The 105,039-nt window shown below is 42.3% G+C and carries 75 protein-coding genes and 2 pseudogenes (1 of these 77 cut by a window edge); 41 read left to right on the top strand and 36 right to left on the bottom strand.

The annotated features are described in order from the left end of the window. The 7 genes and pseudogenes from PPA03S_RS33550 to PPA03S_RS03520 all read left to right on the top strand — a co-directional run. A pseudogene (locus PPA03S_RS33550) lies at positions 1 to 230 on the top strand (carbohydrate ABC transporter permease); the annotation flags it as partial. A 175-nt stretch (positions 231 to 405) separates the two neighbouring features. Further along, positions 406 to 2,559: a glycoside hydrolase family 3 N-terminal domain-containing protein gene (locus PPA03S_RS03545; protein ID WP_217998914.1), complete on the top strand. Its 2,154-nt coding sequence runs from the start codon at positions 406 to 408 to the stop codon at positions 2,557 to 2,559. 113 nt (positions 2,560 to 2,672) lie between these two features. Beyond that, positions 2,673 to 5,306 carry a glycosylhydrolase-like jelly roll fold domain-containing protein gene (locus PPA03S_RS03540; RefSeq protein ID WP_062319829.1) on the top strand — a complete coding sequence of 878 codons (2,634 nt, stop codon included), beginning with the start codon at positions 2,673 to 2,675 and terminating at the stop codon, positions 5,304 to 5,306. A gap of 486 nt (positions 5,307 to 5,792) precedes the next feature. Then, on the top strand, positions 5,793 to 6,821 hold the full coding sequence (locus PPA03S_RS03535) for an alpha/beta hydrolase (RefSeq protein ID WP_062319827.1): 1,029 nt from the start codon (positions 5,793 to 5,795) through the stop codon (positions 6,819 to 6,821). A gap of 718 nt (positions 6,822 to 7,539) precedes the next feature. Beyond that, positions 7,540 to 9,999: a glycoside hydrolase family 2 TIM barrel-domain containing protein gene (locus PPA03S_RS03530; RefSeq protein WP_062319825.1), complete on the top strand. Its 2,460-nt coding sequence runs from the start codon at positions 7,540 to 7,542 to the stop codon at positions 9,997 to 9,999. A 332-nt stretch (positions 10,000 to 10,331) separates the two neighbouring features. Next, complete coding sequence (locus tag PPA03S_RS03525; protein WP_062319823.1) at positions 10,332 to 13,160, top strand: alpha-L-rhamnosidase; 2,829 nt, start codon at positions 10,332 to 10,334, stop codon at positions 13,158 to 13,160. 57 nt (positions 13,161 to 13,217) lie between these two features. Then, a complete protein-coding gene (locus PPA03S_RS03520; protein WP_062319821.1) occupies positions 13,218 to 14,147 on the top strand; it encodes an AraC family transcriptional regulator in 930 nt (309 codons plus the stop codon). Between the two features lie 130 nt (positions 14,148 to 14,277). Here the strand turns inward: PPA03S_RS03520 and PPA03S_RS03515 are convergent, their stop codons facing one another. Continuing rightward, positions 14,278 to 14,718, bottom strand: coding sequence for a TetR-like C-terminal domain-containing protein (locus tag PPA03S_RS03515; RefSeq protein ID WP_217998915.1), 441 nt, complete (start codon positions 14,716 to 14,718; stop codon positions 14,278 to 14,280). A gap of 190 nt (positions 14,719 to 14,908) precedes the next feature. Between PPA03S_RS03515 and PPA03S_RS03510 the strand changes: the two genes are divergently transcribed. The 6 genes from PPA03S_RS03510 to araA all read left to right on the top strand — a co-directional run bounded on the left by PPA03S_RS03510 (position 14,909) and on the right by araA (position 22,465). After that, positions 14,909 to 16,060, top strand: coding sequence for a pectin acetylesterase-family hydrolase (locus PPA03S_RS03510; RefSeq protein WP_082703977.1), 1,152 nt, complete (start codon positions 14,909 to 14,911; stop codon positions 16,058 to 16,060). 50 nt (positions 16,061 to 16,110) lie between these two features. Continuing rightward, the gene (locus PPA03S_RS03505; protein ID WP_062319817.1) at positions 16,111 to 17,076 is read left to right on the top strand and encodes a poly(ethylene terephthalate) hydrolase family protein; all 966 of its coding nucleotides are present in this window, start codon (positions 16,111 to 16,113) and stop codon (positions 17,074 to 17,076) included. A gap of 352 nt (positions 17,077 to 17,428) precedes the next feature. Beyond that, complete coding sequence (locus tag PPA03S_RS03500) at positions 17,429 to 18,952, top strand: FGGY-family carbohydrate kinase (protein WP_062319815.1); 1,524 nt, start codon at positions 17,429 to 17,431, stop codon at positions 18,950 to 18,952. Between the two features lie 40 nt (positions 18,953 to 18,992). Then, entirely contained in the window at positions 18,993 to 19,871 is an 879-nt protein-coding gene (locus PPA03S_RS03495; RefSeq protein ID WP_062319813.1) for a class II fructose-bisphosphate aldolase, read from the top strand. 35 nt (positions 19,872 to 19,906) lie between these two features. Then, positions 19,907 to 20,956 carry an aldose 1-epimerase family protein gene (locus tag PPA03S_RS03490; protein ID WP_062319811.1) on the top strand — a complete coding sequence of 350 codons (1,050 nt, stop codon included), beginning with the start codon at positions 19,907 to 19,909 and terminating at the stop codon, positions 20,954 to 20,956. Between the two features lie 15 nt (positions 20,957 to 20,971). Next, positions 20,972 to 22,465, top strand: a complete 1,494-nt coding sequence (gene araA, locus PPA03S_RS03485; RefSeq protein ID WP_062319809.1) for an L-arabinose isomerase — start codon at positions 20,972 to 20,974, stop codon at positions 22,463 to 22,465. Between the two features lie 356 nt (positions 22,466 to 22,821). Here the strand turns inward: araA and PPA03S_RS03480 are convergent, their stop codons facing one another. Beyond that, the gene (locus PPA03S_RS03480; protein ID WP_062319807.1) at positions 22,822 to 23,208 is read right to left on the bottom strand and encodes a winged helix-turn-helix transcriptional regulator; all 387 of its coding nucleotides are present in this window, start codon (positions 23,206 to 23,208) and stop codon (positions 22,822 to 22,824) included. Between the two features lie 175 nt (positions 23,209 to 23,383). Here PPA03S_RS03480 and PPA03S_RS03475 point away from each other — a divergent pair, with 175 nt between their 5' ends. After that, positions 23,384 to 24,340, top strand: a complete 957-nt coding sequence (locus PPA03S_RS03475; protein WP_062319805.1) for an NAD(P)H-dependent flavin oxidoreductase — start codon at positions 23,384 to 23,386, stop codon at positions 24,338 to 24,340. A gap of 150 nt (positions 24,341 to 24,490) precedes the next feature. Here PPA03S_RS03475 and PPA03S_RS03470 read toward each other — a convergent pair whose 3' ends face one another. Next, positions 24,491 to 25,702: an MFS transporter gene (locus PPA03S_RS03470; protein WP_068963925.1), complete on the bottom strand. Its 1,212-nt coding sequence runs from the start codon at positions 25,700 to 25,702 to the stop codon at positions 24,491 to 24,493. Positions 25,703 to 25,906: 204 nt separating this feature from the next. Here PPA03S_RS03470 and PPA03S_RS03465 point away from each other — a divergent pair, with 204 nt between their 5' ends. From PPA03S_RS03465 to PPA03S_RS03395, 15 genes are all read left to right on the top strand, one after another. After that, positions 25,907 to 26,833, top strand: coding sequence for an AraC family transcriptional regulator (locus tag PPA03S_RS03465; protein WP_062319802.1), 927 nt, complete (start codon positions 25,907 to 25,909; stop codon positions 26,831 to 26,833). A gap of 1,232 nt (positions 26,834 to 28,065) precedes the next feature. Further along, positions 28,066 to 28,902: a BglG family transcription antiterminator LicT gene (gene licT / locus PPA03S_RS03455; protein WP_062319797.1), complete on the top strand. Its 837-nt coding sequence runs from the start codon at positions 28,066 to 28,068 to the stop codon at positions 28,900 to 28,902. A gap of 143 nt (positions 28,903 to 29,045) precedes the next feature. After that, complete coding sequence (locus PPA03S_RS03450) at positions 29,046 to 30,941, top strand: beta-glucoside-specific PTS transporter subunit IIABC (RefSeq protein WP_062319795.1); 1,896 nt, start codon at positions 29,046 to 29,048, stop codon at positions 30,939 to 30,941. 22 nt (positions 30,942 to 30,963) lie between these two features. Then, positions 30,964 to 32,376 carry a 6-phospho-beta-glucosidase gene (gene ascB, locus PPA03S_RS03445; RefSeq protein ID WP_062319793.1) on the top strand — a complete coding sequence of 471 codons (1,413 nt, stop codon included), beginning with the start codon at positions 30,964 to 30,966 and terminating at the stop codon, positions 32,374 to 32,376. 933 nt (positions 32,377 to 33,309) lie between these two features. Continuing rightward, positions 33,310 to 34,410, top strand: a complete 1,101-nt coding sequence (locus PPA03S_RS03440; RefSeq protein ID WP_062319791.1) for an ABC-three component system protein — start codon at positions 33,310 to 33,312, stop codon at positions 34,408 to 34,410. After that, a complete protein-coding gene (locus PPA03S_RS03435; RefSeq protein WP_068963923.1) occupies positions 34,398 to 34,916 on the top strand; it encodes an ABC-three component system middle component 2 in 519 nt (172 codons plus the stop codon). The genes PPA03S_RS03440 and PPA03S_RS03435 overlap by 13 nt, the downstream gene beginning before the upstream one ends. After that, entirely contained in the window at positions 34,913 to 36,736 is a 1,824-nt protein-coding gene (locus tag PPA03S_RS03430) for an AAA family ATPase (protein ID WP_062319789.1), read from the top strand. The genes PPA03S_RS03435 and PPA03S_RS03430 overlap by 4 nt, the downstream gene beginning before the upstream one ends. Before the next feature lie 1,613 nt (positions 36,737 to 38,349). Then, positions 38,350 to 39,558 (top strand): TIGR02391 family protein, encoded by a 1,209-nt coding sequence (locus tag PPA03S_RS03425; RefSeq protein ID WP_062319787.1) that lies wholly within the window; start codon positions 38,350 to 38,352, stop codon positions 39,556 to 39,558. Between the two features lie 311 nt (positions 39,559 to 39,869). Then, on the top strand, positions 39,870 to 39,995 hold the full coding sequence (locus PPA03S_RS34170) for a hypothetical protein (RefSeq protein ID WP_281189007.1): 126 nt from the start codon (positions 39,870 to 39,872) through the stop codon (positions 39,993 to 39,995). A gap of 682 nt (positions 39,996 to 40,677) precedes the next feature. Then, the gene (locus tag PPA03S_RS03420; RefSeq protein ID WP_062319785.1) at positions 40,678 to 41,130 is read left to right on the top strand and encodes a hypothetical protein; all 453 of its coding nucleotides are present in this window, start codon (positions 40,678 to 40,680) and stop codon (positions 41,128 to 41,130) included. Positions 41,131 to 41,178: 48 nt separating this feature from the next. Further along, positions 41,179 to 41,796: a hypothetical protein gene (locus PPA03S_RS03415; RefSeq protein WP_062319784.1), complete on the top strand. Its 618-nt coding sequence runs from the start codon at positions 41,179 to 41,181 to the stop codon at positions 41,794 to 41,796. A gap of 43 nt (positions 41,797 to 41,839) precedes the next feature. Beyond that, a complete protein-coding gene (locus PPA03S_RS33630; protein WP_062319782.1) occupies positions 41,840 to 42,124 on the top strand; it encodes a hypothetical protein in 285 nt (94 codons plus the stop codon). 367 nt (positions 42,125 to 42,491) lie between these two features. Then, complete coding sequence (locus PPA03S_RS33800) at positions 42,492 to 43,763, top strand: GIY-YIG nuclease family protein (RefSeq protein WP_062319780.1); 1,272 nt, start codon at positions 42,492 to 42,494, stop codon at positions 43,761 to 43,763. Between the two features lie 717 nt (positions 43,764 to 44,480). Then, positions 44,481 to 46,493: an ATP-binding protein gene (locus PPA03S_RS03400; protein ID WP_062319777.1), complete on the top strand. Its 2,013-nt coding sequence runs from the start codon at positions 44,481 to 44,483 to the stop codon at positions 46,491 to 46,493. Positions 46,494 to 46,511: 18 nt separating this feature from the next. Next, complete coding sequence (locus tag PPA03S_RS03395) at positions 46,512 to 46,964, top strand: DUF6042 family protein (RefSeq protein WP_062319776.1); 453 nt, start codon at positions 46,512 to 46,514, stop codon at positions 46,962 to 46,964. An 888-nt stretch (positions 46,965 to 47,852) separates the two neighbouring features. Here the strand turns inward: PPA03S_RS03395 and PPA03S_RS32720 are convergent. Further along, positions 47,853 to 48,011 carry a YjzC family protein gene (locus PPA03S_RS32720; RefSeq protein WP_143038097.1) on the bottom strand — a complete coding sequence of 53 codons (159 nt, stop codon included), beginning with the start codon at positions 48,009 to 48,011 and terminating at the stop codon, positions 47,853 to 47,855. Between the two features lie 470 nt (positions 48,012 to 48,481). On the opposite strand from PPA03S_RS32720, the gene PPA03S_RS03385 reads away from it, so the two are divergent. After that, positions 48,482 to 49,321, top strand: coding sequence for a hypothetical protein (locus PPA03S_RS03385; protein ID WP_062319772.1), 840 nt, complete (start codon positions 48,482 to 48,484; stop codon positions 49,319 to 49,321). A gap of 47 nt (positions 49,322 to 49,368) precedes the next feature. Here the strand turns inward: PPA03S_RS03385 and PPA03S_RS03380 are convergent, their stop codons facing one another. Then, entirely contained in the window at positions 49,369 to 49,710 is a 342-nt protein-coding gene (locus tag PPA03S_RS03380) for a helix-turn-helix domain-containing protein (protein WP_062319770.1), read from the bottom strand. A 129-nt stretch (positions 49,711 to 49,839) separates the two neighbouring features. Between PPA03S_RS03380 and PPA03S_RS03375 the strand changes: the two genes are divergently transcribed. Continuing rightward, positions 49,840 to 50,166: a hypothetical protein gene (locus PPA03S_RS03375; RefSeq protein ID WP_062319768.1), complete on the top strand. Its 327-nt coding sequence runs from the start codon at positions 49,840 to 49,842 to the stop codon at positions 50,164 to 50,166. Between the two features lie 64 nt (positions 50,167 to 50,230). On the opposite strand, the gene PPA03S_RS03370 is transcribed toward PPA03S_RS03375, so the two are convergent. Both PPA03S_RS03370 and PPA03S_RS03365 read right to left on the bottom strand, forming a co-directional pair. Next, positions 50,231 to 51,268, bottom strand: a complete 1,038-nt coding sequence (locus PPA03S_RS03370; protein WP_062319767.1) for a tyrosine-type recombinase/integrase — start codon at positions 51,266 to 51,268, stop codon at positions 50,231 to 50,233. Positions 51,269 to 51,332: 64 nt separating this feature from the next. Further along, the gene (locus PPA03S_RS03365; protein WP_062319765.1) at positions 51,333 to 51,575 is read right to left on the bottom strand and encodes a helix-turn-helix domain-containing protein; all 243 of its coding nucleotides are present in this window, start codon (positions 51,573 to 51,575) and stop codon (positions 51,333 to 51,335) included. Positions 51,576 to 51,703: 128 nt separating this feature from the next. Here PPA03S_RS03365 and PPA03S_RS03360 point away from each other — a divergent pair, with 128 nt between their 5' ends. Genes PPA03S_RS03360 through PPA03S_RS03345 form a run of 4 tightly spaced genes read left to right on the top strand, consistent with a single transcriptional unit; the run spans position 51,704 to position 56,831 of the window. Beyond that, entirely contained in the window at positions 51,704 to 52,381 is a 678-nt protein-coding gene (locus PPA03S_RS03360) for a TnsA endonuclease N-terminal domain-containing protein (protein ID WP_062319764.1), read from the top strand. Then, entirely contained in the window at positions 52,374 to 54,350 is a 1,977-nt protein-coding gene (locus tag PPA03S_RS03355) for a TnsB C-terminal domain-containing protein (protein ID WP_062319761.1), read from the top strand. Before PPA03S_RS03360 ends, PPA03S_RS03355 begins: the two co-directional genes overlap by 8 nt. Before the next feature lie 18 nt (positions 54,351 to 54,368). Then, a complete protein-coding gene (locus PPA03S_RS03350; RefSeq protein ID WP_062319759.1) occupies positions 54,369 to 55,352 on the top strand; it encodes an AAA family ATPase in 984 nt (327 codons plus the stop codon). After that, positions 55,353 to 56,831 carry a hypothetical protein gene (locus PPA03S_RS03345; RefSeq protein WP_062319757.1) on the top strand — a complete coding sequence of 493 codons (1,479 nt, stop codon included), beginning with the start codon at positions 55,353 to 55,355 and terminating at the stop codon, positions 56,829 to 56,831. It begins immediately after the preceding gene. A 476-nt stretch (positions 56,832 to 57,307) separates the two neighbouring features. Here PPA03S_RS03345 and PPA03S_RS03340 read toward each other — a convergent pair whose 3' ends face one another. The 18 genes from PPA03S_RS03340 to PPA03S_RS03255 form a co-directional block, all read right to left on the bottom strand. Further along, entirely contained in the window at positions 57,308 to 59,977 is a 2,670-nt protein-coding gene (locus PPA03S_RS03340; RefSeq protein ID WP_062319755.1) for a discoidin domain-containing protein, read from the bottom strand. 195 nt (positions 59,978 to 60,172) lie between these two features. After that, positions 60,173 to 61,822, bottom strand: a complete 1,650-nt coding sequence (locus PPA03S_RS03335; protein ID WP_062319753.1) for an extracellular solute-binding protein — start codon at positions 61,820 to 61,822, stop codon at positions 60,173 to 60,175. Positions 61,823 to 61,841: 19 nt separating this feature from the next. Continuing rightward, a complete protein-coding gene (locus PPA03S_RS03330; protein ID WP_245683497.1) occupies positions 61,842 to 64,169 on the bottom strand; it encodes a helix-turn-helix domain-containing protein in 2,328 nt (775 codons plus the stop codon). A 281-nt stretch (positions 64,170 to 64,450) separates the two neighbouring features. Further along, entirely contained in the window at positions 64,451 to 65,509 is a 1,059-nt protein-coding gene (locus PPA03S_RS03325; protein ID WP_411835330.1) for a glycoside hydrolase family 88 protein, read from the bottom strand. A 102-nt stretch (positions 65,510 to 65,611) separates the two neighbouring features. Beyond that, positions 65,612 to 66,493: a carbohydrate ABC transporter permease gene (locus PPA03S_RS03320; protein ID WP_062319747.1), complete on the bottom strand. Its 882-nt coding sequence runs from the start codon at positions 66,491 to 66,493 to the stop codon at positions 65,612 to 65,614. 10 nt (positions 66,494 to 66,503) lie between these two features. Then, a complete protein-coding gene (locus PPA03S_RS03315) occupies positions 66,504 to 67,427 on the bottom strand; it encodes an ABC transporter permease (protein WP_062319744.1) in 924 nt (307 codons plus the stop codon). Positions 67,428 to 67,483: 56 nt separating this feature from the next. After that, on the bottom strand, positions 67,484 to 69,109 hold the full coding sequence (locus PPA03S_RS03310; protein ID WP_062319742.1) for an extracellular solute-binding protein: 1,626 nt from the start codon (positions 69,107 to 69,109) through the stop codon (positions 67,484 to 67,486). Between the two features lie 319 nt (positions 69,110 to 69,428). Beyond that, positions 69,429 to 69,827: an RDD family protein gene (locus PPA03S_RS03305; RefSeq protein WP_062319740.1), complete on the bottom strand. Its 399-nt coding sequence runs from the start codon at positions 69,825 to 69,827 to the stop codon at positions 69,429 to 69,431. A gap of 281 nt (positions 69,828 to 70,108) precedes the next feature. Further along, complete coding sequence (locus tag PPA03S_RS03300) at positions 70,109 to 72,628, bottom strand: WG repeat-containing protein (RefSeq protein WP_062319738.1); 2,520 nt, start codon at positions 72,626 to 72,628, stop codon at positions 70,109 to 70,111. Positions 72,629 to 72,803: 175 nt separating this feature from the next. Continuing rightward, positions 72,804 to 74,174, bottom strand: a complete 1,371-nt coding sequence (locus PPA03S_RS03295; protein WP_062319736.1) for a hypothetical protein — start codon at positions 74,172 to 74,174, stop codon at positions 72,804 to 72,806. A 14-nt stretch (positions 74,175 to 74,188) separates the two neighbouring features. Beyond that, positions 74,189 to 74,731, bottom strand: coding sequence for a sigma-70 family RNA polymerase sigma factor (locus PPA03S_RS03290; RefSeq protein ID WP_062319734.1), 543 nt, complete (start codon positions 74,729 to 74,731; stop codon positions 74,189 to 74,191). A 110-nt stretch (positions 74,732 to 74,841) separates the two neighbouring features. Further along, positions 74,842 to 75,138, bottom strand: a complete 297-nt coding sequence (locus PPA03S_RS03285) for a hypothetical protein (protein ID WP_217998913.1) — start codon at positions 75,136 to 75,138, stop codon at positions 74,842 to 74,844. Beyond that, positions 75,107 to 76,879: a hypothetical protein gene (locus PPA03S_RS03280; RefSeq protein ID WP_062319730.1), complete on the bottom strand. Its 1,773-nt coding sequence runs from the start codon at positions 76,877 to 76,879 to the stop codon at positions 75,107 to 75,109. The genes PPA03S_RS03285 and PPA03S_RS03280 overlap by 32 nt, the downstream gene beginning before the upstream one ends. A 4-nt stretch (positions 76,880 to 76,883) precedes the next feature. Further along, positions 76,884 to 80,399: a DUF4132 domain-containing protein gene (locus PPA03S_RS03275; RefSeq protein WP_062319728.1), complete on the bottom strand. Its 3,516-nt coding sequence runs from the start codon at positions 80,397 to 80,399 to the stop codon at positions 76,884 to 76,886. Positions 80,400 to 80,487: 88 nt separating this feature from the next. Then, on the bottom strand, positions 80,488 to 81,678 hold the full coding sequence (locus tag PPA03S_RS03270) for a VWA domain-containing protein (protein WP_062319727.1): 1,191 nt from the start codon (positions 81,676 to 81,678) through the stop codon (positions 80,488 to 80,490). Continuing rightward, on the bottom strand, positions 81,663 to 84,065 hold the full coding sequence (locus PPA03S_RS03265; protein ID WP_062319725.1) for a DUF5682 family protein: 2,403 nt from the start codon (positions 84,063 to 84,065) through the stop codon (positions 81,663 to 81,665). Before PPA03S_RS03265 ends, PPA03S_RS03270 begins: the two co-directional genes overlap by 16 nt. Next, on the bottom strand, positions 84,053 to 85,153 hold the full coding sequence (locus PPA03S_RS03260; protein WP_062319723.1) for an ATP-binding protein: 1,101 nt from the start codon (positions 85,151 to 85,153) through the stop codon (positions 84,053 to 84,055). Before PPA03S_RS03260 ends, PPA03S_RS03265 begins: the two co-directional genes overlap by 13 nt. A 365-nt stretch (positions 85,154 to 85,518) precedes the next feature. Next, positions 85,519 to 86,496, bottom strand: a complete 978-nt coding sequence (locus PPA03S_RS03255; RefSeq protein WP_062319721.1) for an aldo/keto reductase — start codon at positions 86,494 to 86,496, stop codon at positions 85,519 to 85,521. A gap of 298 nt (positions 86,497 to 86,794) precedes the next feature. Here PPA03S_RS03255 and PPA03S_RS03250 point away from each other — a divergent pair, with 298 nt between their 5' ends. The 4 genes from PPA03S_RS03250 to PPA03S_RS03235 all read left to right on the top strand — a co-directional run bounded on the left by PPA03S_RS03250 (position 86,795) and on the right by PPA03S_RS03235 (position 90,194). Continuing rightward, positions 86,795 to 87,985, top strand: coding sequence for a cytochrome P450 family protein (locus PPA03S_RS03250; RefSeq protein ID WP_062319720.1), 1,191 nt, complete (start codon positions 86,795 to 86,797; stop codon positions 87,983 to 87,985). A gap of 40 nt (positions 87,986 to 88,025) precedes the next feature. Beyond that, positions 88,026 to 88,370: a hypothetical protein gene (locus PPA03S_RS03245; protein ID WP_062319718.1), complete on the top strand. Its 345-nt coding sequence runs from the start codon at positions 88,026 to 88,028 to the stop codon at positions 88,368 to 88,370. Positions 88,371 to 88,540: 170 nt separating this feature from the next. Continuing rightward, positions 88,541 to 88,825, top strand: coding sequence for an ArsR/SmtB family transcription factor (locus PPA03S_RS03240; protein WP_062319716.1), 285 nt, complete (start codon positions 88,541 to 88,543; stop codon positions 88,823 to 88,825). Positions 88,826 to 89,012: 187 nt separating this feature from the next. Further along, entirely contained in the window at positions 89,013 to 90,194 is a 1,182-nt protein-coding gene (locus PPA03S_RS03235; RefSeq protein ID WP_062319714.1) for an MFS transporter, read from the top strand. A gap of 96 nt (positions 90,195 to 90,290) precedes the next feature. On the opposite strand, the gene PPA03S_RS03230 is transcribed toward PPA03S_RS03235, so the two are convergent. The 9 genes from PPA03S_RS03230 to PPA03S_RS03190 form a co-directional block, all read right to left on the bottom strand. Continuing rightward, entirely contained in the window at positions 90,291 to 91,046 is a 756-nt protein-coding gene (locus tag PPA03S_RS03230) for an SDR family NAD(P)-dependent oxidoreductase (protein ID WP_062319712.1), read from the bottom strand. 339 nt (positions 91,047 to 91,385) lie between these two features. Beyond that, the gene (gene poxB, locus PPA03S_RS03225) at positions 91,386 to 93,113 is read right to left on the bottom strand and encodes a ubiquinone-dependent pyruvate dehydrogenase (protein WP_062319710.1); all 1,728 of its coding nucleotides are present in this window, start codon (positions 93,111 to 93,113) and stop codon (positions 91,386 to 91,388) included. A 241-nt stretch (positions 93,114 to 93,354) separates the two neighbouring features. Beyond that, the gene (locus PPA03S_RS03220) at positions 93,355 to 94,116 is read right to left on the bottom strand and encodes an SDR family NAD(P)-dependent oxidoreductase (protein WP_062319708.1); all 762 of its coding nucleotides are present in this window, start codon (positions 94,114 to 94,116) and stop codon (positions 93,355 to 93,357) included. Positions 94,117 to 94,274: 158 nt separating this feature from the next. Beyond that, on the bottom strand, positions 94,275 to 94,580 hold the full coding sequence (locus PPA03S_RS03215; protein WP_062319706.1) for a Dabb family protein: 306 nt from the start codon (positions 94,578 to 94,580) through the stop codon (positions 94,275 to 94,277). 202 nt (positions 94,581 to 94,782) lie between these two features. After that, the gene (locus PPA03S_RS03210; RefSeq protein WP_062319704.1) at positions 94,783 to 95,031 is read right to left on the bottom strand and encodes a type B 50S ribosomal protein L31; all 249 of its coding nucleotides are present in this window, start codon (positions 95,029 to 95,031) and stop codon (positions 94,783 to 94,785) included. A 144-nt stretch (positions 95,032 to 95,175) separates the two neighbouring features. After that, the gene (locus tag PPA03S_RS03205) at positions 95,176 to 95,442 is read right to left on the bottom strand and encodes an HPr family phosphocarrier protein (protein ID WP_068963921.1); all 267 of its coding nucleotides are present in this window, start codon (positions 95,440 to 95,442) and stop codon (positions 95,176 to 95,178) included. Between the two features lie 167 nt (positions 95,443 to 95,609). After that, positions 95,610 to 96,677 (bottom strand): NAD(P)-dependent alcohol dehydrogenase, encoded by a 1,068-nt coding sequence (gene gutB, locus PPA03S_RS03200; protein ID WP_062319700.1) that lies wholly within the window; start codon positions 96,675 to 96,677, stop codon positions 95,610 to 95,612. Between the two features lie 106 nt (positions 96,678 to 96,783). Then, positions 96,784 to 98,934: an alpha-glucuronidase family glycosyl hydrolase gene (locus PPA03S_RS03195; protein WP_062319698.1), complete on the bottom strand. Its 2,151-nt coding sequence runs from the start codon at positions 98,932 to 98,934 to the stop codon at positions 96,784 to 96,786. Beyond that, positions 98,931 to 101,168, bottom strand: coding sequence for a glycoside hydrolase family 52 protein (locus tag PPA03S_RS03190; protein ID WP_062319696.1), 2,238 nt, complete (start codon positions 101,166 to 101,168; stop codon positions 98,931 to 98,933). Before PPA03S_RS03190 ends, PPA03S_RS03195 begins: the two co-directional genes overlap by 4 nt. Before the next feature lie 212 nt (positions 101,169 to 101,380). Here PPA03S_RS03190 and PPA03S_RS03185 point away from each other — a divergent pair, with 212 nt between their 5' ends. Further along, a complete protein-coding gene (locus tag PPA03S_RS03185; protein ID WP_062319694.1) occupies positions 101,381 to 102,292 on the top strand; it encodes a helix-turn-helix domain-containing protein in 912 nt (303 codons plus the stop codon). A 65-nt stretch (positions 102,293 to 102,357) separates the two neighbouring features. Here the strand turns inward: PPA03S_RS03185 and PPA03S_RS03180 are convergent. Together PPA03S_RS03180 and PPA03S_RS03175 are read right to left on the bottom strand one after the other, a co-directional pair. After that, a pseudogene (locus tag PPA03S_RS03180) lies at positions 102,358 to 103,748 on the bottom strand (aldehyde dehydrogenase). A gap of 106 nt (positions 103,749 to 103,854) precedes the next feature. Beyond that, positions 103,855 to 104,157, bottom strand: a complete 303-nt coding sequence (locus PPA03S_RS03175; protein ID WP_062319692.1) for an ArsR/SmtB family transcription factor — start codon at positions 104,155 to 104,157, stop codon at positions 103,855 to 103,857. Positions 104,158 to 104,354: 197 nt separating this feature from the next. Here PPA03S_RS03175 and PPA03S_RS03170 point away from each other — a divergent pair, with 197 nt between their 5' ends. After that, a protein-coding gene (locus tag PPA03S_RS03170; protein ID WP_082703971.1) for a GntR family transcriptional regulator crosses the window boundary here: on the top strand, positions 104,355 to 105,039 show its 5' portion. 47 nt of this gene lie beyond the right edge of the window; 685 of the gene's 732 nt are visible here — the first part of the coding sequence; its start codon is at positions 104,355 to 104,357; its stop codon lies off the right edge, out of view.

The raw sequence follows: 105,039 nt of genomic DNA, 5'->3' as shown, positions 1-105,039 counted from the left end.
CCGGTCAAATCTATATGAAGCCGGAGAACGTGCCGCTGAGTACGTTTTTGAAAGCTGCCATATCCATGCCGAATATTGATATCAAGAATGCAGAAGAGGCCGCGAAATTCAATGCCGTGTCCCTGAATTCTGCACAAATCTTCATCGGAGCTTTGCCGATCTTGCTGATCTATCCCTTCCTCCAAAAATTCTTTGCAAAAGGTATCGTCATTGGTGCTGTGAAGGAGTAAGTACATTCAGGAATGGGAGGGCCAAAGTTCATATGAAGAAAAAAAAGAAATCAGCAGTACTGGAAGCGATGGAAACGGACGCATGGTCGTTATTTATAAATAATTTGAAAAACTCAATGTATATGTAGTAATGACTGGTAGCTAAATTTAATTTATATTTTCCGGAGGAATCAAATTGAAGAAGAATTACGAAAATGAAATTCAATCCTTATTACTTAAAATGACCATAGAAGAAAAGGTTGGACAACTTCAGCAGTGTGGACCATCTTTGGTAGGAGCATTTGATGTAAGCTTCGAAGAACTGGTTAATATGGTGTTTGACGGAAGGATCAGCAAAGCCGATTTCCAGATCATGATGAGTACAGCTAAACAGGATTTTCGCGAGGAAGACTTAAGAGCAGGCAAAATCGGTTCCTATAATGGACTAAATGATGCGAAAAAGGCTAATGAGCTGCAAAAAATAGCTGTAACTGAAACGCGTCTAGGTATTCCACTTTTGTTCGGATACGATGTGATCCATGGCTATCGCACCGTAACACCAATTCCGCTTGCAGAAAGCTGCGCGTGGGAGCCTGAATTATGGAAAAGAACAGCAAGGATCTCGGCAGAAGAAGCGACGGCAGGCGGTGTCCATATGACATTCGCTCCAATGGTGGATGTAGCAAAGGATGCCAGATGGGGCCGTGTCAGTGAAGGGGCAGGAGAAGATGTTTTACTGTCATCCATTTACGGTGCTGCAAAAGTAAATGGATTTCAAGGGGATGATTTGACAAAGGAAGACGCGATGGTGGCCTGCGTTAAACATTTTACCGGTTATGGTGCAGCGGAGGCGGGGAAAGATTACAACCGGGTGGATATGTCGATGCAGCGTTTATTCGAAGAATATCTCCCGCCATTCAAGGCTTGTATTAAAGCCGGAGCAAGAGCGGTCATGCCCGCTTTTAATGATATTAATGGAATGCCATGTACGGTGAATTCATGGCTCCTCACAGGTGTTCTTCGAGGTGAATGGGGATTTGACGGAATGACGATTAGCGATGCGAATGCCATTGCAGAATGTGTCACTCATGGAATTGCAGAGAACCTAGCAGATGCAGCTAAGCAGGCCATTGAAGCCGGACTCGACATGGATATGACCTCGAATGCTTACAGTGAAACGCTGGCCGAACTGATTGCTAACGGTGGTGTGAAAGAACAAGTGCTGGATAGAGCTGTGGCTGATATCCTGCGGATTAAGTTTGAACTGGGATTATTTGATCAACCGTACCGTACTTCGGAAGCACGTGAGAAAGCTGCTATATTGAAGCCAGCCTACCGTTCCCTGGCAAGAGAAGCTGCAGAGAAATCCATCGTTTTGCTGAAAAACGATAATGTGCTGCCTTTAAAAAATGGGGTGAAGCTTGGGTTAATGGGTGAGCTGGCCAATAACCGGGAGGAAATGACAGGAGCCTGGGCCATCAAAGCAGACGGACAAGACTGTGTAAGCCTTGTCGATGCTTGCAAGGCTCAAGGAATTAACTTTATTTACATGGCTGAAGATACAGTGATTCCTGAAGAGTGTGATGTTTATGTCGCTTCTATTGGAGAATTCAAAAATCAGAGTGGTGAAGCGGCCAGTCGTGCTTCTATTGAGCTGCCCACAGAACAGATCGATTTATTGAAGAGATTAATAGAAACAGGTAAACCGGTGATTGCCGTTCTGTTTAATGGAAGGCCCCTAGCAATCCCATGGGTAGCGGACAACGTACATGCAATTGTCGAGGCATGGCATCCGGGTGTAGAAGCAGGGAATGCCATCTTAGATATACTGTTCGGGATAATAAATCCATCCGCTAAATTAACCACAACCTTTCCTTATTCCAGCGGGCAATGCCCGGTTTACTATGCACATACTAATACCGGTCGCCCGGGAGGAAAGAGTAAATTCACTTCAAAATATTTAGACACACCGCTTGAGCCGGTTTATCCGTTTGGATATGGCTTAAGCTATACAACATTCCTATATTCGGATCTGCAGGTGAGGAAAGAGCATGAAGGAATCAGAGTGTCCGTTAAGGTAAGGAATACCGGAGATCGCGATGGAACTGAGATTATTCAGTGTTATATCCGCGATATCGTGGCGAAGCGTGTGCGGCCTGTAAAACAGCTGGTTGATTTTACGAAGATTCCATTGCAGGCAGGAGTGGAAAGCGGAGTCGATTTTCTAGTCCCCTATAAGGCAATGGGCTACTATGACATGAGTATGAATTATGTTATTGAAGAAGGAGAATTTGAAATTTTTGTGGGAGGTAATTCAGAAGATTGTCTGTCAAGTAGGTTCTGGCTGTAAAACCGTAAAACTTGCTCTACTGCGATTTTTCAGAAAAAGAACATAGCGAGATCATTACTTATTTACATCGAATCGAAATCAATGAGTTAAAAATAGAAGGGAAGGGTCTTGTAGTGCCAAATAAATTAAATGATGTTCTATCCGGAAGGGAAGCTAACTATATCTTGCCGTTTTTTTGGCAGCATGGAGAAGATGAAGTGGTTCTTCGGGAAGAAATGGCCCGGATTCACGAATCGGGTATAGGTGCAGTATGTGTTGAAGCACGTCCGCACCCCGACTTTCTTGGACCGAACTGGTGGAGAGACATGGATATAATTATAGAAGAAGCCAAGACACGAGGAATGCGAGTATGGGTTCTCGATGACGATCACTTTCCAACAGGTCACGCTGCCGGCCGGTTAAAGGACGCGCCGGAAGAATTGCGCCGCGTTTTTCTATCTAAACTGCATATTGATGCTCTAGGACCAAAGGCGGGCTCATCATTTGCTGTGGCCGTTCCCAATCTTCCCGGATTTTATGAAGCCGCCTCGTCCAACCTGACTGTCATTGCGGTTCAGCGGAACTCTGTTACAGGCGAATTATTAGACGAGGCTATTGATTTGACTTCACGGGTGGTGAACGGCAGATTGTATTGGGATGTACCTGAAGGATACTGGAGAATATTTACGGTTTTTGAGAATGCCATCGGAGGAGACCCTTCCAAGCGGGATTACTTGAATCCGCTTATAAAGGATTCAACCAAAGTCTTGATCGATACCGTGTATGAAGCCTTTTACTCACGTTACCAGGAATACTTCGGGAATACCTTTGCAGGCTTCTTTTCGGATGAGCCGGGCTTCTACAGTGGAAAGAATGCAATTATTACCAACTATGAGATTACCGTTGGGCAAGATAAGGCAGATTTGCCATGGTGCCCTGAGATGGAACGGCTGCTTGAGCAAGAACTGGGCTCTGACTATAAAACACTTTTACCCTTGCTATGGCAAAATGGCAGCAAGGAGGCAACTTCGAAGACTCGCTATTGTTATATGAAACTGGTAAGCATGCTATATGCCGAACACTTCACCGACCAAATCGGTGATTGGTGTAGAGAACGGAAAATCGAATATATTGGTCATGTAATCGAAGACAACAATACACACGCACGTTTGGGTGTCGGTAGCGGGCATTTCTTCAGAGCGTTGGGGGGACAGGACATGTCGGGGCTGGATGTCGTACTGTGGCAGCTTAATCCCGGCTTTGATGAAATCCCGTCGGCATGGGTTGCGGGTGAAGCCGACAACGAGTTTTTCAACTATGGTCTTGCCAAGATGGCGGCATCGCTGTCCCATCTTGATCCGAAAAAGCAAGGTAGAACCATGGCTGAAGTATTCGGTGCTTACGGTTGGGCCGAAGGTCTGAAGCTGATGAAGTGGATGACTGACCACATGCTCGTACGTGGGGTTAATTACTTCGTCCCTCATGCGTTCTCTCCAAAGGAGTTCCCCGATCCGGATTGTCCGCCGCATATGTATGCACGAGGTAAAAATCCGCAATATCGTTATTACAAACATTTAAATCATTATACTAATCGCATGTCTCATCTCCTGACCGGCGGATTGCACATCGCATCGGCGGCGGTTTTGTACCATGCGGAGGCAGAATGGTCAGGACAATACATGTATTTTCATAAACCGGTAAAGGAACTAATGCGTGCGCAGATTGACTGCGATGTCGTGCCGTGTGATTCGATCATTGCGGATGCAGCAGTTCAGAACGAGAAACTGACGTTGTTGAGCGAAACTTATGACTGTTTAATCGTTCCTTACAGTGAAGCACTTCCGAGTGAAGTATTGCTGCGGTTTATTGAATTAACGGAGAAAGGTTTGCCGGTTTTCTTTGTGGGCGGGCTACCAGCAAGAACGAGCGAGGGTGGGAAAGGGGAACTTGTAGAGCAATTAAAACGATGCAAACATGTAAAAGTAGTTGCTCTTGAAGATTTAGCGCAGAAGTTAAAAAGCTCCGGGTTTACAGATATCCTCACGGACGGCAGCTACCCGTTTCTGCGATACTATCATGTACGGCATCAGGATATGGATGTATTTATGTTCTTCAATGAACACCCCATTCAGGATATATGTACGGAAGTGATTCTACCGGTTAAGGGTTCGCTTGTCTTCTATGATGCTTATTCCAATAAGGTTATCCATACGTGCAGTGTTCAGGAAGGTGATTCTACCCGAATCTCGCTCGAGCTGTCCCCATTTGAGGCGATTGTTGTGCTATCAAGCGATTGCTTTGAACCATTCGAGACAGCGCCGGACTTGAAAAGAGATGGTGAGGAGATTCTCATTGAATCATTGTGGTCTATCTCGACAGCAATCTCAGAACAATATCCTCACTTTACCCCATGGGCCGAGCATCAAAAGTTGACCGATCTAAGTGTACCTAGTCTTCTACCAGAATTCTCAGGGACGTTCCGATATGAAACATTTTTGAACTACGATAGGCTTAACGGAAAACAACTTATTCTTGATCTTGGGAAAGTATTTGAAACAGCGGAAGTGTTCATAAACGGCACATCCGCTGGTGTCCGGATCAGCGCACCCTACCTTTTTGACGTAAGTAAGCTTATTCAATCAGGAGAAAATACCATTTCTGTTGAAGTAACCAATACGCTTTCAAAAGAGATTACGGATTTCTGTTCCCGGGTAGCACAGCATGACCCAAGTGGTCTTCTTGGACCTGTCCGGTTGAGTGCTCGTTAGAATTTTTTCGGAGTTACATGACATTAAGTAGTTACCGCATCCTGTAGCATTGGATCTCATAGACGGGTACGATTGAAGCTGTCGCTTACAAAGATGACAAGGAATATGGACGTTAAAACTAAAGAGCTAACTTGTGAATGAGGCAGTTGCCCATCCTGATTTTATCTTGAATTCAGAAGGGAACTGCCTTTTGTCAGGGTGACTTGATTCCCTTATGTCTTCCGCGTCTTACTTATACCCTATGAGTTGTGAATCAATTGCACCCTTTTACATCAGTTTATTTTCAGTTTAGTTTCCACTAATAAAATATGAAAGAACAAAGATACGGAAACAATATATTAATTAATTTGACACCGTATTGAAAAAATCAAACTAAAAGGGTTAGGAGGATTGTCTATGAATTAAAAGTGATTAAAGCGAGAGTTAATGAACTGCAAGCTAAGCATAAGTGTTATCGTCAATTCACAAAATAAGAGAGGTTATTACATGAGTGAAAATAATGGAATTCCAGAACATACTTCAGAAAAAAAAAGCTTTTTCAAGCGTTACCGAGTTGCTATCCTTATCGCGTTTATTGCAATCGCGGGCATCGGTGCTTTAGCGTATTATTGGCTTAATACCGCAGGCGGAACGAAAGTGAGTAAGCTCGGCGTTATGAAAATAAGGGAAAACGCTATTACAATCAGAAAAGAAGCGAATGAAAAGGATACTTTGGGTAAGAGAATAGTTATTGAACGAGATGGTAAGGATCCAGTAGAAGCCATCTGGTATGAACCAGAAGGACGTACGGAAGATCTTCCGGTGTTTGTCTATGCGCATGGTGGTGCGTGGATCAGCTTTGATGCAATCGATGGAGATGAATTTAATAAAAAGATCGCAGACTCAGCTAACTGCGTCGTTGTCAATCTTAACTATAGATTGCTTCAAACAGAGCCATTCCCTTACCAACAGGAAGAAATGGCTGATACGGTAAAATGGCTGCAGGAAAATGCAGAATCCTTGAAAGTTCAACCTGACAATATTGTCATTAGCGGAGGAAGTGCTGGGGGACACATTACTGCCGGTGCTGCGCTGCTTCTTTCAAGAGAAAACATTAAAGTTGCTGCGCAACTCCTTGAAATGCCCTTTCTTGACTTTACAGCACCCAAAGAGGATGATTTAGGAATTTTTAGTGGGTTTATTGGACAGCTCCATGATACCTTCTTTCCTGATGTTCCCACTGATGACCCAATTGTATCTCCTCCCTATGCTTCAGCGGAAGAACTCAAGAAGCTTCCCCCTGCTTATTTTATCCTTGGAAAGCAAGACCCGCTTCATTTGCAGGGCGAACGATATGCAAAGATATTGGAGAAGGAAGACATTTATACAAATATTAAATACTTCGATACTAATCACGGATATACAGTAGAGAAGAAGGATGAAAACGGCGAGACTGTTAGTGTAGCTGATATCGAAAATAACGAAGCGGGTGAAAAATATAAAATTGAGTTGCTCCAAAGTATATTTAATAAATGACCTATTAGCCAAAGACAGCGTAATGCCTTTAGAAGCATAATTCCTTCTCCCGAGGGCTCTCTACGAGTTCCCGGGAGTTTTTTTAATCCTGTTTACAAAAATAAGAACAACATTTGGAGTTCGCTATAGAAGCAGCGTACGCTTATGGTCACTCTGCTGTTCAATGGCGGACTTACACTCACGTATCTGGTTGCAGAAGGCTCAGAGCATTTCAGTAAGGACTTTCTTCTGAAAAGCGCACCAAATACTTTGTTTCCGGACGCTACTTTAAGCTTTGGTGTTGACGGATCAATGGTATTGAAAATCTGATATTCTTTATATTGCTTCGACTTACAAAATTAAGAGAAATACGTTTGAAGTAACAAACGATGGAAGGTATAAACTCTCTTAAATAAAAATATGGTAGATGAAAAGTTGCGGTATCTTGCCGCTGGAGGATCGGTCAAATTGGATCTCTATACTGAAATTAATACATTTAATTAATCTAACTAAACCGAAAAACACCGTAAGGTGATTTTTTGTGGTGACAAAAGTCGGTAAACCACTTTGTACTAGATATGCAAATTACAAGGCAGCGGCTTGTACCAGAAATAGTTAAAAGTGCGCTATCAGAGTTTCATTTCCGTTATATTAATCTATTCTAGGGGATGCCTATAATAAATTCAGATTTAGTAATTAAGTTTGAGGCAGTTTTCTCAGTGAAATGGAGGAGAAGCGAGTGTTAAAGCAGGATTTTAACAAAGATTGGACATTCGGAAATAATATAAGCATTATTGAAGCTTCTACGAAGGGTATTAAGAAAAATTTAAACCATGTGGATTTGCCCCATGATGCGATGATCTTGACGGAGCGCTCAGCAGATAACCCTGCTGGTTCAGGAGGAGCATATTTTCAAGGCGGAAATTATGAGTATGTAAAGAAACTCATTTTACCAAAAGAGGATCAGGGGAAAGTTGTCTTTCTAGAATTTGAAGGCGTTTACATGAATACTTTCGTTTATGTTAACGGTGATCTGGCAGGTAAAAATGATTACGGGTACACGAATTTCTATGTGCAGATCAACGATTTTCTTCGCTACGGACAAGAGAACGAAGTTAAGGTTGTGGTGAAGAACGGCTCCCAACCCAATAGCCGTTGGTATACCGGCTCAGGGATTTACCGTAATGTCAAGCTGATGAAAGCGGAACCGATTTATATTGCCATGGACGGCGTTCGGATTACAACAGTAGATGCAGAACCGGATCTGGCCGTACTCCAAATTGAGATCGCGATCAAAAATGAGAATCTGGGACTGCACACCGGTTATGCAATCACCACAATCAAGGACGCTGAAGAAAAAGTAGTAAGCGAGGAGGCGACGAAATTCTCAGTAGCATCCCGAGGTGAGATATCGGCCTGGCAGAGAATAACACTGTCGTCTCCTAAACTCTGGGACACGGATAACCCGAATCTGTACACTTGCACTACAGTCATAAAGTTGAACGACAAGGTTGTGGACGAAGACATCACGACATTTGGTATACGCAAGCTGCAGCTGGACAGCGTTCATGGCCTGCGCATCAATGGTAGGACGTTGAAGTTAAAAGGAGGATGCATTCACCATGATAACGGAGTCATTGGCGCCGCTGCCTTCAAAGACGCCGAAGAACGCCGGATTCGTAAGCTAAAAGAAGCAGGTTACAATGCAATACGCGCTGCCCACCACCCGATGGGCAGAACGCTGTTGGATGCTTGCGATAAGCACGGTATGCTTGTGATGGATGAATTGACCGACTGTTGGACGCACGGCAAAATCGATTATGACTACGCCACAACGTTTATAGAGCATTGGGAACAGGACGTGGAACGCATGATTGGCAAGGATTACAACCATCCTAGTGTTATCATGTATTCGATCGGTAATGAACTTGCGGAAATTGGTTCTCGACATGGTAACATTCTGGGCCGAAAAATTATTGAGAAGATTCGTTCACTGGATGACACCCGTTACATCACCAATGGCGTGAATCCAATCATGACCACCTTGGGAAGGATCAAAGAAATCGCAGTTGACCAAGGATTCTCTGAATTAAGCAGTTCGCTGGATAGCGGTGAGATTAATCAGGTTATGCAAGCGATGGGACCGCTTATGGGTCAATTTTCATCAAGTAACATCATTCAAGACATGATCGAGGAAGCACTGGGAGTGCTAGACATCGAAGGTTACAATTATTCACCTGAACGGTACCTCATTGAACACGAGAAGTCCAACAATAAAACCTTTGTTGGCGCAGAGTCACATCCGGCAGCACTGGACCATATATGGGAAATTGTGAAAAATAACGGATTTGTATTGGGAGACTTTTCGTGGACCGCTTGGGATTACCTGGGTGAGGTTGGCATCGGCAAAGTCAGTTATGAAGGAGACCCAGGCATCATTGTCTATGCTCCATATCCATGGATTACCGCCCAGACCGGGGATTTCGATATTACGGGTCACCGGCTTCCGATTTCCTATTGGCGTGAGATTGTGTGGGGTGGACGCGGTCACAAGCCCTACATTGCCGTGCAGAAACCTGAGTACTATGGTCGAGATGCAAAATTGAGCCTATGGGGCTGGACGGATTCCATAAGCAGCTGGACATGGCCCGGTTGGGAGGGCAAAGGAGTCGTAGTTGAGGTATACTCGGATGCTGAGGAAGCAGAACTATTTATCAATGGTAAATCTCAAGGCAGGAAGACGGTTGGAGACGATTTCAAGAAGTTTTACTGCAAGTGGGATACCACATTTGAGCCAGGGGAAGTTGAAGCTGTTGCTTACATCGGAGGCAAGGAAGTCGGACGTTACAACCTGAAGTCGGCCGGAGCACCGCAACTGAAAGTGACCAAGGAGCGCGAAGATCTGCGTGCAGGGTCAAACGATCTTTGCTACGTTAACATTGAACTTGTTGATGCCAGCGGAATCCTTAATACGGCGGTGCAGCGGAAAGTTACAGTTGCCATAGAGGGACCAGCCGTCATTCAAGGCAGTGGAACGGGAAGAGCGAGAACGGAAGAGAACTATTTCGATTCGATGCATGAGACTTACAACGGTCGAATGCAGGTCGTCGTTCGGGCTGGTGTGGAAAAAGGAACTGCTACGCTGATTATTTCCACTGAGAAATCAGAAAGCGTAACGATTGAAATACCTGTAGTGTAAGCGATAAGCAAAAACAGCTCCCCATCCTGGATCGCCAGATGATTCGGATGGGGAACTGTTTTTTTGTCATACGATTTAATAACCTTTACAGTTTTCTTAAGGATCAGAAAACAGTTTTTTAGAAGCGTTAAAAAGAATACAAGGTTGACGGTTTCAATTGCCATTACCCATTGACGGCAGCATTTTTTGTTTTAGCTATGCTGACCCAATCATATTAAGAATACGATATGTATGCTTGTATTCCTCTATATCGTCGCCTAAATGCGCCAATCTATAATTAGGTAAGTGATGTGTGTGATGGATATTAAAAAAACTAATTCTGAGAGGTTCTCATGAAAATTATTCATTTAAAAACCAACCGTGTGGTGAATCCATTGGGCTTTGATTTAGGCAAACCGAGATTTTCATACACTGTAATCGACACGAATGGCAAGAAGCAAGCGGCAGCCCGGTATGTGGTGGCGCTTGATGATGAATTCCAAGACGTTGTATTTGACAGCGGAACGAGAGAGGATATTAACAGTCTTGCCTTTGAGCTTCCGCTAGAATTGATGCCGCGAAGCCGCTATTTTTGGCGTGTAGAGGTATGGGCGGATAATGGAGAGCACGCCACAAGCGAGACTGCTTGGTTTGAGACAGCCAAGCTGAGCGAAGCATGGAAAGGGACATGGATCACTCCAAAATTCAATAAGACCATTCATCCGATTTTAAAAAAATCGTTACTGCTGAAAGGCCCCGTTGCTTCGGCTCGAGTCTATGTATGTGGACTGGGGCTTTACGAAATATATATTAACGGTCTAAAAGCCGGAAACGAATTTCTGACACCTAACTTCAATAATTATCATAAATGGCTGCAATATCAAACATATGATGTGACCGAACTTCTGCAAACAGGTCAGAATGAGATATCGGTAAGGCTTGGAAATGGCTTATACAAAGGGCGTTTTGGTTTTGACGGCCATTCGAGCGAGATCTACGGTAATACGTTTGCTCTTCTATATGAAATGGTTGTGACATACAGGGACGGCTCAACTGAGATCATTGTTTCCAATGATTCATGGACTGCGGAACAAAGTCAAATTATATCGGGAAATTTATACGACGGTGAAATTTATGATGCAACTTTTCAAGCCTCTGAAAGCTATCCCGTTAGAGAAGTTGAACTTGGCTATGATCGACTCAAGGCCAGGCTTAGTCTTCCTGTAGTGATCAAGGAGAAAAGGAAGCCTCTCGAAGTGATTCATACTCCTGCGGGCGAGACGGTCTTGGATATGGGGCAGAACATGGTAGGCTGGATCGAATATCGGACCAACGCTCCCAAAGGAAGTATCATTCGGTTACAATACGGCGAAGTGCTACAGGAAGGAAATTTCTACCGAGATAATTTGCGCACCGCAATGGCGGAACATCAATTTACGGCAGATGGACGGGAAACGATCGTTCGTCCTTACTTCACCTACTATGGATTCAGATATGTAAAGGTTGAAGGCTGGATCGGACAATTGAATTCTGAGGATTTTACTGGATGTGTTCTTTATTCGGACCTTGATGATACAGGGCATTTCGAGACCGACAATTCTCTGATCAACCGCTTGTTTCAGAATGCAAAGTGGGGACAAAAGGGGAACTTCCTGGATGTTCCGACAGATTGCCCTCAGCGGGATGAACGAATGGGCTGGACGGGGGACGCTCAGGTATTCTCTGGTACCGCCTGTTTTAATATGGACTCCTATGCTTTTTTCAACAAGTATTGCTATGACCTTGGAAGTGAACAGGAGGAACACCAAGGAGAGGTTCCGGTGGTTGTTCCTGCTGCTAATATTCGTGTGGGTGGTTCCAGCGCTTGGGGAGATGCGTCCGTAATTATTCCATGGAATGTATATCTACATTACGGAGATGTGACCATTCTTCAGCAGCAGTTTGAAAGCATGAAAGGATGGGCCGACTACATTATAAAAAAAGATACGGACTCAGGGGGACGTAGACTATGGACGGTAGGGTTCCATTTTGGAGATTGGCTTTCCCTAGACAGCAGCAATCCGGATTCTCCTTTCGGCGGAACCGATAAGGATTTCATCGCCTCTGCGTACTACTGTTATTCAACAAACATTGTGGCCAAAGCAGCGAAGGTATTAGGGCAGGAAGCAGAAGCGGCATACTATGAGCGTATTTCAAAGGAAATTAAAGTTGCAATTCAGGAGGAATTTTTTACTATAACAGGCCGGTTGGCGATCGATACACAAACTGCATACGCTGTTGCGCTGTTTATGGATTTGGTTCCAAAAGACTATATCGACAAAGTGGTTGAGGCTCTACGGAAGCGTTTAAAAGCTGACCGTAATCACCTGAAAACAGGGTTTGTCGGAACACCTTACTTAAATCATGTACTGACAAATCATGGATGTAATGATCTTGCTTATACTTTACTGCTTAATGACGACTACCCGAGTTGGCTTTATGCCGTGAAGCTGGGTGCAACGACCATTTGGGAACGGTGGAATTCAGTTCTACCAGACGGAACGATTAGCGGTACAGGCATGAATTCCTTAAACCATTATGCTTACGGCGCAATCGTAGAATGGATGTATCGTTGCATGGCGGGAATTAATCCCGTTGAGGAGGCCCCGGGTTTCCAGCGCGTGGAGCTCGTCCCGCAACCGGATAACCGGCTGAAGTGGGTGAAAGCAACAGTTGAAACCGCATCGGGCACCTATCGTAGCGGATGGGAGATTGATAAGGAAGGAAGGCTTGATTTTACTTTTGATATTCCTTTCAATGCATCTGCCCGTATACGATTACCCCATGCCCATTTAAAGGATTTAGAAATTAACGGTGTTACCTGGGAGTTTACTGACATAACCGGAGAACAACTTGAGGAAGAGGTCCTATTGGAATTATTCAGTGGAAGCTATTCGATCAGCTATTCTCCGACCAAGAGTTATTTGAGGATATTTAGCACGAAAACTCCACTAATTGAACTTTTGCACCACAATGAGGCTGCACCGCTCATACGGACAATGATGTCTGAACAGGTTAAAGTCAATCCGGATGATTTGGGCGCTTCAATCGGTAATTCCTCCCTCCGGGATTTGGCAGCGTTCTATTCATTGCCTACACATATTTTGGATCAAATGGATGAACGTTTAAGCCAAATAAAATAACATTCATCAGGTTTAACGACAGATATTCCCGAAAAAGCTATTTAGGGGATGAGAGAAATGAAGTACTTATACAAAAAAGAATTAATCAAATATACAGATAACCTGTCCATCAAAATGTACGTTTGTCGAATAGAAACTGTTCCTTTACATTGGCATCAAGAGTTGGAAATTATCATGTTAGTTAAAGGCGATCTCCAAGTTCATGCGGAAACCCATGACTATTGTATGCAAAAAGGCGATCTAATCTTGATTAACTCGAATAATGTCCATTCCTTTACGGGTACGGATTATCAAAATTTAGCCGTGATCATACAAATGGATATGAATATGTTCCAGAATCTTCATCCCCAAATTGAGAAAATGGAGTTTATTTGTAATAGTGTTACGGATCTAAAATCACTGGACAAATATGCTACTTTAAAAAGTTTTTTAATAAATATTTTACGAGTATTTCATACTAAAGAGACAGGATTTATTATTGAAATTTCCATTATCCTACAGCAAATTATCCTCAGTCTTATCAGAGAATTTGAAATAAATATGATTGATGAAGAAAATCTGGAAAAATCAAATGACAATCTGAAAAGGTTAGAACGAATCCTAGATTATATCGATCTAAACTATAACAGGAAGATAACTTTGGAGGAAATATCCAATCATGAGTATCTAAGTAAGTATTATTTCTCTCATTTCTTCAAAAATAAGATGGGGATGAGTTTTCAATCCTATTTAAAATATGTACGGTTAAGAAAGGCTTATGAAATGCTCCTGCACACCAATGAAAGAGTAATTGACGTTGCAATGATGAATGGGTTTGCTAATTCCCAGATTTTCGCTTCCAGCTTCAAGGAGCAATATGGAATGACACCAAAACAGTTTAGAATAGAGTCCAAGCATGGGAAGCTAGAGTTGAAGAACGATGACAAAGTTCAAGATCATAAATATGTTGATGAAGATATTAAACAGGCACTTAATTTATTGAAGTAAAACGTAAGACCAACTTCCAAAGTTCACTTTGTAGGTTGGTCTTTATTTTAGCAGTATTACTCGGACTCGTCTTCAAACTCAAGCAAGCCACACCATAGAACGCAACACAGGCTTATGTCATTTCTTGAGCCTATTGCAATGCAGTTGTAAGTAAAGTATTCATCTCATCAGCAGATTCTTGCATGCCCCGCATCATCCACTCCACAATCCAGCCATATAGTCCATAGGCAAAGAAAGACTTTCTATAGGCATCTATGTTTGATGATTCACCCTTGGGGCCGCAGATATCCAAAATGGTATCAAGAATCAATTCTGTCAGATGGTTACGGTACAAAAGCTGATAGAAATTGTCGTTGTCCTTATAGTGCTGAAACAGACTGCCAAAAAGGTTTTGCGGATTGGAGTTGGGGTTACTTTCAAATTCAGATCCCCATTTTTGTGTCAGATACATAACGTGCTGTCTGAGGACATCTGTTTTATCAGAGAAATTACGATAGAAGGATGCTCTGCCAACCTCAGCGTTCATTGTTATTTCGCTGATGGAAATGTCAGACAAAGTACGTTTCTGCATAAGCTGAATGAGTGTAGTCGTAATCTGTTCTTTGACATATCGGTTCTTCTGTTGATTATTAATGATGATACATTCCTTTGCTTTTGTCTCATTTTTGGTGGCTGCATTGACGATCAGTCAATTAGGTTGATACAATTGTCACATCGAAGAAGACTATAATAAATAATTCAATTTGTCAAGGGAGTAATGTATGGAAAAGTCAAATGGAAAGAAACGGCATATTCTGCGGAATACAATGATAAGCATTTTTATAGTAATTGCGGTTTTGGCTATCGTAGTTTTTGTTATGCTAAAAAACTCCGTTCTAATCAGCTTTCCGGAATTGAAGGGAAGCCCGGAAGTAGGAGAGTGGTATGCTATTACGCCGGAAGAGGCAAAATCGTCTGATGGGAGCGAATGGAATGGATTCATTCGTTTAGGAAGCGAAAATAAGGTTATGGTGTATTTCTTTGGTGGTGGAGCAAGTATAAATGAATACACTGCAGCGCATCCAAAAGACTTTTATGCAGATGTGGTAAAAAACCAAGATTTCGTCGCTAAGATGGGAATTGCAAGTGATACAGAAGATAACCCATTTAAAGATTGGACAATCCTTGTTCTTCCATACAGTACAGGCGATTTTCATTCAGGAACAGGTGAATATGCCTATTCGGATGACAAGGGGAACTCAAAAACGTTATATCATTATGGCTATACTAATTTCTCTCTTTTCATGAAGGAGGCAGTAAAGTATACTGGCACGCCGGATACACTCCTTGTTACTGGATTTTCTGCTGGGGGATTTGGAACATCACTACTTGCAGATGATGTTATTGATTATTATCCATCAACCTCAAATGTTACAGTTGCTGTTGACAGTTCTTTGCTGCTCACAGATGATTGGCAGGATATATCTGAGAATGTCTGGAAATCCCCACAACCAATATCAGAACGTCTCAATACGGACAATATCGTGCTTGACAGCCTGACGGCATTATCTGACAAACGTGGAGATAGCGTGAAAATATTGTTTGATAGTTCTGTGCGAGATGGGGAGCTGGCGAAGTGGCAGGCATATCTTGATCATGGAGAAATGTCGGCAACCGATAAAAGTGGTGATGTTTTTCAGTCAAATCTGAAAGCGATGGTTGAAGGGCTTCAAAACAATATACCAGGCGTGGGAATCTACATCTGGGATGGCCTGTCTTATAACAAGAAGCTAAACCTGACACAACACACAATCATTTCAAGTAATGTGTTTGATAAATTAAATGGTAAGAAGAGCATAAGTGATTGGATATTAGATGCAGTAAATGGTGATGTCCATAATTATGGAATTGAATTATTAGAAAAAGAATATTGATAGTCTTCCGAAATTTTATACCTACATGAAAAGCAGATAAGGAGCAGTTTATGAAAAAAGCAGGGAGATTATTGAAAATGTTAGGGAAAGTTTTGTTAATCCTCTTGGGAATATTAGTGCTAGTGGTGGTTAGCATGACGCTCTATGGTAAATGGAAATCGACGCAGCCGCTTTTAGATGAAGGCTATTCTGATGTTTACAAGACTGAAAGTCCGTTAGAACAAAAATATATCAAAATGGGAACGTATGATGTTTCTACTATTGAATATGATTCAAATGATGATGAAGGTGTTCAGACTAAAGTTTGGTACCCGACTGAATTGACAAATACCGATCACACTTATCCTCTAATTGTGATTGCAAATGCTAGCGACATGAGTGCAAGTAGATACGAACCCTTTTTTAAGCATCTTGCGACATGGGGATTTGTAGTTGTGGGGAATGAAGACCGTATGTCTAGTAGTGGAAAGTTTAACGCAGAAAGCCTTGACTTAATGCTCGAATTAAATTCAAATGCCGATAATATATTCTATGGGAAAATAGACATTAACAATATTGGGATAGCAGGGTATTCTCAAGGTGGTGTTGGAGCCATCAACGCCGTAACCGCTCAAGAAAACGGTCATTACTACAAAACAATTTTTACAGGGAGTGCTGCAAATTTTGAACTCTCGAAAGCATTGGGGTGGAACTACGATGTAAGTAAAATCACCATCCCCTATTTTATGACAGCCGGCACTCTCAAAAATGATACGGGAGAGGATAACGGAATAGGAGTAGCACCGCTATCATCCCTTATTAAAAACTACGATTTGATTACCAATGATGTTTTGAAAGTCCGAGCCAGGGCAGTGAATGCTGACCATGAAGATATGCTGGTACACTCTGATGGATATTTGACAGCATGGATGATGTACCACCTGCAGGGAGATGAAGAAGCAGGTAAGGCATTCCTTGGGAAAAATGCGGAGATTCTAAATAATGCTAACTGGCAGGATGTGCAAATATCAAAATAAGCGTAAAATAACCCACACCTATTTACCAGGATGTGGGTTATTTTACGTTGTGTCGATTTCCAGCCGTCCTTCTTTCATGAATACTGTAAGTTTCCCTGTTTTCCCACTGATTCAAGCTGTAGGTAATTCCCCCGCTGCGTTCTCTTCAGCTGCAACTTATGATAGCCGGCATAGCCATTTACATGTAGATCCCCAATGAAGCTTGTCAAGTAACTGCGTGGGTGTTCCCGCCTTGTGTCGGCTGGTAATGGTAGAATAAACAATTTTTAATACATGGTTCAGCAAGTTATAGCAAGAAGTCAATCTGTTCCCTCTCTAAAATAGAGTAGTAGGGAGGCGAAGGAGGGCTGAAATGGATTTAATTGGATTGGACATTGGGTCGACAGGAGCGAAGTGCATAATTACGAATTCTGATGGTAATGTGATGGCTCAAGCGTATGAGGAATACAGTATGGAGTCGCCGATAAGCGGTTATTTTGAATTGAATCCTCAGATTGTTTGGGAAGCAGTTCAATCCATAATGCATTCTGTAATAAGAGAGTATAACAAACGGAGTACTCATCTCGCTGGTATTTCAATTTCTTCCTTTGGAGAAGCTGCAGTTTTCATCGACAAGGAAGGCAGAGAGCTTGGGAACAGCTTGCTTTATATCGACAGCAGGGGAAATGAGCAATTAAAAGCGTTTATCAAAAAAATAGAAGCGGATGAAATTATCCATAAAACAGGCTTGAAGCCTCATTCAATGTATACGCTCTCTAAATTGATGTGGTACCGGGAGGAGCAGCCGGATATTTATGCAAAGATTCATACGTTTCTTCCTTTTGGCTCCTATATTCTTTACAAGCTGGGTGCCGGCCCTATTCTGGATTATTCTTTGGCCTCCAGAACAATGGCATTTGATGTCCGTAGGCTCCAGTGGGATGAACATATTATAGAGGTGGCTGGCTTACACAAAAGGATATTTCCGGAGATTGCAGCTCTGGGAACAGTAGTCGGTCAGATTTCGCTGGAGGCAGCACAAAACTTCGGGTTACCTTCTGATTTCAAACTGGTATTAGGCGGGCATGATCAGGTGTGCGCTGCTATAGGAGCGGGGATAACAGAAGAAGGCTCGGCTGTTGATGGAATTGGAACAGTAGAGTGTATCACACCGGTTTTTAGTAAAGAGACGATAAATCAACAGGATATGGCATCCAGCAATCTAGCTCTGGTTCCATTTATCAAAGGAAAATATGCAACCTACGCTTTTAATTTTACGGGGGGTTCTTTACTCAAATGGTATAGAGATCAGTTTGGCTATGAAGAGAAAATGGAAGCGGATCTAACGGGACGAAGTGTATATGACATTATGAGTGAGAACGTTAGTGACAGACCCACCAATATTCTGGTGCTGCCGCACTTCGCAGGATCAGGCACTCCGTATATGAATCCTTTGGCAGTAGGAGCTGTACTAGGGATTGATTTCAACACTACGAAGTCAGATTTATTTAGAGCTTTAATGGAAGGCGTTACCTATGAGATGAGGCAAAATATAGAATGCCTGGAACAAGCGGGAATCCGGATTGATAAATTACGAGCTTGTGGTGGCGGGGCCAAGTCAGATCTGTGGTTACAAATCAAAGCAGACATTATGAATAAAACGATCGTTGCACTTGATATAGATGAAGCAGGAATATTAGGCACCATCATCCTTTGCGGAGTAGCGCTTGGTGAGTTCTCTTCTTATGAGGAAGCTACACGACGTTTGGTGAAAGTGAATAAAACATTTCATCCTCAAGCAAAAAATCGGAAGCAATATGACGAGAATTACGCCAAATATAAACGCTTGTATCAAGCGGTTAACGAAGTAATGTCAAACGAACCCATGGAAAGGTAGATTTCTGACTGAACGAAAAGTAGACAGGAGATGTATAAGAATGCCTTTAGTTACGCTAAATGAGCTGATGAAAGATGCTGAAGCCAAGAATTACGCCGTTGGTGCCTACAATGTTAATAATCTGGAATTGATCCGGGGCATCATTGCTGCCGCCGAAGATTCACAATCGCCGGTAATTCTTTCCTTCGCTGAAGTTCATATTCCCCTTGTGCCGCTTGAGGTTATTGCTCCGATTATGCTAGAAGCCGCGAGAAAAGCCAAGGTTCCAGTTGCTGTGCATCTTGATCATGGGCAAGATCATGAGATTTTGATCCGTGCGATGAAACTTGGCTTTTCCTCTATCATGTTTGACGGTGCACATTTGCAGCTTGAAGAGAATATTAGACAGACGAATGAGATCAGCAAAATTGCGAAAGCTCTCGGTGTTTCAGTTGAAGCCGAGCTTGGCAAGATACTTCGCCCCGAGGGCGGCGGGGATGAGGAAGAAGAGGAAGAGTATGATCCGGATGATATCTACACCAATCCAAAGGAAGCCAAGACATTTATAGAAAATACAAATATTGATGCTCTGGCCGTCGCTTATGGAACCGCACACGGCGTCTACACCAAAGAACCTGTCCTGGATTTTGACCGTCTGCAGTTGATTAAGGATATAACCGGCATGCCGCTGGTGATGCATGGAGGATCCGGACTGGATGAAGCAGCCTATGTGAAATCTATTCAATGCGGAATTCGCAAGCTTAACTACTATTCAAACATGGCATTTGAGGTGGCCAATACAATTCAGTCGAAATTGAATGAAAATAGAGCTCAAAACAAAAAAAGTTACTATCATGATCTTTCTAAATGGGCCATGGAGGCCATTCAGGAGGACATTGTACGAACTATGAGAATTTTCGGAAGTGCGGGAAAAGCCTAGAGCTTGACCAACCAAAATTTGAAGGAGCTACAGTGATGGTAAGACTTTATGGCAAGGAATGGACCCGGCGTGAATTGGAGTCGAGGGTTGGCAGAATGGATCAACTTGGTGGAGTACAGCGTTTTGTTATGAGGGAAGGACCGGAGGCAGGTCAAGAGGCCTTTCAAGTGCGTACGGGTGCTGGACTCTCCTATTGGGTTCACCCCAGCAAAGGGATGGATATCTCGCTAGCTGAATTTTGTGGTATCCCGGTTAGCTGGTCTGCAAGCAATGGGAATCCCCATTCTTCTTACTATGACGCTGAAGGAAATAACTGGCTACGTTCAGCTTCAGGCGGTTTGCTGATGACTTGTGGCTTATCACAGGTAGGAGCATCGGGACAGGATGAGTATGGATCATTTGGCTTGCACGGACAAATTCATCATACTCCAGCCCGTCAGACTTCCTATTACGCAGAATGGCATGGAACCGATTATGAGATGTTCACACGCGGAGTGTTGGAGGAAACATCGATTTTCGGCCATACACTTCGCCTAACTCGTACAATCATAAGCAGGCTTGGGGAGAACCGTCTGAAGATTATGGATACTGTCGAAAATGTAAGTTTCATACCAGTGCCGCACATGATGCTATATCATTTTAACTTCGGTTTTCCTCTACTAATGGAAGATACGATCATTGTATTGCCGGAAAGCAAATCTACCTCTCGTGATGCAGGGATGGATATGTCCAGGTTACACGAGTGGCAGGCCCCAGATCCTCTTTTTACGGAACAAGTTTACTACCATGAACCATTAGAGCAGCAAGAGAAGATCAGTGTCCAGATTATTAGTCCTTCATTCCCTGTAAACGATTTTAATTCTTCCTCAAAGGGTCTCACCGTGGAATTGAAGTGGGATCCAGTAACGTTACCCAGATTGGTACAGTGGAGAATGCCAGGTGCTGGTGAGCATGTACTGGGAATAGAACCGTCCAATTGCTGGACCAAAGGTAGAGCGGAGGAGCGCAAGACCGATTCGTTAAGGATGCTTCAGCCAGGAGAAACCGTTCAATATGAAATTGAATTAAATTTTAAATCTAACTAAGTGGAGGATAACGATATGTTGCATGCTAAACCTTATGTATTTTGGTTCGTGACAGGAAGTCAAGGTTTGTACGGAGATGATGTATTGTCCAAAGTAGAGAGTAACTCCAAAAAAATGATTGCTGAATTGAATCATGAGGCTAACCTTCCATACTCCATTCAATTCAAAGAAGTAGTCACTACTCCTGAAGCGATTCGCCGTGTTTGTCTTGAGGCAAACTCCAGTGAAAACTGTGCGGGCATCCTAACATGGATGCATACCTTCTCACCAGCTAAAATGTGGATCTCTGGATTGAATCAATTGCGCAAGCCGTTGCTTCATCTGCATACCCAGTATAATGTGGACATTCCTTGGGACAGCATCGACATGGAGTTTATGAACTTGAATCAAGCGGCGCATGGCGACCGGGAGTTTGGTTTTATTGGCGCACGCCTCGGAACGGCAAGAAAAATTATTGCAGGGCATTGGAAAGATGAAGAGGTACGCACAAGAATTGGTGCATGGATGAAGACCTCCGCTGGTTACACCGAGAGCCAAACTATGAAAATCGCCAGATTCGGTGATAACATGCGCTATGTGGCTGTGACTGAAGGGGACAAAGTCGAAGGACAAATAAAATTCGGGTGGACTATTAACGGATATCCAGCGGGTGATTTAGCCGAACGCGTTAAAGAAGTGAGTGAAGCCAAGGTACGGGAACTGATGGATGAATATACCGAATTGTATGATTTCACTGATAACGGTCGTATTGAAGGAGCTGAAAGAGAGGCAATCCATGAACAGGCAAGAATGGAAATTGCTCTGACTGAATTCCTGAATGAAGGTGGTTATACTGCGTTTGTAACCAGCTTTCAGGATCTGCATGGTTTAAAACAGTTGCCCGGGTTGGCGGCACAGCGTCTAATGGCAGCAGGTTATGGATTTGGCGGGGAAGGAGATTGGAAAACGGCAGCCTTGGTACGGATGATGAAAATGATGGCCGATAACAAAGGTACTTCTTTCATGGAAGATTACACGTATCATTTGCAAAAAGGTAACGCGATGGTACTGGGTTCACATATGCTGGAAATATGCCCGACACTAGCAGCAGACAGACCGAGAATTGAAGTGCACCCTCTATTTGTAGGCGGTAAGGGTGACCCCGCCCGTCTGATCTTTAATGGAGCAAGCGGCAAAGGGGTTAACGCAACCGTGGTGGACATGGGTGACCGTTTCCGTTTGATCGTTAATGAAGTGAATGCGGTACAGAATGAAAAACGCATGCCTCACCTTCCCGTAGCCAGCTTGCTCTGGAAACCCGAACCGTCATTGACTAAAGCGGCAGAGGCTTGGATTCTTGCAGGGGGCGCACATCACTTTGGATTCTCTTTCCATGTAACGAGCGAGCAGCTTAAAGATTGGGCGCGCATGGCAGGAATTGAATGCCTAGTTATCAACACTTCGACCACGTTGGATTCCTTGGAGAATGAAATCCGCTGGAATGATCTCTATTATAGATTGAATCACTAGTTAGTGTTGGACTTGAAAATCATTTGAACCGAACAAAGCCAATTATAATCTAGGGTCTACCATTAGTTTACTAAAACTGTTGGTAGACTTTTTAACTACATAGTGGCGGATTTAGTTTTACCACTCATCACTTTAGCGATTTTTTCCAGTAACGTTATTTCCGATTTTCCAACCTCAAGTTAAAATGTACCCATTGTAATCGTAAAAGAAGACAACGGGGAGGACATCTTAAAGTTTAAGAAAGTCGCCAATTTAAATAGTGAAATAGTGAATTTCTTTGGTGTTTTCGTAACCGGAAATTTATACGTCCTATTGATTATATAGTGCTTACTAGGCTGTTACTTAACGATGGTAAGTTAGGTCATATCATCAGTTGGTTCTTTGTTAAGAGAATTTTGACCATACTTTTCCCCAAATTGTTCCACACTTTTTAATATAGGAAGAAAATCCATTCCTTTTTCGGTTAAAGAATATTCCACTTTGGGCGGAATTTCTGAGAAAACATGGCGCTCGATAAACCCATCTTTCTCTAATTCTCTTAGTTGCTTAGTTAAGGATCCTTGTGAAATATTAGTGAATGTGGACTTAATCTCCCCAAAACGTCGTTTTTGCGTTGAAAGAAGCCAAAGAATCATAATTTTCCATCTTCCTGAAAGTACATGTTGGGTATGAATTAAACCATATACAATTGAGTCTCCATTGATTAAATCAGAGTTGATACCATCCTTACAGATGCGGCCCATAGTATATCTTCCTTTCTCTCCATTAGTACTAAAAAAGTGACTAGGTCACATTTTTTTGCCTACTTCCAATGTTAAAGTGATGTGTTTATTATATGAAACATCGATTACTAACTCAACGATGGTATGTAGGGAGCTAGTGGTAATTATCTTGGATTGGTATGAAAGGAGTTTTTTTATGAATAGAGTAACCAAATTACTGGGGATCAAGTATCCCATTATATCTGCAGCTATGAGCTGGGTTACCTCGGCTAAATTTGTTGCTGCAGTCTCGAATGCTGGAGGAATGGGAGTCCTTGGGCCCAACGCTGGACAAAACAACTCCGCGAGGAGTTTGGATGAATTTGTAGAGAACGTACGAAGTGAGATCAGGAAAGTAAGGGAGTTGACGGATAGACCGTTTGCAGTCAATTACATTTTACCCTTCGATGCTAATGGTACAAGTTCATTCACTAACGCATTGTTTGATGTTTTAGTTGAAGAGAACGTAAAGATAGTTGTAGTAATCGGAGTTATAATGCACCGAAACGAAATAGAAAAATTAAAAAAACACGGTTTCACAGTAATTTACCGCCCAATTAACCCAACAGTTCAAAATTTAATTGAAGCTGAGACTGCAGGAGTAGATGCCCTTATTGTAACTGGAAATGAAGCAGGAGGCCATATTAGCCAGTATGAAATTAGCCTGTTTACGCTTGTCCCTCAAGCGACAGATTCTTTGAAGATCCCCGTTATTGCAGCAGGAGGAGTTATCGATGGCAGAGGGGTAAAAGCTGTGATGGATTTAGGCGCAGAAGGAGTATACATGGGCACTCGTTTTGTAGCGACTCATGAGAATCCTGCCAGTGATGCGGCCAAGCAAGCAATTCTTCAAGTTACTAGTGATGAATTTCTCAGACTTGAAGGAGTTAATGAACGAACCATCCCTACAATTGGAGGTAAGAGAGCCTTTCAACTTATTAAAGAAGGAAAACACGATGAAGCTGGAACCTATATAAAAAACGGATTTAAAACGGGATTACTTGACGGAAATCTGGAGGTTGGTACAATTTCCATCTCTCCATCGGCAGGAGGGATCAAAGAAATTAAAACTTGCAAACAGGTTATAGATGAGATTGTTAATGCTATTTCATAACGAAAAAAATCTTCTGAAACATCTAAAAACGAAGAATATCATTTCATAAACCAAAAGTGGTGACCATTTCCGGAATCCACTCGGGAAAAGGTCACCACTTTTATGAAGTTTTTTTGTCTTTATCTAGATAATTATTTAAGATATTAACTTTTAAGAGGATTTAGTTTCAATTTTCTTGGCAGCTGGAGAGAACAATCCAGCGATCAATACAGCAATTATTACTACAAGCAGGGCATAGAGCAGCCCTACTGATTCACCTAAAAGTCCAATGAAAGGGGGCCCAACCAAAAAAGCTAAATAACCTAACGTGGAAACGAAAGCAACTCTCTCTGTTGCACCATTGGGATTATCTCCAGCAGCGGACAAACCTACCGGAAATCCTAAAGATGCACCGATTCCCCATAAAAAAACTCCTGCTGCAGCAAAGTAGAAATTAATATCAAGTATCACAACAGCTAATCCCGATACGGCTATGATTGCAGCTGATACCAATATTGGAACTCGGCCAAAGCGGTCTAGTAAGAAGCCACCGGACATTCGGCCGATTAGCATAGCTAATAAAAAAACACCGTATACAATCGTACCTGTAACATGAGTCACCTGGTAAGCATCTACAAATAAAATGGGTAACCAATCATTTGCCGTACCTTCTGCCAAAGCCATTCCCATAACAATAATACCAATGTAAACTAGTCTTAACTCTTTGAAGATGCTAACCTTGGTTTGTGGAGAACTGACTGAATGATGATTAGTTATTAGGTCTACTTTTCCTGTAGCCGTCGGTAAATACTTTATACAAATAACTCCAAACAAGATAATCACAAAAGCAATGATTATAAAATGTATAAAGACAGGAATTTTTACCGATATGGCAAGTGAGCCTAAGCCTACTCCTAAGAGAGTACCTCCACTAAATGATGCGTGAAGAGCGGGAAGTAATGTTTTATTGGTACTTCGCTCAAGTGCTGCTCCCTCCACATTTTGAGCTACGTCTATAATTCCATAACCAAGCCCGAAAACAACAAGACCTGAGAAAACAAGCAGCTTTATAGCCAATAGAATACTAAAACCCGCTATAAGCAATCCTAAAGACAAAATGATAACGCTTAAGGCAATTGCTTTTCGTGCTCCTATATGACGGATCACCGAACTTGCAGATACAAGACCAACAATTGCGCCCGCCGCAATTCCAAAAATGATCCAGCCCATTATTGACGTAGATGCATGAAGAATATCTCTTACCTCAGGTGTTCTCGAAGTCCACGAAGAAAAAGCCATTCCCGACAGAGCAAAGAAAACAAACAAAGAAATTTTCCACTTGTTAATATTAAGAATTATTGTTTTATTATTATATTGTTCCACAAGAGTACCTCATCTTTAGTATTTTTTGATTCTGATATTCGTTACTGATATACCTTGACCTTGTTACTGCCTCCGTTTCATTCATAATTAGAATTATTGTTTCTCTAAACTCTTTTTATTAATTTATCTCTATTTTTCAATACATACTTGCAGTATAAAGTGAATTTGTAGTACAATATCGCCGAATTTCAGGAGGTGTTTGGATTGCAGGGGGCCATATTAACTAACGAACAATATAGGGAAGTTGCCACTCACGGTTCAATCAATTTCCCCATTCAATATTATCTAGACGATACGTTATATTTTCATAATCAAACCATTAACCGTCATTGGCATCCTGAGTTAGAGTTTGCTCTCATTCAAGAAGGGAAAGTTGATTACTGGATAGGTGGGAACAAACGAACACTTGAAGCAGGGGATGGGATTTTCGTCAATACTCGAGTCATTCATGGTTATGAAGCTATAGAAAGGGCGTTGGTTCCAAATATCGTTTTTTCTCCGGAATTCATATCAGGTGGAAATCATCTTGTCTTTCAGAAATTTGTGCAACCCATAATGTTTTCAACGATTTCAGGACTTTTCTTAAATAGAAAAGTGAAATGGCAAGACGAGATTCTTCATTCTTTAAACATAGTGTTTGAATTAATGAATTCTAAGAATATGACAAAAGAACTTGATCTTCAGGTATTAATGTCTTCCATATGGAAGACGCTGTACTTGCATCAAGAGTCTTATGAAAATTCATCACATTCTTCAAATTATTATATTCTTCAAACCCGACTGCAACTGATGTTAGATTTCATATATAAAAATTATGAAAGAAAAGTTCGCCTTACCGATATTGCAGATGCAGCGAAAGTAAGTAAAAGTGAGGCATTACGTTGTTTTAAACTAGGTGCTGACATCACCCCAGTTGAGTACTTAATACAGTATCGATTATCAAAAGCAAAAGAATTACTCTTAAATTCAGAAAAAAATGTTACCGAAATCGCCTCACAAACAGGCTTTGAAAACGTTGGATATTTTAGTCGAATGTTTAAAAAATATTATGGAGCGACACCAAGATTACTACGTAAAACAAGTCTACAAAAAACAGTAGATGTCTTACCTAGCAATCATCCACATAGGTAAATAAACTATGGTTCTGAGGTCAGCGGCTAATCAAAATACCAAACTTGTGCTTCGGATTCCAAAGTAAAAGGCTCTTAAATGTTTAACCGTAGATTCGAACAATCCGAAGAACTACAGAAGCGGTAAGCATAACGTGAGTATACAAAAACCTGCTGAAAAATATCTGGTTAGGAGATATCCGTTATGAAATAGTATTGCGCTACGACTGCTTCGGAGTTTTTTGCTGCGAATAATCAGGAAGTCAATCGAACATTTACCAATGAGATAACTTAAAAATCGTGAAAAGAGTTTCATTAAGCAGACATCAGCAGACACTTTAGAGTGTCTGCTGTATTTTTTCGTGAAGCTTAAAATAACGATATTATTGTTTCGATTTCTTTATATCTGCTTCCTTTCCTATAGTTTACTATTTAATTAACACACATATATATGACGGAAAAGGAGTAACTTTATAGGGGCTGCTTTTAGCCTATTTTGGACTTCTCTTTTTTTGCTCGAAGGGTATCCCTATCATTATTCGAGTCAGACTGTCTGTTTGGATTAGTTGGTGTGGTTGGAGCCTTGGGTGTGCCATGGATTGGATGCTTTATTGATCTGTTTATGCCATCGCAGGTCATCGGCATCATGACATTAATTCTCTTGCTTTTGTTTGCTTTATTTGTCTGGATCGTCAGTGTTCTCATTCTAATTTTGAGGATTATACTTGTGGAGTTGGGCGTTCAAGGCGCCCAAGTCATGAATCTAACTCGCATTTATTCGCTAGATAAAGGTGCTAAAAGTAGACTTAATACTGACTTCATGGTTAGCACATTTTTCGGCGGAACTTATGGATCAACGTTAAACAGTTATTTGTGGAGTATCGGTCAATGGACTTGCTAGATGCTGTGTAGTCCCAGCTTCAATTGTTGTATGGGGATTTTCATATCTTAAGAACCGGAAACTTGATTATAATATCTGATGAACTTCTTGAATCATTGTTCAATAAAACAATGAAGTAGGGAGTTTGATCAATGATATGTAAAGTAACTCGCTCTCATTTAGTATGAGGCACCAATTAAATATTTGAATTTTCCCTTGATAGCGCTTTTAAAATCGTATATAATGTGTTTACAATAAATATTAGGGTTGTTACTGCACAGCAGGCAAAGCCTAAACTAATCCGTGCTAAGTGATATTTAGTTCTGGATTGTTTAGGCTTTTTTGTTATTAAAAAAAACAAAGTGGGCGAGATTTTGAGAATAAAAAAAATATTTAACAATAATGTTGCTCTAGTTGAAGGACCCAATCGATCCGAGGTTATTGTTATTGGGAAAGGACTGGCATACCATAAAAATCCAGGTGAAGATATAGATCTGGCTAGAATTGAAAAAACTTTTGTAATGGAGACCAAAGAATTATCTGAACGGCTTTCAACATTATTAAGTGAAATTCCTCCAGAGCATCTGGAATTAACGGATCAGATTATTCGATACGCAGCGAGCGATCTGCAAACTTCCTTTAGCAACAATATTTATTTGGCTCTCACCGATCATATTAGTTATGCAATAACTCGCTCTGCACAGGGAATGAGCCTTAAAAATGCATTGCTCTGGGAGATACAAAAATTTTACCCGAAAGAGTATCAAACTGCTTTGCATGCTCTACAAATTATCGAAAACAAAACCGGGTTTACGCTGCCTATTGATGAAGCTGGTTTTATCGCCATGCATTTTGTGAATGGACAGCAGGACGGTCAGGAAATGGAACAGACCGTGCTCGTTACCCAAATGGTTCAGGGAATCCTTAATATAGTGACCCTTCACTACGGAATCGAATTGGATGAGAATTCGTTAAACTACAGTCGCTTTGTGACTCATTTGAGATATTTTTCGTATCGCACTATGCGTAATGAGACGATTCCGAGCGAAGATGATGAACTCTACAAACAAGTGGTTTCCAAATATCCCGAAGCTTTTGACTGTAGTGAGAAGGTTAGAACTTACTTACAGGAAGAGTATAAGATTGAAACGACCGAAGCTGAAATGGTTTATTTCATGCTCCATATCAGGCGCGTGACCAGCAGGAACTAATATTTACAATATAGATCAGGGTTGTTACCATTCGTTGGGCAAAGCCTGGATAAGTGATAAGTACATTTTATTGGTGTGCTTCCTCACCTATTCAGGTTTTTTTATTTTATATACACCCAGAATAAGTTAAAAGGAGCAATGTGATGAAGTACGAAAAATTAGCAAAGGACATTATGCAAAATATTGGTGGGGAGGAGAATGTATCCAATCTTGTCCATTGTGCAACTCGGTTAAGATTTAATCTTAAGGACAACCAATTGCCAGATAAAGAGAAGCTGAAAAGCCTGGAAGGTGTACTGACCGTTGTCGAAAGTGGCGGTCAATTTCAAGTGGTTATCGGAAATGACGTTTCACATGTATACCAAGAGATCAAGAAGACCAGCAACTTGGATCATGGGAATTCTGACTCCGCAGATGCGGAACTACCGAAAGAGAAGTTGATGTCCAGAATTTTTGCAGTAATTTCCGGGAGTTTGTCTCCACTGTTGCCTGCAATGGCCGGGGCCGGAATTCTTAAAGCCTTTTTAACTCTGTTCATTTCTTTTGGGTGGATATCTGCAGAAAGTGGAACTTATCTTATTTTGGCTGCAGCAGCGAATGCCGTCTTTTATTTCTTGCCTATATTCCTAGGTGTCACTGCATCCATCAAATTTGGTGCTAATCCTTACGTCGGTGGAGTGATCGGTGCATCGTTAATGGAACCAAACTTTACTGGGTTATTGGCCAATGGAGATACTTCATCCTTCTTGGGTATCCCTGTAGTTTTAATGGATTATTCCGCAACGGTCTTCCCGGTATTTGTTGCTATTTGGATTTTCTCTTACGTCGAAAAATGGTTTAAAAAAATCATTCACAAAGAGCTTCAGACGTTTTTGGTTCCATTGTTGTGTATGGTCATTATTGTGCCACTCACCGCGATGATTTTTGGTCCGTTTGGAGTGTACATCGGAAACGCTATCGCAGATGCCATTAATTATCTTATGGGTGTAAGTGGATTGTTAACAGGCGCTGTCATTGGTGGATTAATCTTTTTCCTTGTTGTTTTCGGTCTTCATTGGGGCATCATTCCGATCGTTCTAGCGAACCTAACGAATGGAACAGATCCCATTCTTGCAATGTGGGCAGCCTCCAACTTTGCCATGGCTGGTGTAGCACTTGCTGTCTTCCTTAAGTCTAAAAAAGAAAAGGCACTAAGATCCATTGCCGGTTCTTCTACGTTAAGTTTATTGCTAGCCGGTGTCTCTGAGCCAACGGTCTACGGAATATTACTGCGTTACAAGCGTACAATCCCGTATGTCATTATTGCCGGAGCTATTGGTGGGGCCATTAATGGTGCATTCCATACGTATGCTACAGCTTTTGTTTTCCAGAATGTTTTCTCCATTGGTGCATTTGAACCGGTTGGTTACTACTTAATTGGAATCGCCGTTTCGATGGCAATGGGCTTGATTCTGACGATTCTTTTTGGTTATCAAGACAAAAAAGAAGTTGCAGCGAATAAACAAGTCAAGGTGAACACTACTGAAAATGAAAAAAACATGGATCAATCTGAAGGAAGTGCAAGTCCTGTTGAACCGATTTTGAAAAAGGAAGTGCTTCTCAGCCCATTAACTGGAGAGGTAAAATCATTGACTGAAGTTCCCGATCCAGCATTTGCGGAAGGTGCTATGGGGAAAGGGATTGCTATTGTTCCGACCGTTGGGCAAGTACTGTCTCCAGTGAACGGCACCGTGGGCACCGTCCTCAAATCAGGACATGCCGTGATTCTGATGTCCGAGAATGGGGGAGAAATATTGATTCATGTAGGCATCAACACCGTTCAATTAAAAGGTCAACATTTCACGCCACGAGTGAAGGCAGGAGATCATGTCAAACAGGGAGATCTATTGATTGATTTTGATTTGGAGAAAATCAAGGAAGCCGGGTACAACCCGATTACCCCTATTATTATTTCGAATACTGCCGACTACCTGGACGTTATTGAGACAACAAATTCTTCGGTTACAGCACAAGATAAATTGCTAACGCTTGTTGTCTAACAAGAAGAGAGGAGGAAATACTTTGAAAACTGTACCATACACATTTCCTGAAAACTTTTTGTGGGGCGGCGCAGTAGCCGCCAATCAGGTCGAAGGGGCTTATTTGGAAGATGGAAAAGGATTGTCCACGGCAGATGTATTGCCGCATGGGATTACAGGTCCAATCTTGGAAGTGCCCGAAGGCAAATATCCTTCTCATGAAGCCATAGACTTCTATCACCGTTACCAAGAAGACATTGCACTGTTCGCAGAGATGGGTTTCCGCTGCTTTCGTACATCCATTGCGTGGTCAAGGATTTTTCCGGAGGGAGATGAGGCGCTTCCTAACGAAGAAGGACTTCAATTCTATGAGCGGTTAATCGACGAGTTGCTGAAATACAACATAGAACCTGTCATTACCATCTCTCATTATGAAATGCCATTAGGACTATCTAAGAAATATGGTGGCTGGAGAAGTCGGAAGATCATTAGATTTTATGAACGTTATGCAAAAGTTCTGTTCGAAAGATTCAAGGGAAAAGTCAAGTATTGGATGACGTTTAATGAAATAAACATACTTGCTCACTATCCTTTTACAGGCGGTGGAATCATCGCACGTGAAGGAGAAAATAAGAAACAGCTTCAATATCAAGCTGCACATCATCAGTTCATTGCGAGTGCTCTTGCTGTTAAAGCATGCCATGAAGTTATGCCAGAGGCTCAGATTGGATGTATGTTAGCCTATATTCCTGCATATCCGTTAACGAGTGCCCCTGAAGATGTTTTTGCTGCGCTACAAGGAGAGCGGGAAATCCTGATGTTCGGAGATGTACAAGCTAGAGGGGGATACCCTTCGTATGCTGCACAATTTTTCAAAGAGAATGACGTGGTGCTTGAAACAGAAGCCGGGGATGATGATATTTTAAAGAGTTATCCTGTGGATTACATTGGTTTCAGTTACTATATGAGCCGTGCAGTTAGCGCAAATCCGGATGGGAAAGAAACGACGGCCGGCAATCTATTCGGTGGAGTAAAAAATCCATATTTATCTTCATCGGAATGGGGTTGGCAAATTGATCCGCTTGGTTTAAGAATTGCTCTAAATCTATTGTATGATCGTTACCAGAAACCATTGTTTATCGTGGAAAATGGTCTGGGAGCAATAGATAAGGTAGAAGCAAACGATGTCATTAATGATGATTATCGGATTGACTATTTGCGCGAGCATCTCTTGCAAGTTTCCAAAGCAATTCAAGACGGTGTTGATCTGATGGGATATACTAGCTGGGGGCCTATTGACCTGATTAGCGCATCTACGGGAGAAATGAAAAAACGGTACGGATATATCTACGTTGATAAAGATAATGCTGGCCAAGGAACTCTAAGAAGAATAAGAAAGAAGAGCTTTAACTGGTATAAGAAAGTTATTGAATCAAACGGTTCGGACTTAGACTAGAAGAACCAGATATAATATAACTGTTGAGAAGAATCTTACTATCAACCTCTTGGATCTCTTTCCAGGAGGTTTTTTTCGAAAATTTTATGGGGTTATGTTAAGTAAAACAAAGGATAACAACCTAGATTATGCTCATAAATGGGCTGGCGGAGAGGAAGATACTAAGGTCATTTTCGGCCAGTTGAGAAAAGCCGGGTTGGACTACATTAATGTAACCGCCGTGTATTTCTGAGCCATTGTTCCGTTTCCTGGGTCATTTGGATTCGTTTGTTCGCGTCTGGCTCACTTTCAATCTTACGTAATCGAATGTGTAAGTGCTCATAAATCTCAGGGGATAGGTGCCTACGTACGACGTGACGATCATCAAACATAAGACGTATGAAAGAAATAACCGAATTATCATCAACAACAGCGTTAGCTAATATAAGATCCGCGGCATCGATTATCTCTGGACGTATAAACTCTTCATAATCTCGAACCTCAACATTGATTTTTATTCTATGATGTTAGAAAGCTTGGCAGGATGAGATTATTCACGTTAATTTTTGTTTTAATCTTTAACGGGAAACGTTAGTCAGGGTCAGAAGCAATCAGGTGTTGATATCTATGGAGATCTTGCTAACGGGTTTATCTTAAAACGCTGTTTATATTTTGAAAACTCAAACTACATATAACTCAAGTTATATATAGGAATTATAAGAATTTGTACTGTTAATGTCAGTTGCAAATATGTAACATGTTTTATAACATATGATTCGAGAAATCCCCTTAATCCATGTCATATCAGACACAACAGACTTTAATTTAGCTTTTTCGTTTTGTGTGTTACGAATATCATAATACCACCTCTCAATTGATGGAATATTTAGGTGATTATACTGGCTGCATGTGGTACTATTTTACTAAATATTGTATAGATTGGAGTGAACAAATGTGAACGATGAGGAAGAATTAGAGATACCAATTCCTGTTATTCAGAAGAAAATCACAAATGCTGATTTACTCTTAGGAAAGACTATTGAACCGATTAAAAGATTACAAGTTATTTCCGAAGATGACTTTGAAGATTTAGTTTGTGAATGGGCTACAGGATATCTTGCTCAGACATATGTAAAGGTTCGCCGCTGTGGGGGAGCCGGTGATATGGGTAGAGATGTAGTTGCATATTCAGTCTATGACAAGAAGGAGCAACTTATATGGGATAATTATCAATGCAAGCATTACGATAATGCTCTTACTCCCAGCAATATTTGGATAGAACTTGGAAAACTTTGTTACTACACTTATATTGGTAAATATACTGTTCCTAGAAAGTATTACTTCGTAGCCCCAAAAGGTGTATCTACAACTTTAGGAGATTTAATAGATGAGCCTGAATCTCTAAGGAAAGGACTCATAGCAAACTGGGAAACAAAGTGTAAGAAAAAGATTACCATTAAGCAGAATATTGAATTACAAGGAGATTTCTCTGATTATGTTTCCTCCTTCGATTTCACTATTATTGATAGTGTTGAACCACAAAGATTAATCGAACAACATGCTCAAACTAGATATTTCCCTTATAGGTTTGGTGGACTTCAAAAGAACCGGCCTCAGCCAGTGCTTCCTCCTGAACAAATTGCGGAAGATGAGTTGTTATACATTACGAAGCTCCTTGAGGCATATTCTGATAGTCATAAAGTAAAGCGGATTATTGTTAAAGAGCTTCCTGAACATCATAACTTTTTTAACCATTTTGAAAGGCAAAGGAAATCTTTTTATTCTGCTGAATCACTAATGAGGTTTGAAAGAGATACACTTCCTCCTGGTGTAGATGCTTTTAAAGAGCTGAAGGAAGAAGTTTACGATGGCATAATAGATATACTTGAGTCTGAACATGAAGATGGATTTGAGAGAGTCAAAAAAGTTTGTCTAGCAGCTCGAAACCTAAATGTACCGAGTTACCCTCTATACAATTCACTGAAGGGTAATGATTTGGCAGGGATATGCCATCATCTGGCTAATGAAGACGAAATTAAGAAATGGGTGAACTAATGGCAGAGCATTCGGCGAATGATATGGCTTTTAATTCTCCATTGGAGATTGGATTAAGAGCTTTAATTATATTATCAGTGAATCAGCCGGCTTATCTCGATTTGCAAAGATTGGTTTACTACGATTACTTAGTATTACATACCAGGGATATCGGTGATCCCAATTCACCGGATTCAATTCACCCTGCTACTCCTCATCGTTCAGGAGAAATTGTTGTTCGAAGGAAAGCTATGCAAGATGGGTTGGATTTAATGTACAGTAGAACCTTATTAGAAATTGTTTTTGGGGGAAATGGTGTTTCTTATATAGCCACGGAATTAACAAATGCTTTTCTAGATCTTTTTGAGTCTGAGTATTATAAGTTATTACGGAACAATGCATTTTGGGTTAGTCAATTTTTTTCAGAATACTCGGATGAAGAACTAAAAGGATATATTGATAATAAACTTGGAAGTTGGGGAGGAGAGTTTATGTACGAAGCTCTTACAAGGAGTGGTCTTGAATGATTTACGGCTTTGAACTTAGAAAGCTCCGAATTATAGGGAATGATGAGAAAGTTTCAGAGGTTTCGTTTAAGAGTGGATTGAATGTGATTGCAGGCCCGTCGAATACAGGGAAAACTTATATTTTTGAATGTATTAACTTTATGTTAGGTGGTACCGAGTTACCTGAACCCATCGATGAAGCTAAGGAGTATCACACTGTCCAGCTTGAGATAATCAGCCGTAATAACCAAGTCTATACTCTTGAGAGAGGACTGACAGGGGGAAAAGTTAAAAAATATAACTCAGCTATTTCGGAAATTGAATCTAATAGCAAATTTACAGAATTAGCTCAAAAGCATGCGAAGAAAGAAAGCGTATCCAGTTTTCTCATGAAGTTGTCTGGCTTTATAAACACAGAGTTATTTGTAATTAAAAACAAGGGAACTAAGGAAACTCAAAGGTTCAGCTACCGTAGTTTTAACGATTATATTCTTATTAATGAGGTTGAGATCATTTCAAAGAACTCACCAATTCAATCTAAAAATAACAACCAAACCGCAGAGGAATCTATTTTTAAGCTTATCATCTCAAATAAAGATGATTCTGTAACACGAAATACAGTAAAGACTGACAACCAAAATGGTTTTTTTAATGCTCAAATAGATATTATTAATAAACTAATTTTGGATATAGAAGCGGAAATTAAATTATTAGAATTGCCACAGAGTGACCACAATTTATCTGAAGATATTGAACAGTTGTTATTAAAACGGAGTGGATTAAGTTCGGAAATCGAAACATTAACGGAAAAACGTAAGATCTTCTGGGAGAATATTCAAAGTAATGAGTCTAGGCTACTCTCTACTAATCAATTAATCAAGAGATTTTATCTCCTGAAAGAACAATATGAGACTGACATTAAAAGGTTATCATTCTTGATTGAAGGGGATCATTACTTTTCGATGTTAGACTTTGAAAGGTGTCCTCATTGTAATCAACTAATTACAAATACAGAAGATTGCGACCACGTAGAAATTAAACAAAGGAAGGACTCATATACGAAAGAACTTCTTAAAATAAATAGTCATCTTAAAGACCTTAATGATGCACTTGAGTCTATGGAAGGTGAAAAAGCTTTACTGTTAGAATCAACCTTAGATGTTAATCTAAAGTATGAAGAAATAAGTATTAAACTCGATGAGCAACTCTCTCCAAAGATACTATTCATTCAAGAGGAATTGACAGCATTTCTAAAAAAGCAAAAAAACATAATTGAATATTCTGGTTTTCGATCATCGATTGAAAAACTGATGAATGAAAGAGAATTAATAGCAAGTAAATTAGTTTTAACAAAAGTAGACGAACAGAATCAAACTGTTGAAATGGACTACACTGGATTAATAGCTGAATTGTGTGTGCATATACAAAGATTTTTGACTGATTGGAACTTTCCGGATTCTTCTACTGTTGATTTTGATCCTAAAAATAAAGATGTTCTTATATCAGGAAAAGCAAGGAGGTTATTTGGAAAAGGATACCGATCTATTAGTTATGGAGCCTTTATTATAGGATTAATGGAATATTGTATTAGTAGCGCTTTGCCTCACCCAGGATTTGTTGTCCTTGATTCCCCTGTAACCTCCTATAAGGAACAAGATGAAAACGAAGATAAGACGCCTGAAGAACTGCAAAACAAATTTTTTGAAGAATTAGCTCAAACAAAACGACAAGTAATTATATTGGAAAATAAAAAACCTCCAATATCTATTTTAAAAAAAATAAATTACATTGAGTTTACAAAAAACAAAGAAGTAGGGAGATATGGTTTCTTTAATGTATAACAGCTTGTATTTCTTTCAATTAACAATTCTTTTTAATGTTTGTTATTGGGAAATGTGATGAGTATAAGCTGGTATGAACTCACTATCGAGACATGAGATTGAATAAAATTTTCTTGAACCGTTAAACCGTTGATCTGAAAATGATCGACGGTTTTTTTGTGAAAAGGGGCTAATTAATAAAACGTTGTTACATTTATTTATAACAACAACAATCAACTATGCGATAGGCATTTTGACTTATTACGTTTGTTATTTTGCTATGGTAATTAAAATCTCTACTGGAGAAGAAGTTGTTACTGGTGGAGTTCAAATAATGGCGAAGCTGGTGACTTAGTATGATTTGAATCCATCACTTCCTCGTATACCTAATATAAATATTTACCTCTTGCACAAAGAACGTATGTTCGTTTTATAATATATACAAACATACGTTCTTAAATGTACAGGAGTGATTTCAGTGTTGGCTAAGCAACGAACCATTATGCTCCTCTCGATATGCAGTCGTTTTATGCTTCAGTTGTCGAGGGACAAGAACATCGTTCGATTTCCGATTAGGTGTATATCTAAACATTACGCACACGCACTTACAAGTTCATTAAATACCCATAATACATAACAATGTTCAAATAGTTAAAGGAAAACTGACACGATGAGAGGTTAAACATGGTCGGCTAGGCATTAAACAAGCGAAATATCAGACTGAAACTGGCAGTTGAGAACAAGAACTTGTACCGATTGCCGAGAGGGACATGAACAAACGACCTCATTCCCACGCCGATAGGTGTCCAATGGAGAGAGTTGTACTTTGTTTACCTAGATAAAGATCTTAATCCAGCGGAAGCTTGGAAAATCAAACCTACTTATAGGGTTGCTTTTTTAACCTACCTTAGTGGAGTCACAAGTAGGAAAATCACAATCCAAGAACCAGGTAAGAAGCAATCAGGAACACGGGAATTGCTTGTAAATAAAGTTCGATATTCAACAGATATTACTACCGAGCTTCTAAAGTTAATGTAAGTGGAGTGAGTTAGAGAACCACAAGAAGGGGCTGTCCTAAACAGGTAGCCGTATTTTTATTTCCATTGAGCGTGGATCTTGTCGGTTCTTGCTTTCGGGGCAGGAGTTAAGTCCCTCTCTGGTGAATATTTAAATATGCTAATGCATGTGAAATCAACGTATGGAGTGATCGTATGACATCGAAGATTAATTGTCCGCTTTGCGGTAATGAAGCAGGACAAATGAAAGACAGGTCAGATGTTTACCTGATAAACTGCCCGAATTGTGGTGACTTCCAGATCACCCACGAGTGCTTAGAGGATTTGCCTGCTGAACGAAAACTTCTACCACAGTTGATGAAGGTATCGGCATTCACTTGATACCGCACAATCAACAAAGAGCCGGTAGCAACACTATTCATCGGTAATCCTAACGGCTATACAGAGGGGTATACGATTCATCAAATCGTTGATCAGTTCCCCTCAGTACCGAAACGCAAAATAAGAGCTCTGCAGAATCTTCAGGCTCTTTCGAAATATTGGGGTGATGCAGTAGCAATTGAACGCAGGGACTACTCCGTATTCTTCCCTGAGGTAAACGAAGAACAGCCGAGCTTGATGATGGTACGTACTTTAGTCGAAGAAGGCTTAGTCACTGGTGAGGTGAAGTTCCCGACACAACTTACGTTATTGGAAAAGGGCTATTCGCTCTTGAGGGATCAAGCAGTTCCTGCAGCTCCATCGCCAGCATCTAAAGCTCCTGTAATAGAGGAGCCGACTCCAGTCGCAACTCAACCAAGTAAGTTGGATGGTTTGCATCCGAGAGTGTTGGGGGTCGCCAAAAGGCTTTTCGAAGATGGGCATTATCGTTCGGCTGTCCTCGATACTTATGTAGCGTTGGATAATGATGTTCAGCTAAAAAGTAGGCTACAACATGTTGGTACAGAACTAATGCAAAAAGCTTTTACAATTAATAATAAGAAGGGGACTACTGAGAGGGCAACTATTCTTAAGGTAGCTGGCGGTGATGACCCACAACAAGGTACCATGTGGTTATTCTCTGGCGCTGTGATGGGAATTCGGAACGTCTTAGCACATGACTATACGATACATCCAACAGAGCAGGAAGCGTTAGAACAACTTTACTTTGCATCGATGTTGTTCAGTAGACTCGATAGGGCTATGAATGTTGAAGCGGAGCAACTCATTGCTGAGATTACTCAGCTGAGTTTCAAGCTTGACGGAAATAATTGCTACTCTTACGCATCACAAATAAGAGGATTCCTTGCTTCTTCGAGTGATTATGTTGATGCTGAACTGCAGAGGATCTGTTTCGGTAAGATCTTTGAATTAATTAAAAGTACCTTTTTCAATGACCAAAATGTGGGTATCGATTTGTTATTAGAGTTGGATTCATCAATCTTTGAGCTCATTACTTTTGAAGAGCATATCGAGTTGATCTGCGCCATTTATAAGACAATTTGTGGTAAATTTAAGTCTCACTCTGCGTTAGCCTTAATTGAGGATGGATTTGAGCCTATAACAAAGAGTTTGAAACTGTTTCAGAATCATCTGCTCTCTAGCGATGAAGCGCTTCAAAGTGTATTAAAAAAGATTGAGTGTAATGATGACTTTTTAAGGTCAATTACGCACAATTCTGGTTTAGAGTTTATGGTCGCATTCCTCCAAAAAGTAGTCGATAATGAGTTCGTGTTGAGAAGGAATGACTTGAGTTCTCTCAGTTATGAATTGAATCGCGTAGGAAAAAAAGGTCTTGAAGAATTGACTGAAAAAATCAACACGATGAACGAGGAACTTTATAAATAACACAAACCGTTAATTGAATTCATAGACTCAGTCGCATTCACAAACTAACGCTATGTAATGCTTGGATGTGGCGAGAGTGGGAATGGCCAAGGAGTATCATGACAAAAAGTTATATATTATCTAAAGCAATCTGAAATACTTTTAGTCACATAGACAAATGATAAATTGTCCGGGGTTCGGCATCTACATCCAGCCGAGCCCCGGAGTTTTATATATTCTGCTTCAAATGATCTAATAATAACAAATAAGGAGAAACCAATGAATTTGAACGACTACGAGAGAACGGCCTAGAAAAAGGAGAATGGATTTCGGTGTTAAAAACTGAGATACTCACTGTAAGAACAGGGATCATGAAAATTCATGAGTTTGGTGGCCCTTCCCGTGTACAACTATCCAAAATACTGACAATGTTCAACATTGAAGTTGTGGAAGAATAGCTCGTTATATAAAACCTTTTCACATAACCCGTTAACCCCATATGGTACAATAAGGAATGAGTAGGAGGTGCTATTTGAGTGAAAAAAGATAGAAACACTGGAATGGTTCGTAAAGTAGACTCTTTTTAGGTAGAATTGTGCTACTTATTGAAATGAGACGAATACTTGGGATTGAGGTTGGCGATCCCTTTGAATATTTTCTGGACGAAACAGACGACAAACTGATACTAAGAAGATATCGATCCCAGGAATGCATGTTTTGTTCATCTATTGAGGAAGTATCATATTTCAGAGATTATTTTATTTGCAGAACATGTCTTAATCAGATACCTACATATGTAAATTCGTTAGATAGGGATCATGAGCGTCCAGTACTTCCACCTGACGAAACATATTACGACCATAATGAAATATCACAAACCAAGAAGCAGAATCGGCGTGAAGTTGCTCAAATGCGACTAACGAAAGTCATGGAATAATACCCAAATGCATCACAGCAATAATGGGCTGAAATTCTTGGCATATCCCAGGGCAGAATCAGTCAAATGAAGAAACAAATGAAAGAAAATAATAAATAAATCTGAAAATTCTACATGAATTCCGATCATTACTCGATTAAAATCGAATGATCTATACTATAACAGGAAGGTATTAAAATTAAATAAAGAGTAGCGTGTTGAGTATGAAAAAAGAATTAGTAATGCATCCAGGAATCTATCGGTTTAGATGGCCGTATATACCAGGTCCAATGGTGCGAAATGAAGAAGGAAATGTCATTATCTATGACTGCGATGTTGTCATGAGAGTCGGGCAAGAGGAAGATTCAAAAGAAGGAAAATTAGTTACCATTATTATCACCTCAGATAGACCCCCAGGCGTTCAAAATAGCATTGAACACATTGCAACAAAAATTCGGATTGCTTTCTTCGATCAAATCTTTCATGAGAACCACTGGGAAAAATCCATAATCTCTGAAGATAGAATCCGCTGGATTGAACAACATCTATTTTCAAAAGGAAGCAATCCAGGAGATACTTCCGCAGATCAAAGCTTAGAAGTTACAATGGAATGGGATGCCAAAAAGCACTTATATCGTGATCCAAAGTGGACAAATACATCCATTAGATACAACTAAGTCGCAGCATATCTGGTTTAAATCTTTAAAAAGTATTTGGAGGACTATATGGGGATCGAAGAAAAAGAGGAGGATATAAAAATGAACAAGGAAATACGTGAATTTCTGTACGAAATAGAGGAGCCCTTTATCAAGTTTCTGTACAAACATCACACATATCCAAACTGCTGTCATATATCATCAAGTTTAGTTGCAACATATTTAAGTTCGCACACTAATCAAGAATTTAAACATAAATATTATCGTGCACCATATTCAATAAACGCTCATTCGTGGGTTCAATGTGGTGATTATATTTATGATCTTGTCTGGTACCAGGATAGCTTAGAAACTAATACATATAAAGAATTTGAGAATGAGCTTACTACATCTAAACCAGATATATCCAGTTATTTTAAGCATCTGCGTAAAATTGAGCGTCCTAGTGATTCAGTATTCCATCTTAAAGACAAAGAAGGAATTGATAATAATCCCATGTTCTCCTACTACAACGAGCAATCAGCAATTGAAATACTAAAACAAGAGAACTATAATGGTGGCACATCTAAGCTATCAGTAGATGAATTTATGAGATTTGCACGAGGTAACTCAGAAAAAATAAAATCTAAGTTAACTGAAAAAGAGAATCCTGTTACTGGATTAATGACACTTAAATGTTTGTTATAAGCTGTCGAGGGACACAAGAACATGGTTCCATTGAAGTCGCAAGATGTCCAAGGACAAGAACATTGTTCTATTCAAAGTCGCTATTACAGCACATAACGGTATCATTGACGATCGCAGCTCAGGCCGTATAAAGGCAGTTGAATACAAGGTCGCGCCACTTCCCAATTATGGAGGCACGCCATCGCTAATTATGTTTACATTGGAGGAGCTGACAGAAGGGACTAGAACTCAGTATTTATGTCAGTTTCCCGAACGTATAAAATATTCAGACGGCGAGTTGACCTTTAAGGACAATCATCACTACTTCACAGTCAAACGACAAAAATAATTGTTTTCCAGATGGCGCCCTAGGGCGTCTTATTTCTGTCTACGATTTGATAACAAAGCGTAAAGTGGGTTTATAGAGTGATTGGACACTCGAAGCCACCTCAGATACACTAAATGAAATGAGGAGAGTGTTCATGAAAAGACGATTTAGATGCCCCGTTGCGGCGAAAAAGGAGTATGTCGTAGAAGTGCGAATGTAGTGTTCGTTTTGTGTTGTCATAATTAGTGAGAATTATATATTTATGCATTAATATACAATAGATTTAAAGGAAACATATTTTGAGAGTAATTTAATTATAGGGTATTCAGTACATTAGAAATTGAGTTGTTATTTAGAATGAATTGATACAGATTCAGGGGGAATAAAAATGAATTTTATTAAACGGATTTTTGGTATAGAAAAAACAAAAAAGCAGAATGATAATACAAAAAAATTCAAAGATCCGGGTGATTTGTCTTTAGGAGAACAGAATCGTTCACTTTCTAATGATGTATCCTATGAACTATCTATGAAGAATGAGCTGGGGTTGTCTTTATACTCATCCCATGTAGGTGTTCCTACTGGGAATACGGCTACTGATTTTTACGTGTATGAATGGTTCATCAAGAGCACAGGTGAAGTATTCTATGTCGGTAAGGGGCGCGGTAACCGGTTTAAAGATTTCCACCAGAGAGCATATGAAGCCGAAAGAATTCGTAATATGTATGATACGGAAAATCGATTTATTGGTATGGGATTAACAGAAGAACAAGCATTGGAACTAGAGACACAAGAAATGGTTAGGCTTCTAAACGATACTAATGATAGATTAACGAATCGTATAATACCGCTGTTTACTAAACGCGGTAATGGATATGAACGTAGTCTTAATACCCCTCTACTGTCATTTGAAAGAGCTCCTCATCAGTATGCAAATGAGATTGAGGAACATTACTTCAACATAACCTCACGTCCATTTGATAAAGTTGAATATGATAACTTAAAAGCAGTAGTTTTTATTACCCGAAATATGAGGAATGAGCTGAATATCATATATAATGGTAATCCAGACAAATACATAAGTGAAACAAAGAAATTATTATCAACCAGTGGGAATAAAATACTCAAAAGTCAATTTGCAAAGTCGGTCACATCGTGGATTTATATTGGAGATGAAGGTGTATCCAGGGTTAATTTAGATCAAGAGAAAGCATTAGAAAGGCTCGGGATACATATTCCTGTTTATCATCTTATAGATGTATGGAAGCTTTTAAAAGAAAAATGGGATGTAGTGGAGACAAATTCTGTTGAAGAAATTCCAATATATCCAATCCATAATCGAGTCTTGCTTCAAGATATTAAGCATTTGAATAACTGGGAAAAAGGTTTCGATGAAGGGTTCTCATATTGGGAAGAAGGCGAAATAGAAAGAAAAGAGGGCCGTCTCGAAAAAGCTATTGAACTATTTAATATTGCAAGATATAACGGATACAATGCTCCAGCCTTATATAAATCGTATGCAATGTCCTATCGAAAATTGAAAGACTACGATAATGAGATAGCAATATTAGATGAGGGCCTCGTACGTTATCCATCTCTAGAATTAAAGGAGCGTAGAGAAAAAGCTCTAGAGTTAAGACAAAAAATAAATAAAAAATAAATAGGCCCTTGGCTTGTAACATCCAATTTGATTGAGAACTAGGCACAATCAACAAAGAAGATTGAACGAGCGGGTATGCTAGTCGGTATACATAAGGCCCTTCGAGAGAAGGGCTCTTTCAAAGATACGGCTTCACTCAATATTCTCAAATGAATAACTTTAAAGGCTTGTTCTGATAACACGACCTTATAGCTTGATAGTGGCTTTCATTATTAATCAGCAAATTACCTTCTGTCACATGTTGATTATTGAATCCTCCAAGTATTTTTCAAGCTCGTCATTTGGTCTTATCATAAAAGTTAACTTATTGATTTAACATTAGATATAAGGAGGGTAGTAGTATTCAATATTTATATAGTGATGTCGAATAGTTACATAATGGTAGAATCAAGGTCAATTTATATTTGCTAACGGCGCAGCGAGCGCTTTTATCCATAATTTCTCATATTTAGACAAAGAGGATCTAGAACGGGAAACTACTCGTACAAAAAAAGTTGAAATATTGAACAAAAATCTTTGAGGTTCATTGTTTGGATAAGCAGTTCAAACTTCACCAAAGATTGGATCTGTCTAACATGAAGGTTAATCTCAATACTAATTCTCGGCAAATTTGCTACATAGCGGGATTATGCGGACGATTGATTTTACAATATATACAAAAAGAAAATATTGGAATAGAATTAAATCATAATTTATGTCATGGGAGTGATTGAGAGTATGAAAAAAATTCAGATTTCTACTAAAGGAATAAAAAAGTCGCTTAAAAAATATACATACCTGCAATCGATCTCTGAATATATTTGGAACGGTTTTGATGCAAAAGCAACTATAATTGAGCTCCAAACATTCCAAAACGAGTTAGGTTCTATTAACGAAATTCAAATTATAGATAATGGGTATGGAATAAAGATCCAAGATCTAGAGGGTAAGTTCACCCCCTTCTTCGAGTCTGATAAATCAATAGATCCTAATCTAAGATTAAGAAACATGCTATCCGCTACTCATGGAAAAAATGGTATTGGGCGTTTGACATTTCATCGTTTTTGTTCCGAAGCCGAGTGGATAACAGTCTATAAGGATGAATCAGTAAAAAGGAAGTACTCAATACATATAAAAGAGAATAGTCTGGACACTTACAATGTCACTAATCCAAATATAGTGGAAGAAAATATCGGTACATGCGTTATTCTAAGAGGGATTTACGAAACAAGTATTGATATAAGTGAAATAAAAAGATTTCTTTGTCGTGAATTTGGATGGTATTTAGAATTATACTCAGGGCAGGGGTATAAAATTAAACTAAACGGTGAGCTCCTAGATTACAATAACATTATAGGTGAAATTGAATTTGATACATTTGAGTTTCCTCAGATAGATAGTTCCTTTTCTGTTAAATATGTGCGATGGAATGAGCGGTTGAATCATGAATACTCTAAATATTATTTTATCGATTCTAACAATAACGAGAGACATAAAATAAACACTAAATTTAATAATAAAGGTGATTCATTTTATCATAGCATTTATATTCAAAGTCACATTTTTGACGATTTTTCCTTTGACGATATCCAAGATGGACAACAAGTAATTTTTGGTTACAACACTGAATCAGATGAATATAAATTTATGATTGAGAGATTGAACGAATACCTTAGAGAAAAAAGGAAACCATTTCTAATAAAATATACTGACGTTGTTATTCAAGATTTCAAGACTGTAAATGCATTTCCAGAATACGGGGGAAATCCATGGGATGAAGTTCGTAAGGAAGAGCTTGAGAATTTAATACGAGAATTATACCAAGTAGAGCCTAAAATTTTCGTTAAACTGAATGTAGAACAGAAAAAAACTTTTGTTCGATTTTTGGATCTAATTATGGATGCAGGTGAGCGAGAGAAGCTGTTCGATGTTCTGAATGGAATTGTTGAATTAGATAGCACAGAGCGAAAAGAATTATCCGATATGCTTAAAACGAATCACTTATCAAATGTTATTAAAACTATACGCTTGGTTCAGGATCGATTTAAGGCAATAAACTATCTACAGGAAATGGTCTTTCGAAAGGATTTAAGAGCTAATGAAGTTGATCATTTACAGAAGTTTATTGAAAAGCACTATTGGATTTTTGGTGAACAATATCATCTTGTTACAGCGGCCGAACCCAAATTTGAGGAAGCGTTGAGAAGATACGTACATTTACTAACGAAAGTTGAGATAGAAGGGAAAATAGATCATCCTGATAAGCTTAGAGAAATGGATATATTTATGGTCCGGGTTGAAAAGCAGGTTGAAAGAATTAGCAATATTGTTGTTGAACTCAAACATCCATCGATTAGTCTTGGAAAAAAACAATATGACCAAGTTATTAACTACCTCCAGGTAATTCTTAATCAACAAGAATTCAACTCATCACAAATGCAGTGGGAGTTTCTGCTTGTTGGAAATAAGTTTGATCAAACAGGTTATATTGAACAATTATTAGAAAACGCTGCTAACCATGGCGAGCGTTCAAAAGGACTAGTTTTCAAAACAGGAAAATTCAAAGTTTATATAAAAACCTGGGCAGACATCTTTACGGAATTTGAAATAAGGCACAAATATCTGGACGATAAATTGCAACTAGAAAGAGCAAAATTAAATGATCGTTTAGATCAAGTGGGTCAAATTATTGAAATACAAGAGGAAAACACAGCAATAATGCCAGATCAATATGTCATTCCCCAAAAATAAAAGTGAGGTGCAGTTACTATGGATACTCTGCTCAGTTTAATTAGAGAAGGTGTAGTAGAAGAAAACTATACAATAATTCCTAATGGATTCATTGATAATGGATGGATTGCAAAGGCACCATCTATTGCATCTCCTATACTGATGGGTTTATGTCTTACAATATCAAAAGGACTGAATAAAAATGAAATACTGAATTATTTAGAAGAACAATATTCCGATGACAACAATTATAATTATTTTGTCGCTCGTCATGATTTTAAGGATAAGAATGAACAACTCGAGTTTTGGGAAAATCGACAACGCGAAACAAAAATAAAATATTCACTAGAATCTGCAAATTATAAGTATCCTGTTTGTCTTCAAGATATGCTAAATTTGTTTGTACAATGGGGCATTGTTATTGAAGAGGATGAAACTTATGACTTAATAATTTCTCCTTTCCCTACGCCCGAATCTCTTGGGATAAATTGAAATTTAATCACGATATTTGATTTTAGTCTGCAGCTTGAAGTCGTATTTTTGCGACTTCTTATTTAATTCAAGCACCGCCTACAAAATGGTAATATATTTTCATAGTGTAAGGAGCATTATAATGAATTCATTCTTTGAAAGTGGTATTCCAACCATCGTATCAATTATGACTGTATTTTTTTTATTTATTAAAACTTTCATAAAAACATTCAACAAAACAATAATTGATTATACTATGGAGGTTATAAATATAAGTCTATGGGAAAAGTTTTTAGAACATATTCTAACATCTTTCGTGTTAGTCGTTTTACTCCTAATACCGATATTCATAGTTGAACTTAGCACTTTTACTGCCTATTTCATATTCTATGCTACGGTTTTTATTTTTTTGATTAGTGGTTTGATAATAACCATTTACTTAATTCGTTTCATGTTCAAAGGTTTTCATAGTAAGGTTTTAAATGTGTTCGTCTTTATTAACTTCATTTCAGTTATCTTTATGCCTTTTCAAGTAATTAAAACATTGAATATGGATGCATTATACAAACTCCTTAGCAATTATATCGTTTCTTTTTTAGTACTCTCTGTACTTGTTACCTACATAGCGTTTACTTTAGATATTTATCCTAAGTTATTTAAATATTTCAACAAGAAGGAGTCTAAAAAACTTAAAATAAAAGTAATAGCTGATCCGTCCAATGAATTAGAAACACTACATTTTCATTATATGCTAGACAGTGAAAGACACGTATTATCTGAATCTAGAAAGCTCGAAAAGATAAATGATTCCTTCTTTATTTACTACCCTAAAGAGAATGTTCTTTTAAAATACTATTACTAAAATTAATTATTCTTCTTATAATAAAAGAGGGCATAGCCCTCTCATTACTATTGTTTTTTGTATGTTTGGTTTTTCTTTGGGGTTGGTGGAAGCGTATCACCTTGCTTTACAGTAACACCGGTTTTAATCGTACCACCTCTCGGACCAAGAACTTTATAATCTCCTGTTTTTGGGGCCGAATTACCTGACTTTAATGGCTTTGACATATTATCACCTCCTTGTACTTTCTTTTACGAAATATTTAAGTACAAGTTTCTAATTACTATGTTAGAAGAATTACATAGAGAAGATGGATTATATGTCAAAAGGCGATATCTAGCCACAGGATAGGTTGTAATCAACCAAGTTTCTAATTATAATGCATATATAGGTGTAAGTGCTCCCAGGATTACAGGAGTCGTTTAATGATGAAACGTAGTACGGAGAAGCTGATTAAATGGTGTTGGATTTTTTGGGTAACGTTTCTGTTGTATAGATTACTTAGTCATTAATTAAAGAACAAAGTACGTACACCTATTAATTAAATCTAAATTCCTGGAACCTCCTCTTATTTTAAGGGGAGGTTCTTTAAACATAAAAATAATACTTTCATTGTTTTTTCAAAATATCCATTGTTTAAAACAAATAACAATGGTCAATACCACTCACTAATCTGATCACAAAGGAGAATAGATTAGTGAGTATAGAGAAAATCATTCAATTTGTTCAATCATCAAACTATGAGCAAATGAACTCAACAGGTGCAAAAATACAATTGCTGAGACAAGTCATTGGTGAATATCAATCATCCCTGGGACTTCAACGACTTGAATGGACAGAGCATGGCGTTGTTGGAAAATTCATTGCAAATAAACACTATGATATGAAAAATCCAAAATTGTTCGACTTATTAGAGAATCATGGAGTTCTGTCTAAAGTGGTCCGGATTAAATTAAAACAATTAAATGAGACAGAGAAATTATCGCTTCAAGAATTCTGTACGGTTGGCAACGAATATTTAAGATTTACTCCAATTAGAGGAAATGGTGGCTACAATGAAGAGGAACACAGTGTATACAGAAAGTATGTAACCAACAAAAATATATATGACCTCTTAGACCAATGGAAGCATTATAAAAGGATCTACTCTAACTTTGTTGAACACTGGGAATCTATTCGTAATCTGGCATGTAAGGAGATGTTGAGCACGAATCAGCACAAAGTAACCTTACCTGTAGGGAAGCTAAGTGTAGTAATTCCAGATCCAAACATTGATACCGATGCTGCATATAAAATGGGAGGGGGGAAGCTGCTACAACGAAGCGGAAAGATTAATATGGATCAAGTAAGATTATATGCAGCTAGAGGATACTTTTCATTGTCACAAGTGTATAAGCATCTACAGGTGGAGAACATCCAAACGAAATATTTGCTTTTAACATTAAAAAGTGAGCGAAATATGATGGAGGGATTAGTTCAGCAGAATAATAGATACTCTTGGATTAACTTACAAAGTGAAGCAGCATGGGAAATATAAATTTGAAACAAAGAAGGCCGATGTCTATGACATCGGCCTTTCTTGTCTTAACTATCAAAAAATTCAGATAAGAGCAGGTTAACCTTTTTTAGATCGGAAGATTTCATAGGCCAAAGCTTCTCATTGACTTCGTTTAGCAATTTCTCTTTATCACTTTTTCCAGTCTTAACATACTTGCTGTAATAAAAAAGTTCATGGACATTGACTTGAAGAGCATCCGCAATTTTCTGGAGATTTAACAAGGTAATATTTTTCTCGGCACGTTCAACGCCCCCGATGTAGGAGAAGTGAAAACCAGCCATTTCGCCTAATTCTTCCTGCGAATATCCTTGTTTTTTCCGTAATTCGCGAACACGCTGTCCTACTAATCTTAAAACAGGTTCGTTCATTGCCACACCTCTAATTCAGTCTAAACAATGGGAAACCTTCGATACATTAATGTATATAGATTATTTAATTATAATGATACGTTTATATATCAATTTGTTTGGGCATACATGATAAAGGAGGTGGATGGGATGACAAATCACCTAAAAGCAGATGTTGGAATTGCTACCATAACAGCGCAAGGAATTTTGTTTAACGACAGAATGTACACGAACCGTGCAGTGATAAAAAAGAAATGGTTTGTATTAGCGAGAGTGGAAGGAGAGTGGAAGATACCGGTTATTTACTTACAAAACTATCATGAAGCCATAATTATTATTTCTTTAAAACACCAGGAGGTAAGTCTAGCCACATGGGTTAATGTTAGAGATTTGAATTTGAAAGAAGTAGAACACTATCATAAGAAATTAAATCAGTTAAAGGAACTGAAGAAAAACACAACTGAACAGATCAACTAGGAGCTTTATTTGAAAAACCAAAAGAGCCTTATCTGGCTTAGATAAGGCCACCTTGTAATGATGGTCATTTGATAATACTAGACAAAATTAAATACTTCTCCACTGCTTCAATATTACGTTGAGCCAATTGCTGCTTTGTGTTTCTCACAGTATTTTTTTCAGCATACTGTAGACGAAAAGAATGGGTAAGATGCCTAGTAGTCACTTCAGAGGCACCGAATTTTGAAGCATACTTTTTAACAAAAACTTGAATAGTCCTTTTAGAAATTCGTTTCCCGTGTACTTCACCATTGCTCTTAGCTAAAAAGAATGCTTCTTCCTCATTTTGAGGATTATAAAATTTCGTTCTAGTATTCATGTATTCAATAAGGTATTGTTTAGCTTTTTCTCCAAACATAACTTTATGTCTCATTCTGACTTTGGCTTGTTGTCTCGTGATTAGGATATAGTTATCGATCAGATTTAAATCATTTATGTCCATATTAACTAAATCACTTACAATTAAGCCGGATTCCAAAAGTAATGTAATAATACTCACATCTCTGGCTCGATTTTGAATATAGAACCGCTGAGCTTGGAGGTTATTCTGCTCAGAAACTCCTTCCTGAACGAATTGAACAAATTGATAGATCTCATTAAATCTTAAAACTTTGTTTTGCATCTGACGAGCGACTTCCATTGGACCTTTGGGCCTCTTCATTGTAAATGTAGCAAACCAATTACGGCGTAAAACTGGAACCCCCTTGATCTCAAACTCGAGATGTATAAAGCTAAATAATGAACGTAATGCGTTAAACCTACGCAACATAGAGCTATATTGCAAATTTCTTGAAACATATAGATGGTTAACAAATTGTTCCACATGCTCACGTTTAATATCATTAAACAACTCTAATTTCAGCTCACTTTCAGACGCAACGTATGGCCAAAGCTTTGGTCTGATCCAACTAAAGAATATACGAAAATCCCTTGAGTATTCTAATAGACTTGAAGGCGAGACGTTCTCATCTAGCTTCTGCTCAATAAAGTTAGTAACTACCTTAGGCAGCTCATTTGCTATGTCTGATAGTTTTTCTAAATCACGAAATTCTTGTACCTTCATTACCTGAAACACATCCTTTATTCTTTTTCTGGCTGTGTTCCCATTTCACTCTTTATTTATACATTTATGATTTATTTCTTCCTTCATACGATAGATTATTAAATAAAGATTCCAGAGGAATTTCTAGAATATGAAGTAGCAAATATAAGTTATATGCACTAATCATATGCCTACCTCGCTCAATGTTGGCTAGGGAAGAGCGGGCAAGAGGGTAACTCTGACAAATCTCTTCTTGTGTTTGCTTTTTCGATTTCCGAAGATCTCTTAGACATTCTCCTAGCCACTTATAGAACTGTTCTTCTGACATTTGAACCCCTCCATCTATAATTCTATTACTTCTTAGTATGTTCATAGATAGGCACTAGTTATACATAGAGGGTATAAAAAAGCTTTTTTTTGTTTATAACTTAAACAAATTATGAAGGGATGTTCTTTGTGGAGAAAAATCAAGGCATTAAGTATCATCCTATCAAGATTTTAAGAAGTAAGAAATATGGAAATAATTATTGGACTTCACGTGGAAACAAAGTAAATAAACGCAATATTGAGCTATACAGTGATTTGGAGTTTGATCACTGGCTTACTGTGGAAACAAATCCGGACGTTCTAACGTATTGTGAGCAACCTTTGAAAATATCATATGTTTTAAAGGGGCAATTACGTACAAGCATATTTGATATGTGGACTTTGAATCAGGATGGTAAGGAAACCTTTGTGGAAGTCAAATATGAGAAAGAACTCACATCAAATCATCCTAAATACGATCGAACCAAACGTCAGATTGAGGCACAACAAGAATGGTGCAGATTAAATCACAAAGCCTATGAAGTTCGTACTGAGAAAACCATTAGAAGGGGGCGGCATTCAATAGAAAACAGAAAATCCATTGTCACTGCAGTTCTGAATAGTGAAATGCCCGCTTGTATCTCAGATGTATTGGCTCGTATAACGGTGCGTAACAAGAAGATTCAAGAAATCATCAAAGAGATATCTTGTTTTAAAGCAGAAGATGTAAATTTGGCACTCAAGTGGTTATATTACACGGGCAATCTCACAGTAGACATTGAAAACCAAATTTGGGGAAGCCAAATGGAGGTATGTAAAAATGAGTAGAGCACGTATCTATGAAAAAACTGGATTAGAGCAGGAACAAATTAATCCTGTACATTGGCTCAGTGTAGATGAAAGTTCAATTAAGGAGCCGATGCGTACGAATTACATTCAGCGTAAAAAAGCCGTTTATATGTACTTTAGTAGAGATAGATTAGAGGAAATCCAAGAATCGACTGGAGTTTCTCCTCGAAACTTGAGAAGGTTAGTTCAACGTTGCATGCAGTATGATCGAGATGGTGTCGTTTTAGGGTTTCGGGGATTAATTCCACAGAAAAACGTAAAAGTGTACCAACTTAACGTATTTAATAAAAATCAAAATAACAATAGAAAAACAGGTGAATTTAATCGATTTCTTGATATGTATCCTGATATTAAGGAACTAATCGAAGATTTATATCTGGGAAGAAAGAATCGCTCCTTGGAGCCAGTAATGAAAGTAAAGCACGTCCACAAACGATTTATAGAAGAATGTCGGTCAAAAGGAGTAACTTACTCAGATTATCCCCTTAATACAGAATGGATGGGATATAAAGCAGTACAACGTTACCTTAAGCAATTAGCTCTACAGAATTTCAGGAGATCCGTCGCTCGACATGGCAATGATGCAATGCAAAAAGCAAGACATGTGGGAGAGGAAACACAAAACCATATTTCAAAGTTATTCCCATTCCAAGAAGTTCAGTTTGATGCTCATCGTATCGATGGTTTTTATGCAGTAGATTTGACTACACCTGATGGAGATCTGGTAACTAAGCTTCTGGAGCGTTTTTGGATTCTAACAATTATTGACGTGGCTACTCGTAACATTCTGGGATACTCCATAAGTTTGAGTAAAGAATATAGCGCCAGTGATGTCATGCACTGCGTTCGTAATTCAGTTATGCCACATAAGCAGCTAGATCTGACAATACCTGGTTTATCGTATCAATCTGTTGGTGGATTCCCTTCAGAAAAGTTTCCTGAACTAACCTGGGCAGTTTGGGATGTGATTTGTTTAGATAATGCTAAATCACATTATGCCAAAATGGTAAAAGATCGACTGGACAACTTAATTGGTTGTTCTATTAATTTAGGGCCTGTAGCACTACCAATGAGAAGGGGCATCATTGAAAGATTCTTCAAAACACTGGAGGAAAACGGATTTCATCGTCTACCAAATACTACGGGTAGCGGGCCAAATGATCCACGAAGAAACAATCCTGAGCAGAAGGCTCTTCGCCTAAACATTACCTATGATCATTTAAAACAACTGATTGATGTACTGATTTCTAACTACAATGGCACTCCTCATGGTGGAATTTATCACCAAACACCTCTCGAGCTTTTGGAAAAAAGAATGACGACAACTGGAATAATGCCGAGACGTCTTGAAGAAGCCAAACGATCGGAGTTGCTTTTTATGCAGACTACTCAAAAACGAACTGTAAGAGGCTCTTTGAAATCCGGTAAGAAGCCGTACATCCAGTTTGAGGGCGCTGAGTATCGAAGTGAAAGGCTTGCTAACTCAGCTTACTTGTTAAACACAGAACTTGTGCTACATGTAAACGTGGATGACATTCGAACGTTAAAGGCTTTTCTTCCAGATGGAAGTGAATTTGGTTATTTAACAGTAGCCGGCCGATGGTCACTTACAGCTCATTCTCTACAAACTAGAAAGGCCATTAACTCTCTAGTTCAAAGAAAACTACTCCACTACACTACTTGGGATGATCCTATTTTCGTTTACACTGACTATCTCATGCGTACAAAAAAATCAAGGAATATGACAAATAAAATTACACAAGTTCATGAAGTAAGTAAATATGAACCTTCTAATTCGCCCAAAGAACAAATTAAAGTGTTGGAAGAAGCCCATCGACAAAACGAGTTATTAGATAATGTAAGAGAAGAGCAACTCAAAAAAGAGAAATTAAATGAAATGGATATATACGATCAACTATTGAAACAATTCAAAACAAAATCTTTTTAATGAAGGAGATATTTTCACATGAACAAACCTTCGGTTCGTATCGGAACACATCCGATTGAAATTGGTCACTATCTGCTGCCAACTAAAGAAGTTCTTCGACTAATTGAAAGTTTAAAAAAAATTGTTATGAATCGCTTACCTGGGATGATTGTATATGGGCGCCCCAGAATAGGAAAAACATTTGCTATAAAATTCGCAATTGAGAATTTCCCCACATACATCGAAGCTCCATTACCAATCTTGATTGCTAATACCAATTCCTATAAAGTTCCTAGCGAAGAAAAGTTTTTTGTTGACATGTTAAATGATTTTAAGTTTCCTTTTATAAATAGAAGAAAGCCATCCGATTTGCGAAACCAAATTGTCAATCTGTTAATGGAGAAAGCTGAAAAGTCCCGTTTAAGAAGAATTATACTTATCATGGACGAAGCGCACCGGCTAACTGAGTACCATTATAACTGGTTAATGGATATCTATAATCAGTTGGATCGTGAGAAGATAAGTATGTCAGTGATATCTGTTGGGCAAGAGGAACTGTTGGGAAGACGAACATTCTTTCTCGAACAAAAAAAGTCACAGATTATTGGTCGCTTTATGACTCATGAACATCGTTTTTTTGGTCTTACTTCCGTTGAGGAAATAAAGCGTGTTCTGCGATGCTATGATGAACCAGAAATATCTTGCTATCCAGAGAATAGTGGATGGAGCTACACACGTTACTTTTTTCCTGAGGGATTTCAAAAAGGTTATCGACTTGAGATGGATGCTGATACAATTTATCAACAATTTATGTCGCTTCGAAAAGAACATGGAGTATCCTCTGATCTAGAAATTCCGATGGAATATTTTACTTATGGCATTGAAAATGCGTTGAAAATTTATGGAGCACATGGCGAACAGTTAGATTGGATTACTTCACAACATTGGTTGGAAGCAATTAAGCTTTCTGGTTACATTGAATCTGAGATTTATATGGCTTTAGCACACAAGGGAGCTAACTAAATGAACGTCATTTGGAGAAAAGAATGGCTTTATGAATATGAGTCACCCTGGTCTGTATTCGAGAAATTAACTCTAGTTAACTTAGCTGATCGAAACGAATTACTTCGTTATTTTGGAAATGAAAATATAAAAAACGTAAAGCATGACGTTGGTGATAAAAAGAGGGAGCTTATGGAATTGAAAAGTTTCAATGAAGAATTACTATATCAAACTTTAAAAATTAATCTAAAGGAACACAATAATCATATCATTCAATCCTTGATTAAGCCTTTTCATGGTTTGTATAGTTCCTGGGAGCATTGGTTTTACAAAGACCTGCATTGGTGTGAACGTTGTTTAAGCGGGGGATATCATTCTTGGTTTCATCAGTTTAAACTCTTTGACGAATGTGTATTTCATAAGAGTAATTTGCTTAACTCATGCCCTAAATGTAGAGGGAAAATACCATTCTTGTTAACAAACAAACAATTGGATCATGCATTTATGTGTAAGTGTGGGCATTCTCTCGCACACTTACATTCATCTAGTTGGAATGAATGGATGGGACCGAACCATCTAGACCAAAATATACTCCGATGGCTTCAAAACTCAGATGATAATAAAAATCAGTTCAAATGGATCATTCATGCACAACACTGCAACTTAAAATCGTTAATCAAAGCTTCTCCAGAGGAAACTATTGAATTTGACGATTCTAACCCTATTCAGCATGATCAATATTTTTCCAGCCCATTCCAAAATAAATTATTACGTGTTTGTTCCGCTGCATACCAGAGAGTAGAAGAAGAACTACTAACAACTGTATTGGAGGAACATAGACATTGTATTTCTCAACTAATGGAACTCAAAAAAACAGATGAATTAGCTGATTTCCCGACTATATGTACATATGCATATGCCTATGTATTTTGGAGAAAATCTCTGTTGAACAAAGAGTATTTTTACTGTGATACCCTGTGTAGAACAGTAGATAATGATTCTTTTTATAGAGGACCATTGATCATAAGAGATCACTTAGAATACTTTGCGGACCAAATCATTAGTTATCAAATGAGAAGTGCAGGGGGGATTAATCAAAACGTATTATTCTGGGTATTAGAAAAGATAATAACTAAATTTAGTGCAAACTTTTTTATTGATTGGTTGAAAGTTGCAGGCGAAAGAAGTATGGAAGCCAGTGTACCTCAATGGAACGAAATTGAACAACTAAGAGATAACAGTTTCCCAAACATAGCAATAAAATATATTAAATGTGAAAATTCTTCATCATGCTCAATTGAGTTTTATCATCTAGATGAAATTCAATCGGGATCTAAATGGAAATGTCCGCATCAGGATGAGCGTAACAAAGAAGAGATTAAATCCATGAAATCTTTTACACCTCAGAAAATCGCAATGCTCGTTATGAGTAACCCTAATGAGGAGAACTTAAAGCTACAAAAGTCAGTAGATAAATATGTGAAAAGATTAAGTTTTTAAACCCGTTAATTTTCGATTGATGAAAACTTAACGGGTTTTTTTTATTTAGAATGAAGAGAAGAACCAATCGTTAATGGGTACAAGTTCTTGTCCTTTAACGGTACAAGTTTTTGTCCTCCGACACATAAGAAAATGTGTAACAACTTGAACCTATGCAGATCTTATACATATGTACAAAATACGAGTTTTGTGAAACAGTAGTTTGATTTTTAAAGAAAACCCTTTATTGCGTTATCAAAATCACATCACTTCACATTACATGGATAAATGTGGCTTTTTATTTTTATAACCCCCGAGAATTTTTCAATTTCATATGGATAAATATGTGATTCAACATCTCTAATATCGTATCTCCACAATTCAGCTATCCAATCTATCCAAATATAATATGCACTCATTCCAGCTTTAAAATGAGCGCATATTATATTTGATACCAAAACTGAATCGACTTCTTTTTATTTTATCCTAAGTCATTTTTAATTCCCGTGCACCCAAAATTTAATAATACTGTTCCAGGTATTGGATTCATTGCCTTGCCCGACATAACGAATAAATTTGGCCTGAACCGGTTCAAATTCAAATGTTTCATAGGCAGCCTGTTTTTGACTGGCGACGTTACTTAATACATTTTGGTAATTAGTACCATCTGTTGATATCTCCAAATCAAAATAATTGGATCGCGTATGTCCATTATAGAATTGAATGCTTACCTGCCCTACTTGGGTTTGTTGCTCAAGCTCTAACTGCAGGTATTGTCCCTTTCCATCTGCAGACCATCTGGAGTCCGGATCACGATCGATCGTATGGATCGGCAGATTGCCATCATCTGCACTTGCCGTAACCTTGGTTACGACAGCGAACGGTCCTTCCGGTTCGGCCATAGGCTCTTTGACTTCAAATTTCTCCCGTGCCTCGATCGTTACACCATTAAAGACGCAGCTCACGATGATGTCGACCTTTCCCGCTTTTACTGCATGGAAGGTAGTTCCTTCCGTATATCCGATCGCATCATCACTTGATGTGTACGTCACAGGAACGTTCAACTCTGCAATGTTTACGATCTCACCATTATCTAATGTTAGAAACGAGGATAATTCTCCGCTTTCGCCTGCGCTTATCGCATTACCTGCGACTCTCCAGCCGGGTACTGCTTTATTGGGACTTATGGAGATGTTCTCTGGAAGTACGGGTGTATCCGCTACCTTAAAATTCACCCGCACGTTCTGGGTGTGACCCCGATACGTTACAGCGATCTCTCCGGTTCCATTTGTTCCTTGCGGTTGCTTAATTTTAACCTTTGCATCCTTTGCAAAAGCTTTTGCAGAGATGATCGGCGTCTCGGTTGTATCATAAGGCAAAGTGTGAACGTAATCCGTTCTTAGGAACTGCATACCCCCTATAGCTTCGCCATTGACCAACAGGGATTGAAGTCCCAGATGAATATCTTTGATACGCTTTTTGCTCTGGTCCTGATATAAACTTTGCGGGGATAAACGATCGCCCTGCCCAATGCCTTCCGCCATATCAAATGGCTGCGTATTCGCATCCGGAATGGAACCAACAATGTTGACGTTCACGCCGGTGTCCTTCCCTTTTGTTCCAATGACATATCCATTCCCGAATTGTTCTGATTCTACAATAACGCCGGATTTACTAGGGTGTGCCGCCTGACCAGTCGTATTCCAGAACACACTTTCCGTGGTTACCACCCCATGACGATTCGTTTCTGATGATCCATAGTTACGCGTAATGGCAGAGATCCCGTCCCCGTTAACGACCAGGTTATCGATCAGGTTCGCCATGCTCAAGTACATATGAAAATCAGTTAATAATGAAGGCTTCTCGGAATACGCACCTTGCAGCACATTCCCGTTCGCAGAGAAGTTGGCATATGTGAAGCTATGTCTAGCTCCGATCGCCTTACTGTTCTTGATGAGATTATCATTGCCTATAAATTGATATAAATAACCGTTCCCATTCGCTCCACGATACTGCGGGTACTGCATGGTTACATGATCCACAGTGACGTTCTTCGTACGATCCAGAATAATACCTTTGGATAACAGATGGTAATCTGTATTGCCAGCGGGCTTATAGGTGTTAATATTTCGAATCCAGCTGTTCGCCACTGCAATCACATTGACCGCTTTGGCATTATCGGCTTCATATCCAGCAGTCCCAACGACTTTGAAGTCGTCTTCACCAAGTCCTGACTTCGCATTTTGAATGTTTGCGATCGAGAAATCTTCCAAACCTACTTCGACAATCGGATCTGCGGTCTGACTAATCGTAATATTATCGCGCAGCTTCATTGGATAACGCGTCGGAATGTCTAGTGTGATCGTTTTGTTCTCCGGATCTACGCCTATGATTTGGCGATAGAATAACGGTTCTACTTTACCAAGACGTGACGACCACTTGTTTTGCATGCCAAGTTCACGTAAGAAACCTGGCGTCGTTTCGAATGAAATGACCACATAATCATTCACCGCAAACCCACTTGTATCCTCAACGGGCAGCAGGACGGTTGGATCGGTAACGGATTTGCGAAGTTTCGTAGAAATTCCGGTTTTCTTCCAATCTCCGTTACCGATCCGGATGATATCCTTGTTTTTCATATTTTGCTGTGCATTATAGATATGAGTCATATTCATCCCGTCACCTTTCAGGACTATACGACTTGCAGGAATGTTTAGTGCATAATCCTTGCCGTCCTGAGGGTTAACCTGATATGTACCCTTGGGAAGATACACGACACCCCCACCTAACGCAACAGCAGCATCAATTGCCTTTTGAATAGCCTGCGTTGCATCACGGCCTCCTGAAGGGTCAGCAAAATACGGTGCTTTCGTAACGTCGATACGTTTGTTTTTTGCCGTCTTCGGTAGTTCGGTTTCCCCGCGCCGATAACCGGCATACGAAAAGTCATGCAGAAACCTTCCCTGTTCATCTTTAAATCCTGGATACCAATCGTTTGGATAGAGCCTGCTTCTGCCATCCGTACCCAGAGACAGATTCTCACCCGCACGATCAATAGATGGCTGTGAGTCACCCTCTGACGCTCGAACCTCATGGGTTCCAGGTACAGACCATCCAACCGTCAACGTAAATGCCAACAATAAAGAAGGCCATTTTCTCCTCCGCATGCTTTCGTTCTCCTCCTTTTGGATTTCAGAGTATGTGAGCGGTTTCAAGAAACCCTGTAGTCACCTCCGATCCTGCTCAAGCAAGAGTTATGTGCATGCCAACTCAGCATGTCATAACCGATTGTAGAGCATGAGGGAACGAAATTACATCAACAAAAACGACACTTTAATGCCCATTTTATACAATATAAGGATTTATTTAGAGGATACAGCACGATTATACCGCTCTAAAGCCTGCTGCTGAATCTCAATCGCGCGATCAATCTGTAATGACTTGATTTGCTCGACGTACGTATCGTAGGCATCCACCGGCTCAATACCAAAAATGATTTTAAGCGACATCTCGTCCACCACTTTGTTCACTTCCTGCATGATGACTGACATCTCCGTGCTTTCTTTCTCGGTTTTGGGCAGAGTCGGCACCTGATGCAGAACAGCATCCGTGCTGGACCATAACTGCACCGCCTCTTTCTGTTCCGGCAAAATATAATATTGTTCCATATATCGCGTATCCTGCACAAAAGGACCGAAATAACTCGCTCTGGTGTACATCGCAAGCGCTTGGGCCGGGGACCACTTATCCGGGTTTTTCAAAATAGTTTCCGTATACGCCGGATACCCGTCTTTCATCTCAAAACTGACACCTTCAATGCCAAAGTTGAACAGTAAATGTCCCTCAGGCCCATACCCGTAGTCCAGCATCCGTGCTGCTTCTTCTACATGACGACTGTTGCTGGATATGGCGACTCCACTGGAACCGATTGCGGGAGCAAGTTGACCAAACTTCGGGCGATCTCCTTTGTTCATAACAGGATATGGTGCTGGTACAAGTTTTGCATGAGGGTCCGCCTCCTGCAAGATAGGTAACCATGTGCCGATCCCCGCCCCTGCATTCCAGATACTCGCGCCGCTGCGTCCTGTAGTCATGTTGGTATCCTGAGTCTCCGAATCGACGGCAGCCAGATTCTTGTCAATGAGTCCTTCCGCATACCATTCACGAAATAAACAAAGAAACTGCTTATATTCAGGTTCCTGTGCCCCAAACTTAATTTGGCCATCTTCCACGTAAAATCCCTTTTTAATGCCAAAAGCGCCAATAAAACCGCCGCCTTCAATACCAAACAACGGATTTGGAACACCGAGGAAAGTAAGCGGAGCTTCAGCTCCCTTCTTGTCCTTAAATGCCTGAAGCATCGTATGCCATTCGTCGATCGTAGTCGGTACATCGAGTCCAAGCTCATCCAGCCAGTCTTTTCGGATAATCGGCCCTTGATAGGTTCGCAGCTTATCATCTCCCTGAATAAAGGGAAACGCGTAATAACTTCCACTCGCTGTGCGAATCTGCATATCAATGTCGGGATGCTCGGTCAGGTACTGCTTCAGATGAGGTGCGTATTGATCAATAACATCGTTTAATCGCAAAATATATCCGTCTTTGATCGCTTTCTCCGGCCCACCGGGATAATTGCTCCACTCGTATTCAATCATATCCGGCAGTTCCCCGGATGTAAGCAGCACATTAATCGCTTCTTTGGCCTGATTGGCGGGTGGCCGGATGAATTGAAGGTTGACTCCGGTTCTCCGCTGCCATTCCTGAAAAAAAGGAACTTCATTGAAGCTGGACTTAATGCTTGCTGCATTGCCATTCAATTCTGCCCAGTAGGTCAATTTCCCATCGTTATTGGGAGCAGCAATTGAAACGGTCTGGAACTCTGATGAGCCGGAACGTTCATCCAGCTTGGTATCCGAATCGGTCCCGTTCTGATCGCAAGCAGCCAGCATGCCCAGCAGCAGGATGAATCCTGTCACCTTTGCTATAAATGCCAACGTCCTTTTTACGTTCATGTTCCGGTCTCCTTTCCAATCAACTGATTTCTTTATATTTACCGGGCGTAATGCCTTCGTATTTCTTGAATACCCGGATGAAAGTTGCTGCATCGTTATACCCGACCAATCGGGATATTTCGGTAATGGATTCCTGTTTATGCTCAATCATTTCTTTAGCCTGTCGGATACGGCACTTATGAATGCAGTCCAACAGCCCCTCACCGGTCTGATTCTTGAAGAGTTTGGACAGATAACTGCCCTTAAGCTCAAAATGTTCACCAATTGCGTTGACGTTCAAATTCACGTCCGTATAGTTACTCTCAATATATTGAGTCACTTGGGTGCTGAGATGACGCAGGGAATCCTCGCGTTCTTGTGACACATTGGTTGCGCGCTTGTCGGTGGCATAGGCACATACCTCTTCAAGCAAGTTCTGCAAAGCCTCCTGCATCTCCTGAATGGTATCCCCGGCGAGAATATCATCAATCCGATGCGGGTAATGGGTTAGCATGTTATTATCTCTGTCCCCCAGATCATTGATTGCCTTAATCATTGTACCTACCAGGTTAAAAATCAGGCAACGTGCGAGTGTAAGCGACATAATCGGTTTAACAAAATTTCGCTCTGTAATCTCATTCATATAAGCACTGGCTTGGTCGGTATCTCCCGCTTTGATAAAATTAAGAAGCTGCTGTTCTACCTGAAGCGGATAGTAATAACCAAACGGGTCATCCCCCATCGCTTCGCTGCGTATATCGCCATAAGTAATAATGCCTTTCTTGCCAAGCACCATTTTGTATTCCATCGCATCTACCGCTTCCTGGTAGGCTTCTGCGATACCAATCCACGACGTATGGCGTCCACTGATAGAGATTGTCAGTTCCATATCATAGCGCTCCAGAAAGCGCTGTGCTTCGGCCGCAATGTGATGAAGATCCTGGTTCCAATCCGAAGAATCCGCTTTCATATTTACAAGGCAGATCATCATATCATCAACTTCTGCGACATATCCGACGTGCTGACGCTCTGAAGCCAGTTCTTCAACCACATTGGAAATAATGAGATGGATCAATTTGTTTCGTTCGTTGATATCAATGCCCGGCAGCTTTCCATAGAGATTCTCTTCATTTTCGATGACAAATAGGATAACAGCAAACTCACTTGAATAGAGCGGCATATGAAAGGAACGGAATGCATCTTCATAAGGCACGAGCGTATCCTGTTTGCCTTTCAGAAGCCGATTAATCATATTGGAGCGCAGCACCTGCTGATGTTTCTGCAGCTGCTGGGCAATCTCGTTCTTTTCCGATCGTGTGTTCATGATGACCTTCTGAATAAACCGAAGTTCATTTCGATCAGCGGGTTCGTTCTGCGTATTTTTGTCTTTTAGTGATTCCACGAGCTGTTGGATTGGGGAGTAATTCCGGCGCATGAAGAACCAGGTCAGTACACCCGCACTAATGAGACTCACCACGATACTGATATACGTAAAATTGCGTACATACACTGCCTTTTCCCAATACAGACTGCTGGGGATAATCAATGCGTATTTCAGATCGGATGCCGAGGAGTCCATGTAGAACATCTCCGACTTGCCAACCCTGGCGTTATCCAATTGAACCTGATTGCCATTCATGAATGGCTTCAATTCCTCCGATCCGGGATGATTGCTCATCAAAATCTCGTTATTCTGGTTCAGAATCAGCAGCGTGGCATCACTAAAACCCGAAATGCTCTCAATTGCTTCCTGGAATCTTCGCGTATCCGCCATGACGACAACCGTACCGGTCTCCTGACCATTCAAATCATCAGGCAGACGTGTAATGTACGCAATGGAAGACTCCGCCGGAGCTGCATTCTGATGTGGCAGTATAACGAATTGATTCGTCTCTGCACCCACAATCTGATCCCGCCACGCTTCGAAAGACATTGCACCTGTGTTATGTAGGGTATGAAATGCCGTTCGCATATCCCGAATATTACCTGAACGGAGAATGGATTGATCTTTTTTCCACACGACGTAGAATTCATCGATGGATGCGTATGATGTTTTATAGAGACGAAGTTCCTTTACCAGTTGGTAAGCCGTGTACGGCGCCTCTTTGGCGGGCTGATTGGAATACATCAGTGTTTGCAGATTTGGGCTCCACGTCATCTCCATGTTTAACCGCTTCATAAGATCAACTTGTGTATCGATCGTATATCGCATCTGCTTCAATAAGGAATCGTTGGCCCGATGTATTTCACTCTTCAATGTCTCATTCGCTTGCATGTAAATAACCAGACTGATCAGAATCGGCACAATCAAAACAGCACTGTAAGAGACAAGCCAGGTCACAATTATGCTTTCTCGTTTTTGCCACAAATATCGAATGTTTAGCAACAGCTCATCACCCAACTCTTCGTAGATTGTCTATGTTTGGATCAGGAATTTATTATAACGGCAAGAGCGCGATTGGGATATAGATAAAAAGTTCAATTCGATTGACAAAAAGGGTGGCAAGTACTGAGGATCCCCGTCAAATCAAGCGCAAATAGCCCGAATAGACCACTTTCGTCTACCGGGCATTCTGGGCCAAAACGCGTATTTATTTGAATTCATTTTTGAATAGATGAGAATGTTTTCGAAATTTTCTTAGAGCATTTTTAGAAAATACGATGCTTCCATCCGTTTAATTTGGCACTCGCCTCAACGTAGAAATAGTCACCGTATATGAGTGAGACGTTCACGTTCTGACCTGCCGGTTTATGTCCGGTTCCCTTGAGAAGCATACCTTCGTGCTCAGGAAGATCCCAGGTTCCATAATGATCCCGCAGGGAACTCAGGATACGTTTGGCTACGGTTGCATAGAGTCTGCCCTCCGGTTCAGGAAGTACATCTGCAAGTTCAATCAGTCCAGAAGCAGCTATTGCACCAGCCGAGCTGTCTCGTGGAATCTCCTCCCCTTCCTCGGGCTCAGCACGGAAATCCCAATGCGGAACGTGATCCTCAGGCAGGCTGGAAATGAAGAAGTTCGCGACGCGCTGTGCAGCATCCAGATAAGCCGGGTCCTCTGTATATCGATACGTATTCGTTAATCCATATAAAGCCCACGCCGCTCCCCGACTCCATGCCGAATCCGGCGCCGCTCCCTGACCCCCTATCGCTTCTGCACGTTCACCTGTCTCGGGATCAAAGCGAATGATATGATGCACAGAACCATCTTCCCGCACAAATTGCTTCATGACCATATCCGCATGAGCTTTGGCGATATGGCTGAAACGAAGATCTCCACTTTCCTCAGATGCCCAGAAGAGCAAGGACAGGTTCATCATGGTGTCGATGATCGACCAGCCCAGCATGTCTCCATTCCAGGCCCGGATGAAGCTGCCTTTGGTATTAAAGCGTCCAGCCAGGAAGTTCGCGGCAAATAAGGCACGCCTTGCGGCATCGGCATCTCCGGTGAGCTTGTATTTGATGACGGCCGTAGGCAGGAAATGAAAGCCCACGTCGTGATCAAAGTAGTTATTTTCGAGAAACCGTTCCGATAGCCGCTCATCCCAATTCCATGCAGCCTCTTTATACGTCTCATCACCCGTCATATCGTACACAATCCATAACATCCCCGGCCAGAATCCTGAGGTCCACCAATCAATTCTCATATCGTCATAGATGCCATTTGCTCCAGCGACATGCGGAGACTTTTCACCTATGGCAGCAAGCATCTGATCGGCTTTACTCTTGATCTGATCCCATACGTCCTTGTTCACTTCATTTAATACGCTCATGTAACGTCATACCTCCTTACCGTTCTTCGATTCTCTGGTTTAACCCTTCAATGAACCAACCATGACACCTTTCACGAAAAAGCGCTGCAAAAACGGATAGATGCACAGGATTGGTATCGTCGCTACCATAATCGTCGCATACTTGATGGTTTCCCCGATCTGGAAGCGATCCCCAGCCGATGCACCGGCCGACATGCTCTCTGTAGAATTGGCGATCAGAATCTCACGCAGCACCAATTGCAATGGGAACAGTTCTCGGCTTTTGATAAACACAGATGCATAGAACCACCCGTTCCACTTATCGACCGCGTAATACAGAATCATCACGGCAATGACTGGCATGGACAACGGAATAATAATACGGAACAAAATGGTGAAGTGATTGGCCCCATCAATCTTGGCCGACTCTTCCAGGCTGTCCGGTATGCCCATAAATGACGTTCGCATGATGATCAGGTTAAATGTGCTGATGGCAAAAGGCAGAATGGTCGACCACAATGTATCTAACAGGCCAACGCCTTTTACAACCAGGTATAGTGGAATCAACCCGCCGCCGAAGAACATCGTGAACACGATAAAGAACATGAACACCTTGTTCCACATTACGTTTTTACGGGAGAGCACATACGCACCAAGCGCAGTCATGAACAGGTTGACGATGACGCCGAACACAAGAATAAACAATGTATTACGGAAACCTGTGGCAATACCTGGATTGGCTAGTACGCTCTTGTAAGCTTCCAGACTAAACCCGACCGGTTTCCACAGGAGACCTTTGTTTGCTAACAGCTGCGCCGAATCACTTAAGGACGCAAATAACACGTAGAGCAGCGGATACAATGTGACGATGACAAGCAGGATTAGAAATGTATAATTCAAAATCGTAAAGACTCGGTCAAACCAACCGCTTTCCTTAATCAAAGTTACCACCTCACCATAAGCTGTTTTGACTCACTCTGCGGCTGATATAGTTCGCCGAAATCAGAAGAACGAGATTGATCACCGAGTTAAATAGACCGACTGCCGAGCTGTAACTCCATCCGAACTCCAACAATCCCTTTCGATATACGAAGGAGGAGATGACATCAGCTGTTTCATAGGTCACCGGATTATAAAGGAGAATGATTTTCTCGAACCCGACATTCAGCATATTACCCATCCGGAGAATGAACATGATCGTAATAATAGGCAGCAATCCGGGCAGTGTAATGTGAAACATTTGCTTGAGACGGCTCGCTCCGTCGATCTTTGCAGCTTCATACTGCTCCAAGTCGATGCTCATCAATGCAGCGATATAGATAATGGATTCCCAACCGATCCGCTGCCATATTTCAGACAGGACATAGATCGGACGGAACAGCTCCGGCTTTTGCAGAATCGCCTGACCGTCGTATCCGAGCATCATGATGAGACGGTTGATTAAACCATCCGCGTTCGTGAAGTCCGTAATAATACCGCATATGACGACGAGAGAGATGAAATAAGGCATATACGTTATCGTCTGAACGACCCGCTTGAACGTGCGCTTGCGTACTTCATTGATGAGCAGCGCCAGAATGATCGGTGCGGGGAATTCAAAGACCAGCGTGTACAAACTGATAAGAAGGGTGTTCTTCAGCACACGCAAGAAATAATAACTGTTGAAAAACTCTTCAAAATGCTTCAGTCCAACCCAATCACTCCCCAAAATGCCCTTCATCGGAGAATAATCTTTAAAGGCAATAATTGCGCCGTACATCGGACCGTAATGAAATATTAAATAATATCCAATAACGGGAATCATCATGATGTACAAATACTTGTTCATCATGAAGTCCCGCACGAACCGGCTTCTAAAGGATTGACGATTGCTCATGATGTACCTTTTCACCTCTTTTCAATCGGGAGGGCTGGTGCCCTCCCCTTTTACAATTACCGGTTGTTGTAGCGTTCGAGTGCTGCGGTTTGGATTTCAATCGCTCGATCCAGATGTAACGATTTCATTTTCGCGACATAGCTCTCGAACTGATCCACCGGTTCGTTGCCCAGAATGATCTTGATGGTCATCTCATCGACGAGTGTGTTGATATCATTCATGATGGTCGCGTATTCGGAGCTCTCTTCAGGTGTAGGTGTGATTGAAGGCAGATTATATTTGGCGGCCTGTGTATTCTTCCATACCTCAATGGCATCGCGCTGGGTTTGTAATGCAAAGAACTGCTCGGCATACCGTTTATCTTGAACGAATGGACCGTTATAGCTGCTGCGGGCATATAATGAAATCGCTTGTGCAGGAGCGAGTTTATCCGGATTCTTCAGCAGCAAATCCGTGAATTTCGGATAATCGCCTTCCATGTTATAGCTGACACCCTCTTCACCGAAGTTGAAGAACATGTGCCCTTCCTCACTGTAGCCGTAATCCAGCATGCGAACGGCAAGTTCCGGGTCCTTGGCTGCCGTCGTGATGGCAACCGTCCCTTCCGAGGCATAACCCTGATTAAGCTGGCCGAATTTAGGAATATCACCTTTGTTAAGCACCGGATAGGGTGCAGCGACCAGAACGGCATCCGGATCATTTGCTTCTACGAGCGGCTGCCATTTGCCGATCCCTCCGCCTGCGTTACCGACACTAGCGCCCGTAGCGCCAGAAGCGAGGTTACCGTCAACGGATTTGGTATCAGCCGTCGAGATGTTTTTATCAATCAAACCTTCTTTGTACCATTCCTGGAATAACGCCAAGTATTCTTTGAAACCCTCTTCCGCAGGACCAAATTTGACCTGCCCGTCTTCCTGATAGAATCCTCGGTTTACACCAAAGGCCCCCAGGAACGCACCATTACCGGAATCGTTAAAGAATCGTGGCTTACTTACTACAGAGAACGGAGCGGATGCGCCTTTTTTCTCTTTAAAAGCTCTCAGGGTTGTAGTCCACTCATCAATCGTTTCCGGAACCGGCAGTCCCAGCTCATCCAGCCAATCCTTACGAATAATTGGACCCTGGAAGACACGCAGGTACTCATCTCCTCGAACGAACGGGAATACATAGTAGCTGCCATTGTCCGTTTTGACCATCTTGTCGATGTCCGGATTGTCCTGCAGGTATTTCTTCAGATTCGGAGCATACTGGTCAATCAGATCGTTCAGCTTGAGGATGTAACCATCATTGATGGCTTTCTCTGGTCCACCGGGGAAATCTCCGATGAAATTGTACTCCAGCATGTCCGGCAAATCCCCGGATGCCAGCATCACGTTAAAGGATTCTCTGACCTGCCCTGTCGGTGGTGCCGTGAATTTGAGTGGTACGCCGGTTTTTTCCTGCCATTTCTGAAAGAATGGAATTTCGTTGTGCGAATTTTTGACCCCGATCAGGTTTCCGTTAATTTCACCCCAGTACGTAAGCGTCTTATCCGTTTGAATCGGATAGGTAGTTGCTTCCGTTGATCCGCTTGGTGTCCCTTTATCAGCATCGCCCGTTTTACTGTCTCCGGACGAACACCCCAGGATCGTCGTACCTAATAACAGGATCATCAAACTCGTAGCTAACACTTTTCTTCTCATGGACCTTATCCTCCACCTTTTGGGAATGTCTGTGCTCTACCTCAGATTAAGGGAGAGCGCATTGTAGCGATATTCGCAAAAGATAAAATGACATGTTGATTTCGTCAGAACCAAATGATCATTTAGCCAAAACGATAGACGAATTCTTTATATAATCATCTGGAATGCTTTAAATTTGCCGTGTTGGCGCGGGTTTGTGACCGTACTTCTGACATCACAAAAAAACAGACTATGAACAAGGTTCATAATCTGTAACGTGAGTGAATATGAGTGGATTTGAATACATTGAATATGTTGGCCAGGGCACGCCTTCTCATGTTTAGTCCCAGACGACTTCGGTACCTGCGATAAAATCATGTATTGTACGTTTGTCTTCTCGTACAGCAACCATGATGACACTTACAATGAAACCAATGCCAAACGTAATAAAATACACTATTCCTGCAACAACAACTCGCATCAACATGGTTCCAATTCCCGGGGGCTCCTGCGTATCGTATTTTCGAATTCGAATTCCGCAGATGCGTTTTCCAATCGTTCTACCATACCAAAATACGGGCAATAAAATGGAATACAATGCACTTAATATCTTCGCGATCGGTTCATCACTATCAAAGTTTCCTGTAATGAGTCCTGCGATCACCATTAAAGGTAATGCAATAATAATACCATCCAAAAAACTGGCGCCGAGCCTTATCCAAAAACCTGCTTTGTACAAAATGTTTCCTCCAAACTTTCTTTACTGACTTCGATGATTTTTTTCAGCTCACCTTATACCTTTGCAAAACCCTATATTTTACTATGGCGTAAATCACTCCTGCAAGACCAAATAGCCAAATGGATGTCGTTCGGTTCAGATGGTATGTCTCAACGATCACGATAACAAACTCAATCCCCAAAAACCAGAAAACGTTGAACAGCGTTCAGCAACAATCTAGATCCCCTCCCCTATCTAAACACCATTCGTAGGCATTAGGTTACGGGGGAAAATGGATTGGGTTACGATTCCTCGTGAAAAGCTTTCCAGAATGAGCCCTCTGTATTAATGATATTCTTGATCTGGGCAAAAGGAATCGTAAAGGTCGGAAATCCTGCAGCGTACGGAGCGATATCATAAGGGTTAAAGTATAGATGCAATGCATCCGCTGTAACAAAAAACGGCTGATCCGGGCTGATACCCTCATACGTGTCCGGAAAAACATAAGCGTACTGCGGATCATTCTTGATCTGATCTCCTACGATTTTGCTAAGTACCTTCACATAGTCACTGTTCGGCTTAAATAAATCCTTGAGCTCATACATCTGACCGCTGCTCAGATTAATAATCGCATAGATCATCGTTGGCATGCCATGTGCTGCACCAGCCGGGTAGTTATAACCCGTTAGCTTGAGTTGAAGCAATTGCTGCTGGTAGAACGTAATATCAAAATCCCCTGTATACGTGTAATCCAGCTTCTGATTGGCTGGGATGGGCTTTACTTGGGATAGTGCCTTTAACTTGGCGTTTACTGCAAGCTGAACAGCTTGATCGGTTAACCCTTCCAGCTGCGGGTAATACACGAGGTAATCTGGATTGGGTTTATATTTCTCTTCGCGTACTCGATAAGGAGGTTGAAGCGGAACGATTGTATTTTGCCGCCAAATGATCTGTCCCCCACGGTTTACATAGGATACACGCTGGTCGACATACGCCTTGATCAGCTCGGGAGCGACTACCTCCAATGTCCCTGAACCTTCAACACGGGGGTATCCCGATGCAGGTCGCCCATTTAGATCCAGAAAGAACGTTTGTGTTCCATTGGTCGCTGAAGCCAGTCCTCCCTTATAATTCGCTACATCCGTATATACAAAATCCGAAAGCCTGCTGCCGCTGACCTCTGCAATGGCATAAACCGAACCCAGAAAAGACTGACCCGGATCAATCGCTTGCCCCAGGGCCAGCCGATGTTCTCCCAGATCTCGAATATCATTGTAGGCGGGTTGGATCGTAAAATTGCCCTGTGTATTAATAACGCCATAGATGAAATTGTAATCCTTCGCTGTATTCACAATAGCGTACCCACCATTAAACGGAAAAGCCGAGGTGAAGCTAGGCTGGATTCGGATATGCCCCCTTTCGTCGATATAACCGTATTTACCCGATGTTTCTTTCTGAAAAGGAAGTAACCCGTCACCCTGAGGTCCTACATAGGCATACGGATACGTCGCCAGCCGCTGACCATTCCTGTCGATTAACGCATATTCATTTTCTTTGATCTGCACAACAGCCTTGCCATCCTGAAAATCGTTCGCTGAAGCGAATTGCGCCCGAATTACCTCATTTCCAGAGGTGTCCAAATACCCGTAACGACTGACTTCCCCGCCTGCCTGACTGCTGTCTGAAAGGTAAAACAGCGCTCGGCCGTCCTTTACATTCGCAATGAACGGATACGCCCGTTTGGTCAGAACGGTACCTTGTTCATCGATCATCTTGAACCCTTGAGCATCGATAACAATAGCCCGACCTTCTGCAAAAGAGTTAATGGAATCGTATACAGGTTGAACGACAAATTGGCCGTTAAGATTGATAATGCCTGCCTTCCCGTCTTTTACTACAACAGCCAAACCATTGCTCTGAAAATTCTGGGCATCGTCAAGTATTGGTTCCAATCGAATACGACCCTGCGCGTCCATATAACCCCACCGGATTCCAGTTGTTGTTCTGACCGAGACGGGAAATAACCACGTCGTTTCACGTGCATGGGGAAGACCCTCTGGGCCGATGGCTTGCCTGATCTTCTTTTCCAACTCAAGCAGAACCTCACGTGAAGGATAGGGTTTGTTGATGCTTAACGCTTTTTGGACAGAAACGAGTGCAGCAGGAAATAAGCCGGCTTTATACTGAGCGTCCGCAAGATAGTACCAATAGAAAAGGTAATCTGGATGTTGTTCTACCAAGGGTTCGTAATACTGTATGACTTTAAGAAAGTAATACGGATATACATCTGTTGCGGGAACCCAGTTCCCATTTTGCCAGCGGATGATCTCGACCCGATAAGCTTCACCTGTGTCATGAATCCAGAGTGCAATCTCCACTTTACCGTCTCTGCCGTGGTGACCCGGCATATCGATAATCTCTGCATGGCTGTAATACAGATCTTCTGGCGCCAGATCCGTCAGTCCGTTTTCCGTCCAATCGTATACCGCGAGCTTCGACCAGATCGCACCAATTTGCCAGCCAACAATGAGATTATTCCTCGCCGTGGACGTCACAGATGCTGCTGTCAGCAAGGTAACGCCATAACCCAATCCTTTAGTCAAAGACATCTTGATCCAGTGACTTTGGTAAAATTTCAGAACAAGAAGCATTAACTCTCCGCCCTGCTGATACACAGCAGCGATCTCGGGCATACCGTCTCCCGTAAGATCAGAAGCGTAAATCGCCGGATGTTTGACCGGTTTATCAATGGTGACGATAGTCGCGTCAGCCGGGATATGTTGATTGACAATTTGCGTTAACAGAGGTTCACTCATGGACATGCCTGTTTCCTCCTTAAGACAGCATTCGCCTAATGTATGGGTATGCATCATAAGCGAGGATATGACATCTGAGCAAAACTAACCGTTTCTTTGAAGGAAAATCGTTGAATCTAATAGCAAAATCATAAAAAAAGAGCAGTCGTTAAAACCGCTCTTTTTGGGTAAGTATCCCTAATTATTCTTGTAAATTCACTTTCTGGCCGTTCAACATCAGATAATTCACTTCGTTAACTGGTATTGGGTGAGGTGAGATCCACTTCATCAAATTATCATCAAGATTCAGAAACCCCGGTTTGGCGAGAATGCTCGTGCCATCATTCAGATAAAGTTCTATATGAAGATTCTCAGGGAGGATTTGATCGATCCCTTTGCCCATAAGCGTAACACCGAGGGAAGAGACCTTAATCTCTGTACGTATATCCTCATTCATCACCAGCGTTGTTTCTCCAGTTTTACTTAATGAATCTTGCTTCAGATCAAAGGTCGTTTTCCATTGCCCCGTAATGAACTGATCGTAACTGGTAAAGTTTCCTTTAAGTTGAAGATGATCAAGTTGACTAATATCTGAAATGTCAAAAATATACTCCTCATAATCCCCGCCGTATCTAGTACCACCTTTGGTATAAGAGCCATAGGAGACACTGTTCATGGGGATATCCTGCTTGTTCCCTTGATCATCCGTGAAGAAAAACTCTCCATGATTGTATCTACCCATCTCGTCATCTGGATTAATCTGAATATGCAATTTCCCATCAACGAAACCTATATTGGATATATACATCCAATCGATCCCAGGCAACTTGATATGGGTCTGATCCTGACGAAGGACATGAATGAATTCCTGTTCACTTAATTCCAGAGTGGAAGGACCTCCCCACCCGCTAATCCAGTCTTCGAGTGGATCAAGCGTATCAACTTCATTCTGCTGCTTATTACTCAGGAGTTCTGAGAGGTTGAGCCCAGAATCATAATTCTCTTCTTTAGAGGCACCTGATAAAAAAGAACGAATCTGGACGCTCATTCGATTGCTGAACCTTTTTCCCTGCACCAAGAATCGGACAATTGCTGTCCTCTCAGCTGCATCATACTGTACTAACTGTGCGTTATTTGCCCGACCACCTGATACATGAAAATCATAGACATCAAGCGAAGCATTCACTCGGTCTGCCGTTAAATCCGTGAGGGCTACATAGATTTCAGTTGTGCTGCCGTCTCGAACAGCACCAAGCGTCTGCATCCGTATGCCCTGATCTTCACTGGTCTTGTTTACGGGATGAAGAATGTTGATTCGATCTACGCCTAGAAATTGTAACATGGCTGAAAGGTCAATCACTCCCATGGCAGCTGCTGCACCTGTAACAATAGATAAAGACAAGATGGCTGCAATGGGAATATAGATTATCTTAAGGATTCTCCTATTATATTGTCGTGTTCTATTCTGCTGTGAATTACGTTGAGAATTTGCCTCAAGGCCTGCTTTTTCATTAAATAATTTCTTGATATGGTTTAGGTTCTGTTCCGTAAAATGATCTCCTGGATTCGACATGGGGATCACCTCCTTTATTTCTTTTGTATCCACCACTCACGCAGTCGTTGTTTTGAACGATAAATTTTGTTGTGAACCTGTCTGATGTGCAAAGACAAAGCTTCCGAGATTTCCAATGGCTTCTGCCCTTCGTAGAATCGACGCTTCAGAATCTCTCGATCAGGTTCGGGAAAGGATTCAATAGCTTGCTCCAATTCTTGATGCCTTTCTTTACTGAGCAATTGAGAAAGTGTGTCCTCGGTTTGAACATAATGAATGCTCTCTTCATACGTAATTTCACTTCTGCGATTCCATTTCCGGTAACGATCAATGGCCTTGTTCTTCGCAATGGTAGCTAAATAATTTTTCAAACTACTGCGCTCTGGCTGGAAAGAAAGTGGATTTTGCCAAAATGAAAAAAAGGCGTCTGCTACACATTCTTCGACTTCTTCAGAAGAGACATTATGTAATATAGAATAAACAATTTTCCACAACAATCCGGCATACTGGTCCATCACCCATTCCATGGCTTCATGGTCACGCCTTGCAACTGCTTTCCTGATCTGTTCTTCCTTCATGCTCACCCTCCCTTCTATATTAGATTCGTTTCAGAAACGTAATTTACTCAAATTCGATAAAAAAAATTGCAGAGGCTTTCGCTTCTGCAATTCTTTAAGGGTATATCGATTCAGGATGATTCCTGAGTGCTGAGTTGTACATACTGTGTGAGGCAGCAATAATGAAACAGCAAACGCTCTTCACTACTGTTCCCCAAAGCAATTTTCCGGCCCTCTTCAATCATGTGTTCCAACACTTCACGAAGGAAATTCATCTGAAACCTCGAAGTATCCGTAACCAGCTGCTCCAATATGTCGATATCTCTCAGAGTGAATTGGGATAATCCCCGAAGCAACAACTCTTCGGACCAGCTGCTGATCCTCTGCATCAACTGACTATAGTCTTCCAAATCTCTCCGTCCTTCCATAGCCCGTATCCAGTTTCAGATTGATCACCGTTTGACCCTTCAGGAAACTGATCGGGTATATCCGTGGTTGCTCTATACGCACAAAAGCATAGAAGTGTTCGAGTGCCCCTGCACCATAACTCGACTCCAGTCTTTTGATCAGGGTTTGCCATTCCGCAGAATAAGGAAGCGTCAGGTCCAATGTCTCTCCCTTTTCACTCTCTATCGTAAGAATAAGGTCCTGTACTTGTTTATCAAAGCGCTTCTCTACAATTCTAGCAACCTTAATCATCGCCAGTTGCTCTTTCGGAACAGAAAACAACTCAAACGGTCGTGAATGCTCATCAAGTAGGGAGGCTGCATCTTGCATATACTTGCCCAGATTCACAGCTTCCACTTCTGTTCGGGACAATAGTGTAAGCTTCGCACTTTCTCCGGAGGAAAGCCTATGCTCTTCATTTACTTTCACCGCGCGAAACTGCACCTCTTCCCCGGCAAATTGACGAAAACTCAGATTGGGCAGCCATGGCGTGAAGGAACTGTAATGCTCAGTATATGAAAACTGATGATCTTCATAGTATACAGCCCGCACATCACTGTAGGTGTATATTTCCTGATCATCAAAACAATAGAAATAATAAGTAATTCCACGGTAACCGGATCGCGTCTCCCACGCATCTGCACCCAAACCATACAAATGCAGTGCAGGGACCGTAAAATATTTACTGCGAAAACGGCCAATGAGCTGGCTCTGCTTTAACGCAGATACCTTTTCTTCTTCAAGTACCTGGAGTGCAAGAACCAATTTGCTCACCCGATCAAGCAGGGACTGCATGGAGAAACGTACATGTCTGTTGAAAAACAACTGCAATTCTCCCTGAATCCCGCGTAAACTCCGCTCCACGTCAGGGAGTTGACCACTATGAGCAGCAATGGCCATTGTCTCCAATTGGGCCATATACGATTGTGGTAGACGAGCAAGTCCCGTCTTTAACAGATCGGTCAGCATGGAGCGACATTCTCGCACGGTTTGAATTGAAAATTTGGCATCATGGACTTTTTCGCTTAAGTCTTCCGTATCATTCAAACCATGTTGCATCCGGTACCGCAGCAGCGCTTCAAGCTTGGCCATATGGCCAGCCGTTTGTTTTACTTTGCACAGAGCCTTGGCCAGACTCGCTTCTTCTGTAAACGAGACCTCAATCTCTTGCTTCACCAGACGCACCGTTAGAAGAGAATCGTCCACTACTTCAATCTGCTCCGGATATCTTAATCGGAACAGAACTTCTTCAATCAAGGAGGAACTATACGATTTAATTAAAGAAGAAATATCCGCTTCAATCATCCAGTGGAATCGGGATTCCGTTACTAGAGGATGATTATCTGGAGCTTGCACTGCCTTAGGATCATCGACATTAGACACAGACTCCAACTCTTCAGATGACGCGTCTACAGCCTGATTCACTTGATCCTCAGCTTGGTATTGCCGTTGATAATATAAAATCGATATCAGGACATGTTTGCAAATATTGTCTGCCGGGCAGGAACACTCCCAATGATCCAGTGTATGTTCAAGTGTACATTGTGTACCATCGCTCAACTGACAACTCACAGAGGCTACATCCCAGGTGTATTGCACACTAACGCCGTTATCCAACTCTTTCAGAGAACGTTTATACAATCCTTTGTTGGCATACCGAATCAGATAATCTTCAGTACACAACTTCGCAAATATTCCGAATTTCTGTTCAAATTCACTCACGTGATCAGCGTCCTGACGCTCTTAAAATATCATAGATGGTTTCACTGAACACACGACCCGCGATTTCACCCAACGCAATCGCCTTGTGATCGCCATAATAATAGTGTTTCTGACTGCCTGGTTTAAAGAAATGCAGAGATTCCAGCGTAATCTCTTCCAATCCTTCATAATACGTGATACTCGTACCACTGAACCGCAATTCGGCGACAAGATCTCCATACTCTTTGTAAAATTCATGATACCAACCGCCATCCTGCGCGGGCCCTTTGATCCAGCCGTACTTCTCCAGTGCTTTGGGGAAGGCAGTAGGTGAGAACTCAGATTCTGGCAAGCGATCATATTCAATCTTGTTTTTGTCTTCCTCCTCAAGCACATGAATTTCACGATTCAGCTGTTCAAAAGGCTGCTTGATCTCGTAATCCTCCAGCTGTGTTTTCCATCCTTCGAGCACAGCCTGATCCAGTTCGAGTGGATGAATCAGTCCCACCAGCGAACCTGAGGGAAGTTCATATTCATCCTCATCGACGGTATTAAACGTGCCGTCCTCCATATAACGGAAGGTGTTGACCAGTTGGCCATCTTCATACGTACCCCAGATCAGACCTACAGCGAATTTCTGCATAATTACATTTTGTACAAACAGTGCTGTCCAGTCCTCAGCAGCCCACAGACGTTGCTTGGACAATGATTCCTCCAGACGTTGTGCCTGTATGCTAACCATTGTTTTGAGATCCTTTTTCAGTTGAGTGAAACGAGCCTTGGACTGTGCGGCAAGTTCAGCATCATCTTTCTGTGCAGGGGCAGGCAAGCTTTTCACCGATTTTCCCGTTTCTTCATTCAGGACAACGACCTGCAGATCTCCATTCACTTTAATGAGGAATGAACGCTCACCGTAGCTCAATTGCATCGTTCCATTCTCATCAAAACCAAGTGTGGTGACGAGTCGATCTTCCAGCTGTTCCGAGGTAAGTCCACTATTTTCCGCTGCCAGCTGCAACGCTTCTTCAGCCGCACCTTTAACCTGGCGGTTTTTCACACTACGTTTAATCTTATCAATCGCCATGAGAGCGGATGGTTCCTTAAGATAGGCCAATACTTTTACAGCATCTGCTGCAATGGCGCCTCGGCTGTTTTCTGTCCATTCCTTAATTTGTGGAGCCAATATATTGACAATCTGAACGTCACCAAAGAGGGCAGAGAGATACATCACCCACTTCTCCTTCGCGGAAGCACCCTCCTGAATCCACAACTGGAGCAGCTCACCAGCAAAACGTGCTAACGATTCCTCGCTTACATACTCGCGTAGTTCATTCAGTCTTTCGTTCGGCGCAGATGTATGATCTATTGATTGCACCAAGAGATATTGCTTGATTCGATCATCCAAAGGTGATTTGTCCTCTAAACGCACCAGAGAAGGAAGATCGTTCAGAGACAACCAGCTTAGTCTGGCCAGTTTTTTGGCATCTGCCTGATCTGCAAGCGCAGCATGAGCATACTCCGGGCTTTGATCTGCGGTATCCAGCAGAATTTGAATCAGGTTCTTCCAGTCTGAAGATTTCTCACTATCCAGAAGCTCACGATAGATCACCTTGCTATGATCCAAACTTCGAATGGCACTCAATGCCATTTCTTTCACACCCACTTTTTTCTCCGAACGATATATGGCGGTATACAGGTCTGGGTCAGGTGTCCGATTGAATTCAGATAACGCCACTCCATTTGCCTTTTTGGAGGAATCCTGCAACCCGGCACGAATCGCTTCGGCCATTTGTTTTGTTGAAAGTTCGTGACGTTGTTCAAAGGTAATTTCCAAAACAAGAATACGTGTGTCGGTTGGCAGTTTCTTGTACTGTCCAATCGCATAATCGAGATTGTGCTGAATGATTCGGCGATATTCATCCTGAGGCATTGATCTGTACCTGTAATCGGTCATGCCATTGAGCGAAAGTAGGCTAGACAGCAATTTCTCTTTTTGCACCTCTGGATCATGACCATAACGTTCAAGCAGCTTCTCACCGCTAAACGCATAAGATTGATACATATCAGAAACGATATCCAGTGTCCACTCGGGATACGTGGTCAGAATCACGAATCGACGCATTGCCTCCGAATCCAACGGCAGGAAACTAATGCTGATCAGGTTATGGACGCGCTTTTTGTCCCGATTCAGATTATTAAACAGCCCACGACTATTCGGGTCTTCCCAGTATTGTTCAAGTGTGCTTTCTCCGTTCAAATATCGTGCAATGGCTAACCCCTGTCTTCCTCCATCTAATGGATGGCGAAGCGCACTGAATACAGCTTGTTCAACGGTCTCATCCACATCGGGTACAGCAATTCCATCGTCCTCCAGTATTTTTTGAATACACAATTTGAGGAATGGGGCTTTTAATAGGTGATATGCACGAATAGCCTGCTGCGGTTCACTCACAATCGCTGATTTCAGAAATTGCCATGGTATGGTGTACGCTTCGAGTTCGGTTCGCAACGTTTCAATCAGTTGATAGGGCTCATCTAAGGGCACCAATCCGGACAGCAGCTCATTGGCATTCTTGGCCCTTGGGTCCATTCTTAACAAGTAACGCCGAACTTCAAGTGGATAGATCTCATGTAATTGGTGTATGGCTTCAAGCAAAACTGAACCGGTCTCCCCTTTGTTTTCGAGAAAACGCTGTTTGCCACCACTGATGTTAACCATATATAACAAGGCACTGCTCACAAGGATCATTGTCTTTTCAAACACACTATAAGACAGCTGCTCTTTTTTGGAAAGAGACGTATCCGAATAGTTCTCAGCGACCACCTGTTGCCGCTTCTCCTGAAGGAATTCCTCCTTCAATTCATAAGCAGATCTGTTATGTTTGGTCTGGAAATTGCAAACCGCGAGAGGTTCGATCAATGTATGCAGCTCTTGCTGCAGCTTACTTGGTTCACTCGTCATCACATGTTGGAACAATGCAGGGAGAGATTGAGTGAGCTGCTGCACCTGTGCCCGATGAGAAGCTTCAACACCTAGATCTGAATATAATCGAAGAAGGAGCATGCCATTAATTACATCCTCGAAATTGCCCTTCAGTCTGCTCTTGATCTCCTCCTGAATTTCCTTTTCTCCAGCAAACTGAATGATTTTCTCCAAACGTGACAACAACCCGCCTATGTGATCATTGCTTTTGCTCTTCCAACTCAATCCACGGGCTTCAGATTCGTTTCCAAGACAAATCGTAAGTCCATCGGTTCTCCATGAATTCCTTCTGGAATAAGTGGATTCCATATGAATGACAATAGCCCCTGCCCGAAAAAAGAGTTCTCCGTCATCCTTTTTGGCAAGTTTCAAGAGCACATCGATCGTCTGGTACGCATAATGACTGGATTTTCCTATCAGATCAGGGAATTTGTCTGTCGTTCCCATTACATAATCTACGATTTCCGAACTCCGGTCCGTTTTCAACGAATATTCGTTTGAACATACCTCTGCAAATTTCTCCACCAAAGCTTCCACTGCACGGTCTGCGGTAAGCATTGCACATTCCTCCTTGATATGATTTTATAAGTGATTTGTATACAACCAATGAATTCATCATTTTATAACATTCGACTTATCTCGCTGCTCAAGTAATAATCTCGCCAATCCAATCCGCCAACTCATTAGGTGTAATTGCAGCTACATGTGCACCCATATTGGATAACGTCTGCGCAGCATGTTTGTTGTACACGGTATCTCCGTTAAAATCGAGCGCAGTCAGCACCAGCAATTTGCAGCCCGTATCCAGAATATCCTTGCATGCTTTATACATGTGCTGGATAGGGTAACCCTCCTCCAGATCACTAACGAGAATGTATATCGTTTTTGCTGGATTTTCGATTAACGTCTCACCATAACGGAGTGCTTTGGAAATATGCGTTCCCCCGCCAAGCTGCACATTCATAAGCACATCTACCGGATCTTCCAGCCTGTCACTCAGATCGACCACCTGTGTGTCAAAAATAAATAATTTCGTTCGCAATGCATTCAGACGATAGAAAATGCTGGCCATCACCGAACTATAGATGACTGAATCCAGCATGCTACCACTTTCGTCCACGCCAATAATGATATCCCACTTGTTATGGGACTGGATATTCCCGTCAAAATATAGACGTTCAATGACAAATCTGCGATTGTTTTTGTCATAGTTTTTCAAGTTCTTGGTGATGGTTTGCTTGAAATTCAGGTTACGCAAGGAACGCACCGAACTGGATGCATAGCGGCTGCGTTTCCCTGTAATGCTCGCTCTGGTCTGAGATTCCAGCTGGCGTCGCAGCTCTTCAACCACGATTCGAACGATTTCCTTGGCGCTCTTTAACACGTCGCCTTTCATTCGCCCTTTAAATTGCATAATATTCTTAAGCAGGTTCATATTGGGTTCAAGTGACTCAAGCAGCTTCTTGTCGGTTAACAATTCAGTCAACCCATAATGATCAAGCGCCTGTTTTTCCAATATTTCAACCGTTGATTTCGGGAACAATTCCCTGACTTTATGCAGCCATTTGGGAACGGTCAGATTCGAAGGACCTTGGCCTCCCCCTTTTCTGTAACCCTGCTCTTCCCCGTATTCGCGATGATACAGATATCCCAGAATCTCATCGACTTCGGTATATTTAAAATCATCAGGGGAGTAATCTTCTGCATTGGACAGCCCCTCATCGGCGGATTCACCCAGAATGAGGCGCCAACGGTTTAAGGTTTCCGCCCGGTTAAGCTCTGCTTTGTCTTCCACATTTTCCTTGGTTGTATCCAGCTCAGTCAGATCAGTTTCCATGCGTCAAACTCCTTCCGAAGGGCTTCATCCCATGTTTTCGTCTGAATCAGCGTTCGCTCGTCAATGGAAGACCAGGACATCTCTTCGATCTCTACCTGATGCAGGTTCGCAACCCGATCCGCAATTAGGCCTGTCTCCATTGGAGTGAAGTAAGTAAACGCCAATCGAAGTTCAGGGATCATTCGAATAAATTCTTCATAATCAAGTTGCTCGATCAGATAATTCAACTCCGATAAGAGCTGATCTTCATACAAAAAAGCGTCTCGGGCTACAGAGAACACGCCCTGTAGATAAAGAGCAGTCTGCCGAGTCTGTTCCTGTGATCCCCGAATGTACCCGCGTGCCCGATCCACAATCTCTTCCCTGAGTCTGTCCCCAAGTCCTGAAGATATGGCAATACATACCCCCTCCAGCTGCGCCGGGAGTTGGCTGTCTGACAGAAGTTCATCCAAATGTGCCCGGAAGGTATCATCCCGAAAATGCTCTTCGGACGAATCTGCCAGCATCGCAAGCAGCTTCAGTCCCTGGACAATCGCTTCATGTTCGTCCGGATTCGTTCTTGAGAGCTGCATCAGTTTGTCAACTGCATGGTTATAGGCTTCGGATACGAGGTTAAGGAGCTGCTCTTCTTCAGACAACCCAAGAAGTCTGCGATGCTGCTGTATTCGGTTCAACAGATGAAGACTTTCACACAACGACAGGAAATTTCCATCCTTTCGGAGCGCCGACTTCACTTGTTCATACAGCTTCATTGCTGTATCCTGCAGGCCCATAAGCAGAGCTTGAAGCATGGATTTGGCCAGGTCACCGCTGTGATGATCCGGTATTTCCTTCATCTCTTCTTCCATTTTGCGCGTAGCAGCTTCCCTAATCGTGCCTCCATAGAGTGAATTCTCGATCAATCGTGCCTCAATTCTGGAGGAATAGGTGTATACCCACGTCTCCCGAACAAGGTTCATGTCTCGCTGTGCAATCCAATCCGGTCCCGATTGCCGCTTTGCAAAATCCGGAACGAGATAAACGATACATTGAAACAATTGACTTTGCCGACGATGATCTGGTTTGGCATATACATCAAGTACTTTCTTATGTTGGCCTGTAGTACGAATTTGAAGTTTGGACTCGGTACAACGTTCTTTGAAATCCTCAACGATCGGAATACTGAATGGGTTGGGAGCTACTTTTCCTATGACATCCCCGGTTAGCAATTGGTGCAGTTCTTGCAGCGGTTTGTCTGAAGCTAACGTAAGTTCCCCCTTAACAAAAGAAGAAAGGGTTGCATCCATCAGCTCATAGACACCGCCTTCCCTTTTCCCTCTCAATCCTGCGAGGCCCTGAACCATGCTGTATGCCTCAATGGCGTCGCTGGTAGATACATGTTCATGTCCTTCCCTCACCTTGTGGGTTAATCGGGACAAGAAGTCCAAAGCGGTAACATTATACACGGAGTTCTTTTGACGAAGCAGTTGGGTCCAGATCAGTTCGTAATAATTCACGTAAGGCATGCCGCTCGCATACCCATTCAGCCGATCCGCTTCGGCAAACGTGTAGACCATGGGATACATCTGCTGATGTACCGAATTCTGATCCCGGACTTGCTCGTTCAACGTCATCCCTGCAGAGTCCGGTTCAGGATGCTCCGACATCAGAAGACCATACGTATGAAATCCACCCGTGATCACAAGCACACGTTCATACTCCCGTCCGGCTTGTTCAATACGTTTCTTCATATGCGCTTCTCTGGCCAGATCGCCTGTACTGTGCAGCTGCTCCGCTGAATAACACATCCGGGATAAGGTGCAATATGTGAATACATCCTGTACAAATCCCTGTGTCGCCTTCTCCAATCCACTAATCTCAAATACGTTCTCCCATAACTCATCGAAACTTCGAGAGTTTGTTTGTTGACATAATCGGTGGATAAACTCAGAGCCTGCAAGCAATGACTCGTCTTGAATGGAAATCTCCCGTTGTTCGGCCTTGTTGGGCTTAGCGAAATGATGGTAGTCAAGGTCAATAAATTGCGCTGGAGTACCCAATCTTGCAGCTTCCTTCAAAGCCACATATTCAGGCGAGTACCGAAGCATCGGGTAATAACAGGCCGCTCTCTCCTCTTCACTCTCATAGGTGTAGTAAAGACTGACAGGAGGTTGTGTCGCCTCATCAGCCAAAACATCAAGCAGCGGATTCCCGCTCTCCGGCCCTTCAATTAGAATGATGTCGGGCTTGTATTCTTCAATCAATCGCAGCAAATGATAGGAACAGACCGGACTATGATGGCGTATGGGAAAATAAAGCGTTCCGTTGTTCAGGTTATAAACCTGGGACTCAAATAGATTCCGTAACTGGGCAACATCCTGCTCAGCCTTTCCTGTTAACCGATCCATTTCTTCTCCTCATAATAGTCCCTCCAAATCTCTTCTGCCTTGGAACGCTCCTTCACGACCTTGGAGAAGTAGGTTTTGAGGATGGACAGATCCTTCTCGCTTTCTTTTGCTATCGTCCCCAGCATGTTTTGCACCAGTCGATCTAATGTAATTCCCTTGTCTTCGTAGTAATAAGAAGTCATGGCACTCTGTACATATACAGATACCGCTTCAGCTGTGCTCATGGATGCTTGGGGAGTATCCAGCTTGTAACCTTCCCGCGTCATTCCCGTGCGAAGCTCCATAAACGTCGTGGCCAGCAATTCAACCACATCTGTATGTATCTCGATGTCTATTCCGCTATGTAATAACAGGCTGCGTGCCTGGGATTCAATAATTTTGGCTTCCATTTTCACATTACCGATCGGTTTGATCGTTTCAAAATTGAAACGTCGCTTCAATGCACCACTCATTTCATTGACACCCTTGTCACGAATGTTCGCCGTAGCAATCACGTTAAACCCTGGTTTGGCAAACAGCACACCGCCATCCAGTTCAGGAATACTCATCACCTTGTCACTCAGAATACTGATCAGACTATCCTGCGCTTCAGCAGGGCAACGTGTAATCTCTTCAAAACGGGTAAGAATCCCTTTCTTCATCCCGTTATATAGCGGTGAGGGTACAAGTGCCGCCTCTGAGGGGCCTTTATCCAGCAGCATGGCGTAATTCCAGGAATATTTGATCATGTCTTCGGTTGTACCTGCCGTGCCCTGAATCGTGTTCAGGCTTGTTCCCGAGATGGCTGCGGTCAGCAATTCACTGAGCATGGTTTTGGCTGTCCCGGGTTCCCCTACCAGCATTAAGCCCCGATTGCCTGCCAAGGTCACCACAGCACGTTCAATCAGTACATCGTTGCCATAAAACTTCCGCGTAATGGGAACCTCTTCACCGTCCAGAATGGCGGGCTTATCTCTGCCAATAATAAAATCTCTGACATAGGCCGGGGACAGCAGCCAATTTGGAGGACGTTTTCCTGAATCTTCTTCTCGCAGCGCCCTTAATTCTGTGTCATATAATGTCTCGGCGGGTGGCTTAAGCATCTCCATCGTCAAGGTTTCTCCTCTCATACAAACAGATCGTATGTTCTTATTAGTGCTATTTTATCACAGGGGTCTTATAACGAATGCGGAAATCGATAAAAATGGTTGAAACGTCCTTCTTATCAGCATTTCGTATAAGCACATGGTCAGGGTTCATAGCACAATTGTGCACTTCTTTTTCCCTTTATTCTTACATATAGTTATAGATGGAACTGAAATTCATTTTGCTGTTTAAAACGTGCTTTGGTTACAGGTCCTACGTCCCTATTGCTCATTAAACGATTCGTATGATGTTTCAAGCAGATTAAGCCCTGAATCATAAAAAAAACACAGGTTAGCACCTGTGTTTCACATGCATCTACACGATAGCCCTACATTCTTCTTCCACATGATGCGGAATACAGCTCATACCATTCATACCTTGTCAACTCTGTGTTGACAGCGTCCCGACAAGCCAGAATACGCTCTGGACGAATTGAACCGATTACGGGTTGGATTCCTGCCGGATGCTTCATTAACCAAGCCAATACGATCACTTCCGGGGTAACTCCTCGCTCCTTCGCCATCCGATCCACCAATTGGGATGTATGCTCGATTTCCGGGCGTTGTCCCTCAACGACCCTGCCTGTAAATCGACCCTGCGCGAGCGGCCCCCATGCCTGCAGTTGAATATGCTCTGCCTGACAATATTCCATCGTCCCATAAGGAAATACATTGTCTTTGGCTTGGGGCCGGTTAACAGTTACTCCCGCCTCCACAAATCCGATTTTATCCAAACTCATCTCAAGCTGGTTTACAATCAAGGGCACGCTGCTATGCAGTTGAAGAAGACGAATCTGTTCGGAGCCCATATTGGATACGCCAAAATGACGGACTTTGCCAGCTTGATGCAGTTTCGCCAGTGCTTCTCCAATCTCTTGCGGATGCGCAAGCGGATCAGGACGATGAAGCAATAAAATGTCCAGATACTCCACGCCCAAACGCGCAAGAATGCCATCCACACTTGCTTGAATATGAGCACCGGAAGAATCATACCGCTGAGGGCCCTCGTCATCACCAACGAGACGTATGCCGCATTTGGATTGCAGGAAGATCTGTTCCCTTAGCCCCTTCCGCTCTTTTAAGACGCGGCCCATGACATGTTCTGCTTTACCTCGTGTGTAAATATCCGCCAGATCATAATGGTTAACACCAATCTCAAGGGCTGCCTCAACAGCCTTGTGACCTTCCAGTACTAGATCTTCGGTAATCGGGAGACCATCCCACTCGCCTCCGAAACGCATACAACCAAGTACAAGCGGACTTGCGGGTATCTGATGGTGGTGCAGGGGCAGCTGTGATTTGGACATGGTGCACTCTCCTCGGTTTGTTATTTTTCAAGTTTCTTTCTATCCTGTTTCTTCTTTACCGTCTCTATATTTACCTGCTATATTATCCCGAGTTCATTTTTAAATTGAAGCCATTCTGGTTACACTGGGTTCTCTTATCATATTTGTTTATTGAAAACAATGTTTCAATCATTCTAATATTGAATATATGGATGGTGCAGGCTTTTCGTATGAAGCCACCGAAATTAACATATGATCTATGACCCCTTAGATAAGGGCGCATGACATTAGGAGCTTTTGATGAGAGGAGATTAACCATTTGAGCACAAATGAAACTTCACAGTCTGAGTTCTTCACCAAGGAATTTACCCAGAACCCCTACCCTGTTTATCAAAACTTGAGAGAAAGCGATCCGGTGTTCCGAGTCATGTTCCCCCATGGCGAATTCGGCTGGATTATCACACGATACGAGGATGCAGTCGAAGTATTGAAAGACAATCGCTTCAGTAAGGATATAGTCAAACGTTACGGATCAGATCAGCAGAGCATTTTCGTGCATCACATGCTTTTTGCGGATCCACCTGACCATCGCCGCTTGCGCGGACTTGTACAGAAGGCTTTTACTCCCCGATTGATTGAAGGCATGAGAAGCCATATTCAGGATATTGCGGACGATCTTCTGGATAATCTCCATTCCGAGGAGAAGATGAATCTGATCGATGAGTTCGCTTTTCCGTTACCGATTATTGTCATTAGCGAAATCCTCGGTGTACCTCTTGAAGATCAGGACAAATTCCGGTTATGGTCCAACACCATTATCGATGCGACAAGTGCGGAGAATGATGATGTGTTTGAGCAGCATGCTCAAGAGTTCATTGATTACCTGAATGCCTGGTTCGCCAAAGTACGTGAGCAACCGGGTGACGATCTGATCAGTCAGCTCGTAGTGGCAGAGGAATCAGGGGAACAGCTATCTGAAAAGGAACTGCTTAGTGTTGTGGCTCTGCTGATTATCGCCGGACACGAAACGACGGTTAATCTCATCGGCAATGGCGTACTTGCCCTTTTGGAGCACCCGGATCAGCGCGACCTGCTGCTCAAGCAGCCTGAGTTAATTCATAATGCTGTTGAGGAAATGCTCCGTTATAACGGTCCGGTTGAATTCAGTACATCCCGCTGGGCATCAGAGGACATTGAATTTCATGGACATAACATCGCTGAAGGTGAACTTGTTATCGTTGCGCTGGATTCAGCCAATCGGGATGAAGAGAAATTTAAGGATGCGGATGTTTTTGACATCACTCGCGAGAAAAGTTCGCATCTGGCTTTTGGCAAAGGCATTCACCTTTGTCTGGGAGCTCCTCTTGCGCGACTGGAAGGCGAGATTGCCATCAGCACGCTGCTTCGCCGCTTTCCCGAGATGCAGCTTCAGGCTGATGTTAATGAACTTGAATGGAGATCTGGCATGATTGTTCGAGGTGTCAAGGAAATTCCGATCCGGCTTAAATAAGTGTTCACTTGGAGTTATAGAGAGCGAGGAAGTCAACTAGATGGAAATAAACACTATTGTTTTGATTGTATTTTTACTTCTTATCCTTATCTTATTGGTTCGGGTCACCAGTCTTCAGGCCCAACTGAATGAATTGAAAAGGGATGTAGAGCGCTTGGAGAATGGTGCAGGTGTTACTGCACAGTCCTCTTTAAGCTATAGCTCTCCTTCCATGAATAGTTCTCCACCTTCACCGAATCAGACTGATTGGACCGAACTTGATAAGGAATTACAGGCACTTGCGCAACAGGGCAAAAAAATAGTAGCGATCAAGAAGGCTCGTGAAGCCAAAAATCTGTCTCTTAAAGATGCCAAGGACTATGTTGAGTCTCTTGAACGCCTATAATTAATGTTCATAGAATCCCCAAACTCCCTGCAAAGTTTGATGCTTTCAGTTGATTTGTTTTCTGACTGGGAGCAATGATCTATGTGGGGAGTTTACTTTTTGCCGAGAGCATGATAAAGTTATTTCAATATTTATAGAAATAAGAAATAAAGACGAAAGGAGCGATATTGATGCAACCCCATTCGATTGAAACGGAACAGGCCGTCAAGATTCATAAAGCACTGGGTGAACAAACGCGATATAAAATCATTCAGATTCTTGCGAGTGAAAGCAACCTGTGTCCTGCTGATTTGGAAAATCGCCTTGTAACGGTGGCGCTCTCCACCTTATCTCATCACCTGAAGCAGCTATCCGATTGTGGTTTGCTGACATCTCAAAAGAAAGGTACGTATATCTACTACAGCCTGAATACGGATGTTGTACAGAGATTCGTCCCTTATTTGTTCGGTAAATAAAATTTTTGATCTTTATTTCGATAATACTAGAAATACAGAATCAATGGTTATTATATTGGTATTGTCTATTCAACTTCATGGAATATAAAGCATCATTGTGGCATTAATTACTTGGTGCTTCCGTTCTCTCGTCTTTATTTCTATATTTTTAAAAATATAATAATAATCAGAAAGAGGTTTTTTGCTCATGTCTAACACATGGAAAATCTATGTTCTCGCTTTGGTCAGCTTTCTTGTAGGGACCTCCGAATATGTCATTGCGGGTATTCTGGACCGGATCTCTGAAACCATGAATATTTCATTAATTGCTGCGGGACAGCTGATTACGATTTTCTCGCTCGTTTATGCGCTTGGTACACCTATCATTATTGCCTTAACTTCTCGCATGGATCGACGCAAGCTGCTGCTCTATTTCCTAGGTCTGTTTGTCGTTGGTAATGTCTTGGCCTACCTGTTGCCCGGATATGGGCTCTTTATCGCTGCACGAGTCCTGATGGCTCTTGGAGCCGGAGTCGTCGTTGTTACAGCCCTGACAGTTGCAGCCAAGATAGCCGCTGAAGGCAAACAGGCCAGCGCCATCGCAACAGTCATTACCGGGTTTACCGCCTCATTGATCGTAGGAGTTCCACTGGGAAGAATGGTTGCTGCGGCTTGGGACTGGAAACTTGTATTTGCAGGCATCGCAGTTTTGGGAGTAATTGCCATGGTGGTTATCGCATCTACGATCCCGTCATCTGAAGGGGAAGCACCGGTTCCTTTGAAAAAACAATTAGCCTTGCTTAAACAACCTCGCATCGGATTTGCGCTGCTTGTCACCTTTTTCTGGCTAGGAGGCTATTCCATTGCCTATACCTATATTTCGCCTTACCTGGTCTCTATTGCGGGCATGAGCGAAACGCTATTAAGCTCCGCTTTGCTGGCATTTGGCATCGCAAGTCTGATTGGTTCCAAATCCGGAGGATACAGTGCTGATCGTTTGGGAGTAAAGCGAACACTCCTCTTGGGTATGGCCTTGCATGTCATAAGCCTGATGATGCTGAACGTCACGGCCCATTCAGGTGCGACCGTCTTCATTGTATTGGTTCTGTGGTCATTCGTCGCCTGGTCTTCCGGTCCAACACAGCAGTATAATCTCGTTACTATGGCCCCGGAATCATCCGGGATTATGCTCAGTCTGAACAGTTCGGTTATGCAGCTGGCGATGGCTGCTGGTGCCGGTGTAGGAGGAATTGCCGTCAGTGCAGTTTCGTTGTCATCCATCACCTGGATTGGAGCTGCAGGAGTTGTGATTGCAATGATCATTATTATTCTTGCCTACCGTCCGGCGAATACCTTAGCAGCACAGACAGATTCTTCTAATGTTGCATAAGGACGTGTCAGTTCAGAAAAAGAATAGTACCAAACAAAAAGAGAGGCACTGTAACTTTACAGCAGCCTCTCTTCCTTATTCATTCTGTATAATACCTTATTGTGCCGTTACCGCACCATCAATTGGATAAACAGCGCCATTAATGTAAGGAGCTTCATCTCCAAGCAGGAAGGATACCAGATTGGCGATTTCTTCAGGCTTGCCTAGTCGTCCGGATGGAATACTGTCAATGGTGGCTTTGAACACTTCAGGATTATCCTTGCCAAACTGAACCACCATTGGTGTCTCAATCGTACCTGGGGCAATGGCATTTACACGGATATTTTCCTTACCATACTCAATGGCCGCTGTACGTGTCAGTCCAACTACACCATGCTTCGTTGCTGCATAGGGTGCAACTGCCGGAACACCAACAATACCTGCAGTAGATGCCGTGTTAACGATTGAACCACCACCTGTTTTGAGCATTTCGGTAATCACGTACTTTAACCCGTAAAATACACTTCTCAGGTTAATATCAATGATCTGGTCAAACTGCTCGATGGTATGCTCAATTAATTTAATACCAGGACCAGCGATCCCGGCATTATTAAAGAACATGTCAATTCGGCCGAATTCCTCGATCGTTTTGTTCACATAATTCTCTACTTCGTTCGCCTTGCTTACATCCGTTTGTACAAAAATGGCTTTACCGCCCAGCTTCTCAATCTGTTTTACCGTTTCCTGGCCGGCCTCTGCCACGAGATCAACGACCACAATGGATGCGCCCTTCTCAGCCAGCTTCAGGGCGGTCGCTTGGCCCAATCCACTTCCTGCTCCAGTGATAATTGCTACTTTTCCTTTGTGACTCATTCTGATCTCCTCCATGTGTGTTCGTCATCGTCATCGGATTGGTTCATTCTATATGAAGCAGTATTGCGTCGGAATGCAACATATGTAGGGTAAAAAGCCTTGAATCCTGCCTGACCTTACCTATTCTAAAGGAGTTACAATTTAAAAACAAATCATATAATATGAGTGCATACTATAATATTCATCACATACTAGACACCTCAAGAAGGGGTATTCCTTCATAAAAACGTGTATCGTTCCCCTTCTTTTTGGTGAGATGTACAGTTTAATTTCATACAATACATTGTCAGATCAAAGTTTAACAAAGTCCGATTAATACTACTAAGGCAAACCTAATACTTATCTTAGCAAATTGGTTTTTGCCAGCTCGATCAGCTCATCGCCACGCCCATTCAGTACCGCTTTCATCATCCATAAGGTGAAGCCTTCGGCCTGTTTCATATTAATCTTCGGAGGCAGGGACAGCTCCTGGCGATTCACCACGACGTCGATCAGTACAGGACCATCATGCTGCAGTGCACGTGCTACAGCCCCTTCCAGATCAGCCGGATCCTCAACACGAATTCCCTCCAGGCCCATTGCTTGGGCTACCATGGCAAAGTTGGGATTTACCAGTTCGGTACCGGATTCAAGCAGACCCGCAGCCTTCATCTCCAGTTCAACAAAGCCGAGTGCTCCGTTATTAAACACGACAACTTTAATTGGAAGATTATGCTGTTTAAGCGTCAGAAGATCCCCCATCAGCATGGCAATCCCGCCATCCCCGGATAAGGATATCACTTGTCTTCCCGGATCTGACACCTGCGCTCCAATGGCCTGCGGAAGAGCATTCGCCATGGTACCATGACTGAATGAACCCAGCAAGCGGCGATTGCGGCTCATTTCAATGTAGCGAGCTGCCCAAACGGTTGGTGTACCTACATCACAGGTAAAGATCGCATTTTCGGCTGCAGCATCGCTGATGACCTTGGTTAAGTACTGCGGATGAATTGGCGTCTTTCCGGGTTTTCCTACGGCAAGCTCATCCAATTCTTTACGCACTTTCTGGTAACGTTCCACACTTTTATGCAAATGTTTGTCGCTATGCTCTTCCGTCAGATAAGGCAGTAAAGTTTCAATTGTAGCTTTCACGTCTCCACATACCCCGTAATCCAGCTTGGTACGACGACCAAGATGTGAAGACTGAATATCCACTTGAAGTACCACAGCATCATCAGGGAAGAATTGACGATACGGAAAATCCGTTCCCAGCATCAACAGCACGTCACAGTCCATCATGGCATGGTAACCGGAGGAATACCCAATTAACCCGGTTAGGCCTACCGAGTATGGATTATCATACTCCAGATATTCCTTGCCTCGCAGAGCGATAACCATAGGAGATTTCAAGCGATCGCAGAGCTGCATGAGTGGTTCACGCGCACCAGCACAGCCTGCTCCGCACAGCAGAGTAATTTTTTTGCCTTGATTCAGGAACCCTGCCAGTTTCCGCAGCTCAGGTTCGGAAGGATGTACAATAGGCTGGGTTGGATGATACACATGCTCCGGTACGGGCAGATCGGCCGCTTCCAGAGCCGCTACGTCCCCTGGCAGTATAATGACCGATACGCCTGAGCGCGCAACCGCAGTTTGCATTGCCATGGTAAAGGAACGCGGCATCTGTTTGGCCGTTGTAATCACCTCACAATAATGACTGCATTCCTGAAACAAATACTCTGGATGAGTCGCCTGGAAATACTCACTTCCGATCTCATCACTGGGAATATGCGCAGCGATGGCAAGTACCGGTACACGATTCCGATGACAGTCGTACAGACCATTAATCAAGTGCATGTTTCCTGGTCCGCTGCTGCCTGCGCATACTGCGATACTTCCACTTACTTGGGCATCTGCCCCGGCCGCAAAAGCAGCCACTTCCTCATGGCGGACATGAATCCATTCAATTTTACCCGAACGACGGATGGAATCGAGTACCGCATTCAAGGAGTCTCCAACGATACCATAGATGCGTTTGATGCCTGCGTTCAATAATGCTTCGACCAGAACGTCTGCTATTGTTTTTTTCATGTCAGGTCGGGTCTCCTTTTTTCGCTTATTTTGAGTTATGTTTCCACCGGGTTAAACTACCTATTCTTATACCCCAATCTTTTGAAACCCGAAACAAATCATATGTATTTATGAATATATATAAAATACAAAAATCCGCTGTCATGGGCTGACAAACGGATCATGGTTCTACTATGGTTTATACTATGGTTTATAATACGGTTTACTTCATACTTGAGTACATCCACATCAACAAGCAGATTTAGATAGCTGGCATCACATTGCCGCCACTGACCGGGATATAAGCTCCTGTAATAAAAGAGGACAGGTCGGATGCCAAAAAGGCTACTGCATTGGCAATCTCCTGATCTTCACCTCTACGTTTCAACGGCACCGTTTGAATATAACCCTCATCATGTCCAGGCTCACTGTTGCGGTCGCGCTCACTGATCGTCCATCCAGGCGCAACCTGATTGACCGTAATTTGATATTCCCCTACCTCCTTCGCCAGCACACGGTACAACCCATCCATCCCGCGTTTTCCCGCCGTATATGCAGATTGGGTAGCAAAATTTTGCATCGCACATTCCGTATTGATACCGATAAATCGACCAGATCTTGCTTCCTTCATCGCTGGAATAAATGCTTTGGCAAGAAAAACACTCTGCATCACGCAGGATTCAAACTGGCTTATATAATCGTCCGGTGATTGTTCCAGCACGGTTGTCCAGGCATATTGGATAACCGCATTGGCTACCACAATATCCACAGCCCCGAGGCTGGAATGAATTTCATCACGCATCTGAAATGCCGTTTCCTGTTTGGTGACATCACCCTGAACAATGACCGTTTTCCGACCAATTGCTTCAATCTCGCCTTGAAGCTCTCTGGCCTTCGTTTCATTATTTATGTAATGCAGCGCGAGGTTTGCACCACAGTCTGCCAACGTACGAGCGATGACTCTTCCCAATTGGCCGGTTGCTCCAGTCACCAGAGCCGTCTTACCTGTAAGATCTAATTTCATAGGGATAGATCCTCTCCTTTAAACTACATGAGTATTCACGAAATTTAGCAAAGACCAAAGAAGGATTGCACAAAGGTTTGAGTCATTAATCAACCGGAAAACGATTTCGGTATATAGCAATTATTGTGTTTTATTCGATGTGATTCATCGCCCGCCTATTAGTTTTCGTGCTGAATCAGATCGATTTCCTGAAAGCGACTAACTTCCTTTTCCCACCGTTCTTCGACATACTTGCGGTGAACAGGGTGATCATTATAGGTATCATACGCTGCCTGATCAGCAAAGACCATTGAGAAACTGTAATCAAACTCGTTCTTTTCGCTTATCTGACGCAGTACCTCAAATTGCTCCACACCCGGAATAGTCGCCAAAGCTGCCTCACTTTCTTTCAAAAATGCCTCAGCTTCAGGTGTATCCTTGCCTGCGTAAAGTGTAAACGTTACCATATGTTTGATGCTACTCATCTCTATTTCCTCCTCAAGTATGATTTCACTCCGCTTCCTAGTGTACCTCCGTTTGATATGTAAGCGCAATAATTGTATGCAATTATTTATTTATCGTTACGATCTGGACAGCAATCCCATATTAACTATGGGTTATTGGCAGGCAAATACAAAAAAGCCTCGAGGACAATTCCCCGAGGCTCCTTTGCAATCTATGGACAACCTATTTGATGTTGTATTTACGGTTAAATTTATCAACACGACCACCGATGTCCACGTTTCTTTGTTTACCAGTGAAGAATGGGTGGGATGCGGAGCTAGTGTCCACACGGATTACCGGGTAAGTGTTGCCATCTTCCCATTCCATTGTTTCGTTCGAGAATTTAGTCGAAGAACTCAGGAATTTGTAATCAGCACTTGCATCGAAGAAAATTACGGTTTGTGTCTTTGGATGGATATCAGCTTTTGGCATAATCTATTTACACTCCTTTAATATGGGTACTTCCTAGAATAGAACTAAATTTTATTATACTCTTTTTTTGGACGAAGTACCAGTCGGAATTGAAGAAATGATAATTATTTTACAATTCACTCGGATCTGCACGGATTTCAAAGTTCAAGTGATGCCTTTCTCCAGTACATTCAACATATATTCTAATGCTTCAAGTTCATCTCTTCCCCGTGTCTGCAATCTCACCACACTCCCATGTCGAATGGGAAGAAGCGCCATTCCGAGCAGGCTTTTGACATCTACACGATGCTCATGATCTGCATCCGTAAATGACAGTGATATATCCGAGGAAAAACGCGCCGCTTGAGAAGATACAGACATCAGATCATCCCGGTGGAAATCGGAGTGAATCCTAAATTCATGTGTTCTCACAACCTTCAGTTCCTTTCGCTAGATGCTATTTAACCCATTTAGTGTGTATAATTTTATATATTAAAATCTTCAAGCATTATACCACGTTATGGAAGCTTGTTTAATCCTTTTGTGGTGAAAAATACAAAAAAAGAAACCCTGAATATCAGGGCTCCTTTGAAATGAATTCACTTCCCGTTCGGATATACCATTACTTTTAGACTTCCACTCTTGTTATGCAATGCTCGTTCCATAGCCTGTTGTGTCTCCTCAAGTGAATAACGGTCAGTAATCAGGGACATTACATCATGCTGGCCTGAACTCAGAAACTCAATTCCCGCCGGATACGTATTGGCATAACGGAAAATCCCGTATATATCCACCTCATTGTCGGCAATAAAAGGAACATTGAGTGCAATCTCGTCCTGCGCAGGCAGTCCTACAATGGCAAGCTTGCCTCCGCGACGGAGGGAATATAATGCAGACTGAAGCGCCTTCGGATTACCCGCTGTTTCCCACGCCGTATCTACACCGACACCGTTCGTTAACTCACGGATCACGGCCAGTGCATCTTCGTTCCGCACATTAATGGTATGGGTGGCGCCTATGCGACGAGCGGCTTCCAGTCTCACTTCCTCCAGATCTGTCACAATGATGCGTTCCACACCGAACGATTTGGCAGCTGCCACAGCCATCAGTCCAACAGGTCCCATGCCCATAATGGCAAGTGTTGTTCCAGGAGCCAGTTTACTGCGTCTTGCAGCATGAATGCCTACAGAGAAAGGTTCGTTCATGGCCGCCTCTTCAAAAGACAGATGATTCGGGATGGGGAAGACCATATCTTCACGAACGGTCATGTACTGCACAAATGCCCCATCCACCGGAGGTGTCGCCAGAAATTGCACATCAGGACACAGATTATACCGGCCTTCTTTACAAGCCGTACAACGCCCGCAGGTTACCCCAGGCTCAATCGCTACCCGATCTCCTTCTTTCAGCCGTGTTACTTTCGATCCTACAGATGCTACGATGCCTGCACATTCATGTCCGAGAATAATCGGTTTCTCAACCACAAATCGGCCAATTCTGCCATGTTCAAAATAATGCACATCCGATCCGCAGACGCCAACCGCCATTACCTGAATAAGCACCTCGTCATCAGCCGGCCGGGGTACAGCCTGCTCCTCAATGATAATGTGCCCAGGCTCTGTCATGACAGCAGCCTTCATGGTCGCGGGTAATTGATGATGTCCCATGTGTGCCCTCCTTCTCATGTATGCCAACGTTGTACTTTCCTCCGAAGAAGATCGGACTATTCCATATAAATGTTCAACTCCAACTTATATCCCTTTCGTATCCAGACTAATATATCGTTCTTCCTTGTTCATCTGCAATACCGCTTTTGCGATAGAAGTACGTATTGATCATGTCTCGCCATTCCTTGGCATGCTCCGCCTGCCCTGCCTGTAACGAAGCGACCTTATCAAATATAGTCGGATCAATCTTGCCTTCCAGCTGTCCCCAGGTTTGGGCTAACGCCGCTGCCTGCTCTGCTCCATCAAAATGTGTATCATAAATATGCTGAATGACCGTTTTGCCTGAATGCAGGACATGGGTATACGGGACATGGTGGAAAAATAACAGCAGCTCGTCCGGGCAGGAATCCACGGATTCATATCTTTCGGCATTTTCCCGGTGGTATTGCGAAGTATACCCCGTACCACTACTCACGGTTCGGTCCACACCTATGCCATCGCAATCAGCAAAGTGATATGTCCCCCACTTGGAATATTCATAGCCATCCACATTAGGTCCATAATGGTGCTCCGGATTAACCATCCAGCCTACCCCAAGCGGAGCCGTATAATTTTCATAGATTTCCAACGAGTTCAGAAGCATGCCCGAGACTAAACGAACCACCTCTTCGTCATGTCCAAATGTAAGTCGGACCCATTCCTCCGCAATCTCTTCCGATGACAGCTCCGGATTCCAGGCAAGTCTTCCATATCCGTACAGATTCGCCTGAGCGAGCGGATGTCCTGTCCAGCAAGCATCAGCGCCGATATTGGAGACTGCGGCAAAGCCGCTATATGGCCTGTTGTACAGAGACCCGTCAGCAATTCGTTTGATTTCAGACCCAGGGCCTTTGGCAAACGTATCAAAATCCAATACTTCTTTCCACTGTGGAATCAGATAACATAGATGGCGCTGCTGGCCCGTATACTCCTGCGTAATTTGGAACTCCAATACCTGATTTGTTTGCTCCATCGCCCCGAACAGAGGGGATACGGCCTCCCGTACCTGAAAGTCCATCGGTCCATTTTTGATCTGCAAAATGACGTTATCCGCAAATCGGCCATCCAGCGGCTTGAAGTGGTCATATGCCGCCCGCGCACGATCCGTGGAACGGTCTCGCCAGTCCTGCTTGCAGTTATAAACGAAGCAGCGCCAGATTACCAGTCCACCAAAGGGACGAAGTGCCTCAGCCAGCATGTTTGCTCCATCCGCATGATCCCGATTGTACGTAAATGGGCCTGGGCGATTTTCCGAATCCGCTTTAATCAGATAGCCGCCAAAATCCGGAATTGCCGCATACACCTTCGCTGTCTGGACGTTCCACCATTCACGTACCTGCTCGTCCAGTGGATCTGCCGTAAGCAGCCCGCCAATCTCGATCGGACTGGCATAGTTGGCACTTAAGAACAATCGAATGCCGTAGGCTCTGAATATTGCAGCAACCTTTGCAACATCACCCAGAAAACGTTCCGTCAGGAACAGGGTTTCTCGCTGATGCACGTTTACGTTATTGATTGAGATCGCGTTCATGCCTGTGGAAGCAAGCAGTCTGGCATAGTCCCGGATGCGCCCGAGGTCCTTCGTGAATTCTCCGTTGTCATAGAAAATGGACTCGCCGGCATAACCGCGCTCGATGCTACCGTCCACGTTATCCCACTGGTTGATCATGCGTAATGCATTAACGGGTTGCTCGGTAATATAGCTTAGTCTTTCCGCAGCAAAATCCGCTTCGATTGAGGTTGCTTGGTCCAGCACCAGCTCCCTCAACAGATGAAAAGTACCGTACAGAACACCTTGAGGGGTTTCAGAACCAATAAATAGCCTGCCGCGTTCCTGATCTTGACGAATAATATAGCCTTCCCCATGCACAGCTGAGCGTTCCGTGTCGCTGAATGCTTGAGCTACGGCTTCCGAGCCCTTCCAGGTACCAAGCCAGATCCCTTGTGCCGCATGATGAGCCAAACCGGGCTCACTCGTTTGGCTGGAGTCTGCATGACTAACTTTTGGCTTGATCCCAAACAGCTTATCGAGCCCCTGTGCCAGTTCCGCTATGGCTGTTGATAGAATTTCCTGATCTTCCTCCACCGACACGGTATGACTCCAAACTGGAGCCGCCTTTCTGGCAGCTCCCTTCACCCCCGACTGACCTTGGAGATACCCAAGCCATGCATCATATTGCGGCCCGGTAATATGAGTTTTAAGGGTGGTGTTGCTCATTGCACCGTCGCCTCCTTGCTGGCATAGATCTGCTCCAGACGAGTACCTTTGCCTTCGAGGAGCCATAGAATCGATGTTACACCGCGCGGATAATATTTACTTCCGACCGCGACGCCCGCCAGGATCTGGTCACTCCAGCACCAGTAGGACTCCTCTGGATGCAGCAGCCAGTTTACATGGGCAGCGTCAGAAGCCTTCCCTGTTTCATCCCAATCCACGCCCAGTAATTCTCGCGCAATGAACTGGGACAGATATATTTTGCTGAGCCACGAGTTATTACTTGTTGAGGACAGCTTCCAGCCTCCATCTTCAAACAGACAGGTACCAGGTACAAGAACGGTTTTAAGATGAGTTCGAAGTGCTTGCAGATAAGGACCAAAACGGCCATTTACATCCAGCGCACCTTCACAGCCGGTGAAGTAAGGGAACACCAAACCTTCAATCGCTGGAATGATGCGGGAATCATTGTTTTCGGCGATAACTGCCGGGATGTAACCACCATCGGTCAACTGGGCTGCGATACTGGCTGCACAGCGATCCGCCTGACGGCCTGCATGATGAGACAGTTCAGCCAGCTTCTCTGCAGCAAATAGTTTCTCCAGTGCAACATAAACGGCCCAGCATTTTCCCGCCAGATAGATGTTATTCCGGGATTGTCCAAGGGACACATCCAGACTGTCGTACGTGGTAATCTCGGCTCCGCCCTTGGTACGGCTGCTATCCAGACCCATCAGGCCATTGCGCTGCTGTTCATCCGGATGATCACGGTTCAACATGCTTTCGAAGCAATCACGGATAACAGGAAGCATCTCTTTAACAAATTCCCGATCCTGCGTCTGTTCAATATATACTGTTGCACAGCAGAGCCAGTTGACCAGTTCCTCGTGACTCATTTGCGAGAAGCAGTCATCAATGCCTACCAGTTCATAAGCAGAGTGTCCCGGACGCGAGAAAACATTGGCTACGCCGATATCATGAGTAAACGTAATGCCTCCCGGATATTCCTTCTCTTCTCCCGGGAAACGCACTTGATCCGTATAACTGTAGCGTTTCACAAACCACTCCAGCTCGTTACGCACGGTCCAGGGATTCAATGCTAATTCAAAATACAGCTGATCTGCGGTCAGATCCAGTGTATTCATCATTCGGTATTCGCCTTCATTTACGATCCAGAACGGTTCGCCGTCGGCATCCAGCAGTTGCGTACTTGCATAGTAGCTGTGAATGGAATGGGCAAGCATAAAGTACTGATCTTCACTCAATACAGCTGCGCCAAGACGTTGCTCCACTTCCTTACAGGAAGCAGTCAACTCACTAAAACGGTCAAGTGCATATTTCCCAGCTTCCAGGATATCCGCAAAATAACGGGTGTACCAATAGGTCGTGTCCATACCCGAAGTAACAATCCCGCCTCGATAGAAACATACGGCAAATTGGAACGTACGCTTCTCTCCCGCTGGAACGTCCATCAATAATGCAGCTGTTTCGCCCAATCCGAAAGCCAGATTCTCACGATGCTTCTCCTGTAATATCTTCTCCAGTGTAAATCCGCGCGCAGGCCATAGTCCCTCATCCGTAGACAAAATGGCGGTTAAGCGTCCTTGTCCAACCCCCGTTAATGATCCACCCTCTGGTCCTCCGATGATCCGCATGGCGGAGTAAGGATCATTACCCTGATAACCAAAATAGGCTTTACGCGGCTGCTGTCCTTGCGTGTTATCAATCGTCATCTCTACCAGCACCGCAGGCACAAGCGCATCCATTAATGCTTGACGATCGCCACTTAGCGGTTCGGGTACAGGACGCACAGGTGAGTAGATGCGAAAAATCAGATCACCAGCCGTCCACGTATCTGTGCCCGAAGTGAATTCACGGGTAATATCTTCATCACGAAACGCTGAAATCAACGAACCGGACTTCTGTACTCCAACTCCTGCTGATGTGCTCGCTCCACTTCCCGTCGAGATCGACGAGGTCTGATCCGGATCCGAATGTTCCACTTTCTCGACATCATACCGAACGCTTGCATCCTCAACGGCTTCGAAAAAGGGTAATGCTTCATAATTCTCACCGTCGCGAGATTGTAAACCGATATATATATTCTGATCTGCTGGTTTGCCAAGTTCCAGTCCCAGTCCGCCTTTGGCTCCTTTGTAACCTAGTGTGAAACTGGCGAAAGCTCCGATTGGTGAGTGATGGGCATTATAAAAAATGGATTTTTTGGATGTACTCATAAATGATGACCCCTCTCAAATGGTTTGCATGCGTTTTCATTAGCCCCATCCTAACATGCGCATTCCACCATAGACCATGGTCAAATCAATCGGATATTTACCCAAATCAAGCTGATAGACTATAATATAATGAAGCGGTTACAACGGATTATATTTTATCGAATTCCATCAATTACGTCAGGAGCAGCCATAGATGATAAAGGGGGTCTTCCATGTCTTCCACCTATTTGCCTCCCGCTTTGGGAGAAAGTGTGCATGAAGTGTTTTACCCGGATGTACAAACAACGGTGAATCTGTTCGCCATTCATTTGCGAGGTGTCGGGGCTGATTGGGATTACCCCGCACATGAACATCCGCAATATGAGTTGAATTATGTGACAGAAGGCGAACAATGCATGACCGTGAACGGGAAGGTGTATATTCAAAAGGCTGGCGAATTGCTCCTGATTCCTCCAGGAAGCATTCATTCCAGCCATAGTCATAAGGGCAAGGGGTTCACCTATTTTTGCATGCATTTTGATATCGACGATCAGTTATTTCTCTCTTTGCTTGCACGAATCAAGCAAGTTTTGTTCGATGCAGATAGTCCGGTTACCCGCCAAATCGAGCCTGTACTTCGAAAATTAATGTCTTCTGCTGATAATCAGGCGGCAAGTACAATGGTACAGCGTATGCAGCTGCAGTCGGCAGTGTTTGAATTGTTCGGTCATTTGTGGGAAGCGGTCTCTCAGGAGGTTGCTCAATTGTTCACGGACGGTTATGAGAAAATCGAGCTGGCTCACCAAATTCGTAATCGGCTGCAAGGACTGGTGAGTCAGCATTTCAAGCAGGGACGTGAGTCCGACAGCCACTATGGCATTGATGATATTGCAGCCGAGCTGGGGATCAGTTCTTCCCATTGTAACCGTGTATTCCGTCAGGTGTATGGTCAGTCTCCGCGTGTCTATCTGTCCGAGATGGTTCTGCATGAAGCCAAAGTTCTGCTGGGTAATCCCGAACTATCGGTTCAGAACATCGCTTCCATGCTTGGTTATAAGGATATTGCCCATTTCAGCCGTCAATTCAAGCGTTGGTCCGGTATTTCCCCATCACGCTACAGACAGGAACAGCCTGCTCCCGAATGAGTTTAAATTCATTGAACAGCATTCCAGTATGGCATATGAATGGGGATACGATTAAACGTCGTTCTTTATTTCAGCAGACGTTTAATCGTCTTCAGCTTATTATCGTAAGGCGGATATAAAATCGACAAGTTTAATCTGGTGCTCTTTTTGAGCACACTTTTCATATGGGAGAAGGTCTCCAGGCTGTAACGCCCATGATAAGCGCCCACACCTGAATGTCCTACGCCGCCAAATGGCAGTCGCGGATTAGCCACATGGGTGATCGTATCGTTAATGCATCCGCCTCCAAAAGAAACCTCGCGCATCACTTGATCCTGTAGCTGTGTATCGGATGTAAAGAGATACAGCGCCAGTGGTTTGGGCCGCTTTACAATGCCATCAATCGCCTCATCAATATGAGTGTAACTGATTATGGGCAGAATCGGACCAAAAATCTCGTCCTCCATGGATGCCGCTTCCCAGGATTCCGCATCTATGAATGTTGGTTCAATATAACGATCTTCCTCATCGGAGCGACCACCATATATGACATGAGCCTGATCGCGCTCGATAAGTGTTGTAAGTCGTTTGAAATGAGCTTTGTTGACGATTCGCCCATAATCCCGATTGTGCTGAATATCCGTACCGAAGAAGGACTCGACCGCTGCTTTCATTTCAGAAATCAAGAGATCTTTCACCTGTTCATGTACAAGCAGATAATCCGGAGCGATGCAGGTCTGACCCGTATTGAGCAGTTTCCCCCATATAATCCGCTGCGCAGCCACTTTGAGATCTGCGCGCTTATCCACGATAACCGGACTTTTACCGCCAAGCTCCAGCGTAACCGGAACGAGATTTTTGGCTGCAGCCTCCATGACGATTTTTCCCACCGGTACACTGCCTGTAAAGAAGATATAGTCAAACGACGCGTTAATGAGCCATGTGGTTGTGTCTTTGGCTCCTTCTACCACGTGAACGTAAGCAGGTTCGAAGACGGAGCTAATCATCTCACGAATAACCGCGGAGACAGCCGGTGTGTTCTCTGATGCTTTGAGGACCGCCGTATTTCCTGCCGCTAACGCACCAACGAGGGTTCAATTAACAGCTGGAAGGGATAGTTAAAAGGCCCAATAATCAATACCGCACCATAAGGTTCAGGAATGATATAACTTTTGGACCCGACCAGCGCGAATTGGGTTTTAACTTTGACCGGTTTGACCCACTTTCTCACTTGCCGAATGGTATGCGTGATACTATCCAGCATGAATCCAATCTCCGTGGTGTACGATTCGAACTCACTCTTGCCCAAATCCTGATAGAGCGCCTCGGTAAGACGGATCTCATACTTTTGAATCGCCTGTTTCAACCGGGTTAAATGTGCAATGCGAGCCTCAGGCGAACGCGTAGCTCCTGTTCGAAAAAATTGCCGCTGCCGCCGTAAAATCTGTTCAACTTCAGGTTCGCTTAATTCCTGCATGACACTCAATTAATCCAACTCCTCTTCGAATTAATGATGATTCGTTTAAACGTACGAACATATAGCCCGCATAGCCCACATGCCAAGGCATGTAAACCATTCTTGCTTATAAGCACTCCTCTTCCATCGCAGCCACCAGTTCCTTTAATAATTCCACTGAGGACTTTAATGAAGCGGAATAATATCGCTGCGTTCCCTTTTGTTCCACGGAGATGAGTCCTTTCTCAAGCAGCAGTTTGAGATGATGGGATATTGCAGGCCGGGATAAGCTGAACTGTTCTGTAATTTCATTAACCGTCATGCTGCCCTTCTCACTGAGAGCAAGTAAAATAGCCTGACGATGGTTGTCACTAAGTACCTGAAATAAGGGGATACATGTTTGAAAAATGGATATTGCTTTTTGTCCCATTGGTTTCACCTCTATGCAGTCTGCAGACCATAAATCTGCCATGTCTATTGGTTTAAACATTTAAACCTAATAACTGTATTCTACTCCACTCCCCTGTCAACAGCAAGCTCGCGCACAATAATAAGATAACGAGTTATATAAAGCGCTTCCATACTACCATACAAGTATGGTAGTATATCATTGAAGGAGTTGAAGTTATGGAATATCCCCCTAGGTCTTCGTCCAAAGCCGATTTATTATCATCCTTAATAAGCCCGTCTTCTCTGAAAAAGCCGACATTCTCTTCGCGTGATGCGGTCTATACGACGTTGAAGCAGTTAATTTTGAGTTTGAAGCTGCCTCCCGGGACCGCTATCTCGGAGAAAGAGATCTCACTGGAGTTCAATGTGAGCCGGACCCCTGTTCGGGAAAGCTTTGTCAGACTAGCACAGGAAGGTCTGCTGGAAGTATATCCGCAGCGGGGGACATATGTATCTCTGATTCAGGTTGATCTTGTGGAAGAAGCGCGATTCATGCGTGAACAGCTTGAGCGTGCCGTTATACGGCTTGCCTGTGTGCAGTTCCCGGATGAACAGTTGAAGATATTGCAGCAGAATCTTTCACAGCAGCAGGAATGCATACTTGAACCGGATGATGAACGAATGTTCGGATTGGATGAGGAATTCCATAGTACTCTCTTTGCAGGCTGCAACAAAAGTAATACCTGGTCCGTGATCCAGCATATGAACGTGCATCTGAACCGGAGCCGGATGCTCCGCCTTTCTTCGGATCATCATTGGGATCACTTGATTGAACAGCATCGATCCATGGTTCAAGCCATACTGGAGCACGATGCCCGAACGGCGGAGCACATCATGCAGGAACATCTGCACTTAACCGTCA

Source organism: Paenibacillus pabuli NBRC 13638 (assembly GCF_001514495.1).
In the GTDB taxonomy this organism is placed as follows: domain Bacteria; phylum Bacillota; class Bacilli; order Paenibacillales; family Paenibacillaceae; genus Paenibacillus; species Paenibacillus pabuli.
The sequence above is the reverse complement of the archived record's forward strand: the minus strand, read 5'-3'. Positions and strand labels throughout refer to the sequence as shown.

Coding starts and splice junctions, on each gene's coding strand:
- PPA03S_RS03535 (WP_062319827.1), top strand. CDS start 5,793: ATGAGTGAAAATAATGGAATTCCAGAACATACTTCAGAAAAAAAAAGC.
- PPA03S_RS03525 (WP_062319823.1), top strand. CDS start 10,332: ATGAAAATTATTCATTTAAAAACCAACCGTGTGGTGAATCCATTGGGC.
- PPA03S_RS03520 (WP_062319821.1), top strand. CDS start 13,218: ATGAAGTACTTATACAAAAAAGAATTAATCAAATATACAGATAACCTG.
- PPA03S_RS03515 (WP_217998915.1), bottom strand. CDS start 14,718: ATGCAGAAACGTACTTTGTCTGACATTTCCATCAGCGAAATAACAATG.
- PPA03S_RS03510 (WP_082703977.1), top strand. CDS start 14,909: ATGGAAAAGTCAAATGGAAAGAAACGGCATATTCTGCGGAATACAATG.
- PPA03S_RS03505 (WP_062319817.1), top strand. CDS start 16,111: ATGAAAAAAGCAGGGAGATTATTGAAAATGTTAGGGAAAGTTTTGTTA.
- PPA03S_RS03500 (WP_062319815.1), top strand. CDS start 17,429: ATGGATTTAATTGGATTGGACATTGGGTCGACAGGAGCGAAGTGCATA.
- PPA03S_RS03495 (WP_062319813.1), top strand. CDS start 18,993: ATGCCTTTAGTTACGCTAAATGAGCTGATGAAAGATGCTGAAGCCAAG.
- PPA03S_RS03490 (WP_062319811.1), top strand. CDS start 19,907: ATGGTAAGACTTTATGGCAAGGAATGGACCCGGCGTGAATTGGAGTCG.
- araA (WP_062319809.1), top strand. CDS start 20,972: ATGTTGCATGCTAAACCTTATGTATTTTGGTTCGTGACAGGAAGTCAA.
- PPA03S_RS03480 (WP_062319807.1), bottom strand. CDS start 23,208: ATGGGCCGCATCTGTAAGGATGGTATCAACTCTGATTTAATCAATGGA.
- PPA03S_RS03475 (WP_062319805.1), top strand. CDS start 23,384: ATGAATAGAGTAACCAAATTACTGGGGATCAAGTATCCCATTATATCT.
- PPA03S_RS03450 (WP_062319795.1), top strand. CDS start 29,046: ATGAAGTACGAAAAATTAGCAAAGGACATTATGCAAAATATTGGTGGG.
- PPA03S_RS03435 (WP_068963923.1), top strand. CDS start 34,398: ATGGGTGAACTAATGGCAGAGCATTCGGCGAATGATATGGCTTTTAAT.
- PPA03S_RS03430 (WP_062319789.1), top strand. CDS start 34,913: ATGATTTACGGCTTTGAACTTAGAAAGCTCCGAATTATAGGGAATGAT.
- PPA03S_RS03425 (WP_062319787.1), top strand. CDS start 38,350: ATGATGGTACGTACTTTAGTCGAAGAAGGCTTAGTCACTGGTGAGGTG.
- PPA03S_RS03420 (WP_062319785.1), top strand. CDS start 40,678: ATGAAAAAAGAATTAGTAATGCATCCAGGAATCTATCGGTTTAGATGG.
- PPA03S_RS03415 (WP_062319784.1), top strand. CDS start 41,179: ATGGGGATCGAAGAAAAAGAGGAGGATATAAAAATGAACAAGGAAATA.
- PPA03S_RS33630 (WP_062319782.1), top strand. CDS start 41,840: ATGTCCAAGGACAAGAACATTGTTCTATTCAAAGTCGCTATTACAGCA.
- PPA03S_RS33800 (WP_062319780.1), top strand. CDS start 42,492: ATGAATTTTATTAAACGGATTTTTGGTATAGAAAAAACAAAAAAGCAG.
- PPA03S_RS03400 (WP_062319777.1), top strand. CDS start 44,481: ATGAAAAAAATTCAGATTTCTACTAAAGGAATAAAAAAGTCGCTTAAA.
- PPA03S_RS03395 (WP_062319776.1), top strand. CDS start 46,512: ATGGATACTCTGCTCAGTTTAATTAGAGAAGGTGTAGTAGAAGAAAAC.
- PPA03S_RS32720 (WP_143038097.1), bottom strand. CDS start 48,011: ATGTCAAAGCCATTAAAGTCAGGTAATTCGGCCCCAAAAACAGGAGAT.
- PPA03S_RS03380 (WP_062319770.1), bottom strand. CDS start 49,710: ATGAACGAACCTGTTTTAAGATTAGTAGGACAGCGTGTTCGCGAATTA.
- PPA03S_RS03375 (WP_062319768.1), top strand. CDS start 49,840: ATGACAAATCACCTAAAAGCAGATGTTGGAATTGCTACCATAACAGCG.
- PPA03S_RS03370 (WP_062319767.1), bottom strand. CDS start 51,268: ATGAAGGTACAAGAATTTCGTGATTTAGAAAAACTATCAGACATAGCA.
- PPA03S_RS03365 (WP_062319765.1), bottom strand. CDS start 51,575: ATGTCAGAAGAACAGTTCTATAAGTGGCTAGGAGAATGTCTAAGAGAT.
- PPA03S_RS03355 (WP_062319761.1), top strand. CDS start 52,374: ATGAGTAGAGCACGTATCTATGAAAAAACTGGATTAGAGCAGGAACAA.
- PPA03S_RS03350 (WP_062319759.1), top strand. CDS start 54,369: ATGAACAAACCTTCGGTTCGTATCGGAACACATCCGATTGAAATTGGT.
- PPA03S_RS03345 (WP_062319757.1), top strand. CDS start 55,353: ATGAACGTCATTTGGAGAAAAGAATGGCTTTATGAATATGAGTCACCC.
- PPA03S_RS03340 (WP_062319755.1), bottom strand. CDS start 59,977: ATGCGGAGGAGAAAATGGCCTTCTTTATTGTTGGCATTTACGTTGACG.
- PPA03S_RS03335 (WP_062319753.1), bottom strand. CDS start 61,822: ATGAACGTAAAAAGGACGTTGGCATTTATAGCAAAGGTGACAGGATTC.
- PPA03S_RS03325 (WP_411835330.1), bottom strand. CDS start 65,509: ATGCTTGCTGCCATAGGTGAAAAGTCTCCGCATGTCGCTGGAGCAAAT.
- PPA03S_RS03315 (WP_062319744.1), bottom strand. CDS start 67,427: ATGAGCAATCGTCAATCCTTTAGAAGCCGGTTCGTGCGGGACTTCATG.
- PPA03S_RS03310 (WP_062319742.1), bottom strand. CDS start 69,109: ATGAGAAGAAAAGTGTTAGCTACGAGTTTGATGATCCTGTTATTAGGT.
- PPA03S_RS03300 (WP_062319738.1), bottom strand. CDS start 72,628: ATGTCCATGAGTGAACCTCTGTTAACGCAAATTGTCAATCAACATATC.
- PPA03S_RS03295 (WP_062319736.1), bottom strand. CDS start 74,174: ATGTCGAATCCAGGAGATCATTTTACGGAACAGAACCTAAACCATATC.
- PPA03S_RS03290 (WP_062319734.1), bottom strand. CDS start 74,731: ATGAAGGAAGAACAGATCAGGAAAGCAGTTGCAAGGCGTGACCATGAA.
- PPA03S_RS03285 (WP_217998913.1), bottom strand. CDS start 75,138: ATGGAAGGACGGAGAGATTTGGAAGACTATAGTCAGTTGATGCAGAGG.
- PPA03S_RS03275 (WP_062319728.1), bottom strand. CDS start 80,399: ATGCTTACCGCAGACCGTGCAGTGGAAGCTTTGGTGGAGAAATTTGCA.
- PPA03S_RS03270 (WP_062319727.1), bottom strand. CDS start 81,678: ATGGAAACTGATCTGACTGAGCTGGATACAACCAAGGAAAATGTGGAA.
- PPA03S_RS03265 (WP_062319725.1), bottom strand. CDS start 84,065: ATGGATCGGTTAACAGGAAAGGCTGAGCAGGATGTTGCCCAGTTACGG.
- PPA03S_RS03260 (WP_062319723.1), bottom strand. CDS start 85,153: ATGGAGATGCTTAAGCCACCCGCCGAGACATTATATGACACAGAATTA.
- PPA03S_RS03255 (WP_062319721.1), bottom strand. CDS start 86,496: ATGTCCAAATCACAGCTGCCCCTGCACCACCATCAGATACCCGCAAGT.
- PPA03S_RS03245 (WP_062319718.1), top strand. CDS start 88,026: ATGGAAATAAACACTATTGTTTTGATTGTATTTTTACTTCTTATCCTT.
- PPA03S_RS03240 (WP_062319716.1), top strand. CDS start 88,541: ATGCAACCCCATTCGATTGAAACGGAACAGGCCGTCAAGATTCATAAA.
- PPA03S_RS03235 (WP_062319714.1), top strand. CDS start 89,013: ATGTCTAACACATGGAAAATCTATGTTCTCGCTTTGGTCAGCTTTCTT.
- PPA03S_RS03230 (WP_062319712.1), bottom strand. CDS start 91,046: ATGAGTCACAAAGGAAAAGTAGCAATTATCACTGGAGCAGGAAGTGGA.
- poxB (WP_062319710.1), bottom strand. CDS start 93,113: ATGAAAAAAACAATAGCAGACGTTCTGGTCGAAGCATTATTGAACGCA.
- PPA03S_RS03220 (WP_062319708.1), bottom strand. CDS start 94,116: ATGAAATTAGATCTTACAGGTAAGACGGCTCTGGTGACTGGAGCAACC.
- PPA03S_RS03215 (WP_062319706.1), bottom strand. CDS start 94,580: ATGAGTAGCATCAAACATATGGTAACGTTTACACTTTACGCAGGCAAG.
- PPA03S_RS03210 (WP_062319704.1), bottom strand. CDS start 95,031: ATGCCAAAAGCTGATATCCATCCAAAGACACAAACCGTAATTTTCTTC.
- gutB (WP_062319700.1), bottom strand. CDS start 96,677: ATGGGACATCATCAATTACCCGCGACCATGAAGGCTGCTGTCATGACA.
- PPA03S_RS03195 (WP_062319698.1), bottom strand. CDS start 98,934: ATGAGCAACACCACCCTTAAAACTCATATTACCGGGCCGCAATATGAT.
- PPA03S_RS03190 (WP_062319696.1), bottom strand. CDS start 101,168: ATGAGTACATCCAAAAAATCCATTTTTTATAATGCCCATCACTCACCA.
- PPA03S_RS03185 (WP_062319694.1), top strand. CDS start 101,381: ATGTCTTCCACCTATTTGCCTCCCGCTTTGGGAGAAAGTGTGCATGAA.
- PPA03S_RS03175 (WP_062319692.1), bottom strand. CDS start 104,157: ATGGGACAAAAAGCAATATCCATTTTTCAAACATGTATCCCCTTATTT.